Source organism: Flavobacterium circumlabens (genome assembly GCF_004345565.1).
Classification (GTDB): Bacteria; Bacteroidota; Bacteroidia; order Flavobacteriales; family Flavobacteriaceae; genus Flavobacterium; species Flavobacterium circumlabens.
This window is the reverse complement of sequence record NZ_SLWA01000003.1, coordinates 461,371-576,713: the sequence shown is the minus strand read 5'-3', so window position 1 is coordinate 576,713 and position 115,343 is coordinate 461,371. Positions and strand designations below refer to the sequence as shown.

The 115,343-nt window shown below is 36.3% G+C and carries 74 protein-coding genes, 1 other RNA gene and 2 pseudogenes (1 of these 77 running past the window's edge); 13 read left to right on the top strand and 64 right to left on the bottom strand.

What is annotated here, in order from left to right; translation table 11 throughout:
• Both EV142_RS10660 and EV142_RS24755 read left to right on the top strand, forming a co-directional pair.
• On the top strand, positions 1-28 hold the end of the coding sequence (locus EV142_RS10660) for a glycoside hydrolase family 30 protein (RefSeq protein WP_127340744.1). The gene continues 1,376 nt to the left of window position 1, outside the view; the window shows 28 of its 1,404 coding nt (coding positions 1,377-1,404); its start codon lies beyond the left edge, outside the window; the stop codon is at positions 26-28.
• Positions 29-260: 232 nt separating this feature from the next.
• Positions 261-404: pseudogene (locus EV142_RS24755) on the top strand (transposase); the annotation flags it as partial.
• A gap of 107 nt (positions 405-511) precedes the next feature.
• Here the strand turns inward: EV142_RS24755 and EV142_RS10650 are convergent.
• The 40 genes and pseudogenes from EV142_RS10650 to EV142_RS10460 all read right to left on the bottom strand — a co-directional run bounded on the left by EV142_RS10650 (position 512) and on the right by EV142_RS10460 (position 67,173).
• Complete coding sequence (locus tag EV142_RS10650) at positions 512-2,656, bottom strand: alpha-galactosidase (protein ID WP_202866502.1); 2,145 nt, start codon at positions 2,654-2,656, stop codon at positions 512-514.
• A gap of 54 nt (positions 2,657-2,710) precedes the next feature.
• Positions 2,711-4,669: a heparinase II/III domain-containing protein gene (locus EV142_RS10645; RefSeq protein WP_127340743.1), complete on the bottom strand. Its 1,959-nt coding sequence runs from the start codon at positions 4,667-4,669 to the stop codon at positions 2,711-2,713.
• Positions 4,670-4,702: 33 nt separating this feature from the next.
• Positions 4,703-6,622: a glycoside hydrolase gene (locus tag EV142_RS10640; RefSeq protein ID WP_132035308.1), complete on the bottom strand. Its 1,920-nt coding sequence runs from the start codon at positions 6,620-6,622 to the stop codon at positions 4,703-4,705.
• 66 nt (positions 6,623-6,688) lie between these two features.
• Positions 6,689-8,944 carry a beta-glucosidase BglX gene (gene bglX, locus EV142_RS10635; RefSeq protein ID WP_127340741.1) on the bottom strand — a complete coding sequence of 752 codons (2,256 nt, stop codon included), beginning with the start codon at positions 8,942-8,944 and terminating at the stop codon, positions 6,689-6,691.
• A gap of 33 nt (positions 8,945-8,977) precedes the next feature.
• Entirely contained in the window at positions 8,978-11,227 is a 2,250-nt protein-coding gene (locus tag EV142_RS10630) for a GH92 family glycosyl hydrolase (protein WP_158286322.1), read from the bottom strand.
• Between the two features lie 87 nt (positions 11,228-11,314).
• Positions 11,315-13,546, bottom strand: coding sequence for a glycoside hydrolase family 2 TIM barrel-domain containing protein (locus tag EV142_RS10625; RefSeq protein WP_127340739.1), 2,232 nt, complete (start codon positions 13,544-13,546; stop codon positions 11,315-11,317).
• Positions 13,547-13,795: 249 nt separating this feature from the next.
• Positions 13,796-16,000: a GH92 family glycosyl hydrolase gene (locus tag EV142_RS10620; RefSeq protein ID WP_127340738.1), complete on the bottom strand. Its 2,205-nt coding sequence runs from the start codon at positions 15,998-16,000 to the stop codon at positions 13,796-13,798.
• Positions 16,001-16,047: 47 nt separating this feature from the next.
• A complete protein-coding gene (locus tag EV142_RS10615; protein WP_202866501.1) occupies positions 16,048-16,821 on the bottom strand; it encodes a glutamine--fructose-6-phosphate aminotransferase in 774 nt (257 codons plus the stop codon).
• Positions 16,763-16,975 carry a hypothetical protein gene (locus EV142_RS24245; RefSeq protein WP_202866500.1) on the bottom strand — a complete coding sequence of 71 codons (213 nt, stop codon included), beginning with the start codon at positions 16,973-16,975 and terminating at the stop codon, positions 16,763-16,765. The genes EV142_RS10615 and EV142_RS24245 overlap by 59 nt, the downstream gene beginning before the upstream one ends.
• A gap of 12 nt (positions 16,976-16,987) precedes the next feature.
• Positions 16,988-17,284, bottom strand: coding sequence for a sialate O-acetylesterase (locus EV142_RS10610; RefSeq protein WP_262708240.1), 297 nt, complete (start codon positions 17,282-17,284; stop codon positions 16,988-16,990).
• A gap of 629 nt (positions 17,285-17,913) precedes the next feature.
• Positions 17,914-20,646: a T9SS type A sorting domain-containing protein gene (locus tag EV142_RS10605; RefSeq protein WP_127340736.1), complete on the bottom strand. Its 2,733-nt coding sequence runs from the start codon at positions 20,644-20,646 to the stop codon at positions 17,914-17,916.
• 409 nt (positions 20,647-21,055) lie between these two features.
• A complete protein-coding gene (locus EV142_RS10600; protein ID WP_127340749.1) occupies positions 21,056-23,662 on the bottom strand; it encodes a glycosyl hydrolase-related protein in 2,607 nt (868 codons plus the stop codon).
• Positions 23,663-23,723: 61 nt separating this feature from the next.
• Positions 23,724-24,788: a LacI family DNA-binding transcriptional regulator gene (locus EV142_RS10595; RefSeq protein ID WP_127340735.1), complete on the bottom strand. Its 1,065-nt coding sequence runs from the start codon at positions 24,786-24,788 to the stop codon at positions 23,724-23,726.
• The gene (locus EV142_RS10590; RefSeq protein ID WP_127340734.1) at positions 24,785-25,087 is read right to left on the bottom strand and encodes a hypothetical protein; all 303 of its coding nucleotides are present in this window, start codon (positions 25,085-25,087) and stop codon (positions 24,785-24,787) included. Before EV142_RS10590 ends, EV142_RS10595 begins: the two co-directional genes overlap by 4 nt.
• 344 nt (positions 25,088-25,431) lie before the next feature.
• Entirely contained in the window at positions 25,432-26,100 is a 669-nt protein-coding gene (locus tag EV142_RS10585) for a bifunctional 4-hydroxy-2-oxoglutarate aldolase/2-dehydro-3-deoxy-phosphogluconate aldolase (protein WP_127340733.1), read from the bottom strand.
• 10 nt (positions 26,101-26,110) lie between these two features.
• Positions 26,111-27,145, bottom strand: coding sequence for a sugar kinase (locus EV142_RS10580; RefSeq protein ID WP_127340732.1), 1,035 nt, complete (start codon positions 27,143-27,145; stop codon positions 26,111-26,113).
• 60 nt (positions 27,146-27,205) lie between these two features.
• Positions 27,206-28,390 (bottom strand): hypothetical protein, encoded by a 1,185-nt coding sequence (locus EV142_RS10575; protein ID WP_209443528.1) that lies wholly within the window; start codon positions 28,388-28,390, stop codon positions 27,206-27,208.
• Positions 28,391-28,676: 286 nt separating this feature from the next.
• A complete protein-coding gene (locus tag EV142_RS10570; protein WP_127340730.1) occupies positions 28,677-30,338 on the bottom strand; it encodes a sodium:solute symporter family transporter in 1,662 nt (553 codons plus the stop codon).
• A gap of 104 nt (positions 30,339-30,442) precedes the next feature.
• Positions 30,443-33,271, bottom strand: coding sequence for an FAD-binding and (Fe-S)-binding domain-containing protein (locus EV142_RS10565; RefSeq protein WP_127340729.1), 2,829 nt, complete (start codon positions 33,269-33,271; stop codon positions 30,443-30,445).
• Between the two features lie 68 nt (positions 33,272-33,339).
• Entirely contained in the window at positions 33,340-34,308 is a 969-nt protein-coding gene (locus EV142_RS10560) for a mannonate dehydratase (protein ID WP_127340728.1), read from the bottom strand.
• A 16-nt stretch (positions 34,309-34,324) separates the two neighbouring features.
• Positions 34,325-35,068 (bottom strand): RraA family protein, encoded by a 744-nt coding sequence (locus tag EV142_RS10555; RefSeq protein ID WP_127340727.1) that lies wholly within the window; start codon positions 35,066-35,068, stop codon positions 34,325-34,327.
• Positions 35,069-35,098: 30 nt separating this feature from the next.
• Entirely contained in the window at positions 35,099-35,938 is an 840-nt protein-coding gene (locus EV142_RS10550; RefSeq protein WP_127340726.1) for an SDR family oxidoreductase, read from the bottom strand.
• Positions 35,931-37,337, bottom strand: coding sequence for a glucuronate isomerase (gene uxaC, locus EV142_RS10545; protein ID WP_127340725.1), 1,407 nt, complete (start codon positions 37,335-37,337; stop codon positions 35,931-35,933). The genes EV142_RS10550 and uxaC overlap by 8 nt, the downstream gene beginning before the upstream one ends.
• Before the next feature lie 157 nt (positions 37,338-37,494).
• Complete coding sequence (locus EV142_RS10540; protein ID WP_127340724.1) at positions 37,495-39,231, bottom strand: RagB/SusD family nutrient uptake outer membrane protein; 1,737 nt, start codon at positions 39,229-39,231, stop codon at positions 37,495-37,497.
• Between the two features lie 21 nt (positions 39,232-39,252).
• The gene (locus EV142_RS10535) at positions 39,253-42,315 is read right to left on the bottom strand and encodes a SusC/RagA family TonB-linked outer membrane protein (protein WP_127340723.1); all 3,063 of its coding nucleotides are present in this window, start codon (positions 42,313-42,315) and stop codon (positions 39,253-39,255) included.
• Between the two features lie 442 nt (positions 42,316-42,757).
• Entirely contained in the window at positions 42,758-45,382 is a 2,625-nt protein-coding gene (locus EV142_RS10530) for a glycoside hydrolase family 3 C-terminal domain-containing protein (RefSeq protein WP_127340722.1), read from the bottom strand.
• Positions 45,383-45,429: 47 nt separating this feature from the next.
• Entirely contained in the window at positions 45,430-46,530 is a 1,101-nt protein-coding gene (locus tag EV142_RS10525) for an SGNH/GDSL hydrolase family protein (protein WP_127340721.1), read from the bottom strand.
• 22 nt (positions 46,531-46,552) lie between these two features.
• Positions 46,553-48,745, bottom strand: a complete 2,193-nt coding sequence (bglX, locus tag EV142_RS10520) for a beta-glucosidase BglX (protein ID WP_127340720.1) — start codon at positions 48,743-48,745, stop codon at positions 46,553-46,555.
• Between the two features lie 81 nt (positions 48,746-48,826).
• Complete coding sequence (locus EV142_RS10515; RefSeq protein WP_127340719.1) at positions 48,827-49,825, bottom strand: GRP family sugar transporter; 999 nt, start codon at positions 49,823-49,825, stop codon at positions 48,827-48,829.
• A 90-nt stretch (positions 49,826-49,915) separates the two neighbouring features.
• On the bottom strand, positions 49,916-50,821 hold the full coding sequence (rbsK, locus tag EV142_RS10510; protein WP_127340718.1) for a ribokinase: 906 nt from the start codon (positions 50,819-50,821) through the stop codon (positions 49,916-49,918).
• A gap of 2 nt (positions 50,822-50,823) precedes the next feature.
• Complete coding sequence (locus tag EV142_RS10505; RefSeq protein WP_127340717.1) at positions 50,824-53,391, bottom strand: beta-L-arabinofuranosidase domain-containing protein; 2,568 nt, start codon at positions 53,389-53,391, stop codon at positions 50,824-50,826.
• Positions 53,392-53,402: 11 nt separating this feature from the next.
• Positions 53,403-55,433, bottom strand: a complete 2,031-nt coding sequence (locus EV142_RS10500) for a glycoside hydrolase 5 family protein (protein ID WP_127340716.1) — start codon at positions 55,431-55,433, stop codon at positions 53,403-53,405.
• Between the two features lie 126 nt (positions 55,434-55,559).
• The gene (locus EV142_RS10495) at positions 55,560-56,984 is read right to left on the bottom strand and encodes a glycoside hydrolase family 125 protein (protein ID WP_127340715.1); all 1,425 of its coding nucleotides are present in this window, start codon (positions 56,982-56,984) and stop codon (positions 55,560-55,562) included.
• Between the two features lie 4 nt (positions 56,985-56,988).
• Positions 56,989-58,611 carry a glycoside hydrolase family 31 protein gene (locus EV142_RS10490; RefSeq protein ID WP_127340714.1) on the bottom strand — a complete coding sequence of 541 codons (1,623 nt, stop codon included), beginning with the start codon at positions 58,609-58,611 and terminating at the stop codon, positions 56,989-56,991.
• A gap of 97 nt (positions 58,612-58,708) precedes the next feature.
• A pseudogene (locus EV142_RS24670) lies at positions 58,709-58,804 on the bottom strand (glycoside hydrolase family 30 beta sandwich domain-containing protein); the annotation flags it as partial.
• A 298-nt stretch (positions 58,805-59,102) separates the two neighbouring features.
• Positions 59,103-60,044: an RraA family protein gene (locus EV142_RS10480; protein WP_127340713.1), complete on the bottom strand. Its 942-nt coding sequence runs from the start codon at positions 60,042-60,044 to the stop codon at positions 59,103-59,105.
• 51 nt (positions 60,045-60,095) lie between these two features.
• Positions 60,096-62,042, bottom strand: coding sequence for a DUF4861 family protein (locus EV142_RS10475; protein WP_158286320.1), 1,947 nt, complete (start codon positions 62,040-62,042; stop codon positions 60,096-60,098).
• Between the two features lie 7 nt (positions 62,043-62,049).
• A complete protein-coding gene (locus EV142_RS10470) occupies positions 62,050-63,705 on the bottom strand; it encodes a T9SS type A sorting domain-containing protein (protein WP_127340711.1) in 1,656 nt (551 codons plus the stop codon).
• A gap of 93 nt (positions 63,706-63,798) precedes the next feature.
• Positions 63,799-65,604, bottom strand: coding sequence for an endo-1,4-beta-xylanase (locus EV142_RS10465; protein WP_127340710.1), 1,806 nt, complete (start codon positions 65,602-65,604; stop codon positions 63,799-63,801).
• Positions 65,605-65,634: 30 nt separating this feature from the next.
• Positions 65,635-67,173: a beta-galactosidase gene (locus EV142_RS10460; RefSeq protein ID WP_127340709.1), complete on the bottom strand. Its 1,539-nt coding sequence runs from the start codon at positions 67,171-67,173 to the stop codon at positions 65,635-65,637.
• Positions 67,174-67,545: 372 nt separating this feature from the next.
• Here EV142_RS10460 and EV142_RS10455 point away from each other — a divergent pair, with 372 nt between their 5' ends.
• A complete protein-coding gene (locus tag EV142_RS10455; RefSeq protein ID WP_127340708.1) occupies positions 67,546-68,616 on the top strand; it encodes a substrate-binding domain-containing protein in 1,071 nt (356 codons plus the stop codon).
• 127 nt (positions 68,617-68,743) lie between these two features.
• Here the strand turns inward: EV142_RS10455 and EV142_RS10450 are convergent, their stop codons facing one another.
• From EV142_RS10450 to EV142_RS10390, 12 genes are all read right to left on the bottom strand, one after another.
• A complete protein-coding gene (locus EV142_RS10450; protein WP_132035298.1) occupies positions 68,744-69,025 on the bottom strand; it encodes a hypothetical protein in 282 nt (93 codons plus the stop codon).
• 270 nt (positions 69,026-69,295) lie between these two features.
• Complete coding sequence (locus EV142_RS10440; RefSeq protein WP_132035295.1) at positions 69,296-69,526, bottom strand: hypothetical protein; 231 nt, start codon at positions 69,524-69,526, stop codon at positions 69,296-69,298.
• A gap of 16 nt (positions 69,527-69,542) precedes the next feature.
• Positions 69,543-69,851 carry a helix-turn-helix domain-containing protein gene (locus EV142_RS10435; RefSeq protein WP_127337642.1) on the bottom strand — a complete coding sequence of 103 codons (309 nt, stop codon included), beginning with the start codon at positions 69,849-69,851 and terminating at the stop codon, positions 69,543-69,545.
• 23 nt (positions 69,852-69,874) lie between these two features.
• Entirely contained in the window at positions 69,875-70,225 is a 351-nt protein-coding gene (locus EV142_RS10430) for a helix-turn-helix domain-containing protein (RefSeq protein WP_127337643.1), read from the bottom strand.
• An 855-nt stretch (positions 70,226-71,080) separates the two neighbouring features.
• Positions 71,081-75,820 carry a T9SS-translocated chitinase ChiA gene (chiA, locus tag EV142_RS10425; protein ID WP_132035292.1) on the bottom strand — a complete coding sequence of 1,580 codons (4,740 nt, stop codon included), beginning with the start codon at positions 75,818-75,820 and terminating at the stop codon, positions 71,081-71,083.
• A gap of 508 nt (positions 75,821-76,328) precedes the next feature.
• Positions 76,329-78,395 carry a beta-N-acetylhexosaminidase gene (locus EV142_RS10420; protein ID WP_132035290.1) on the bottom strand — a complete coding sequence of 689 codons (2,067 nt, stop codon included), beginning with the start codon at positions 78,393-78,395 and terminating at the stop codon, positions 76,329-76,331.
• 158 nt (positions 78,396-78,553) lie between these two features.
• A complete protein-coding gene (gene nagB / locus EV142_RS10415) occupies positions 78,554-80,491 on the bottom strand; it encodes a glucosamine-6-phosphate deaminase (RefSeq protein ID WP_132035287.1) in 1,938 nt (645 codons plus the stop codon).
• Positions 80,492-80,606: 115 nt separating this feature from the next.
• Positions 80,607-82,196 carry a RagB/SusD family nutrient uptake outer membrane protein gene (locus EV142_RS10410; RefSeq protein ID WP_132035284.1) on the bottom strand — a complete coding sequence of 530 codons (1,590 nt, stop codon included), beginning with the start codon at positions 82,194-82,196 and terminating at the stop codon, positions 80,607-80,609.
• Between the two features lie 10 nt (positions 82,197-82,206).
• On the bottom strand, positions 82,207-85,242 hold the full coding sequence (locus EV142_RS10405; protein WP_132035281.1) for a SusC/RagA family TonB-linked outer membrane protein: 3,036 nt from the start codon (positions 85,240-85,242) through the stop codon (positions 82,207-82,209).
• 336 nt (positions 85,243-85,578) lie between these two features.
• Positions 85,579-86,604, bottom strand: coding sequence for a glycosyl hydrolase family 18 protein (locus EV142_RS10400; protein WP_132035278.1), 1,026 nt, complete (start codon positions 86,602-86,604; stop codon positions 85,579-85,581).
• A 96-nt stretch (positions 86,605-86,700) separates the two neighbouring features.
• Entirely contained in the window at positions 86,701-88,218 is a 1,518-nt protein-coding gene (locus EV142_RS10395; protein WP_132035275.1) for a SusD/RagB family nutrient-binding outer membrane lipoprotein, read from the bottom strand.
• 11 nt (positions 88,219-88,229) lie between these two features.
• Positions 88,230-91,418, bottom strand: coding sequence for a SusC/RagA family TonB-linked outer membrane protein (locus EV142_RS10390; RefSeq protein WP_158286319.1), 3,189 nt, complete (start codon positions 91,416-91,418; stop codon positions 88,230-88,232).
• 271 nt (positions 91,419-91,689) lie between these two features.
• Here EV142_RS10390 and EV142_RS10385 point away from each other — a divergent pair, with 271 nt between their 5' ends.
• From EV142_RS10385 to EV142_RS10375, 3 genes are all read left to right on the top strand, one after another.
• Positions 91,690-92,742, top strand: a complete 1,053-nt coding sequence (locus EV142_RS10385) for a sensor histidine kinase (RefSeq protein ID WP_132035269.1) — start codon at positions 91,690-91,692, stop codon at positions 92,740-92,742.
• Entirely contained in the window at positions 92,732-93,433 is a 702-nt protein-coding gene (locus EV142_RS10380) for a LytR/AlgR family response regulator transcription factor (RefSeq protein ID WP_132035266.1), read from the top strand. Before EV142_RS10385 ends, EV142_RS10380 begins: the two co-directional genes overlap by 11 nt.
• 179 nt (positions 93,434-93,612) lie before the next feature.
• Positions 93,613-95,088 carry an MFS transporter gene (locus EV142_RS10375; RefSeq protein WP_132035263.1) on the top strand — a complete coding sequence of 492 codons (1,476 nt, stop codon included), beginning with the start codon at positions 93,613-93,615 and terminating at the stop codon, positions 95,086-95,088.
• Between the two features lie 223 nt (positions 95,089-95,311).
• On the opposite strand, the gene fsa is transcribed toward EV142_RS10375, so the two are convergent.
• A complete protein-coding gene (gene fsa, locus EV142_RS10370; protein ID WP_132035260.1) occupies positions 95,312-95,971 on the bottom strand; it encodes a fructose-6-phosphate aldolase in 660 nt (219 codons plus the stop codon).
• 442 nt (positions 95,972-96,413) lie between these two features.
• Between fsa and EV142_RS10365 the strand changes: the two genes are divergently transcribed.
• Positions 96,414-96,914 carry a hypothetical protein gene (locus EV142_RS10365; protein WP_132035257.1) on the top strand — a complete coding sequence of 167 codons (501 nt, stop codon included), beginning with the start codon at positions 96,414-96,416 and terminating at the stop codon, positions 96,912-96,914.
• 641 nt (positions 96,915-97,555) lie between these two features.
• On the opposite strand, the gene EV142_RS10360 is transcribed toward EV142_RS10365, so the two are convergent.
• The 3 genes from EV142_RS10360 to ffs all read right to left on the bottom strand — a co-directional run bounded on the left by EV142_RS10360 (position 97,556) and on the right by ffs (position 99,699).
• Complete coding sequence (locus EV142_RS10360) at positions 97,556-98,620, bottom strand: hypothetical protein (protein ID WP_132035254.1); 1,065 nt, start codon at positions 98,618-98,620, stop codon at positions 97,556-97,558.
• Positions 98,621-98,628: 8 nt separating this feature from the next.
• A complete protein-coding gene (locus tag EV142_RS10355; RefSeq protein ID WP_132035251.1) occupies positions 98,629-99,432 on the bottom strand; it encodes an SDR family oxidoreductase in 804 nt (267 codons plus the stop codon).
• 169 nt (positions 99,433-99,601) lie between these two features.
• Positions 99,602-99,699: signal recognition particle sRNA small type (gene ffs, locus EV142_RS10350), an RNA gene on the bottom strand.
• A gap of 88 nt (positions 99,700-99,787) precedes the next feature.
• On the opposite strand from ffs, the gene EV142_RS10345 reads away from it, so the two are divergent.
• On the top strand, positions 99,788-100,837 hold the full coding sequence (locus EV142_RS10345) for a glutaminyl-peptide cyclotransferase (protein ID WP_132035248.1): 1,050 nt from the start codon (positions 99,788-99,790) through the stop codon (positions 100,835-100,837).
• A 158-nt stretch (positions 100,838-100,995) separates the two neighbouring features.
• Entirely contained in the window at positions 100,996-102,234 is a 1,239-nt protein-coding gene (hutI, locus tag EV142_RS10340; protein ID WP_132035245.1) for an imidazolonepropionase, read from the top strand.
• 53 nt (positions 102,235-102,287) lie between these two features.
• Here the strand turns inward: hutI and EV142_RS10335 are convergent, their stop codons facing one another.
• Positions 102,288-103,166, bottom strand: coding sequence for a hypothetical protein (locus tag EV142_RS10335; RefSeq protein ID WP_132035243.1), 879 nt, complete (start codon positions 103,164-103,166; stop codon positions 102,288-102,290).
• A gap of 97 nt (positions 103,167-103,263) precedes the next feature.
• Between EV142_RS10335 and EV142_RS10330 the strand changes: the two genes are divergently transcribed.
• A complete protein-coding gene (locus EV142_RS10330) occupies positions 103,264-104,301 on the top strand; it encodes a formimidoylglutamase (protein WP_132035240.1) in 1,038 nt (345 codons plus the stop codon).
• A gap of 132 nt (positions 104,302-104,433) precedes the next feature.
• Entirely contained in the window at positions 104,434-105,684 is a 1,251-nt protein-coding gene (locus tag EV142_RS10325) for a DEAD/DEAH box helicase (protein WP_132035237.1), read from the top strand.
• Here EV142_RS10325 and EV142_RS10320 read toward each other — a convergent pair.
• The 3 genes from EV142_RS10320 to aroC all read right to left on the bottom strand — a co-directional run bounded on the left by EV142_RS10320 (position 105,681) and on the right by aroC (position 110,391).
• On the bottom strand, positions 105,681-107,789 hold the full coding sequence (locus EV142_RS10320; protein ID WP_238698690.1) for a response regulator: 2,109 nt from the start codon (positions 107,787-107,789) through the stop codon (positions 105,681-105,683). The two genes, EV142_RS10325 and EV142_RS10320, sit on opposite strands and share 4 nt — an antisense overlap.
• A 207-nt stretch (positions 107,790-107,996) precedes the next feature.
• Complete coding sequence (locus EV142_RS10315) at positions 107,997-109,277, bottom strand: dicarboxylate/amino acid:cation symporter (RefSeq protein WP_132035231.1); 1,281 nt, start codon at positions 109,275-109,277, stop codon at positions 107,997-107,999.
• A 55-nt stretch (positions 109,278-109,332) separates the two neighbouring features.
• On the bottom strand, positions 109,333-110,391 hold the full coding sequence (gene aroC / locus EV142_RS10310; RefSeq protein WP_132035228.1) for a chorismate synthase: 1,059 nt from the start codon (positions 110,389-110,391) through the stop codon (positions 109,333-109,335).
• A 188-nt stretch (positions 110,392-110,579) separates the two neighbouring features.
• Between aroC and EV142_RS10305 the strand changes: the two genes are divergently transcribed.
• Both EV142_RS10305 and EV142_RS10300 read left to right on the top strand, forming a co-directional pair.
• Positions 110,580-111,404 carry a UDP-2,3-diacylglucosamine diphosphatase gene (locus EV142_RS10305; protein ID WP_132035225.1) on the top strand — a complete coding sequence of 275 codons (825 nt, stop codon included), beginning with the start codon at positions 110,580-110,582 and terminating at the stop codon, positions 111,402-111,404.
• Positions 111,405-111,525: 121 nt separating this feature from the next.
• Positions 111,526-112,023 carry a hypothetical protein gene (locus EV142_RS10300; RefSeq protein ID WP_132035222.1) on the top strand — a complete coding sequence of 166 codons (498 nt, stop codon included), beginning with the start codon at positions 111,526-111,528 and terminating at the stop codon, positions 112,021-112,023.
• Between the two features lie 80 nt (positions 112,024-112,103).
• On the opposite strand, the gene EV142_RS10295 is transcribed toward EV142_RS10300, so the two are convergent.
• The 4 genes from EV142_RS10295 to EV142_RS10280 form a co-directional block, all read right to left on the bottom strand.
• A complete protein-coding gene (locus EV142_RS10295) occupies positions 112,104-112,526 on the bottom strand; it encodes a protease complex subunit PrcB family protein (RefSeq protein WP_132035219.1) in 423 nt (140 codons plus the stop codon).
• A gap of 22 nt (positions 112,527-112,548) precedes the next feature.
• On the bottom strand, positions 112,549-113,685 hold the full coding sequence (gene bshA, locus EV142_RS10290) for an N-acetyl-alpha-D-glucosaminyl L-malate synthase BshA (protein ID WP_132035216.1): 1,137 nt from the start codon (positions 113,683-113,685) through the stop codon (positions 112,549-112,551).
• Between the two features lie 269 nt (positions 113,686-113,954).
• Positions 113,955-114,437: an ABC transporter ATPase gene (locus EV142_RS10285; protein ID WP_132035213.1), complete on the bottom strand. Its 483-nt coding sequence runs from the start codon at positions 114,435-114,437 to the stop codon at positions 113,955-113,957.
• Between the two features lie 108 nt (positions 114,438-114,545).
• A complete protein-coding gene (locus EV142_RS10280; protein ID WP_132035210.1) occupies positions 114,546-115,337 on the bottom strand; it encodes a (Fe-S)-binding protein in 792 nt (263 codons plus the stop codon).
• Between the last annotated feature and the right edge of the window lie 6 nt (positions 115,338-115,343).

Here is a 115,343-nt window from a genome sequence, read left to right as displayed (position 1 = left end):
ATTTAATACTCTAGTTATAAGGCAGTAATAGCTTAATCGCTGCGCAAATTCTGTGATATTCAAATACTGGTTTACAAAAAAGACCCTTATCAATTTAAGATTACATCCCTTTACAAACTTATAAGTAGATTATAAAAAAAGCTTATAAAACAAAAGCATAACAAATGAAATTTAAAATTATGTTATCACTTTGGAGTGATTTTGTAGTCTTTCAGAGCGTAGATTGGCGTGAAGAACTGCTACTACAGGGTCTACAATGGGGTTGGTTTCATCGATTTAAGCTCCATATAATTATTAATGACAAAGGAGAATTGTTCAGCTTTGCTGTAACTCAAGCTAATGTTGATGATAAAGAACTACTGAAAAATGAAGATTTTTTCGAATGCTTTTTAAATCACTTTTTCTGGCGACTTTTATTTTCCTTCCAATGACAGCTATCTTTTAAAATAGGTATGATTTATTTATAAAACTTAAGGCAAAAAAATATTGATACTACTTTGCGATTCGCAATTTATTTTTTACAAATTTCAAAAAGTTCACCAGTGTAAAGCTGATCTAAGGTTAAAGTAAATCCTTTTTGGTTGAGTTCTAAGCCTGTCAAAGTTGCCACTACTGTACCATCCATTTTTTTAACCTGATAATTATTTTTCAAATCAAGTCTTGAAATAGTAATAACTCGCTTACTCTCAATTGCACCATGCCTAAAAACGCCAATTATTCCTCCACTTTTTGTATCAGAATTTATTCGTTGAAAACCATCCCAACTGCCTTCCATCGGCTCACCAAAGTTTGCCAAATCCTGTCGATAGGACATAATGCCGTATCGTTCCTCCATTAACTGCAACCAATCTGCGTAGGCACGGTATTTTTTAAAATCCTGGTCAGATAATTTCCGGGGATCACCGAGCATAATGGGCAAAGCACCTGCCAAAGATTTTATGTGCATGTCCCAGCCTTTATCTTGCATCTGAGGATTGCCTATTACCAATGCCGTAGCTGGGATTGCTGGTGAACGCCACCACGCCATATTGCGAACCCGTAAATCTGTATTTGCACCCGCAACTCCATCAAAATTTGACAACCAATTGCCCTCTGCATGTTTGAGCATTGCGTAATCAATTAATTGTAAACCTCCCATTGCTTCGAATGTGCAATCAATAAACAAGTTTGGTTTGGCTGCATGTAGTTCATCAAAAAGAGTCCACATCTGCTGATAATTTGTATAAAAAGATTCGTTATGATCTTTGTGTCCAGAATGGTTTGAAGCATAACAACCCGACTTTTCTTTATCAAAAATATAGGCACTTGTCACCACGGCAAAGTCGAGTTTCATATATTCCAATCCGTAATCGAGACTCAACTTCAACAATATTCCTTTCATATAATCTTTCCAACCCGTTGAAAAACAAGCCGATTTCATTTCATGATCCTCTACTTCGATGTGATTGTTGGTCAGATTTCCGTTTTTGTCCTGCAAAAACCATTCGGGATGTTCTTTATATACTTTACTATCTGTCGATGCACTTCCTACGCTTATCCACAAACCTGGCTTCATACCCAAAGACTTAATGTAATCGAACACCGGCTTTAGACCGTTTGGAAATTTCTCTTTGTCAATTTCCCAGTCACCATAATTACTGGACCAACCGTCATCAATTACAAATTCTTTCATCCCTGCATCAGAGGCTGATTTAGCTAATTCAAAAATCAATTTTTCATTAATATTTTTCTCGAAAGGAACCCAGGTATTATAGACAAAAGTTGGTTTTTCATCGAGGGCAGAAAGACGAATATCCATATTTTTACGAATAAAGTCAGGTACGACAGTATTTAAGATCTCATTTGGATCTTTACAATTATTGTACACCATAGTAAAAACTTGTGGAGTTTCAAATGATTGATTGGATTTAATCCATTTTCTAAAGGGAAAACGTGCCTCTTTATGTGTTAGTCCGGCACAAATATCATTCGCATTCCAGTAAGCAGATGTCCTCTTCAAGACTCCTGTTGCTTCATTGCCAATTACTATTCCTGATGCCCAATCCATATTATGAATAATCACAAGTGCATCCTGCATATTTCCCTCGTAAGGCCCAATATGACGACGACGACCATAATCGGAACAAATCCAACTGAAAGTGCTTGCCCAATAGGACACCGTATTTAGTTTTTCAACATCGACTGATTCCAATGCAATTTCATTAGCACCTAAATTTTTAATAGTCAAACTTTTGCGAATCACCGGCAAGTTTGGATATAAAAGAAAATTGATGGTGACTTCTATTTTTTTATCTGCACTTTGTAATGTTACAGCAGCTCCATCTCCTTGATTTTTATCTGAAATTTGTTGAATATTTACCAAACTCCAATTACTTAAACCACAATATGAAACACTATTTGCTTCGAATTGAAAGTCGGTGATTTTAGCTGAGAAATACTTAAACTCACCATTTACTGGCTTGTATGAAGTCGTAATAAAATTTCCTTCGGTAGTTGGAAGCTTTATTTTTCGTTGAACAAGTCCATTATTAAGGGTTAGTTCTGTACTTGTCCAAGTGGCAAATGGTGAAGCAAACAAATAATTTGTAGCAAAAAATAGGAAAGCAAGGATTACTCTCATAATTGGATAATTTGTATTTTGTGAGACATTTTTCATCACATATGTTTTAATCAGCATCTTACTTAGTTATTGAAAATAAGTAATACTCCATTATTTTACAGGCACAGCAGTTATTTTTAATACAAATTTGTTCATTTTAGCGTATTTTAGCTTAATTAACATCCTGCTGACGCCGGGATTATCTGAATCCTGTACTGCTTTTGCTTTTGAAACATCTTCAATAAGGATTTGTGGTTTCACATTGGAATTTGGAATTTCAACGTTCAATTTCATCGATTCACCATTTTGTTCTAATAATACACCATACGGCTTAATACTAACTTTGGCTCCCGTTACCCATTGAAAAGTATATTCTCCCTCCTTCTCTCCCGTTTCCCATTCATCTTGAATTACTATTGATTTATCTGGAAACATTTTTACTGTTCTGAAAACTTTCTCTACCTGCGATTTATAGAGTGAAGTGAGGTCAACAACATTTCCAACTACCCCTTTTTGATCAGTTAATTTACTGATAGTTGCTAAACCCGAAACATCTTGTCTGGAATTATTGAATCGCACTATATTATGAGAATCCGGTCCCGGCCTGAAAGTAGTCCAGCGATTGCTGTCTTGTGAGTAATTCCACAAATCGAGTTTGGCTGCACGCATTTTGTCATAACTTTCTGCGCCTAAATCCAGTGCCCAACGCACTCCATTGGATTCAATGATAAAACTACCTACATCCATATGTCCATGCGAATTATTGGGTGTACCGCCTTTTATGGCTATATATGAAGCCAAAGGATCATTCCAAGCCGAGCGAATTACCGCCATAGGCATATGACCATCGGCAGTCCAGTGCAAGGGTAAAAAACTCTTTTTATCCATAGGTGGTAATTTTGGATCCCACCATAATACTTCTAATGCAAAATGTCTGCTGTGTTTTTTTTGAGCATTAGAAACAGTATCCTTTATTACTATGCTTTTGGCCAATAAAATACTAATTATCTCATCTCGAGCAATTACCCTGTTTCTATTTTCTCGGGCAAACCAAAACATAAGTGGTTCAGAAGTAAATCTTTCGGCAAGAGGTTTTGCGGACAATTTTGACTCTTTAAATCCTGCATCTGAAAAAGTATATTCATAACCTGTAGGGCCAACATTTTGTGTAATAAAATTTGTTGATTTTAGAAAACCCGGAAAGGATTCTATTTTGAAAGAAGACCCAAATACGGATCGTAATGCTTCAATCATAGCTACTTGATATAGCGTACCATACGACCAATAAGCCATCCCTTCTGCATAAGTTCCATCGGGTGCATATACCGCTCCGTGGTATGGTATATACTTGATGGAACGTTCCACAATCTGACGTGCCAATTTGGGTTCCCTTTCATAAATGGCCAATGCTCCCACCAACAGTCCGCCATTGCATACAGGATTCCAATTGAAGTTGGCATTCATCCAGCTATTATTTTCTTTGCTTTCTTTTACATCCAGTGAAGGATTGATTCCATTTTTTATAATTGCCTGAGTAATTTTTTCTCTTTCAGTTGGGGTAAAATCGTTGTAAAACCAATCCAAACCAACTCCTGCAGCCAAAGTGGCTTCGCCAACATCCAGAAAGTGAGACGGGTTCCAGTCTGGTAACTCTGTCAATTGCATCAACTCTGCTTTGGCACGTTCGAAATAACGTACGTCTCCAAATACCTGGAAAGCCAGCCCTAACGTCAATATCCGGTCTTGCACATTCCGAACAGCTTCTAATTTAAAACCTTTAGAAGGATATTCAATCTTGCCTGCCTTTAATGTCTTTTCTGCATTATTTTTCAATAACAACAATAGTGCTTTTGAAACCTCATCGTTTTGTAATTTCAATGTTTCTATACGTGCATCGTTGGCAAATAACCTAGGATGTACTGGTATACTTTCCCATTGTTTTTCACTCGGGTATTCAGACACAAATTGTTGAGAAACTGTATGAGATTTCAGTTTGTTTTGCGCCGAACTCTTTGCTATAACGAGCAACATCAATAGAAAAATAGCGGTCTTTGCGTTTTTTAAAAACATTTCTTATGTGTTTTAGATTGTATTGATTATAATTTAATTCGTAAATGTCAAGAATCCTTTAGCTTTAATAACATTTCCTTCTAACACAAAATTTTCATCACCAAAATTGACCACAATTCTATTTCCGGAAGAAAAGATTGACTCCTGTACTTTGTGATCTGCTGACACAAACTTGTGTGAAACCAATTCATCATAACCAATTTTCTGCAACCAAGGACAAACATTTTTATAACTTTCAATAAAGGTAACTTTATGATCTTCCCATTGTTCACGAGCTAAATTCCAAAGTGGCACTGAACCATAAAGCATGTTAAAAAGGTCTTTTTTCCACCAAATTTCTGGATTATGGTGATTGCTGTCTTCCCAGCGCCAGGATGTTACCACTGCATCGTGATAAACCAGTTCGTAAAGAGGCACGCGAGAATATTCGTTAATGGAATATTTTAAATATTTACCCGGAGCCACTCTTGTTCCTAACATTTGAGTTGGACGCGAGTTGTTTTTCCAATTTCCAGTATAATAAATGGTGTTTTTATTATCTATTTCGCTTCCCCACCAAGTGCGTTGCAACGTCATCATTCCGTGAACATAAACACTATTGGAACCTAAATAGTCTGCGCCCCATTCACCACCCACAAATTGATGGTACTGATCCGTCAATAATTGATGATTTTTCTTTACCTCGTTTGCAAATTGTTCTCTGGTCAATGGGTGCTTATCAGAATAGCATTCGAATAATCCATTGGCTTGATAAACATCTAAAAAATAGGATTCGTGTGGATAATCTTTTAACTCTCTCTCTACTCTTTTGATGATTTCAGGACGAATGGCCAAAGGACAGGAAGTGTGTCCAAAATTATTGGAATAGGTTTTGCCTTCTTTGGTTCGGGCTGCCAATTCATTAAACTGTCCAGGATAAGATGTTCTTCCCAAATGAAGTCCTTCTCTAGATGGTGTAAAAGTTTTTTTTACAGTATCTCTTAATTTCAAATCTGTAAATAATTCATATCCTCCCGTGGCATAGCCCAAAGCGGCAATCTTTTTATCATAACCCACTTCAGGATAAGGGGTGTGATTGGGATTCCAAATGACAAAAACTTTTTCTATACCCGAATCCTTTAATTCTTTTGCAAAACTAACTTCGCGAGCATTGTCCCACACATAAAGATGCACTGCACCAATCATTTTCGCCAAAGCCGGCGTTTTTTTCTCGTTTTCTCTCAAGGTAATTACCTCATTCTTCTTCCAAATATGATCGCGATAGGTTTTTGCTTGTGCAACATATCCCCCTTTATCGAAAAAATGATACGTAACTTTACGGTCGTAACCAAATTTACCCAATGATGGCTGCCATACCGTTGAGAACGTGATCAAACCATCCACTTTTTGTGTGTGAAAATTTGCATCATATGGCGTTTCCAAAATGGCCATATATCCAGCTTCAAACTGCTTATCTACCATTCCCATCCAAGACATTGCGGTGTTTCCTCCACAAAAAAAAGGTCGTTCTTCCTTAGAACCAATTGGATATTCGGTGTCATCAACAGGGAGCAATAATCCTTCACTATCTGTTAACAGCAAATAATGATTCGTATCTGGCGTTTCAAAGGCTGATGGAAAATCAAAATTTTCTACTTGCAATTTTTTATCTGCAATTAGTTTTATTTCTAAAGCTGATTTTGAATTTAAAGTATAAATCACTTTAAACGGAAACTTTCCTGACAAACTAACTGTTATCTCATTTCCCTTAATCAAAGTTTTTTTAACCAAATACTTTTCCTTCAAGGGAGATTGATTCCAGACCTTATTGCAGCGTTTGTCCGTTACACTCAAAAGAGCAGTTTGATCATCGAACTTTACCACAAGATTGTTATCCGAAATTGTCCAAACTTTTGAATAAGCTTGAACTGAAATCAGGGTAAATAGAAATAGGAATATTAGCTGTTTTTTCATTACTTTTTATTTCAAAATTGAATTGTAAAATCACTTGTATAATTAATTTTCCTTAAATAATACTTCTTATTGAATGCTCAATTTTTCAGTAAACTTTATGTCTGCTGAAGAAGCTCCAATCATTATTGAAAAACTACCTGGTTCCAAAACCCATTTCATCTCCTTGTTGTAAAACGAGAAATCTGTTGGGGTCAAAATGAAATTCACAGTCTTTTTTTCTCCCTTTTTTAATGAAATTTTGGCATATTCTTTCAGCTCTTTCGCTGGTCTGGCAACAGAAGACACATCGTCTCCGACATACAATTGAATTACCTCTTCTCCATCAGCCTTACCTGTATTTGAAACTTCCACACTAACATTTACGGATTGATTTGGGTTGATAGCAGAACTTGATAATTTAAGATTGGAATAACTAAATTCAGTATAACTTAAACCATATCCAAATGGGAATAAAGGTGTGGTAGGAATATCCAAATATTTGTTTGTCCAACGTACTGTTTTGTTGGTTTCATTTACATCGTGCGAAGTTCTTTTGTAATTATAATAAATTGGAATTTGCCCGGTGTTTCTAGGAAAACTAACCGTCAGCTTTCCTGATGGATTGTATTTTCCAAGAAGTATATCGGCAACAGCCAAACCACCCATTGTTCCAGGCTGCCAAGCTTCCAGCACTGCATTCGATTTTGTGTTTACATTTTGAATATCAAACGGGCGTCCGTTTAACAATACCGTTACTAATGGTTTTCCTATTTTGGCAATTGCATTCACCAATTCTTCTTGTGCTCCAGGCAGGTTAATATTTGAAATACTTCCAGCTTCGCCACTCATCGAAAACTCCTCGCCAACAACCAAAATAACTACATCCGATTCCAATGCCAATTTTACTGCTTCTGGAATCAACTCAAGCCCTTTTGCTTCGAAACCATCTAATTTTACTCCTTCGGCGTACTTGATTTCAACAGAAGAATCCACACTTTTTTTCAATCCATCTAATATAGAAACTACTTCTTCTGGTTTCCATTGAGAATAGTTACCTCCCCACCAAGACAGTAAATCTTTTTTGCGGTTGGCAAGCGGTCCAATGACAGCTATTTTTTTTATGTTTTTATTTAATGGTAATAACTGGTTCTCATTTTTTAAAAGTACCATACATTCACGAGCTGCTTTTCGGGCAAATTCTAGATGCTCCGCATTCATCAATGTCTCTTTCTCTCTTTTAAGGTCAAAAAATCTATAAGGATCATCGAATAATCCTAATTTGTATTTGGCAATCAAAACTCGCTTTACAGCTTGATCAATCACATCAACATTAATTTTGCCTTCTTGAACTAATTCCTTTATATGTTTTAGGAATAAACCACTAGTCATGTCGACATCTACCCCTGCATTAATGGACTGTAAAACAGCTTCTTTTTCATTGGCAGCGGTACCAATTTTTACTAAATTACGAACTGTTTCCCAATCCGTTATCAACATACCATTGAAGCCTAACTCTTTTCTTAAAATATCTTTTAACAACTTTTGATTGGCAGTGGCTGGAATACCATCATAAGCAGAATAAGCAGCCATTACACTTCCAACACCTGAATTGATAGCCGCTCTAAATGGTGGCAAATAAATTTCTCTTAAAGTTCGTTCCGAGAAATCTGCAATATTGTAATCGCGTCCTGCCAATGCAGCACCATAACCCGCAAAGTGTTTCACACAAGCCATTACATTTTGTCCGCTAGCCAAGTCATTGCCTTGAAAACCCTTAACTCTAGCTGATGCAACCAAACTTGCATAAAATGGATCTTCTCCTGCTCCCTCAACTATTCTTCCCCAACGAGGATCATTGGATATATCAACCATGGGGGCATAGGTAAGATGAATACCGCTTGCAGAGGCTTCTTTGGCAGCAATACTTGCCGATTTTTCAATTGTCTCCAGATTCCAGCCGGCAGCTTCACCCAACGGGGAAGGAAAAATGGTTTTGTAACCATGAATTACATCTTCTTGAAACATAATTGGAATTCCAAGCCTTGATTGCTCGACGGCAATCTTCTGCAATTGAAGGTTTTTTTCGGCACCATTACTTTTTAAGATAGATCCAATTTCACCACGTTTAATCATTTCAGAAAGTGAATTCGTAGTGTTATTTTCATTTACAAAAGTGGCTAAATTAAGCTGACCCACTTTTTCTTCTAAAGTCATTTTTTGGATTAGGGCATTGACTTTTTTATCCATAGTAGAGGTATTTTGAGCTGTAATAACTCCAACTGAAAAAGTGAACAGTAATACAATTTTTGAAATTTTTACTTTAGCTTGATTATTTTTTTTCATTTTAAATCTGTTATAAATTCTTAGTTATTCTATTTAATATTTATCACTCATTGATGGTGGCACAGCATTAGCCCCCCAATTTGAAGGTTTTGCACCCATCACAAATTCAAATTTTGCACCATTTACAATGTCATCGTGAGTAAAAAATGCTTTGTCGTAATTTTTACCATTGAGTTTAGCCGATTGAATATAAATATTCTCCTCCGAAGCATTTTTTGCTGAAATAACAACGTCTTTTCCGCTTTCTATATGGATGGTAGTTTCGGTACAACTTGGGCTACCTATTATGTATAAATTCTGTCCTGCTACTGGAAAAATACCCATTCTGCTCCACAGATACCAAGCCGAAGTAGTGCCACTATCATCATTCCCTGGTAAACCATCATATTTATCTGTAAAATTATCGGAAGTTGCTTTTCGAATAAATTTCTGTGTCAAATCTGGTCTGCCTGCCCAAACAAAAAGATAAGCCTGCAACATACAAGGTTCGTTATACGCTTCGTAATGGTTGGAAACTGCATTGGTTAGATTATTGATGAATTTTTCTTTTCCTCCATTCAATTCAATTAATCCTTTTATATCATGTGGTGTAGAAAAACTCCAGGTGTAGGCATGCCCTTCGTAATAATTAGGTCCGGTTTCATTATTTAATGGATCGAATGGGGTAACCCAAGTACCATTTGAATTTTTGCCACGCATCAATTTCAAATCATTATCCCATAAATTTTTATACCAAAAACTTCTTTCTTTAAACATTTTAACCTCCCCTTTGTTTCCAAAACTTTTTGCCAATTGATAAGCGCTGAAGTCATTGTACACATATTCGAGTGTTCTGGAAACTGTTATTTTTTGATTGACATCAATGGGTATGTAATGATATTTGGAATAATAAGGTAAGGCAATTCTACCGGCATGATCCACTTTTTTATTCGTAAAGCTAGTATCTGTTGCATTCTTTCTTACTGCTTCGTATGCTAATTTATAATCTATTCCTTTGAGTTTTTTTGCAAAAGCATCGGCAAATAATACATCGGTATTGGTACCTACTTGAGTGAATTCTCTTTGTAAACTACTGTGTGCATCTGCTAACCATCCATCATGTTTGTATACATCCAGCAAAGTGTTCAACATATCGGTATGTTCCTTTGTGCTAATAAGAGTTAACAATGGACTTACGGTTCTAAACAAATCCCACACACAAAGGAAATTTTCATAGTAGGGTCTTTTATAATCAAATACAGGATTTTCACCTGTCCAATCATCTTGAGAGAGTAGTGCGTGATACAATGAAGTATAAAAAATTCGGCTATTTACCTCAGACATTCCTTTAATTTCAATTTTTCGCAACTCCTTTTCCCATAGCATATTGGCAAGATTTTTAATTTGATCAAAATCCCAATGGGGTATTTCCTTTCCAACATTTTCTTCAGCTTGTTGGGTGCTTATCATCGAAATACCTACTTTGAGATTTATCTTTTGCCCTTCTTTGGTTTTGAAATTCAAGTAGGCTCCAATCTCATTTCCATTCATTTTATTTATTCCATCGTGTTTAATGCTATCAAACCACGTCCCAAAAGAATCGAATGCTGTGTCGAATACTGCATAAAAATAAACCCTCCAAGGTTTTCTGGTTGATCGACCACCACTATAGGTACCATAGCCGTACACAGCTTTTTTTAAAGGGTCGATGTGTACTTCGCCTCCAATGGGTTGACTTGAATTCCAATTTTTTGCAACACCATAAAGCGTAGCTCCGGCATCAATCAAAATGTGTGAGGATTCGCTTTTTGGGAAAGTATATTTATGAAAACCCGCGTGAGCTGTAGAGGTTAGTTCAGCAGTTGTTCCATATTTTTTCAATTGCACCTTGTAATAACCCGGTGCTGCAATTTCTTCACCTTTATCCGAACTATGATTTAAGGATTCTATAGTGCCTGTCGTTGGTATAACCTGAATATTGCCATACATAGGCCCCCCCATTCCAGAAATATGCAAGTGCGAAAAACCTTTGATTTCTTTATCCTTTTTATAACCAGAAGCTCCACTGTTGTATTTGGTATCTGGTCCTAACTTTACAAAACTGTGAGGTAAACAAGCTCCTGCAAACACATTCCCATCTCCTAATGTTCCAATGAAAGGGTCGACAAATCGAGTTAGATTATCATTGGGAACTTTATTCAGAAGAAATGTTTCTGTCTTAACTTGATTTTTTTCTTGTGATGTCGTTTTGTTTGAAACGATAGTTTCGCCATTTGTTTTGCTTTCTGAACCAAGTACTACCATACTATTTAGGAAAGTAAAAAATAGTATGAAATGGATAGTGAGCGATGATTTTTTGTCCTGTAAGTTCATGTTTCTATCTGAGTTTTTTTATTCAATATAAAATTCCCTAATACTTTTTACCGATTCTCCTTTTACAATTATTTCAGCCACAAGTAGGTATTTGCCTTTTGCAGTAGGCAATTTCATTGTAGTGTTAAAGTTTTCGTTGCCCAATGCTTGAACTACTTCTTTAATTTTGTGTTTTTGAATTATTTTACCTTCTTTTTCAATGGAAAATTTAATATTTCCCGACCAAGATTTGTAAGTATCATTTACCATGATTATTGGGAATGCTTGTTCTGTTCCAGCTTGTAATTTGCTTTTCCAAAAATTAATCATTAATCCTACAGGGCTAAAAGCAGGTTTCATGTATTTCACAAAATGAGGCTCCATTTCTAAATTTTTCAAGTCATGCCAATTATCACTAGTTTGTCCCACTGGGTAGGTTGAACGCGAATAAGACAGACCACAAAAGTGTAACACTCCAGCAGCTAAGCGGTGCGCCCGCCAAAACTCGGTTTTCATGCCCATTATTTTTGCATAGACTTCAAATCGTTTTTCTGGTGTATCGGCTTCGGGGAACACATTGGCATAAATTCCTTTGTCCAACGTGGTAGGCGATCCATCGCGATTCAACCATAACCATCCGTATTCATTAATAATTATTGGAAATTTAACTGTTTTTCTATCCTCGTCTTTGGATTTATTTACCCACGAATTATCGGGAATTCGTGGATTTGCCATTAAACTCAGATAATCGTCTGGAGATTTTACTCCGTCCTTTTTTACATCATTGGCTTCAAAATAGGCATCGGCTATGGTTGTGATCTTCTTTAAATCATACTGATTGAAGTATTTGCCAAACAGATAAGGATGAGATTCCATAATATCGTTTTCACCCGCTGGTCGGTTATACCCATTGTCCCAGGGACGATTGGACAAATCGAGCGATCTCACTTTGTTTGTGGCCACATTTGTAGTATCGAATTTCGACTCGTTTTGAGCATCCCAAATTACTACACTGGGATGATTCCAACGTTCACGCATCCAAGCGTTGTATTCGTTTGCCAAATGTGTAGATGTAAGAGTTTTAGGGTCAGCTTGTTTCCACAATGGATATTCATCTTGAATCAAAAACCCCAAACTATCGGCAATTTCGTACCATCTTTCAGGAGGAAAGCCCAGCGTATTGCGGAAACTATTCCAATGCATTTTTTTGAAATTTTTATGAAGTTTAGTTACCCATTTATTATCCCAAGGCAAATTTCCCCGTTGACTGTCTTCAAAAAAACGAAGGATGGCTATGTTTGTCCCACGCATGTAGTAGGTTTTCTCGTTGAGCAACACCACACCATTCTGTTTGTCGGAACGAAAAGTACGCATTCCAAAACGGGTAATAGTTTTATCGGCACCCGTGTTAAGTTCAAGTATGTAAAGAAATGGATTTTCGGGAGACCAAAACTTGCAGTTTTGTAAAGCTATTTTGAAATCAATTTTTTGGTTTTCTTCACCCACCAATATATTTTGAGGCGCAATGCCTTTGGCCACAACCTTATTGGATTTTAGCTCACGAACCACGTATGAAAGTTGAGTGTTTTTTGCTCTTTGGTCGTTTTGTATTTCGGCTACAACACGGAGTTGCTTGTTCAAAATATCGGGTGCAGTCTGAACATTGGTAACATATGGAAATCCAGACATAATAATATTCACATCATCATATATTCCGGGACAAAAAAGTACTTTTTCGCCATCATCAGCCCTACATATGGTATCCGGCAAATTATTGCGACAACCAACAGAAATGATTAGCTCATTGGCTTTGCCAGCTTCATTCAAATAAGGTTTGATATTAACATAGGTGGGAGTAAAAGAGTAACTATTTTGTCCAATCAACTTATCATTTAAGTAAATGTGGGTGCTAAACATGGCTTTGTTTATCTTCAACAGAATTACTTCCGATTTGATGTTTTCCAAACTAAACGTTCGTTTGTACCAATACAATGAATTATTATACATATAACTTTTATTGCCATAATTATTGGCAAAAGGATTATTTTTATCCTTGTCCAATGTACCTGTAAAAGGGGGTTCCACAGCAGGAATAGCCATGTCAACAAGTCCCGGGACAGATACTTTGGAGCTAAAATTAACTGGAATCATTGACCCAACATCTGTTTTGGCAATTTCCCAAGTTCCGTTGAGACTAATTACATTTCGTTGTGCAATAGACATGGAACATCCGAAAAATAGTGTAACAATGAAGGCAATGAGATTTTTCATTTTTTTTATGTGTTGAATTTTTATAATTTGAAATATTGCTTTCACAAGTGGTTTTAAAGAAATATTTAGTCAGTATAATTTGTAAAGGATTCATTTTTTGTAAGTCCTGAATAACTTTCAGATCAGGCAAAAGTCTTCACTACTTATTCCCTCAATTTAAAATAACAGAAATACGGCCAAATATGGAGGTGTGAGCAATAGCAAGGAAATGCTTGTCTGAAAACCGGCAATAAAACCCAAAACTGATTTTTATTTCTTGAAAACAGGGTTTTCACCCATCACAAATTCAATAGTTCCACCATTTTCAATTTCTTTATGAGTAAACCAAGGGTTATTCCATACTTTACCGTTTATTTTGCATGATTGAATGTAGATGTTTTTCTCTGATGCATTTTTGGATGTAACAGTCAAAACTTTTCCATTACCCAGGGTCACCGCTACTTTTGGAAATGAACCACCGGTTAAGTAATATATATCTTGTCCTGCATTCGGGAAAAATCCCAAAGATGAAAAAATATACCAACTGCTCATGGCGCCGCTATCATCGTTTTCAATAGAGCCTTCTTCTGTAAAGCGTTTTTTCTTGAGATTGCGAATATAAAAACTTGCTAAATCGGATCGGTCAGCATAGTGAAAAGAATGTACCGCCAAAAATGCTGGTTCGTTGCCATAATCAATCAAATTATTCTCGAATGCATATTGTAACTTCTTGGCAAATAATTCTTTCCCTCCCGAAATAGTAACCAGTTTTTCAAATTGATGGGGAACAAAATAGGAATAAGTCCACGAACTTCCTTCATAAAAATAATCTTGCCACGAACCCCAGTTCTTTTTTAAATCTATAGGAATAAAATCTCCTTTTATGTTTTTTGGCTCAATAAATCCTTTGTAACCATCGCTAACAGCTTCTGGATTCCAAAGATTTACCCATTGCTGACTGCGGTTTAAGTACTTTTCATAATCTTCTTTTGTACCAAGCGTCCTGGCCATTTGAGCTGCACAAAAATCATTATAGGCATATTCCAAGGTTAATGAACAACTCATTTTTCCCCCCGGAATCCAACCCAATGTTTTGTATATCTTATCATTTTCATTCTTTCCTATTCCATTTCGCTCGTTATCAGCCTGAGATTTTATTAATTTATAGGCTTCTTTCCAATCAACTCCTTTGACTCCTTTTACATAAGCATCAGCAATTATATTGTCTATATTGTTTCCACCTTGTTCTGCTGTCATGTCTTTCCCTGCCACATAAGCATCTTTTACTCTGCCATTTTTTTTCAACCTAGCGATAAATGAATTTATTGTTCCACTAACCATATCAGGATTTGTCAATACCTTTAATGGATACAGTGTACGCCAAGTATCCCATACAGCCAAATGATCGTCCCAAACAGATTCACCTTTCTCAAAACCCATCATATCATTCGTTTTATTGCGAGGCATTATCGAAGTATGATACGATGCAGTATAAAAAATTCGTTTTTCGGATTCAGTTCCGCCTTCCATTTTAATTTTTCCCAATTCCTTATTCCAAATCTTTTTGGCATTATCCCTTACTTTATTGTAATCCCAAGCTGGAATTTCTGCATCTAACCAAGCGGTCGCCTGTTCGACACTTATCATCGAAACGGCTACTTTCAAATAAACAGATTCATTCTCTGAAGTTTTGTATTGAACATAAGCTCCAATACGATCATCCGCTTTTATAGGAGCTTCCGTTAATTGCCCCTGATTAATTTTTCCATTTATAAAAGTTCCTTTGTTTTGTGGAATTTTACTTAATTTCATACTAAAGAAAACTTTGTAAGTTCCGTCAGAAAAACCGCCTTGATATTCCCCATAGCCGTTAATTTCGGTTCCATCTGAATTAGTAAATGTTACCGTTCCTTTCAAAAAATTCCCGTTTTTGAGTTTCAATGCCGTAGCAATATCGGCTGTGTTATGACTCACATCCAACAAGATATTTGAATTGTCCGACTTTGGAAATGTAAACTTATAAATGGCTGAATGCGCTGCTGGTGTAACTGCCGTCTTTATTCCATAACGACTCAAGGATACTTTATACTCGTATGGTTTTGCTTCTTCATTCTCCTGTTGTGAATCGTGTTCCGTTTCTCCAACTGCCAAACCCACTTGTGGCGAGATAAACACTTGTCCGTATTTACCCCAACCGGTGCCACTTACATGCAATTGACCAAAACCGCGGATGGGTTGCCCCATAATATATCCATCCATATCATAATTTACAGATCCTGGTGCCGTTTGCGGGCTTGGACTTATGGCTCCATTTGGCAATTGTGGACCAAGAACACAACTGCTGTTTTTATCTCTTACGCCAATGAAATTATCGACATAATCTACGGGCTGTTTTTTAGATTGTGCTAAGCTAGATTGCAAGCTTATCAGCAATACTATTATAATGAATTGAAATTTAATCTTATAATTAATCATGCTCTTTTAGATTTTATTAATTGTGAATAACAGTTTTTTTTTGGCTTTTAAAAAACCTCAGTGACTTTTCCGCCAACAACAAAGGTTTCCGTTATATTTAGCTTTTCAGCAAGATAATAGGCCATATAATTAAAAGGTACCATATTATGGATTACTGAGAAATTTTCTGCTACTTCTGGTTCTTCAACCGTGATAACATGTGCCCCAGAATTCTTAATTATTTCGGTTAATTTTTGTGAACGTTCATACGATTTTCCTTTGGCAATAATTTGAATTACAATACTATTGGCAGCGGTTTCTTTTGGGCCGTGATCGTATTGAGCCATAGCCATACCGTTGAAACAAAGTTTGGTAATTTCGCACATAATCAATGCCGATTGAAAAGCCGTTGCAATATTGGGGCCGCTTCCAATGATATAAATACCGTGAATCTTTTTGGTAGAAATTAATTGGAATACTTCACTCGCCATACGCTCGCCGAGCTGTTCATACTTTGGTATGTTTTTAAACAAAATATCTACAGCGTTTTGACAATCCATATCAAAACCTTTAAACAAAGCAAGCAAAGTATTGATATAAGTTTTTGAAGATGAATATTGTTCGTCACCAGCCAACAAATTAATCTTTTGGGCAACATTTGGGTTTGTGCTTAATGTGTTTTCGGGATAATTGGTTATGGCTGTATATTTTTGAAATAAATCAGTGCACCATAATGCCTCACTGCTGCTGCCTGATTGGGAAAGGATTACTCCATTTTCCAATTTAGTCTTTGGTTGCAGATAATTGAAATATTCCGAAGCCATCTCTGGCTGAATATCCACTCCCATATATTTGAATGCCAATGGGGCAAAAAAACGAAGAACCCATTCCAAGATAAGGCACACCATGGGGCAAAGTATAGGTTGGAGATTGATTTAGAAACTCCATGGCTTTTACAGGAATTTCATTGATTTCGGCAAGCATTTTAGCATTCATAGTACAACTTTTTTATTTCTTATTTATTTCTAGATATTTTTGAGCAAACCGCTCACCCATTATCCGCTGTGACCTTGAATCGAAATGCAACTTATCACCTTTATCAGTAAAGTCGTCAGTTTGAATCAAGAAAGTATATTTATCCTTTTTAGCATTATTTACAATAACCTTGTTAATAGCATTTTCGAAAGTAGTATCAGTAGAAAAAGTTTCTATTTCACCTGTAAAAATTGATAATTTCTTATCATCTATGATTTTTCTGAAACTTACAAACAAACCCTTCAGTTTTTTCGAATATGTATTAACCAATATTTTTGAATATATTTAGATAAAGGGTAATCATCCATAAATTCCAAAAATCCATAAGTAGAATCCACCTTTCCGTCCTCGAAAACAAAACCAGTAACCCCAAATCCCACTCCTAATATAGTGGACTGTTGTTTTTGGGCAAAAACTTTTAGCTGGTCTATTGCGAAATTTATTGTTTTTAGAAATTTATTCGAATTTTTGTTTCAGTCGGTAAAATCAACATTTCTAAAACTTCGCCTTTATATACGTCAACTAACCTTACCTTAGTGCGTGTTCCTCCAATGTCAATGCCTATGGCCAGTCTTTTTCATTTCTTTTTTTATCGGTTTAGAAAGCCTGTTTTGTTGTAAATTCTATTTTTAAAGTTATTCTGTGCTTTTTGGTTTTTAATATTTAAGATATACAGCCCTTCACCACCATATCTCCATCTATTTCTAAAATGAAATGAGTTTTTGGGTTCTTATACGCCGTATAGCTAAATTTAAAATTGACCCTCTGGTGTAATTCTTTATTAACAAAATGAAGCAAATTTAGAGGTCTATCAAACTTTTTTTATAAACTATAAATTCTATGTTTCCATGTATTAAAAATAATTACACCCAAAGGTTTTAAAATATTTTTTTTGTTTTTTAATGTTTTACCACCACTTTTACTGTATTGTAGTTTATGTTATTCTCCGTGGTTTTTATAAGGTAAAGGCCATTGGCTAAAGAGCTTACATTCAATTCAATCGTATTTTCACCATATACAGCTAATTGTTCAGTAGTAATTAAAACTTGTCCATGTAAATCAATTATGCTAACTGTTACCTGCTGACCCGTTTCAGAATCAAAATCAATACTCAATAAATCCCCTACAGGATTTGGATAAACATATACTACTGGTGCTTGAGATGTGGCAACCTCGATTTCGTCTACATCAAGATTTCCATCCTCTACTACTGATACATTGTTAAGGTATATAGGCGCATTTAGAGAACCTGAACCTCCTATATGAAAACGCAAATCTACATAGCCTGTAAAAGTACTTATGAAATTATAAGGACCCAAGTTGGTAGGTGATGTTGTTAATGGGATACCACTTTTTAGAGCCCATTGTGAATATGGTGAACCATTCATGATAAATACCGTATTAATATTACGAGCAACATCAGCACTAGCTGTAAACGAAACGATATACGTTTTGCCTTTTTCTATAAAAAATTTGTTGTAACTAAATTGAACATTATCTGTTCCTGTAGATGTTCCAACATTTGTCACAGTAATTTTGGCAACCTTGGTTGTGTATCCAGTACCAATAACATTTTCCAGAGTAGTTGTTGCACCATTTTTATATGAAAAACTCCAACCTGTTGTATTGGCATCAAAAGTTGGATTTGTTACTAAATTTGTACCAGCTGGAGGTATAACAGGAGTTACAGTTAATAATTGTGTAACATCTTTTGCTGGATTATTGGCTGCATCACCTGCTTGAGAAGCTTTGATGTTGGATGTCCCTGCACCTATAATACGAATTTGACCCGATACAATTGTTGCTACTGATGTATTGGAACTCGTATAAGTAACAATCAAACCTGAATCAGAAGTAGCTCCTGCATTAAAATCGGCAACACCAATTATTTTTGTTGGAATAGCAGGAAAAGTAATGGTTTGCAATGCTTTAGTACCATCATAACCATAACCTGTAATTGTAAAATTATAAGGATTTTCGTCAGCATCATTACTAGCAATGCTTATTGTACCAACATAGTTAGCTGCTGCACCTACAGGAGTTAATTTTATAGTAAAAGTAACCGAACCATTGGCCGCAACCACAGCTGGAGCATCGGTAACAAGTGAAAAGCCTGTACCTGTAACAACCACTTTTGGTGTTCCTGTCAAGTTCAAGGCAGCATCACCAATATTTTGTATGGTAAACGTTATGTCTTTTGGCACTGTTGAAGAGACTGAACCAAAATCAAAAGTTCCTGAATTGTCAGTGATGTCAGTTGCACCTTCTTGTATATTCATTTCTGCTCTTGGAATGACAGTTCCATATTCATATGCACCCATGTCGCTAGAAAAACCAACTGGACGTGAAATTCCCAAAATATCTTTGGATGCGAATAATCCCGATATATTATTTCCGTTATTAATTGCTGGGCTCGTGTTTAATAACTGAAAATTGGCACTAGCATCCAATGCCTTATTTACAAATTTTGGATCGATGGTTTTGTCATTTGGTCCGTTCTTGTAGCTAGTCCCATTAAAATAAATATTATAATCGTAAATCGCTCCTGCATCATTTCCATTTAAGTTTGCGCCAGCACCTCTTCCGTACATGATATTATTGTATATTTTAATATCGGTAGATTGTTGAGCATCGATTTCAGGATAACCCATATTTGTTCCGTTATTATAGGCAGTATTATTGATTATGTCAACATGCGCACATTTATAAGCATGTACACCTCCACCACCATTATTGTAACTTACGTTGTTTTCAACTAGGTAGCGACCAACGTATGGGAATGTGGTAGTTCCATTTCCTATATTTACATCTAGAATAATTCCGTTACCATCACTAAGGGCATTAATTCGTTCCCACGGAACTAAACATTTGTTGTTGTAGACCACATTATTGCGGATATAAATTTTGTAACCAGTTACTGCGTCAATACTTTTAGGGTCAAGAATGCTAATCCCACTTCCAGCATACATGGAATACCAGCAAGTATTGTATACGACATTATTTTCAATGGTAACATAATCACATCTAAAACCTCCAATACCACCTCCTGTATCGTGTATTTTACAATTACGCACTTCAATGTGATGCACATCTGCTGTGTTGCCCAAAGAAATGGAACCACAGTTATACATCGAAATTTTATTCCAGTCCTTTATGTTGTTTTCGTAATCCTGCCAGGTTTGGTAGGCATCAGTATAATTTAGGCTTTGGTTGGTACCTTCAATTTCAACACCATCAATGATGATATATGAGGCATCTATTGCTATAGTACGCCAAACTTGGTAGCTCAACCCCGTTAAAAGTTGAAGTTTGGGAGTATGTCCTGGATAATTCTTATAAGTTATGTAATTTGCAGCTGTACCACTGCGCGAGATTGTTAAAATACTCTGAAAACCACTGTTGCTATCTCCAGTAGGATTATAAATCCCATTCATAATAAAAACAGTATCTCCTGGATTGGTCAAGTTAGCCGCTGCCTGAATGGTTCTCTTTGCTAAAGCTTCGGATGTTCCTGAATTGATATTATTTCCGTTAATGGCATCGACATAATAATTTGTAGCAAATGATGATGCGATAGAAAAGAGCAGGAACAGCATCGTAAACGCGGATTTTAAGTAATTTTTTGTTTTCATAAAGATTTAAATTTATTTTTTAATTTTTAAGCCGACAGGATTTTTTAAAATATTTTTGTTAGTTAATAGAGCCCTATTTGTTTTTATTGTAATTCCTCAATTCTCTAAAGTTGCAATTTGAAAGAGGTTAAATTTGAATTGAATTTTCATTTACATAAATAATTTAAATATAATTTTTTCTTTTTTTTTATATTTATCAGGCTAAATATCTAGTACTTATAAATTTTATAAAATCATTTCTCAGGTTTCAAATATATCATCATTAGTCTCGGAGAGACTAGGACGCATCGCTCAATAAATGAAAAAAATCGCTCAATGAATAAAACCATCGTTAATTATGCTTTGTACGGCATAAATAGACCCGTGAGTTTGTAGCATCTTTTTTTTAATATATAGAACTCTAACGATTTTAATTTTTAGTAATCAATTCTCTAAAAGTTGCCATTTGAAAAGGTTTTAATTTAAACTGAATTGAATTTTTTCCTAACTTGATTTCCTTTTCATTAGTTTCAATATGCGAAGTTTGAAAAGCGGATCTCAAAGATGTACTGAAGTGCACTTCAGGAGTTACCTCTTTGCCTGAAAAATTCCAAAACCTTGTAATTATTCCATTTTCTATTCCTTCTTCTGAAGGCTTGATGCTCCAGAGTAAAACATTTGGATTATTTACATTTAATAAAGAGAAAGATTTAGAATGAAAATCATCATTAACACCGGTTATAGTTCCTGTTACCAATGGATTTTGATGTTCTAAAGCAAATTTCATTGACTTTGCTGCATCAAAATTTCCTTGCTGTGAAGAAATGGCAAAGTGATATAAAAAATCTTTTTGACCATTTTGATTCAATATGCCAACAACCCCGCCGTCTTCCACTTTTTTATCTGTATTTCCACCAGCCAATGCGTTAATTTGCGCCGATGCCTCCGATAAAAAATTTATAGTACTCTGCCCTAATTTAAAAAAACTGCAATCCAAATTTGATAATGTGATACCGTAATTATTTTCACTAAGGTTAGCAAAATGATTGAAAGTCTGCCAATCATAACGAGCGATACTATTGGCATAATGCCCACCATTTTTTTCTAATTTATCAATAAGTACAGCTCCCAGTTCTTCGTGTCTGGTGGTGGGATTATTTAAATTAAAAGAAAAAGCCCAAGTTTTTACATCTCCAAAATTTTCTTGGATATTGTTCTCAATATCAATTCGTGGACTCTCAGCATATAAAGTAATTCGGGTTGTATGCAAAACTGGTTTGGATGAAACAGCACTTAGAGTGACTGAGATTGGCCCAGGATTTTCAACAGTTATTTTATCACCGTCATTTACATCGTTTGTGCCTAAATCATTGGCATATTTTCCATCTGTATGCTTAATCAATTGTCGGTTCCCTAATTTATCTGTAATCTCTGTAATCACACCTGATTTGCTGAAACGTAATTTGTAAAATTTATTGCTTATATATTCATTTTCAACAGCTGCAGCCATTGATTTTACTTTTGAAAAACCCTTTTTTATTACAAAGACTTTATATCCTAAAGAAGGAATATTTTGAGCAAAAATTCTCAAAAATCGTTTTCCGTTTTTGGTAATTAATTGACTATTTACTTCTTTATCTGATACTTTATCTATTACTTTTACTGGGTATGCTCCCTTATATTCTAAATCTGCAATATCATTCCTGATCCAGCTTAAGGGGTTAAAAACAAAAAAACTAGGATCAACATCCACTTTTATATGGCTGCCCATCTTTTTTATAGAAAGATTAAGCAGAGTATCAATATAAGCCGTTAAGCTTTCCTGGGTTTTAATTTGCCAATCTGCCCTTGCTTTTCTGGATACTGGTCCGTCTGCTGTCCAATTGTGTTCCCAATACATCCCATAAGATTCCCAGGCTTTGTCCCTTGCATTTTGGGTTGCTTCCATAAAGTTTTTATCTTTTAGGGAAACTAATGTTGCCAATGCTTCGGCTGAGCGCATTTTCTCAGTTGCACGGCGCATTCTGGCTGTAATTTCGTTCATTGATGCTGGCAATAAATCCCATTCGTTGCCAAAACTGACAGCTTGTGCCGGTACATTTGGATAATGCTTTTCAAAATCTATAAAAAAGTCTTCTTCATTACTTACTCTTACCGATCTTTCCTTGTTACTTCCATTTTTTGCTGCATTTATATAGGCTGGCAAAACATAAGTATCTAAATCATCGTGACCAAAACCAAAAGCTCCTCCAATAGTATAAGGATATGCAGATTGAGGTGAGATAGTATCACAATGTTTCTCTAATACATTGATAACATGTTTAAAATCATCTCCCAGATTTTTATATTTAACATTTAATCTACACTCAGCATAACCGCCCAATGGTGCGGTAGTTTTTTCATTATAATTGTACCATTTCATCAAAACACCGGTTCCGTCTAAACCATTGTAACGATACATTTGATGGGCACGCTTTTCTCTACTTTCTAAACTCATTTGACTTCCGTAGCCTCCAATACCTTTCCAGCTATATTTTGCACCTGAACCTGCCCAAAGCGAGGCTAATCCTAAAGGCAGCGTATTATTTTCCATCGCACCTGCCATAGTAAAACGCAAATTGTACTGTCGCTCTAACTGCCCCGCATAATACATGCCGCGAATAACTGCTTCTGTTGGCTGCGCTCCATAACAGTTTACCAACATATTAAGCGGACTACTGATATGTCCAGATTTAATGGCTTGAATAAGTTTATTAAATTGTTTATCTGAACGATACTTTTGGTATTTTTTTAACCATAAGCTCCCATCACAATTAAATCTTGCCTGAAAGTTCGATGGAAAGTTTTTGGTAGAATCAATCTGTGTTAATGAATAATCCAACATCTTTACAAAAGCAGAATCATATTTTGCTTCATTTGCTGTCCACATATAATCAGTATGATCATCATTAGCAATGTAGAGTCGCTTTTGCTGTGAAAATAATGCATTAGGTAGTATTATAACCAAAAGAAAATATAATATTAATTTGCTCGACATAGTCAATGTTGTTTTATTAATAGTCATAAAATTGCACTCTTTAAATAATACATTTAAACCTTTACAATACTTTGTTAAATAGAAAGCTGTCCTTAGTATTTTTTACAAATCTCTTGACAGTAGATTCCCTAATAATAAGTTCTGATTTCAATATGCATTTATTTGTCGATTCCAATACGTCTTTGCTGTTTAAAAGTACAAGCATGATTTCCATTAATTTAGAGCAAATCTTCTCCATAGGCTGCGAAATACAGGTAATCGTAATCGGATATATATTAAACATTTCATGATCATCAAAGGAAATAATTCCTATGCGGTCAATTAAGCTGTAATTGTCTTCTTTTAAAACTTCCAACCCGCGTTGCGCGAGATAGTTTGTGGCAAAAAAAACAGCATCTAATGCGGTATTTTCACTTAAGAATTGTTTTACCTGCCCTTTGTCTTGCTGCATTTCATTATAAGGTATGGATAGTATGGTTGAATTTAAACCAAAGTATGAAATTGCTTTTCGATAACCCGAGAGACGATCCTGCATCTGGCTTTGGTTGGAGTCTGTAGTGATAAAACCAATATTTTTAAACCCATTGCCTATTAAATGAGCTGTCGCATCAAAAGAGGCCTGCTTATTATTGATAGTCACAACATTGCATTCTAATTCTTCAAAATAACGATCCAATAAAATAACAGGAATGTTCTGTTTTATTAAATTTTCAATAGTACTCCTAATACCCGGGGATGGAACAATAATAAATCCATCAACCTGACGGTAAGTAAACAAATCAATAAGTTCGCGGGACTTCTCATCGTCATTATCATTGCTGCAGAAAATAACCCTATAGCCTTCTTTGTAGATAAAGTCTTCAAAAATCCTGGCCAGTTTACAGAAGAAACTGTTTGATATATCTTCCACCATAAAAACCAGAATATTAGATTTGCCGGTCCTCAGGCTCTGGGCAAGCTGATTAGGCTTATAATTGATCTTTTTGGCGTAATCCAGAACCTTGGCAGTCAGCTGCTCTGAAATATTTTTCTCCTTTGATTTACCATTCAGTACAAAGGAAACCGTCGTAATGGAGATTTTAAGATCATCTGCAATGTTTTTAAGTGTTACAGGTTTATTTTTCATTTTTGTTCTGTTTTAAAAGACTTTAAACAAAATGAAAATTCAGCCATGAATGTAATAGGAGCAGCAACTGTTCCTAAGTTGGCAACAGCTATAGAAGGAATTGATAAACAGGTTCCTGATTTAACATTTACTCCCATATCTCCGACAATTTTGACAGGAACTGAAAGTCCTGTAATTTCAGAAAAGGCTAATGTTTTATTGTCATCAATATCGTTGGTATTGTATCCATTACTGCATACTATTGTCAAAATAAAAATAACAACATTGCGAAGCCAAAATCGGTTTTTTAAATTTTTCATGTTTGAATAAAGTTTATTATTTAAAACATTTTAAGAATTCAAATATAATATCGTAATTGCACCAGCGATAGGATACATCGCTCAATAAATAGAAAAAAATGCTCATTATGCTTCGCAAAACAATAATAACCTGTTCTAAAATAAAGTAACATGCGAATGATCTATTATTTATATAAATAGCTAGTGTGTACCATCTTGCAATTGTCACCTTATAATCAAAAAAAGATCCTTTACTTGTAATTTGCTTTCCGGAAAGGTTATTTTTTTCAGCTAAGTTTAATCTCCTTCATTCAAAAAAACAAAAACTGCAATCTAAATAAGAAATCGGTATGTTTACTCCTTATTTATTTTCTAATATTTTTGATGATATCCAAAACCTGACTTACTTTGTTTTTTAAGCCGTTAAAGTCGTTTTTATCTAATATATCTTTCGAAATTAATTGTGATCCAAGACCCACACAAGTGGCTCCTGCACCCAACCATGCAGACAAACTCTCCGCTGTTGGATAAACCCCTCCTGTTGGCATGATACTCGTCCATGGACACGGTCCTTTTATGGCTTTTATAAACTCTGGCCCATAAATATCGGCAGGGAACAATTTCACGATTTCGCAGCCTAATTCTTCGGCTTTTGCAATCTCAGAAAGTGTACTACAACCTGGTGACCACAATACTTTACGACGATTACAGGCAATTGCGATATCTTCTCTAAAAACTGGCGTGACAATAAAGTTAGCACCTAAACTCATATATAAAGAGGCTGAAGCGGCATCCGTTATTGAACCTACTCCCAACATCATTCCCGGCAATTCAGCCAAAGCATATTTGTTTAAAGCTCCAAAAACTTCATGAGCAAAATCACCTCTGCTGGTAAACTCCATTAATCGTGAACCACCGTCATAACAGGCTTTTAAAACCTTCTTGCTTACTTCGATATCGGAATGGAAAAACAACGGTATCATCCCGTTTTCTTTCATTTGCTGTGCTACTTCAATTCTTGAATATCTCGCCATTTTTTACTTTTTATCTTGATACTAATCCGGCAGAATCACCATCAAGCATATTTTCAACTTCTTTCAAGCTAACCAGATTATAATCTCCAGCAATAGTGTGTTTTAAACAACAAGCTGCCACTGCAAAATCTAAAGCTTTCTGGTTATTATTCTGATATTTCAATAATCCATAAATCAAACCTCCCATAAAGGCATCTCCGCTTCCTACCCTGTCTACAACCGGTGTAACTTCTTTCATAGTAGCATTGTAAATCGATTGACCATCAAATAAAACGCCACCAATTCTTTGGTGAGATGCACTAACAGAATAGCGTAGAGTTGTAGCTGTAATTTTTAAATTAGGAATTAAATCAAATAACCTATTATATAAAACAGGAAGTGACTTCTCATCCTGGTAATTCGGGTTCACTTTTGGAATGTTCAGCATAAAATAAGCAGTATCGATATCACCTAAAATAACATTGCTGTAGTGCAGCATCTCGGGCATAACATCACTTGGTTTTTTGCCATACTGCCATAATTTTGATCTGTAATTCAGGTCACATGAAATCGTGATTCCCAGTTTATGAGCCACTTTAATAGCCTCCAAACAAGCCTCGGCAGCACTTTTTGAAATAGCGGGTGTAATACCGCTCCAATGAAACCAATTGGCTCCCTGCAGCACTTTTTCCCAATCAATTATCCCTTTTTGAATCGTGGCCATTGAACTATGAGCGCGATCATAAACAACAATGCTTCCGCGGCTTGCTGCCCCTGTTTCCAGAAAGTAAATTCCTAAACGTTCACCTCCAAAAATGATGTTTTTTGATTCAACGTTCATTTTTCGCATTTCTTTCAATGCTGATGCTCCAATTTCATTTTCAGGGAGTCTTGTTACAAATTCTGCATCTACTCCATAATTAGCTAAAGACACACAAACATTAAATTCACCACCACCGTAAGAAGCGCCAAATGCTGCAGCTTGCGTGAAACGCAAATGTCGCTCTGGTGAAAGACGCAGCATGATTTCGCCAAATGCGACCACTCTTCCTTTGATATTATCCATCTGTGTTTATATTTTATAATTATTTTCTCCGGCTTTCAGGAGCTCTAAAAGTCATTTTAATTATTTCAAAGAAAAACCTTGCTTTAAAAGCCATTCGCTGATATCGGCCATAAATACATTTCTTGTGTTGTTAATATACCCGTTAAAGATGACGTATCGTCCGGTTTTATCCCAGGCTGGATGAGGATCAATGCGGAATTCTCCATCGATCTTAGAGACGAAAATCTCTACAATATTTTCTTCTTTTCCGCTGGCCATATTTAAAAGCCTTATTGGCACAATGCCGTTTCTTGCAGTAATGGATTCATTTGGATAGGCATCGGTAATAATTAAAGGCAAGCCTTTAGGATGATAAGAAGGATGGCCTGATCCGGGGGTAAAAACAGTTTTCAGATTGCTTCCGTCATACTTGACCTCAATAAGTTCGAGTCCTTCTTTTCCGTCAACATTCAAATTCATGGAGAGATGCTCGCCATCTGCGGTCCAGTTTACATGATGACCTCCCTTCTCCCATTGTTCAGGTGTTATGGCGGTTCTAATCTCTGAACCATCACTGCGCATAGTTATGACCGAACGTTTCCTGGGTCCCCCTTTAACAGGAGCCCATTGCAGTGTGGTAAGAAGTCTTGTTCCCTGCGGGTTCCATTTTATCTGAAAACAGTAAAATTCATAATCATTTGAATTTTTAAACTGTATTGAAGGTATGGTCGTTTGGTATAAATCTTTTAAGGTTACAATCTGTTTTGATTTTCCCGAATTAATATCGATAACTGTAATTCCGTCTTTCTGATCCGCGCCAAAATTGCGTTTCACGAGCTTTTTAGGCACAATTACTCCGTAACCAACCTGAGCATAAGTAGATTTCATCAGGTCATAGCTTGCTATTTTTCTTCCGTCACTTGAAGCCATAAAAACAGTACCTCCCAAGTGTCTTTTTTTTCCGGAAAATGGATCAAGAACGGTACAAAAAGCTTTCCAGCTCAAGGTATCAACATCATTAAATAACAATTCATGATCGGACTTCCCCCACTGGACATTGGCACCGAGCTGTACTTCCCATCCCCTTGATTGGGCCACCACTTTTTCTTTGCCTGTTTTTAAGTCCACAAGTATAACCTGTCCAGCATCGCCTGCCTTGGGCGATACATTTTCATACGGCAGTTTAAATAATGCAACATAACGTCCTGATGGGCTCATCGGTGACGTGTCGAAAAATCGGTGCAATGTCATGCCATCATGACTCAATTGAGTGAGCTTAACACCAGAAGCCACTTTAATACCATTATAATCAGTATTAAAAGGTGCCTGAGCATTTATTGTCTCAATACAAAAAAAAAGAGCTGCTGAAAGTAGACTTATACAATATTTTATTTTATGAATAGCCATATCTAATTTGTTTATTATTTTACTGTAAAATTTTCACTAATTTTAATATCAGAAGGTGAGGATCCTATCATTACCGTAAAATTGGTGTAGTTAAGATCATATCCAAATACGTGGGATCAAACCAGTAAAATTATTCCTTAACTGCTTATCTTGATTTAAGCTTTTTTGCTTTCCTGCCCTTAATATAAAAAATCACAGCGCCTACAAGACAGATTGTTCCGGACGCCATTGCAAGCTTTCCGCTCATATTAGCAGATGATGGAAAGCCCATTACAATAAACATGGAACCTGTGACAGTAAATGCAACAGCGTAGAGCATCATAAGTCCGCCGACAACAGCGTCATCATTCTGCTCGGTTTTGGCGCTCGGTGTGGATAATTTGATAAAAAAAGCTTTTACTTTCTCATTATAACGGCTGTCCTGAGATAAAAATAGTCCCGACAATAAAAATACCCCAACGCAAACCACTACTTCAATTAGTGTTGCAATTTCCCATGAGAATGCTTCGGTATAATTCAATATTATTCCAAGTATAATACCAATAATCATAGATGCAAGTGCTCCCCATGGCTGTGGTCTCCAAAAAATTACACCCATGATAACGGGAATAATCATCGGAATAGAGAAGATACCCGATAAATACTGGTTGACCTCAAAGGCACCTCCGAGCTTTTGAACATACAGGGCTCCGACTGAAACTATGGTACCAACAAGCAGTGTCATAATTCTGGCGGCCCAGAGCAGCTCTGTCGGCAGGGCATTTTTTCTAAAAAGTCGCTGATAGATATCACGTGTAAGAACACTTGCAGTCACGTTAAATTCAGCACTTAAAACAGACATGGTGGCGGCAAACATCGCCGCAATCATAAGTCCCATGATACCGGGCGGCAGCAGTTTTAAACATAAGGCTACATACGACATCTCAGGATTTTCCAGGTCAGGGAGGATAACCCTTGCAGCAACAGCTGGAAAAAGGAATATTACAGGAAAAATAAGAAATAGAACTGCTGATAAAATTCCTATTTTTTTTCCGTCAGATTCACTCTTAGCGCTGTAAAACCTCTGAATGAAAGTCCAGTTTCCCAGATATTTAATGATAATGGTCAGATAATAAACTGTCAGATAAATTGGCATCCCTTTATCTCCGTTAAACCAGTTCATATTATTAGGAATTACTTCCTGCATGTGCGAAAACCCTCCGGCTGCATCATAAGCCAAGGGTACCAAAATAAAAGTTGAAAATAATAAAATTACAAACTGAACAACATCGGTCACAATAACGGCCAGAAATCCTCCGACTACAGTGTAAACTGAAACTACAATGCCGCAGTATATAATGGCCGTTTCAAAAGGTATGCCTGAGGCAGCCATAACAAATATACCAATAGAATATAATTTGATCATATCATCAAGTAGCTTCAACAACACACCGCACCATGAAAATATTTGACGGATTGAGGCATTAAATCTGGTTTCTAAAAATTCGACCGGGCTTATAATTCCAGCCCGTTTCCAAAGTTTGGCGTAAACAAAAACCGCTATTAAAGATGGAAATATTGTCGACCACATTATAGTTATCGCCACCAGTCCATCTGAATAGGCAATTCCGGCATAAGCAACAAAGACAAATGTGCTGAACTTGGTCATAAAGTTGCTGATACCGCCTGCTACCCAGGAAACAGCACTTCCACCTTTAAAATAATCACCTATATTCTTTATGTATTTTCCAAGAAAAATACCAATACCGGCCATAAGAAGCATATAAATGATTATTGTCACATAATCCAGCGTTTGTAATTGATTCATCTGTCAGATTTATTAATTTTATTATTATGTAATTTTCTTTTAATTTTATGTACAGCCATCTTTCAAAATAGCATTCTTCAGTATTTTATAATCAATTTAAAAAATTATATTGCCTCGCTGACCTGGTCGACTAAATATACAATCGACTGGTAGGATATGCCCGAATGAAGGCTCAGACCAATCTCGCAGGTTCTGCTGTTGGAGTATCCGCGTTTGACGTCTGGACCAAGCTGCTGACTTAGCCCTAAAAGCCCTGAAGCATTAAGCTCCGGAATCTCGAACCCTTTGTCACCAGAAAACCCGCAGCAGTTCGTTTGGGGAACAATTACCTTTTCGGCACATTTTTGGGCCAGTTCAGTTAATTTGTTTTCTATTCCCATTTTTTTCATACTGCAGACCTCAAAAACTGCCACAGGTTCAGATGTGGGCGTAATTTTGAGAAAAGATAATAAGATATCGTTTATAAATTCAACCGGTTCATATATTTTGAGACTGCTTTTTAATTTACCGGCATTCTCATGCATAGTATATAGGCACGGACTCATATCACATACAATGGGCCATTTACCATTTTCACTAGCCTTGGCAAGAGCTAGTTCCAGCAAATTTCCCTTTTGCTTCGCAATATCGAAATATCCCTTACTTGAAAAAGGCATACCGCAGCAAAGTGTCTGTAAATGCTCAGGATAAATAACCTCAAAACCGCCTTTGTGCAGCAGTTGAACAATTTTATCAGAAAGCTGCTCCTGTGAATAATCTTCAGAGGAAACCCCCATGGTTCTGTTGATACAAGAGGGATAATAAACCACTTTTCTCTGGCTTGCGACCTGACTTTCTAAAGATTTAAGTCTTTTGGCTCCTCCTGGCATAAACCGGTTCCATTGTGGAATCCTGCCTTGGGAAATAAATCTTAAAAAAGAGGAAATTCCGGACATTAGCTTATTTCCAAGCAACAACTGAAAAAAACGCACTACCAGTAAAATTTTTCGAAGCAAAAAGGTGGTAAAAGATAAATGTAAACTAATCCAGGAGGCTATACGGAACTCCTTCCCAATTCTTTGGTTACGAAGCTCTTTGACAAATGCTCCCGTGTCGATATGCACCGGACAGCTCAGGGCGCAGAGGCCATCTGTGGCGCAGGTATCATCAGCCTTATATTGAAAGTTATCAAGCAGCAATTGGAGCTCTGCAGGATTCTGGCCAGAAGCAACGAGCCTGCTGATCTCACGGTTAACAGTAATTCGATGTCTTGGTGAAAGCGTATAATCAGCTGAAACACAATTCGGCTCACAAAATCCGCATTCTATACAGGGATCAATGATCGGGTTACAAGATGGTATCGGTTTTAAATTTTTTAAATGAATCTGGGGATCGTCGTTTAAAATAACCCCCGGATTTAAAAGATTTTTCGGATCAAAAATAGCTTTGATCTCCTTCATAAGACCATAAGCTTCTTTACCCCATTCCATCTCAACGTAAGGCGCCATATTTCTTCCCGTACCATGCTCGGCCTTAAGGGAACCATCAAACTTCTTTACCACAAGGTCAGCCACATCATCCATAAAATTGGCATAGCGGTCAATCTCATTTTGAGAATCAAAATTCTGTGTAAAAACAAAATGAAGATTGCCCTCAAGGGCATGCCCAAAAATTACAGCCTCGGTATAGCGCCATTTTGCGAAGAGTTTCTGCAGTTCCAGAGTTGCCTCTGCAAGCTGTTCTGTCTTAAAGGCTACGTCTTCTATAATAACAGTGGTTCCTTTTTGCCTCATGGCCCCCACTGATGGAAAAAGTCCTTTTCGGATTTTCCATAGCAGCGCATATTCTGCCGGATCATCAGTAAACAATGCAGGGAGTTCCATAGATTGCTCTTTCACAATATTTAAAACTGCTTGTATCTGCAGCTGAAGGTCCTCCGAACTTGACGCTCTGGTATCTACAAGCAGCGCACATGCTTCGGGGTCAAGGTCTTTGAGGTACGAGGGAACACCTTTATCGTTTTCAACTGATCGAAGCCCTGAGCGGTCGATGAGCTCTACTGCAGCCACAGGTGCCCTCTTTAAAAGACTTACAACACGACAGGCACTCTCAACGTTTTGAAAAATCATCAAAGATGCTGCTTTATACTTATGGTTTTCCACTGTCTGCAGCGAAATTTCAGAAATAAAACCCAGAGTACCTTCGGATCCAATCATGAGATGCTCAATAATTTCAAAGGGGTCAATATAATCTATCAGGGCATTTAAGCTGTACCCTGTTGTGTTTTTCATTTTATACTTACCGGAAATTCGTTCCGCAAGAATGGTGTCAGCTTTCGCACGCTCGGCCAGATCCTGTATTTTTTTAATAAGATCAGGCTGCAGTTTTTGAAAATGTGTTCTGCTCTCTGCATTTGCAGTGTCGAGAATTGCTCCATCAGCAAATACTAATCTCATCGACTTAACGGTCTTATAGGTGTTCTGAGCTGTTCCACAGCACATACCGCTGGCATTATTGGCTGCGATGCCTCCAATCATGGCTGCATTTATTGACGCAGGGTCGGGGCCTATTTTTTTATTATATGGCTCCAGCAAAATATTAGCCCTGGACCCAAGAACTCCTGGCTGCAACCGAATAGCGTTTCCGTTGTCAAGTATTTCGTACTCTTTCCAGTGCTGTCCTGCAACTACAAGTACCGAGTCTGTTACAGCCTGTCCTGACAAGCTCGTTCCTGCGGCCCTGAAAGTCACGGCAAGACCTAGCGCAGACGAATGCTTTAGGATAAAGACAACTTCTTGCTCGTCTTTTGCCTTGATGACAATTTTAGGTATCAGTCTATAAAAACTGGCATCAGTTCCATAAGCCAAAAGCGATAAAGAATCATGAAAAATTCTATCCTTATCGATGGTGGAAACTAATTTATTATGCAATATTTTATAATTACCTGAAAGCATTATATTATAGATTTACTACTAAAACGAGCAGTTGTGTTTAATTTATTAACAGATTCTAATAAAATTCTCTATTGAATGCCACAAGCATCCATAAGTCCTTTGATATAACCAATTCCAAAGAGATTCCCCTTCATCTCATAACCGAAATGTTCATTGCTTTCTCCCGCCATTGTCGGTACATGGTCCGAGCGCAGTGGGCCGTCAAATCCCACAGCTTTATAAGCCTGCATCATCCTGAACATATCAGTTGGTCCGTTATCATGGAAAGTCTCCCGGAAATCCTCGGGTGTTCCTACAACATCCCTTATATGCACAAAAAATATCTTATTGTTTCTGCCGTGTTTTTCAATCATACCTAATACATCTTCATTCATAGTGGTATAGGTTCCCTGACAAAAGGTAAGTCCATGCGACGGACTTTGTGAAAAAGATAATGCCCTGTCGATAGCTTCCGCTGAAATTAAAATACGGCTTATTCCATGTATAGGCGTAATAGGCGGATCATCGGGATGAAGCGCCATTTTAACACCGTTGGATTCCGCTACCAGCATAACCTGCTCTATAAACCACTGGTAATTATCCCAGATTTGATTTTCACTAAATAGACCATGTTGCGATGCGGGCTCAAGGGCTGCCTCTTTCATGGAAAATCCACTGACAATGGCACCTCCTCTTTCTTTAATGTCTTTACGGGTTCTGTACCAGCCTGTTGCCATAAAATTATAACAGAGCAGTCTCACATCTAGCCTGTTCATATTCTCCAACATCCGGCAGTATTTTTCAATATCCTGCTCTTTGCCCGGAAGTCCTAATTTTATCCGGGTCATATCAAACTGGTCACCTTCAAGTCCGTATAAATTAAAGCCTTGCTTTACATAAATTTCTTTTGATTTTTCAAAAGATTCAAAATTGTCAATGGAAGGCATTCCTGTTAGTTCAGGGGCTAATTTTGCAATAGCGTAGTCAATACCCATCTGTCTGCACAGTTCCCACTTTTCATCCGGGGTATTGCCAAAAAATAAAAATGATAATTTCATTGTATTTTTTTAGAAATTAAAAATAGCCGCCCTTGTCAGTGATATCCCTTACACTCTGTCCTTCTGCAACCCATCCAAAAATCTTCTTTTCATTTTCCTTAATTTCCTCAGCTCTTACCAGTACTTCAAAAGCAATATCCCTTGGAACTACCAAAACGCCGTCTACATCTCCCAGAACGATATCTCCAGGCTTTATAATTACATTTCCAATCTGAAGCGGCACCTGATAATCTGTAATCAGACAACGGCCCAAACTACCATTGGATGAGCGGTATTTATAAAAAACAGGAAAATCAGCTTCTAATATCTGATGCGTGTCACGAATACCTCCGTCCAGACAAGCTGCCCTTATCTTTTTTCCTTTTGCGGTAGCGGTCATTACACCACCCCATGAAGTTGACTCTTCATCCTTACTGCTGTCCCACACTACAAAGGCATTTTCATGCATTTCATCGAGCATCTGGGTACGGAATTCCATTTCTCCAGATACCTTCGTGCTGGTAGAACTTTTTACCGTAAAGGCAAATCCTGCCACAGTACGATATTCCCTTAGTGGAATAATATGATTTGGGAGAGCCTGATTCATTAGGCAGAATTCTCTAAGTACATCATTAATTGCCCCGGTATATAACTCCTGAAACCTGTTTAATAATTCATTATCTGAAATAGGAAACATTGCCTTGGAAACATTCTCCCGCATTTCAATAAGCTTATCAAGCTTCATCATGCTGACTTCTTTTTTGTATTGATCTACACTCATATCTTTATTATTTATAATTTTAAATTTAGATTAAACCCCTGATGATGACAAAAATCCTCCATCTACCGGAATAACAATTCCGGTAACAAATGATGCTGCCTTATCATCGATAAGCCAGTTCATGCATCCGATTAATTCCGAAGCTTCTCCAAAACGCTTCATTGGAGTATGCCCCAATACATTTTCGGCGCGTGCTGTCTGGGAGCCGTCCTCATTATACATGATTTTTTTGCTCCTTTCATTTAAGAAAAATCCCGGAGCAATTGCATTTACCCTCACATTGGCCGGTGCAAGATAAGTGGCAAGCCATTGGGTAAAATTGGCTATTCCAGCTTTTGCCATTCCGTATGCCCCTACTTTTGTCAAAGGACGGTAGCTGTTCATAGAGGCAATATTGATAATTACCCCATTTTTCTGTGCAGCCATATCTTTTCCAAATACAAAAGACGGGATGACCGTACCCATAGTATTTACATTAATTACACTTTGGAAAACATTCATATCAAGATTAAAAAAGCCTTTAATCCCATCGGTTCCATCAAGTTCACCTTCGTTGAATTCTGTTGTATTTGTAAGCGCTTCCATTTGATTTCCTCCTGCACCGTTTATAAGCACAGTACAGATACCAAGTTCTTTCTTTACAATATTTTTTGCCTCAGTTACAGATTCGTTATTGGAAACATCAACCGCTATAGAAATGGCAGTTCCTCCCTGAGCTGTAATCTGCTCTTCTACTAATTTTAATTTTTCAAGGGTTCTTCCAAGTAATGCTACCTTAAAACCCTGAGCGGCTAAACTGCGTGCCATCTCCGAGCAGAGTGTTCCCCCTGCACCTGTTACAACAGCTACTTTTGTTTGTGTATTATTCATTTGAAATCATTTTTTTACTATTGGTATAGCATATATCGGTTATTAATTCTTTTAGGTAAATATTATCTTTTGGAAGCAGTCCCTTTTCCACCCAGTCTCCGATTATATTGCATAAAATTCTCCTGAAATAATCATGCCTTGAGAAAGACAATATGCTTCGTGAATCTGTAGTCATGCCAACAAAACGACTTAAGAGCGAATAATTTGCTGATGCCAGAAGCTGCGATTTAATGCCTTCAATATGGTCATTGAACCACCATGCAGGTCCGAACTGTATTTTTCCCGGCATGCCATCTTGGGCAAAAGACCCTGTTAGGGTGGCAAAAGCCTCATTATCTGACGGATTCAATGTAAAGAGTAGCGTATTAGGCAGACTATTATTTTGTTCAAGTCTATCCAATAAACTGCAGATACTGGTAATGCAGGCAGCACTTCCAATTGATGCGTAACCTCCTGCGGCTCCCGCCATACTTCTCAAACGTGAGCTCGTATAACGCTGGGCTCCAACGTGAAGTTGCATCGTCCAGCCTAAAGAAGCAAACTCACCGCCCAGAAATAATAAAATAAAACACTGCAATTGTGTCTTTTCCTCAAAACTTAATTCTTTATGGTCTAAAACTTTAGCAAATAATTCAGCAGCCTTTTGCTCCGAAACAATCTTAAAAGTAAAGCCTGCATCCAAAGCCTGATCCGCGAGTCGGCACCCATTTTCATGAAAATAATCCAACTGAAATCGCAAAGCTGCCTTAAAGTCCGAAAATCCATCAATTGAAATTGAGGAATGCTGTGATAACTGCTGCAGAAACTGAGATGATTCCCATGAATCAGTATGCAGTGCAAGGTCGCAACGCAAAGATGGCAGAACGGTAAACTTCGATCCTAATGATGCTTCTTTATGTACCTTTAAATCATCAAACCAATTATCTGAAGTACAAAAAGTCTCTACATTATACTTCTCCATCAGTGCTCTTGCTGAGAAATCATCCTGTTCCAGAAGTCTATTACAAGTGTCCCATATTCTTGGAGCACTCTCTTCTGTTAAAAGCTCCTGGATGCCGAAGATATTTTTCAACTCTAAGTAGGACCAGTGAAACAGAGGATTTCCCATCGTTTTGGGGAATGTTTTTGCCCAGTGAAAAAATTTTTCTTCATCAGAGGCCGCTCCTGAGATATAATGTTCTGCTACACCGTTAATCCTCATTGATCTGTGCTTGTAGGGGTCACTGCAGACCCAAAGTTCAGCGATGTTACTGAATTTTTTATTGCTCGCCAAATGCGATACATTGATATGATTGTGGTAGTCCACAATAGGAAGAGCTTGGGCTATCTCATGAAAAAGAAAAACTGCCGTTGGGCTCTCCAGAAAATAATTTGGTCCAAGAAATTCAGGTTTTGACATTATAAAAGGTGTAAGTAGCTTATTTTTAACTGCTGTTCAGAGCATTTGCATAAAGCAGTTAACATTTTGCTTATATAAAAAATCAATTATTATATATAACCCCGCATGTAGATACAGGCGGGGCTACAGTTAAAAAACAAAAACTAATCAAACTAAATTAATACCCTGGATTTTGAACCAGAACGGCACCAGTATTGGCTTCAATTTCTTTTTGAGGAATAGGCCATAAATCATATTTAGGTGCATATGTAGGTCCTGTAAGCCAATTATATTTAACAACACGCTCTCCATATTTACCTACACGTCTTAAAGTAATTGAACGCATTTCCTCAAAAACCATTTCTCTGGTTCTTTCATCAAGAATGTAATCGATATTAACATTTCCTGGCAAAACATCAGCAGCACCTGCTCTGGAGCGAACAACATTAATATCAGCAGCAGCTAAGCCTTGATTTCCTAAGGCTAAATATGCCTCAGCTCTTAATAAGTAAGCTTCAGGTAAACGCAGAATATAATCATCGTGATAAGTAGCACCTGCACCACTGCCTAGAAGTAGTGGATTGTTAGGATCATTCAAGCCTGCAGGATGATCGCCCGGTGTTGTTGACTTTACAAACCATTTATAGAATCTCCAGCCCCCTGCATTTGCAACCTGCAGAGGCGTGCCTACTCCTGTTCCCATATTTTTACCTCTAAATTGCGATACCTTTTTTCCAAAATAAGCCGATGCAGGATTATCATAAAGTGCGTCCTTAATTAAATTGGCATCGTTGCATCTGATATCTCCAATGTAATTAGCAGGCCATAGTCCGCCGCCTATGTCGTTAACTGTATTTGTGGTATAAGCGGTTGGCTGCAGAAAGGATACACCATTGCCGCCGATATTGTCATTTGAACGTCTTCCCAAAAACCCTGGTTTTCCATCGGGATCAGTAATGCTCCAAACAGCAGGATTACAGCTGCGCTCGAATTGATTTGCTCCCCCTGCATCTGTTGATTTAATGATTCCACCTGGAACATCGGTCTCAAACTGTACAACCCAAAGCGCTTCTTTGTTGCCCGATGTCCTGTTTTGATTCCCTCTCTGCCACAAATCCCAAAATACATCTTTGCCAAAAACCGAAGAACGCGTACCGAAACGGCCTTTCATCAAACCAACATTTGGATCGTTGACTACCTTTGAAATTTCGGTAACAGCTTCTGCCGAACGGCCTAGTGATATTAATGTTTCACCTAAATAAAAGCTGGCTACTATGTTAGAAACCCTCCCGTCTTTCACTTTATTTATGGGCAGCATACCGTCGGCTGCGTCCTTAAAATCAAGCGCCATTTGATTAAGAATTTCTATCTTTGTAGCACGGACCCTATCCAGTACTGGTGTTGTAGCGAATTCTGTTACCAATGGCACACCTCCGTAAAGATAAACCAGGTCTCGATACGCTTTTCCTCTGAAAAATTTTGCCTCGGCAATAACTGGTATTTTTTGTTCGGCAGTCAGGGTGGATTTATTAATGTTTTCAATTAATAGGTTGGCCAAGGCTATTATTTTAAAATTCTCCTGATAATAGAAGGTTGGCGCATAATTGGAAGGTACTAAAGCAGTAACCAATGATCCGATTTTCTCATTGGTTCCAGTTCCCCTTCCAGAAAAGAAAGAATCAGTACCATATAGCAATGATTGGGAAACATCTGAGGCTCCGATATAATAAATGTAGCGCTCCTTGACGTAGAAGTTAGTAATAACTCCCTCAATTCCGGCACTGTTCGAAAATACATTTTCAGGAGTATAAAGAGCTATTGGATCTTCCCTTAGAAACTCTTCCTCATTGCAAGATCCTAATGTTCCGAATAACACCAAGGCAGCAAAAAATTTAGTATAATTAGATTTTTTCATAATGAATATATTTTTAAATTATTAAAAAGTTAGGTCAAGTCCCAAATTAACACTCTTCATAACCGGTAAAGCAGGATAAACATCATTTTGAGTGCCCGGAACTTTTGGAGAAATACCTAATCCTGAAACTGTTTCTGGATCCCACCCTTTCCACTTGGTCCAAGTGGCAAGATTTTTCCCGCTTACATAAATTTTCACATTAGAAAGCCCTGCTTTTTTTACAAGTTCTTTGTCCATTGTATAAGCAAATGATATATCCTGCAGCCTGACAAAACTTCTGTCTTTATAAGGAGAAAAGTCCGTTATTGGAGAAATTGAGTTGGCTCTGCTGTATTCTGCATTTGGATTATTGGGAGCCCATGCATCAATATCACTAAAATGATTATTGGCAACATAAGTGGTTAAACCATAATAACCACCACCATTTGACCATGGATCATTAGCTGCAATACCACCTTGAATGGAACTGATAAAGAATTTTAAAGAGAAGTTTTTGTATGTAAGATTATTGCTTATACCAAATTGATAGTCAGCTTCTGCTTTTCCTATAAAAGTCCTGTCCTTAACATCTATGACACCGTTACCATCAAGGTCTTTAAATTTGTATGAGCCCGGTTCTGAACCTGCCGGTATTGCATCTCCAAGCTGATAAATCCCGTCCTGTACATACGTATACACCACCCCTATTGATTTTCCAATAAAATAATTATTCTGAACCAAGTCATCTTCTTTTCCATTATTGTCTAAATCTTCTCCTGTCAAACCTGTAATTTTATTATCATTATGAGAGAAGTTTAATCCCAGATCCCAATTCCAGTCCTTGCTTCTAACTGGGTTAAAACTTAAATTAAATTCAAATCCGGTATTTTGCAGCTCCCCAATATTAACCCTAACTGAATTAACACCCGCAGTTGCACTTAAAGCTCTGTCGAATAGCATATCCCTTGTAGTTGACAGGTAATAATCTGCACTACCGGAAATACGATTATTTAAAAAAGCAAAATCCAATCCAACATTATAACCTTCTGTTTTTTCCCAAGTTAAATCCGGACTAATTAGTCCATTTAAGGTAAAACTATTCACTGTCTGTGCATTATCTCCAAAAACATATTGACTATCGGTGCTTGAGGAATAAGTACTCTGTGACGAATAACGCGGTGAAGTGTTACCGTTTAAGCCGTAACTGGCTCTCAATTTAAGCAGGTTAATTTGTGAATATTTAGATAGAAAACCTTCTTTTGACAAGACCCAACCCGCAGAAACAGCAGGAAAATAGCCTATTTTATTACCTTCAGCAAAAGCGGAATGCCCGTCCCTGCGAATACTTGCATTAAATAAATATTTCCCGTCATAATCATAAATTATTCTGGCTGTTGTTGAAAGGAAAGATTCTTCATAGCCTCCTGATCCAACTTTTGGAATAAGTCCAACCCCTAAGTTATTATATCCTAAAGTCTGATTTGAAAATTGACTTGCCGAAGCATTGGTAAATTCATTCTCAATTCTGTTCCATCCATACACTAACGTAGCATTTAATCCATGCAGATGCCTTTCATCTAAGTGAGTATTATAACTTAAGATATTATCCAACGCGGTATCATAGGTGCTTGCATTATTCTTATAAGCTGTCCCTTGTTTGTTGGCACCATTTGGATTTGAATTAAACCTTTGATTCCATCGGTAGTTGTTATTATAATTAATTCTGTAGTTTAATCCTTTAATTCCAGGAACATCAATAGAAGCATATGCCTGAGCGCCTATATTACTTTGCTTGTCCAAATCATCGGACAGAACTGATAAAAAGGGGTTTTCCAGGTTATTCCCTGCAGGGTTTTGTCTTAAGGTTCCGTCCGTATTGAACGGGGTATTTAACGGGCTCATTAAAACAAATTGCTGAAGGTTGGGTGAAACTCCCGAACGGTCAGAAAAAGCTCCAAAAGTATTAACACCCACTTTTAGCCAGTCATTTACCTGAGTATCAATATTTACACGTACTGAATTACGTTTATAATTATCATTTACAATCCATCCAAGCTGATCGGTATACCCTGCAGATAAAAAGAATGTTGTTTTTTCACTTCCTCCTCGGACACTTAACTGATGATCTACTATATATGGACTGTTATTTTGTCCTGCCTCAAACCAATTGAAATCAGTTCCATTATTAATGGAATTTTGAATATCAAGGTTGGCCGCTATCCCACTATCAGTTAAATAATTGTAATTTGGATTTGGAGTAACATAATCAGGTGCAAGAAATCCTTTAGTATATTGATTTACTCTGGAAGACTCTATAAACTCTTCTCTATTTAAGGTCCTTCTGTTTATGATAGGCGATTGGATAGAGTAAAAAGTTGAATAATTCACTTCTGTTTTCTGGCTCTTTTTACCCTTTTTTGAAGTCACCATAATGATACCATTTGCAGCCTGAGCGCCATATATTGCCTTGCTGCTAGGATCCTTCAAGACATCTACAGATTGAATATCTGCCGGATTTAAATCAGTAAAGGCCCCGCGGTATACTGCACCATCCAATATGATTAAAACACCCGTATTTCCTCCAAGAGTATTTCTTCCACGCACTACAATGGTTTGGTCAGTACCCGCCGTGGCTGTCTGACCTATAGTAACTCCCGGAAGTGAACCTTGAAGAGACTGAAGAATACTGGTATTAGGCGAATCTTCAAATTGCTTTAAATTTGCAGATCCAACGGCTCCTGTTAAATCCTTTTTCTTTTGAGTACCATACCCTACCACTACTACCTCATCCAAAGCTGTCCCGGCTTCAACAAGAACTATCTTTAAAGAGGCTCCCTGACCTGCAGGAACTTCTTTAGTTTTAAAACCCACAAAACTAAATATCAATATTGATTTTGAATCCTGTACCTTCATTGTAAACTTGCCGTCAAAATCTGTTGAGCCACTATTTGTTGTGCCTTTCTCTAGAATATTAACACCCGGAACGGGCTGGCCTTGCGCGTCAGCAATAACTCCGTTTACAGTTTTTTCCTGGGCATTCATAGAATGGACCACCAAGAACAAAACAAACGAAATAAATACATTAAATTGGTTTCTCATTTTCATAATAAGTTGGTTAAATTATAAGTTAGTTAGTTGTTTTTTCCTATCTGTGCACGAGCACAGTTTCCGATTTAAAAAAAGACTAAATACAAGCCCTGAATTGTCTGTGCCCCAGCACATATTTAAAATACAAATATATGTTTAAATTCTATGTTTCCTAATTAATTTTGCATTAATCTAAAATAAAAAGAATAAAAAAACATTTAATTTAATTTTTAAACGATAGTAAAGATAATTTATCAAAATATCAAACAAAAAAAATTGTTTCTTTATAGTATTTTCAACAGTGTTAATAGAATAATCTTAAATTATTATTGATTAAACTGTTATTTAGTAAGAAAAACTCAATATAATTGTTGATTGCAAAATAACATTTCTAAAGATTTTGAGCGCTTATGGTGTTTTATAAGCCTACACTAACACATTTTTATTTATTCTTTCTTTACTATTGTGTTACAGCTACTAATTTTGACATAGCGGCGCCGCTTTTAATGGCGGCCACAGAAGGCTGGGATCCGCCTATTGAAATTTCAACGCTGCCCAGCGGCTGCAAGGTGTTGCCCTCATCATTAATTATGGAAAGATCACCTGGATTTAAATTAAAATTTATGATCTTACTCTCCCCTCTTTTTAAATGAATTCTCTCAAAACCTTTCAACGAACGTATCGGAACTTTTAAACCTGCATCTTTATGCGATACATAGAGCTCAACAACTTCATCGCCATCCATTTCTCCATCATTTTTGACCTGTACACTTATCGCAAGGTTTTCACCTTTTCTGACACTTACAGGAGTTTTCAAATCTGAATACACAAAATGAGTATAACTCAGGCCGTACCCAAATGAATATAAAGGTTCCCCTTTGTAATAGCGGTACGTACGGTTCTCCATACTATAATTTTCAAAATCAGGAAGATCATTGACATTTTTATAAAAAGTCACAGGAAGACGCCCGGCAGGATTATAATCTCCAAACAAAACATCGGCAATGGCCTGTCCTCCGGCCTGACCTGCATACCATCCCTGGAGAATAACAGGAAGATTAGCAGCTTCCCATTGAAATCCCATCGCACTTCCTGACATATTTATAAAAACTATTGGTTTTCCCGTAGCTTTCAAAGCCTGCATGGTTTTCGTTTGTAACACTGGAAGATTGATATGGGTTCTATCTCCACCTTTAAAACCGTCAACAGAAACTGGCATGGATTCTCCTTCGAGTTGGGCAGATATTCCTCCGGCAAAAACAATAACATCAGCATCCTTTACCCTTGATGCAAGTTCCTCAGGTGAAAGAGTTTCAATTATGCCAATGTCAAATTTTACCTCGGCATTGTCATTGAACTGTACATACTCTATAACAATCTTATATTTTTTTCCTTTTTCAGCCTTAAGTGTATAATAAGAATTCTTTAAATCTGTATCTATTACCTTATTATCATCAATGTATAACATCGCATGGTCATCACCCATAAGACTAAATGTTACTTGCTGCGACTTTAAAGGAGTATAATCTGTACTCCAGCGCACAGACATTTCTCTAATAATAATTTTATTATCAATCGTGTGTCCGTCTCCCCATTTAAAATCTACTTTCTTATCAAGTCTTTTGACCTGTGGATCACCCTGGAATTTTGTGTTTTGAAAGTAAGAAGCATCAAACCCGTCCTGTTTCCCTGAGCAAAATTCTTTTGGGTTATAACTGGACTTAAATACTTTATTATCTACTAAGGTAAGTCCCTGTTCAAAAATCAATCTGTCACCTACTTTGCTTTGGATTCCTTCCAAAATGGTGCTTACATGAGAAGGATACCCGTAATAGTTAGCCAGCATAACTGACTTCTCATCTGCATTTGGCCCAACCAGTGCAATCTTTTTTATCTTTTTGCTAAGTGGTAGAAGATTATTTTCATTCTTAAGCAATACTAAAGATTCCTGAGCCATTTTTAAAGCGTGGGCTTTATGCGCAGGACTTTCAAGAGCAGAAATATCTATCTTTCCCAGTGGCACGATTTCATCAGGATCAAACATTCCAAGACGAAAACGGATTGTCAGGAGTCTTCGAACTGAATTATCAATGCTTTCCTGAGTCAACAGTCCTTTATCAATTGCGCTTTTTAATGCTTTATAGGTAGGATCGGAGGAGCACTCGCAGTCAGTTCCATTTAATACCGCATCTGAAGCAGCTGTTTCTTTATCTGTATGTGTTTTGTGCGTTTTCCAAAACATCCCGATTCCGCCGCAGTCAGAAGTAACATATCCTGTGAAATTCCATTGCTTTCGAAGAATATCCTGCATAAGAATATCATTTCCACAGCATGGCTTACCTTCAAACTGGTTGTATGCGCACATTACACCGCTAACCTTCGCATCCACAATCAAATCACGGAAGGCAGGAAGATAGGTATCCCACAAATCATGTTTGGAAACCTCCGCATTGTAGGTGCTTCTACTCCACTCCGGTCCGCTGTGCACGGCAAAATGTTTGGCGCAGGCTGATGCATTGAGGTAAACAGGATCATTTCCCTGAAGTCCCTTAACAAATGCACTTCCCAGATTACCAGTCAGATAAGGATCTTCTCCGTATGTTTCCTGACCCCGTCCCCAGCGTGGATCTCTGAATATATTTATATTGGGTGACCAATATGTAAGTCCGAGATAAATTCCGGTTTTTCCTTTCTTTTTGGAATCATTGTAAATCGCGCGTCCTTCCACTGCGCAGTACTCAGCCATGGTCTTAAGAGACGCTGGATTCCAGGAAGCAGCCATAGCAATTGCCTGCGGGTATGAAGTCACATTATAGGGACTTCGGGCGACGCCGTGAAGAGTTTCATTCCACCAGTTATATGCCGGGATATTTAATCGTTCAACAGCGGGTGAATTGTTTACCATCTGACTCAGTTTTTCTTCCAGAGTCATTTTGGAGAGCAGATCGTTTACACGCTCTTCAATTGTGTTTTTTGGATTTTGATAAATTGACTGACCCGCAGTTTGAAATATACAAAAAAGCGCTAGTAAGATGAATCTATACTTACAATTAGAATTTGTATTTGTATTAAATATTGTATACATAGTAGTTAAATTTAAATAGTAATAGTTGATCTAATTTGCAAGCTGCATTACCATAATTTCTGATTTTCAATGAACTTTATTAAAGTCTCAGCCATGACAAGTTGTTCCTTTTCTTTCGGATGGCCTGGCGTGTTTTTATATTCAAAAAAACAGGACTTCACTTTAAGGTCACCTAAAGACGCTATTGTCTTGTCAACATAATCAGGCCACTTAGAAGTTTTTCTAGTAGCATCCATATTTCCTAAACAACAAATAATATGGGCATTGGGATATACGTTTCGTAGTGATTTAATAAAATTCATATACGAATTAATAACTTGTTCTTCCGATGGTTTCACAGTCCCAAACCGTGCTTGAAACTGGGCTTCGTTTGGCATATTTACAATCCAGCTATCATTTTGAAATAGGTTTACTACAACGATATCAGGCTGATATTTACCAAATTCCCAGACACTTTTAGCATCATTTGGATTTAACCTATTGTAAATTTCTGGCATAATCTCAGGGAACCAACTAGCCATTACCCCTATACCACTTTTAGCTGTGCAATGATATTCAGCATTAAAGTATCTGGCGGTAATAGCTGCATATGTTTTATAATTATTAAAATATTTAGCTGCCCCTGAATCAGTACTATCGACGGGGACATCCACACCGTGTCCCGCTGTTATAGAATCTCCAAAAAATTCTATTTTTCTTTTCTTTTTCTTATTTTTTAAAACTTTCGAATTTTTATCTGTTATAAAACCATAGAATCGAGTTGTTAATCCATTAGTGTCTGTAATTTTAAACAGTTCTAAATGATGTTTTTTATTATCTGAAAAGACCGCAAGAGTGTATTTTTTCTTTCCTTTATTTATTTTAATCTTTTTTGCATATTCTTTTTTCCCATCCACAATAACATAATAGTAGTTATCTGCTTTTTCGCTTTCAATTGTCGCTTGAACAACTTTGGTATTTTTAATTGTAATGCTAACACTGGAGCCTGTCCAGTAAAAATCTGCATAATCATTTTGCAAAGAAACTCGCCCCATGTAATCGATTAGGGGATTATTGGCAGCAATAATTTTTTCCTGTTTACTTTGAGATTGTATAATTCCAGCTGTAAAAAAGAGAAAAATGAAAAAATATCTATTATTAAATCTCATAATATCTAAATTAAATAAATTTTTAATCAGTGAGTTCAAATTCAACTTTTTCATTCCCAACATAAATGTAAAAATTGCCTGGCTCGAGTATTTTATTTCCTGTGGAATCAAAATAATTCAAATCGCTTTTCGGATCAATTTCAAATTTAAAAGTAACTTTTTGTCCAGCTTTTATTTCTTTCTTCTCAAAAAACTTCAGCTCTTTAACGGGACGAGAAATAGATGCAACGGGATCTGATATATACCAAAAAACTGTTTCTTTTCCATCTACTTTTCCAGTATTGGTAATATCAACATTGACTGTTATTTTTTGATTTTTATTTATTTTTGTTGCAGATAATTTTACTGGGCTATATTTGTAATTAGTATAACTTAAACCATGTCCAAACCAATACAAAGGTTCGGTTGAAATATCTTGATAATCTCCTTGTTTGTCAAAAGGTCTGGCACTTTGACGCATACTATAATAGGTTGGTATTTGACCAGTTGTTAAAGGAAAAGTAATAGCCAATTTTGCAGAAGGATTTATTCTGCCTGACAATATTCCAGCCAAAGGAGTCCCGCCTGCAACTCCCGGCTGCCAAATTTCGACAATAGCATCCACTAAAGGTTCTACACGCACTAACTCCAAAGGACGGCCATTTGACAAAACTAAAACAATTGGTTTGCCTGTTTTTTTAAGTGCTGACACCAATTTTTCCTGAATTTCCGGTAAAGCAATAGTAGAGCGCGAAGCATTTTCACCACTCCACGTTTTCTTTTCGCCTAAACAAAGTACTATAACATCAGATTCGTTTGCTTTGGCAACAGCTTCGACAAAACCTGATTCATCAACTCCATCAAAATCACAGCCTAATGCATAATTGATTGCTGCATTTTTAATTTCCTTTTGAATTCCTTCAAAAAGAGTTTCCGCATCTTCTGATTTTCCATTAAATGACCACGAACCCAAAATATTTTCTTTGTCTTTGGCCATCGGTCCAATCAATGCAATTTTATTTATTTTTGAACTTAAAGGCAAAGTATTGGATTTATTTTTCAGCAAAACCATTGATTCTTCAGCCAAATTAGTTGCCAATTGTTTGCTTTTTGGCTGCAGGTAACGAGATGGCTCGTCAACAATTTCCGTATACGGATTATCAAATAATCCCAAATTAAATTTCACTCTCAGGACACGAGAAACAGCATCATCGATTGCCGAGATCGGTATTTTTTTTTCGGCAATTAATGCCGTAAAATTTTCTAAATAGATATTGTCTTTCATATCCATTTCTACACCAGCCATAAATGCCTTTTGTCCTGCTTCTTTTTTATCTTTTGCAACACCCTGGTATATTAACTGCTCTACCGCATTCCAGTCCGATACTACAAATCCGTCAAATTTCCATTGTTTTTTTAGGATCTCGGTTAATGTGTAATAATTAGATGTTGCCGGTACACCACTAATATCATTAAAACCGCTCATCACAGTTGCGGCTCCAGCATCAATACACGCTTTATAAGGTGGCAAATAAGTTTCCCATAATGACTGTGCCGAAACATCGCTAAAACGATAATCACGCCCGCCCTCACTCATGCCGTAACCAACATAGTGTTTCAAACAAGCGGCAATAGAGAATGGATCTGACAAATTCTTGCCTTGATATCCTTGTACAGAAGCAACTCCAAAAACGGCGTTTACATAAGGGTCTTCACCATATCCTTCCGATACGCGTCCCCATCGCGGATCTCGAGAAACATCAATCATAGGTGAAAAAGTCCAATCAACACCTGACAAAACAGACTCTCTTGCTGCTTCACTGCAATTTAGTTTTACTAATTCCGGATTCCAAGAACAGGCTTGTGCAATAGAGATAGGGTAAACTGTACGAAACCCATGAATTACGTCGAAACCGAAAAGAATAGGAATGCCCAAATGGGTTTCTTCCATTGCCTTTTTTTGGATGGTGTTTCTTAAAACCGGATCGGCACTGAAATAAATTAGTGAACCAATTCCAGCCGGTAATCCCTTTACCTCCGGACCTATATTATTGGGATTGCTATTAACACCAAAAGTATACTGGTTTAACTGCAGGATTTTTTCTTCAATTGTCATTTTGTTTAATAAATCACTTATACGCTTTTCAACAGCAGCTGTTTTATTTTTATATACTGGTACTTGCGCCACTATTAAATGGGACAAAAGAACACAACATACAATTGCTATTTTTTTCATTCTTATTTTGATTATATTTATTTTTAAATTAATTGATAGTAACCACTATAGGTTTTTCTCTTTTAATGATATTTAATCCAATTAGTTTTTTGCCAGAATGATTAAGACAATACCGATGACGTACAACAATAACATTAAATATAAATTTCTGTACGTTGCTTTTGTGGCGTTGGCAAATTCCTTCCAAATAAAAATCCCCCAAATAGCAGCTACTATGGTTGCTCCTTGCCCCAATCCATAAGAGATAGCAGAGCCTGCTTTTCCTGAAGCGATAATATTAAAAGACATTCCCAAATGCCAAATCACTCCTCCTAAAATACCAACCAAGTGATCTCTTTTTGAACCGCTCCAATAATCTTGAAAACGTAGTGGAGTTCCAGCAAAAGGATAACGCATTAGCAATCTATTAAAAACAAAATTACTCACCACAATACCTGTAGCAAACAATACCAAAGCTGTGTAAGGCGTGAGTTTACCTACTTCTCCAATTTCAAAATCAGTAGCCATACTTACAGCAACATATTTATAGAAAAAGCCCATTAGTACCCCCGCTACAATTGCGAGAACTAATCCTTTTACAGAAAAAGAACCAGTATCTTTCGATACCTGTTTGTATGCCCTCGCATTCAACAAAATGGCAATTGCAATTAGCGCTACACCTCCAAACAATAAGGTTACATTTCCTTGCGGATTGGCAGAATAATTAACCAAAACTCCTAATATTAGCGCAATTCCAATTCCTACTGGAAAAGCAACACTCATACCTGCTAATGAAATGGCTGAAACCAACAGAATATTTGCCAGATTAAAAACAATTCCTCCAATGAATGCAGAGATCAAATTGCTATTGTCTGCTTGTTCGATATTTTCTAAAAAAGACATTCCTGTCACACCATTGCTTCCTAGTGTAAATGCCATTATTAATGACAAAATTAAAATCCCAAAAGCATAGTCCCAATAGAACAATTCAAAACGCCATTTGGCAGAGCTGAGTTTGGTAGTGTTAGCCCATGAGCCCCAGCACAACATTGTGATGAAACAAAATAATATGGCCGTAGTATACGAATGAATTACAAACATAATTTATTGTTTAAAGATTATAAAATATTGAGATAAACAGACAACATATAAAAAGCGAGAATATATTTTTCATAAAACACAATTATTTGGTTATTGATCAATCTCATTCCTTGTTGGAGCCGATGTTTGGGCACCCATTCTTGTTACTGAAATAGCTGCAGCTTTGCAGGCAAATTCAACCGCCTCTTTCCAGTTTTTGCCTTCCGATAATGCCACAATTAACGCTCCGTTAAATACATCTCCGGCAGCTGTTGTATCAATAGCTTTTACTTTCTTTGATTCAATAATTCCTGTATAAGATTCAGTCGATAAATAAGCACCTTTACTGCCTAAAGTAATGATGCTGTTTTGAACACCTTTTGCCTTAAAAATCTCGCATGCTTGGCTGGCAGTAAGCTCATCGACAACTTTAATACCGGTCAGCAATTCGGTTTCGGTTTCATTAGGCGTGATCAAAAACAGTCCATCATACACTTCATCCGATAAAACCGCCGCTGGAGCTGGATTCAAAACCAAATTCTTGTTGTTGTCTTTGGCATACTTTGCCAAATAAACGATAACTTCTATAGGGGTTTCTAATTGTGTAATAAACCAATTGGTTTCTCCTGTATTTTTAATGGCTTTTTCCACATCTTCTACATTCAATAAAGCATTGGCTCCAGAGGCTACAATAATAGAATTTTCTCCCTCTCCATTCACCGTAATCACTGCCACACCTGTTGGCGCTGTGGGATCTTGAAAAATGCTTGTTACATCAATATTCTCCTTGCCATAATGATTAATAGCGTCATTGCCGAAAGTATCATTCCCCAACCTACAAACAAAAGTAACATCACCGCCTGCCCTTGCCGCAGTAACTGCCTGATTGGCTCCTTTTCCCCCTTGAAAAGTATAAAAATCACCACCCAAAATAGTCTCGCCTGGCTTTGGGAATCTTTCCGTTTTCAATACCAAATCAGTATTGGAACTCCCAACTACAATTATTTTATTGCTCATAATTAATTATTTTGTTTTTTAAGCCATGTAGAAATTATTCCGCCAGTTTGACTTGCATCGGCATAAGGTACCAGTATGATACTTTTGCTGGTTTTCTCACTGTTGGCTTTAAGCTGGAATTTTTCTGTGCCTACCCAATTTTTTGGTAAAGAATAATTAGCTGGTTTTAGTTCTATATTGGCTGTGTTTATAGTAATAGCATTAAAATCAAAATCATTATTGAGCCTTTGATCGTAGGCCAATACTTGAGGGCCTCGTTGTAAGGCAATTTGATTTGGATAACTTTTCCCTCCATCTAGTACTATAATTGGCATAATAAAACTGATTTCTATCTTATCGCCTTTCTTCCAAACTCTTTCAATTGAGGTGGTTTGCTTTTGGGCAATTATTTGTTTCTGACCGTTTATTTGAATGCTAAAATCACTTGCCCAATATGGTTTTCTAAATTCAACAGGAAATTGAACTTTACTTTTGCTATCGACAGTTATGGTTACTTTTCCATCCTTCAAAAAGTCGCCAGTTGTTGTAAAGGCAATTTTATTTTTATTAACCACTGTACTATATGTTCCTGGCTGATACAATAAAAAGGCAGGGTTATTGTTTATTTTTCCGTTTCCAAATAGCGGTATCATGGCAATTCCTCTAGGCACACTGCTCATACAACAAGTGATTACTGTTCGGAAAGGCTTTTTGCCCACCAATGGAGTATAATAACTAACACCGCCCGTTTGCGGGTTTTCTGCTCCCGTTAAATGATTGTATATGGAGCGCTCCAATTCATCTAAATATTTCATTTCACCTGTAATACAAAAAAGCTGATAATTAAGCTGAACCCAGGTAGTGGTCACGCAACCTTCTCCCATATTATCCTTATGGCTGCCCGGCAGAACATGATCGTCTTGAAAATGCTCGAAAGAACTAGTGGTTCCTGTGATATATAGTCGACTTTTCACAATATCATTCCAAGCTGTTTCAATTGGTTTTAAAAATTGATTATCATTAGTTAAACGATACAATTTTACAATTCCTAAAAAATTAGACATCATTTCATAGGCTTTGGCATTGGCAACCTTATCCACTCTTCCCTCTGCGTCCAAAGTTGTAATTATTCTCGGACCACCTGGATTGTCGAAACTTTTTACCAGTCCATAACAATACTCTAGATATTTTTTATTGCCTGAAAAACGATAAAGTTCTGTCATTGATTCTAAAATGCAGGTTGCTGCCATACCCACGTGTCCACCCGCTTTTACAATATCTTTTTGTCCTTTCTCTGTACCAAAAGTCTGCATTAACAAATCGCCAATTTTTTCACTTGATGCCAGAGCGGGTTTGAATCCGGAAAGTTCATAATAGCGTAATAATCCCATTAAATCATAACGATGACTCCACACATCCCAGCTGGTCCAATGGCTGTCCATGTCATAAGTACCCAGATAACCATCTTCCAATTGAGCGCCAATAAGCTGTTGGGCTGTTCTGTCAATTTGATTTTTTAATTCTGGGGTTGCTTTATTATCATAGGCATTACAAGCTGCTTCCAAAAATTTACCTACATGCTCTCCAATCCAGGAATGGTTACCGGGGCGATTAATAAAACCTGCCAATAATGCTTCTTCATCCACTTTTTGAAGCCGCTGTTCTGTGTTGGCTTTAAGTCTATCTCCCAACCAGCCATCAATTGCAATTTTATTTAAGTCTGCAGGGATATATTTTTGTGATGCTTTGTATTGAACAACTGGCAAAGCTGACTTGTAGATGATACTTTCATAACCGTATTCTGCATTCCATTGACTGGTATAATCGAATGAAGGAACGCTAAGTGTATATACTACTTTCAAAAAAGGGGATGCCGATTTGTATGGAAAAACAATTGGATTTTCTCCCACTCCAAGCACAATGTTTTTTTGTGAACTATGGATTTTTGTACCCTGAAAATTATAAAAATCTGCCAGCAAAAATCCATCTATCTTTTTTGGAGATTTATTGGTAATTTCTAATTGATATTCTAACTCTTTATTTTGAATTGTACCTTTAACATCTCCATTTTTAATAGTGCTTTTATAGACAAAAAAATTGGAAGGAGCTGCAGCGGTGAATGTTGGGATTTTAGAAATTTTAAATGCCCCCCAATGACTCACCCTAAGGGCAATGATATTTTCTGTATCCCATAATATATCTTCTTTTGCTACCAAATAATTTCGATAGGTATCACCTGAACCTGTTGAACCAATCAACTTTCCATTTAGGTAAGTATCATCGCTTTGAAGCACTTTTCCCATACTCAAAGTCAATAAACCGGTTTTCTCAAATTCGGATTTCAAAGAAGAAGGTATGATTACTTTTTTTCGGATCCACAAGGTTCTGTTGGCTGTTGTCTTATGATCGTCGCTCCATTTCAAATCCGTCAAACTTTCCCAAGAGCTATCATTGAATTCCGATTGACTAAATTCTTTTTTATCTTCAAAAGTGATCTTCCAAGACCCTTCAAGGACAAAAGCCTGAGCATTTGCTGTTCCACTTACCAAGCAGAGAAGTATGGCAAGAATGATAATTTTAAATTGATTCATGATTAGTACTATTATAATTTATTGATTTTCAAAACTATTGCATCATTTGCTGGAATTGTAACTGAATCCGAAATGGGTAAATTCCCATACAATGCAGATTTAACTTTCCAGCCTTCTTTTACCACAACATCCGACACAATATCGTCTATGCTGTAATTGATAAGAATGATGACTTTCTCTTTAGCGTTAGTATCGTGTTCCGTTACGCCTATAAAAGGATTAGATTGTTGTAAAACTCTTTTTTCTAGTAAAGGTTTTGCAATTTCTTTATAAATAGCGGCATATTTAGGTTGTCCTTTATCAAAAGCACCAGTTGTGGTGCTTAAATTATTTTCTAGCGGGAAAGTCAACAAATAAATAAATCCTTTACCGTAACTGGTTTTTAACAAAAGCGGATTGCCATCTTCTTCTGCCGCTAAAACAGTTGTTTTTTTAGGGTCAATTTTCAATTTTCGTTCGGATTTTGAAGTAAAAATTAATGGCTCTGAATTGATTGTTGCATTGAAAGCAATTGAACCCCTGCGTTTTTCATTCACTGAAACTTCAACACCTAGTGGTTCGTTAAAAGTAGGTAAATAAGCATCGTCTAAAGAAATATATAATGTTGATCCGCCTTTTACTTTTTCTAATAGTTTAAACCAATACTCTTTATAAAAAGGATCTATTCCTTTTAAGGAAGGCAGTAAATACAGTGGTGAATCAATCAATTCCTGATCTGCTTTTTGAAATTTAAAATCAATACCGGCTTGCTTTGCCAATACAAAACTAGAATACGCAACCGACCAGGAATCTTGTCCTTCAGTTAAAATGCAAACGGCTTCCGTTTTGCGAGCAGGTAATGTTTTAAAAGGCAATTTATCAATAAAATTACTGAAAGATTTCAATTCGGACATAACTGGTTTTGGTGTTCTATCTTCCTTAATAAGACCCAACTCTGCTTCAACAGAAGCATAATTATAAGGAGGATATTTAAAACTCAATTGATCGTAAGCACACCACCAAAAAGTTCCCATACAGTCGTGAGCCCAATTAGAGAATAAAGCTGTTCTTGCAAAAGCGGCTTTCTCTTTCTCGCCTCCCGTCATGGGGCCCATAACCCCAGTTTCTTCAGTTAAGGCAGGTTTCCCTCCAATATCTCCGTATAATCTGGTTTCGGCAGCAGCGTGCAAAATGGTACGCATTGTGTTTATTCCATCCTGACTGGTATATTTTGTCCACAAAGAATAAGGGTGGGTAGTTAGAATATCGGTTGTTGCCGCTTGGTCAATAATTCGCCAAGTGGCATTATTCTCCGCTTGCAAACTGTGCATTCCAGAAATAATTGGTCTGGTATTGTCTGCACTTTTAATAGCGCCCGAAATTATGGAAGACCAAACATAGGCCTGATTGTGATTCTCTAATTTTTGCATTTCGTTGCACTCATTTCCAAAATCCCAGGCTATAATGGCAGGTTTATTCTTTAATCTTTTTACAAAAGAAGTTACAAATTTTTGTTGCCAAACCAATGAAACTGGATCGGTCATGATATCTTTTCCTTCTAAAGCGGGTGGTAAATAAAGCTGACCGCTCATCCATCCCGTTACAAGGCCCACTACCAATTTTAAATTGTGTTTTTGTGCTAAATCTGCAAAAACTTCAAAGTGCTTCAATTGCTCTTCGCTCATACCGTCACTTCCTACTCCTGTTAAAGGTAAAGGCTGTTCGTCTTTAAAAGCAAAATATTTCGCTTCCCCTCTACCTGAATAAACGATATGAATGGGTTGAAAATCAGGCCACAGCGGAAAAACCCGCAATACCTTTATCCCATTCTCGGATAACTGCTTAAAATCCTGCTCAATAATTTCAGGTTTCCAATCCCTCCACATATGGGTTCCGGCGTGAGATGACCAATAATTGACACCTACAGCAAATGTACCCGGAGTAGTGAGTAATTTTTCTTGTGCATAAATAGTATTGAATGTACAGCAAATAAATAAAACGATAAATTGTTTTATTATATGCTGTGCAAAATTCCCACTTCTTAAAAATCCTTTCTTTCTCATTGGTTATAGTATGTATTTATGCATCATAAATTTTATTTTATGTGCAGAAACCGAAATTTATTTATATTTTATAATCCTACTCAAGCAATACCAACAGTGTTTTTTGCCATTTCGGCCATAGCATTATTAACTTAGTAAATGAGGCCTTTCATCAGCTAATTTTATAATGAATTCCCCGAATAAGGTATTTGCCCATGCAAACCATTTACGGGTAAATTTGGTAGCGTCATCCTTATAAAATGCCTCGTGCATAAAACCGGTACCGCCATGACTTTTCTTAAGCATTTCAATACATTCCTTTATTTCCATTTCATCATTTGATGTAATACCACGCATAATAATGCTCATGGGCCAAATCATATCCCTTCCTACATGAGGACCCGTTATTCCCTTTGCCACTTTGCCTTCAGCATAATACGGATGATTACCAGGTGTAAGTAAAAATTTCCTTGTATTTTTATACAAGGGAGTATTCACATTTATTGCTCCTAAATAGGGCAGTGATAACAGGCTGGGAATATTTGAATCATCAATTAGATAGCAACCTCCAAATCCGTCTATTTCGTAAGCTAATATTTCACCGGCCTTTTTATGATTTATGACAGCGTACTCTTTCAAAGCATTTTCAACTTCATTGGCAAGCTGCAAACATTCTGATGAAAAAGTTTCATCTTGAAATTGTTTCTCTACTATTTCAGCTAATTGGCGCAACGATACAACAGCAAAATAATTGGATGGAATTAAAAAAGGAAAAACAGTACCATCATCCGAGGGTCTGAAAACAGAAGCTATTAACCCAATTGGATTTACAGGTGCGCCTGCACCCCCGCCAGCAGCGGTATCGGTTGGCCGATTGGTCACGCGTTTGAAATTGTAAGAACCGTTATTACTTTTACGCTGTTGATTTTTAAAAGTGGCAACAATCTCTTTCATTGCCTTTAACCAGGTGCTGTCAAAACATGATTTATCGGCATTTTGTTTCCAGTATCCATAAGCCAGCCTAATGACATAACATAAAGAATCCACCTCCCATTTTCTTTCATGAACACCAGGTTTCATCAACGTTTCATCATTATGTCCCTTTCTTTCATTGTCATTAAAAAATGCATTGGCATAGGGATCAATCAATACATAGTAAGCATGCCTGTTAATTACTCCTGCAATCATTTTCTCCAGTTCTGTGTCATTTTTCATTAATGGGAGGTAAGGCCAAACCTGTGCAGATGAGTCGCGCAGCCACATGGCATCTATATCACCTGTAATAATGTAAGTGTCCGGTTTATTATCTTTTACAGTAGTAAATACTGTAGTGTCAAGTGTATTGGGAAAACAATTACTAAACAGCCATGCCAGCTCTTTATCTTTTATCTTTTTAGATACTTCAACTATTTCTTTTTCAACTGCCTTACTAATAAAACGCCTGTCCGCTAATGCCGGTCGTAATGACTTATAATCAAAAACCGGCATTTTAGCAAACACCATTTCTGGCAAGAGCGTAATGCCTAAACCGGCAATTACAGTCCCTTTAATAAAGTCTCTTCGTTTGTACATCTTTTTATTTGTTATTAATAAAATAAGGCAAACGATTCAAAGGCACGTCAATAGTGATAGTTTGGCCACCTTTATATTTTTTTCCCAGCTCATCTGTCCAATTTCCTTTAGGAAGTTTTACAGACCTGCTATTTCCTTTTACTGTCATAGGAGCAACGAGGTATTTTTCTCCCAGCATAAACTGCGTGTCGCAAGATTCAAAGCCTTGATTTGGAAACGAATACTCGAGATGACGCACAATTGGTTCCCCATCAATAGCTGATTTTCGTGCCAGTCCAACAATATGGTCACCCATCTTTGCGTGCAGCTGAGCAGCTTCCCTTACAATTACCAAGTGCTTTTCATCCAACACTCTCCACGGTGCAACAGAAAACTGCATCATTGGCATCAATGCCTGAATTTGGGCCGAACGCACCATTAATTCTTGATCAAATTTTGAGTAATCAATATTTTCAAAATTAGATAACAAACCGCCTCCTATCATATCAGGACAGGTGTAAGGATGTCCTATCAAACCGGCAGAAACCATGTCAGGAATTAATAATTTTAATTCATCCCAAGAGTAACCTTTGTCTTGCAAGCGCTGTGCAAGTGGCTGATTGCCATTCTTCCAGCCGGCACGAAATTCATTAAAATCAAACTCTGCACCCAATTTTCCAAATAATTCAGCCTGAATTGGACCGTTGGTATTTGTATCATCATTAGGAAAAACTCTTGAACCTTTGGAATAAAAATCAGAATCAACAGCATCAAATTTAAAACCGTCAATACTATAAGTACTTTGCAAACCTTTTAATTTAGATCGTAACCAATCAACGGCAAATGGTTTTGTAAAATCCAAACAGCCACTATAGCCATTCCACCATTTAATGATGGCAGGTTTAGTACTATCTTTCTTTAATACTACTGCTTTGTTTTTAGCCAAATGACCAAACTCTTTCCCATCTGGGCTAACAAACGGAGTCAGCCACAGCATTACTTTAAATCCCTTACTATGCAGTTCATCTACCATAGCTTTAGGGTTGGAAAATTTACTTGGGTCAAAATCAAAATTCCCGTAATCTTTAGACCAGATATCATCAATCATAAAAACACCTGAAGGGAAATTGTTTGCCAGAATATCATTGGCATATTTCAATATCTTTGGCTGATCCTGATTATAATTAAGCTCAATCCACATATTATACTGTGGCATTTTAAACATTAACTCATTAGGCATTTTTCCTGAGGCAGGAAAATAAAGCTTCATGGCACCTAAGTAGGCATCACGCAAAGTTTTGCCTGATGTTGCCGCATTGATTTTTTCATGATTTGAATGCAGCGTCATATCGCCATCCTTAAATTCAAAAGCAAATGGCTGATCGCTCCAGACATAACGTCCTTTGTTGGAAATCAAAAGCGGTGCTGCCTGATTGCCCCGATTATCAACACTAAGGTCATTTAGCTTTTCATTGGGACCATAAGGCTGAAAAGTGATATCCTTGAGAGGGGTGTTGCAGAAAGCTTTGGCGGTATAGGCTCCATACCATTTTTCATCTGATATCGATTTTATTTCTGAAATATTCTCTTGAGCCAATAGATTTAAAGAAAAAATAAAGGCTAGACAAATAAGGGCATTTTTTTTCATTTTTATTTTGTTTTTATTCCAATTTAAATTATTCAATTATTATTTTACTAATACAATCTGGCAAGCATATCCCTTTTAGCAATTTGATTTTCGATAGTTAAATTAATGGGACGACAACCTCTTTCTCATTCATTACAATTATGATTAACCTATCATCCGGATTTAAGAAACCAGTTGCAATAAAATCTTCTTCTGAATTGCTAAAGGTGACTTTTCCATCTAAAAAAGTTTCTTTTACTCTTCATAACCGTAGCTATATCCAAAATATAATGCATTTGCAATATTGCTTGCCAGAGCAATTAATTTAAAGTTTATCTCCACCAATTAAGATTTCAAATATATTATGATAATTGCTGGAGGGATAGGAAGCATCGTTCAATAAATAGAAAAAATTGCTCATTATGCTTTGCCAAATGGTTGCTGATCAAAAGAAACCATATATAATTAGTTAGTTGTTGTTAAAAATTTAGTATTGTACTTTTATTTTATATTTAAAAATTACGTTTTTCCAAAAACGAGTCTAATTCTTTTCTTGACATCGGGAGTTTTCCCTTATAGGTATTAAGCCAGCTTCTAAAATCTTTTTTAATATCCTCACTCCACTTACTATCAATGGTACCAGCTGTATATTTGCCTTCCTTTATACGCTGCTGTCCAAAAATATCGAACAGCTCTGTTACTTCGCCAGTCAGTACAATATGTTCAACCAAATGGGCGGGAATAAATATCACGCCGTCTTTTTTTGCTAAGACTGCATCTCCGGGAAGTACGGTTGCCTCACCGATGCGGATGGGAGCGTTAATACTTGTCAGGAGTGTTTTGCGCATGTAGGATGGATCAGTACCTTTTACCCAAGCATTAAAGCCTTCTACCTTTCGCAAATCTTCGGTGTCCCTGATATGACCGTATACGATTGCACCCCGATGTGAGCGCGCCCATACTCCGTTTCCTAAATTGGAGCCCACTACAGTACCATAAGACTGTTTATCATATCCATCAGCTACATAAAAGTCACCCTCGACCAATGTGGTCATGGCCCAGGAAACAGTACGTTTTTGCTGCCACATGCGCCCTTCAGTCTTTCCTTGCTCTATGACCTGATTCTCAAGATCGGTACGTGAAGGCATGAACTGAGCTGTTACTGCACGCCCAGTCATTACAGTATTATCATTCTCTTTGAGCAGTTTCCAATTACCTTCAAACTGATTGAAGTACCCTTTCTCAATAAGTTCAGCCCATGCCTCTTCAAGGGTAATCTCTTTTAACCTTTCCAGTAAATTATCTGAAACCTTAGGCCGTCCGTCTGCAAAACGCTCTCCCGTCCATTCTGTCGTTAAAGCTTTAATATAATCTGGCGACTGCATGACATTCTGTGCATTGACATAAATTGCTATGAAAAGAATTGTAAACATTAAAAAATTCCTAATTTTCATATTTAATAGTATTAAAATGAATTTAAAATTTAGTCTCTGAATATAACAGGATTATTTGTAAATAGCTGTACCATCTTTAAAATCAAGTGTTTTGACTTCCGAATTAATATAATTAAACCAATCGTCCTTGCTTTTAAAATAAATGCTCTTATCCCATCCTGCTCCTGCATAATAAACAAATGGGACGTTGGTTTTTACCTTGATCAAAAGATATTGATCGCCCTGATATGATTCATAGCCAATAAAATTTTTAGGATCAGCAAAAACGGCAGATCCAATACTTCCGTGCTCCGGACTTGTATTTTCCCAAGTACTTACCGATGCCGATTTTTCGTTTTTATAGATTTCGGGATGCCCGTATGTGGTGATGCCTATGGCAACAACAAGTTCACGGTCACTATCACTTTTTATGGTACTTGTAACTTTAAAAAGATTGGATCCTAGACCCATTTCAATGATTTTTTTTTCTTCCAGACCTGTTATGCCCGGAGCATTCCATGTTTGATAATTAAGCTGTACCCCAACGCCATCTGTCTGATTTTTAAGAAATTTATAACTGTCAAAAGTTTCTGAAGCATAAGGCTTTCCATCAACCCAAACTCCTATAGCGCCACAGCCTCTGAGTTTGCCCATGTGATAAAAATCACAGCCTTCTCCCCTGTCAATATGATAATCTTTTCCCTCAGCATTTAATTTGTACCAGTTATCTATAATTGGATAATCTACTTTTTTAGTCCATACATCTATACCATTGCCCACTTTAGACCTTACCGAAGGACCATAAACTCTATAGGCGATTCTATCATTTTCCCAAGCCACATCGCTTCCCCTGTCAAATTTCATATAGGTCCTTACGGTTTTTGGTGAGTCTGCAATAGAATAATGACCCATTTTTTTTAATGGCGTAACATCCTCTATACCCATTTTGCACGCCTGGGCAAATGCCAGTACGGCAGGACCAAAAGCATGATGGTCATTAAATACCCATGGACGGGATTTGTAGTCTTCCTTTGTTCCCTGATTGGGCGCCAGACAACTGAAGCAGGTATGACTAACAGACCCATCTGTTCCTATATAGGACATATATCCCGCAAGGCCAAGTTTGAAATTTCGGATATATTTTTGATCCAGTATCTTTTCTTCAAGCATAATCCCCAAGCCATATAAGAGTAATCCGCTTCCTGAAGTTTCAACGTAGGAAGATTTGTCTGTTATTTCCTGATGCCATAGTCCTTCTTTATTTTGATATTTTAATACTGCTGTAAAAAATTGCCTGCCTAATTTCTGAACTTCTTTGTATCTCGGGTGTGTCTTTGGCAGGTCACGTAGTAATATCGCTAATGCAAAAGCCCCCCATCCGTTGCCACGGCTCCAGTTGTCCTCAGAGATACTTCCCGCTCCTGCAAATCCTCTTGCCTGATGTAAAAGACCTGTCTCTTTATCTTTAAGAATCCGGAAAAGCCCTATAGTCTCATCAACTGCCATATTTATATATTTTTGGTTGCCAGATTTAAGTCCTGCATATAAAAGGTATGGACTTACTGCAAATGCAACGTCGATAAAAATTTTATCTCCAGTGGCGAAATTAGCAGTCATCAAGCCTTCGGGAGAACGGTTCTGTTTATGCATCATCTTGGCTGCAGCTACATTAACTTGTTTGTCCAACTCAGTCGCAGCATTTTTCCAAGCCAGAAATGCCGCTCCAGACCCACCTGCCTCATATGATATAAGACTCCCTTTTGCATTGATGGAACCATCTGAGAATTTTTTATAGGTTGAAATCGTATTTTTAAGCAATTCTTCATTTCCAGGCAAAACTGAAAACTCGCTTATTCCGTGCAGAAGCAGTGTGCCGGCATAAAAATCAAGTTCGGTGTGTTGTAAGCCTTGGTCGTAAACCGATTTGATAATGTGTTTAACATTGTAGGTCGTTTTATTTTGCTGTGCATTGGCCAAGATGATCCAGAGGAAAGTCAAATAATGGAATAAAATACGCATTTTCATATTATTTTTCAATAACTATTTTGGCAGAAAAAATTTCACCATTTTTATCAACAATTTTTAGCACATATAACCCGCTGCTAAGTTTATTGCTATTAATACTAAATGAATCAGTACCTGATAGCAAAATAGCCGAAGCATCTTCGCTGTAAATTAACTTTCCCTGCAGATCATACAACGCTACTTTATATTCACGGGCGTCAACAAACGGCATATCTATGTTTATGGTTTCCTTTACCGGGTTGGGATATACCCTAAAATCTTTTGCCTCTTTTTGAATTAAATCTGCTGTACCCAGATTAGGGCTGTATTCAAAGGCTCCAAGATCGCCCTGATTTCCTGAAGACCTCGCCAAATCATTAAAATCCTTAATAGACAAAGGCGCTCCTGCAACTTTATTGATGGCGGGAGATCCTTCCTTTAATTTATAATCATTGGATGCAGCGTCTACAAACTTAGGATCAAGTAAAATTGCATTGGTTCCTGAAAGCAAGGTGCTTCCAAATAATATATTGTTATCAATAACAATCGGATAGGTCTGGTTGTTGCCTCTTATTTGGACAGGTGATCCGGCGATTATGTTGTTTCTTATATTGAATCCGTAATTTGCTGCATTTGTGGCTTCAATCAACAGTCCGCAGTTCTCCCAATTTCCTGCACTTGTACCGCAGTTTACAATAGTATTCTGATATACATCAATCTCCTGCAATGGACCGTTGTTAAGATAACCGGCAATCCGAATTCCTACTTTTTTTATATTATATATGACATTATCGTGAACTTTCACTCCTTTTGCAGTGCCGCCTTCCTCGCTGGCGATAGTAATTCCTCCGCCGCCTATATCATAAACTTTGTTGGCATAAACCTCTACATTATTAATATTTTTTTGATAGGCATCTACATAAATACCGACACGATACAAATTAAAAACCGTATTATGGTGGATAGTTCCATTACTGCTGGCATTTTTTGCATCAATTCCCTCTCCTCCGTTAGATGGATCTGTCGGGCGATCAGAAACAGTATTATATCCTACCTCAAATGTCTCCACGCTTGCCATAGTGATACATTCATTTGTACCTGCTGCTTTATCTGGATACACACAAGCCTGCTGAACTTTATTGTTTAATACTTTGATATTTGATGACGTAGCACCAATTATCCCTGAGGCTCCAGTATTAAATGTACTGCAATTTTTTATGGTAATATTAGAGCTGTTAATGGCTATGATGCCTGCCCATTTCGAATTTATAATTCGCAGCCCGTCAATAATAATCCAGCTTTTCAGATTTGTGGCATTTGCCCCTGCAATAGTAATTAGTCCTCGTCTGTTTGAGACGTTAGGGGTTACAGAGACTGAACCATCTATGATTACCTCCCCTGAAATCTCTGCTTTGTAGGTAATTGGGAGGAGAGATGTACCGGAATTTATAAGATCAATCTGAAGTGTTGGAGAATAAGTGCCCGATTTTATAATCACGACATCTCCTGCCACAGCAACATGTGCAGCTTTGTTTATAGTAAGGTAAGGCTTGTCAATTGTACCGTCATTAGGGGAATCATTGCCGGTTGTAGCCACATAAATATTCCTGGCACCTGAAACTGATGTTGTCAGAACAGCCAGCAGTAAAATCAAATTTATAAAGATAGCCCTTTTCATATTTTTTAATTTTTTAGTATTTCTAAATGTATAAAACGATTCCTATTATCTAAAAAATCATTACAATTCTTTGGGATCCAGTACTGTCAGCTACTATAATTTTATCTCTAATTTCTGGCTGTCCTTATTAAATTGATGCATTACTTTTGTTACTATTGTTCCTTTTGTTACTGTTATTTCATAAAGTCCAAAATGTCCTCTTGAACGAACAGCACCTTCACTGTCAGACTCCTGTGTGAAGTTTGTTTTCCACTGCTTGGTAACCAGCTCACGCCATATGTGAGCATTAGGCTTTGGTGTCCAGTCTTTTTTAAACATAGCAGCATCCGGTTTCCAGTGTCTAGGCTCCCAAAAACCCCATATAGTAAATCCCGTCACAACAGACGAGCCGTAACATGCAATTAAAAAATCTCTTGTGTAGTCTGCCTGAAGTTCTTCATCTTTCATATTAATATCAAATTCTGTGATTTGAACAGGAAGTCCAGTGGATCTGAATAACTCAAGATCGGAGATTACCTGCTCTGGATTTCGCGGCTGCCTTCCCACATGTCCCTGAATGCCTATTGCATCGATAGTTGCTCCCTTAGCTCGCAAATCTCTGATTAGTTGTAAATATTCCTGGATATTTTTCGGGCTTGCGATGCTGTTAAGCATCCCATATTCATTAATAAACATTTGCGCCTGAGGATCTATCGATTTGGCAATCTGAAACCATTTAGCCTCAATGTCTTTTGGCAGGTAAGCAAAAAACTCTTTTTCATGTATTAGTTCATTTATAACATCCCACCCAATTACTCTTCCTTTTAAGAAAGAAGTTTTCTCGCGTATTTCATCTTCAATGTATTTTTCGAATGCCTTCGGATCTTTCTGCGCCAGCGTTTTTACATTTGCGGGATTAAATTTCCATGCTGGCCATACTAAATTATGACCACGCTGTCTGAATTTATTTTTCTCCAGCCATTCAAATGCTTCTATTGTTTGCTGTTGCTTCTTTTTATTTTGTTTCCATGACCCTCCTTTAAAGCCATTCTCTATTACGGCTGTATTAAAAAGTTCTAAAATATTTTTCTTGTAATTTTTAGAATCTGGCAGTTCTTCGGCTAAAATCTCCTCATTAGCGGCTGTTCCCCATATAAAATCTGAAGTTTTCATTTTAACCTCAACTTTTGCCCCTTTGACCGCTATTCCTTTCGAATCTGTTACACGAATGTCAATTGGCCCTGTTCTAATTTCTTCAATTCTTTTTAAGGCTTGGGTTCGCCAAGGAGCCTTCTCTTCACGTCCCAAATAGGTAAAACGTGTTACAGGCAGTTTTTCCAAAGAAACCTTATTCTCGAAATTCAAAACAACTAAGTCTTTTATTTCTACCTTTTGTGAAAGTGCTCCCAGAGAAATAAAAATTTCACCTTCTCCGGCAGGCATATCTGTTAACGCTACAAATGGCATATTATATTCTTTCCATTCAGGTCCTGCACCAAGCTGGATAATAATACTTTTGTCCCCGCTATAGTTTTTACGGTTCATATAAAAATTTACTACAGCCTCTCCAGATTCCTGTCTGGCGTATAGGGCTCTCATAGATAATCTGGCCAGTATCACATCGCCTTTTTTTACAGCTTTGCTACTAATCCATTTCACATTGACATCATAATGTGATTTTGCTGTTGCAAAAACTTCTGCTGTAAAAATTGTATTGTCGTTTTTATCTGTCGTGCCCACAAAAGTCGCTTTTTTATCAGGTGTTGAGCCATCTCTAAAGACAAAATCGCTTTGCGCATTTTCAGGAAAAATATTAATCGGTTTTAAAGCTTCAATGTCTGATGTGAGGCTGTAGCTTCTCTGTGCACTAGCTCCTGCATAAACAAGCAGAAGCAGCACAAATAGTTTTTTGAATTTCATGATTTAATTAAATAAAATTAGAGGAATGAATTATGGTGTCTTTATTTTTAAAAGACTTTTGTCAATTATCAAAATAGGTGAATCATAAATTAAAATATCTTTGAAGGTAAAAGTGTTCCCGCTTTTACTCCATTTATCATTTGGAATTGTATAAACTTTTCCAGATAAAATATCAACATATACCGGATTTTCAAAATTTGCATTTGAAAATGAAAAATCCTGGAGCCTGCCTGTATTGGAATTGAGCGGAATACTTTCATCCATCCAGATGGTAAATACCTGCTTTTTAGAATTTTTATGCTCATAACCATACACTGATAGGCTCCGGTCTGTGCCATAACTGTACCGGTGTTCTCCATTTTCAGCACCTTTTATGTTATAGGTATGGTGAAGGTCTGTTAAACGCTGCAGGGAATCATCAAATATAGATGCTATATGCTGCATAGCATAATATGCCATTTTCGGTCGCACTGCTTTTCTTGTTGCATCAGATTCAATAATACCTTTTACATTTAGTTTTGTTATAGGACTTCCGGCCAAGCCATAGTTCATATCAATAATTCCCAAAATACTGCACTGGATATCATGCCCAAGGTTACCCAACATTCTTCGCGTGTTCCATTTGGCCTGAGAAAGTTCTGTCCAGTCATAATCACCCAATGCTCCTCTTCCGCCACCTCCAAAGGATGGAGCTCCATTTTCTCCCTGCCGTAATTTAATTTTAGGATCGTATTTGTCCAGAACGGAGCGTAAAGCAGCTACATTCCCGTAATTAGAATCAGGATTGTATACATAATCATGATAAGTCATATTATCAAAAAGATCTAATTTTTTTTTATCATGAAGTACTTTAAAAAAGCGGTCGGCATATTGCAGATCAATATGCCCCAGAGATAGTCCTGAGATTATTGCCTTTGGTTGAATGCTTTTTATTATTTCTGCAGTGCGGATATTTAATTCGGCTACTTTTTCAGGAGAATTTATTTTATTGTCTCCAAAATTAGGTTCATTCCAAACTTCCCATTCCTTGATCTTATCCTTATATCTTACAACAAGAGCTTTGACCCATTTGTCCCATGCGAGAAGTGCCTCTTCAGAATTGGGAAGCCCGGCACTTAAATTGATACCTCCTCCGCCTTCGTATATTGGATTGCCATAAGAGGTTTCCATCCAGATTTCTAAACCGCGTTTTGTGGCATCATCCACAATTTTATCCAGCCATTGCCAGTCATACTTTCCTTTTTGCTTTTCTGTTTTTGCCCAGCCAGCCTGCATTCTTAATCTTTTGATCCCCAGCGGCCCTAAATATTCCTTGTACTGATGATAGTCAGTCATATCCCTGTCAAGGGTCTCACAGCCGATAATCCAATTAGAAACTTTTATTTCTCTGGCATTTCGAGATTCAACTGTTCCAATTAGCGGGATAGCAGGTTCAAACTTAGCGTTATTTATTTTGTTTTCACTCTGGCTCCGCATAAATTGTCCGGTAAGTAAAAGACTAATTAACAGTAATTTAAATTTGCTATAAGGATAAAAAACTTTTTCTAGTGTGGTTATTTTAAAAATCATGGGTCAATAATTTTATTCAACAAATAAAAGGCTTTCGAAATTTACTTAATCTGTGCCCGTGCACAGATTAAGTAAAAATATATATATTTGTAGCAAATATCCAAATTTTTTTGAATATAGCAATAAAAAATTATATAAAATTTGCTTTTAATAATTTTGAAGATAAAAAACACTTAAATATACAATACAAAGCTTACTATTGAATCAAGTAAATAAAATATACAAAAAATTGATAAACCGGATGAATCACTATTGATCTGGTTGATAACTTTAAATATTTCTATTTTTATTTATTTTTGGAAGAATATTATAAATGGTATGTGAAACTATTTACTTTTGTCAGGTACGTCAATAAAACTTAGCGGGATTATTATGAAAAAAAATTTAACAATTAATGAAATTGCAAAAATTGCAAATGTGTCCAGAGGGACTGTTGACCGCGTAGTGAATAAAAGGGGCTATGTGGCAGAGGACAAGCAAAAACAAATTGAGAAAATTATTAAAGAATATAATTTTACTCCCAATACGCACGCTAGAAACTTAGCGTTGAGCAAAAGCCTGAAAGTAGCGGTCATACTTCCTGAACATAAGGCAGGAGATTATTGGGAGCCAATTGCTAAATCAACCGAAATGGCGGGAAAAAATTATCTCCCCTTCGGACTGCAGATAAGTTATTACTTCTATGATCAAAATAATATTGACACTTTCAAAGATGTTGAAAAAAAGATTTTTCTTGAAAAAAATAGTGCCATTATCACCACACAGCCGCAAAATCCTTCGATTAAAGCGTTTTTGAGAAAATGTGTAACCAAAAAAATTCCATTTGTACTGTTGGGAACTAACAACACCAAATATGGCGCATTGTCAAATCTTGGGCAGGACGCTAATCAAGGTGGGAGACTCGCCGGTAGATTAATTAATTATGGACAGGAACATCCCGCTAAATATCTTATTTTCAATATCTTCAATGAACAAAATATCAATCCAAATGTAGTTAGCAGAATAGATGGATTTAAAGCTTATTTCAAAGACAATAAAAAAATAAAGACAGAATTAATAAATATAAATATTAACGATGCTCAACTAACTGCCAAAATAACAGAGAAATTAATGGCTCTTACTAAAAGTGATGGAATATTTATTCCAAACTCCAGAGCTCATATGGTAGCTAAACTTTTAAACAAAGATCAAAAAGTTCGATTTTTAGCCTTTGACCTTGTTACGGGCAATGTACCATATTTAAAAGCTGGAGTTATTGACTTTCTAATTAATCAAAAACCTTACGAGCAGGGATATAGAGGAGTTGAACTCCTTTACAGGTATCTGGCAACTTTTCAGCAGCCAGATGAAGTTATCAATATTGCAGCCGAAGTGATTACAATTGAAAATCTTACCAGCAATGAAGAAACAAGTTTTGAGGAAGAAAATAAATCGCTGAAATAATTCTTACTATCATTAAAAGAAACTATCAAATGAATCTTAATAAATAAATAAGGCATCAATCTTAAAATATCAGTTAGCTACACTATAGCTAATTCACAAAAAGTCTCCAATATCAAAATAACCCAAATTATTTTCCGCAAAATAGAAGAGCCTTTATCCGTTTCACAAGATAGGATGCCGTCCAATAGTTCCCCTTTTGTTCGGAAGGCACCGAAACTCTTACTAAATTGATGTTCAAAATGATTTTTGAACTTTGATCATAATCAAAACTGTATCCATCGCCAACGTAATACATTTTATTTATGCCTACGACATTTTGAATATTTGCTTTCTCCTTAAGTTCTTCTTTAATAACATCGACAAGAAAATCCGTTCTTTCGATATTTATAATAGGTAATTCCCTTTCCATACTATTCCATTTTTAAAAACAATGGAAAACTACCTTTTCAGACAAACTCTCCAATGTCAAAATCATTCAAATCATTATTCCGCAAAGTGGAAGAACTGGTATCGTTCACAGATGAAAAGGTGCTATTCAAAAGCTCAGCTATTTTACGGGAAGCACCCTCAATGGAATTTTATAGCAGGCTGAATAATTCGGGTTCTTCTATTTTCTAAACAGAAATTGGGTATAAAAAAATGTCAAACTTTAGCCGTTTTAATGTCTAGCATTTTCGATTTACATTTTGCGACCTTTTTGATTATTTTGTTTTGGCTGGATTGGCTGTTGTTTTTCGGTAGTTTTTTTTATCATCTTTTCTGCTTGAAGGTTGCTTTTAATTAAATTCAAAAGAAATGTTTCTTTCCACGGAACATTTTTTGCTATAAACTGCAATTTTAATCCTTGTTTTACCAATCCGTGCTTAATGCTCACTTTTGCCAGAATTTGCAGCTTTGGATTAGTTGGCATTCTGTGGCACTGTTTGTCACTTGTTGGCTTTCATTTTGGGCATAGGAGGTGTAAAACTCTCTCTGATAAACTGATGCACGTCAGATAATTTGTAGTAGAGTTTTCCACTTATGGTATAATAAGGGAGCTTCCCGATGGAGCGGTAACGTTGTAGAGAACGGTTGCTTATTTTGAGCATTTGGAGCAAATCCTGATTGTCCAGTAATTCTTCACCATCAATACTGCAACACTGTTTTTTTATATCATTAATATGATCGTTGAGTAAATCAAAACGGCTCATAATTCTTTCCATCCATGCTATAAATTCCATTTTGTCAATATTCATAATAATATGGTTTTACAGATTCATTATTTGCTTGATTTTAACTTTCTGCCTTTTTCGATATAGCTTTTACCTTTAGCCATCAACTCTACTACATATTCATCGCTGGTTTGTACGGCATTGGCATTGAGCATATTTTTTATGGCACCAATAGTGTAGAAATACTGTCCATAGATTTTGGAATAAGCAAGCTCACCGTTGGTACGCATACGCCAAAGGGTTTTCTCACTGATATGGAGATACTGGCAGACTTCATGGTTGTTGAGCCAAAGGTCATCGTAGCTGGAATCTTCCAATTTTAATATATATTCGCTGATGAATTTTATACGGTCGTTTAGTTGTTTCCAAACTTCTTCTTCAATTGTTATAATGTTCATTGCACAAGTATTTAATGTTTCCTGTACAAAATTGAATAACTAAAAAGAAATTGTTTGCCAAGTCTTGCCAATTGGTTTGGCTGATTTTTGAAAGTTTTATAAAATTGTGCAAAGTATTGGGAAATAACGTTTTTGGAAGAATTGTATAGAAATTTATATTTCAATAAGAGGTTTTACCAATTGGCAGGTATGGGCAAAGAAAAAGCAGTACATTTTTATGCACTGCTTCAAATTAGATACTTTATACTAAAGTTCTTTATCTATATATTCTTCAAGCTGATCTTCCTGAGCGGTAACTATAAAAATAAACGTTCCATTACTTTTATTGGACAACAATGATTTAGATTAAAATAGTGATTTTATTTTATAAACTTATTTATAACTACAAATGCAAATCAATGATTAACAAAAACAGGATATTAAGATAAAACTTTTCGCCTAATTATTGTATTTTTGTGTTTTAGTTACAAGAAATAGTGGAGTAAAATAATGTAAAGAGAATCGTTACTAAATCGTTACCTTCTATGAGAGTCTAACTCCTAAACTACTATTTATAAACTACTTTAGACTTAATTTATTTTTTTTCTTTAAAAAAATAAAAGATTGGAGCGAATAGCAGGAAATAGCTTCTAAAAATCATCATTATTATATAGCCACTCAAAACATAAAAAAACCCGACAATACAATTGTCGGGTTCATAATGCACTCCTCTAAGTGAAAACCAAATAACAAATCACTTAAATTCGCTGCATTTATTCGAAATATAAAAACCAGATTAAAAAATAAATAACCAAACTCAATTTTAACCGTCCCAATTTTTTTATTTCTAATTTTTCCATTCTTCTTTCGTAAACCTTAGTTTAAAAAATTCATTACTTTGAATGATTTTCTATTTCCTGCTTTGTCAGTCACTATCACTATAAATAATTGTTTAGTAGAGAAACTTTGGTTTTGAAGCAGTACTTCTTTATTATGCTGAACGTTTTTATGACTCACAATAGATTGTCCGATTGAATTAAATACATCCACCTGAGCAATATCTTCGGTTTCATTTGTAACCGATAAGGCATCATTTTTAAAATAAGCTATCGTATTACTCTTCACTTCAATTTTGTCAAGAGACAATGTTTTTGCTGCTGACTGTGAAGCAAAATAAGTGGCATACGCTTTAGATAATTCAGATGAATTACCACAAGAAGATGCATCCCAGTTTACAGACCAGGTCATTAAACCTCTTAAAGAAGGATATGGACCGCCTGGCTGCATAGTGTATGTTCTTCCTGAAAAAGTGGTTCCGGTTCTTAAATAATGCATAGCACTAATTCCTTCTGCCGGCGTTAAATAACCGCTGCCTGCTGCACTTGGACAAGCTGGTAAGGCAATCAGAACTTTTGAGGCCGGTAAACCATCAAAATGCATTCCTGTTGTAGCAATATTATACCCTTTTATTACCATGTCAGTCAGGGCTGTTACCATGTTTGCTTTCTTAGCTGAACCATAATACTGACCATCTAATCCGTTTTCTCCTCCTGTATTATACAATTGTACCGCTAGCAAATCCAATTCATTACGCAAGTTTTGAATGATTGGCAGGAAGGAACCAAAAGTATCCGTATAGGTAGAATATCCTCCTTGTACGTATTGTGTTTCCGGAGCTGCGGTTAATAAAAATCCAGGGCCGTAGTACGCTTTTAATTCTTTGAAAGCATCTACTACGTTTTTTAATCTTGGATAAGCAGAAATTCCCGCATAAGAAATATCTCTTAAACCTCCTGCATTAAAATTCATCGATCCGCCTTCAAAATCAATATCAACTCCATCAAACTGATACTCATCAATAATGGCTTTCAGACCATTAACAAAAATATTTTTTTGAGCTACATTGTCCAAAACAACATGACCATTTTGACCTCCAATAGAAACAATAACAGGAACGCCGCTATCTCTTAAGGATTTTATATCATTTTTCAACAATTGCTTATTGAAAACTCCATTGGTCAAATATCTGGTATCATTTGTAGTTAACACTGGTGTATAACCATCACGATTCACTGTTTCTACGAAAGAATAATCGACTACGTTAAACTTACTTCCCACCATTTGAGAAAAATATAAAAATGGAGCACCAGCATTTTCCCAGGAATGTGCGTATCCTAAAATAATTTTAGATGGAAGCGGGATAAATCTATTAGTGCTCACCGGAGCAATTTTAATTGTATTGTTTAATGTCGTTACGCCCGATTGATTATCGGTTGCTTTGATTACAACCGGATAATCCTTATAAGCAGCTGGTGTAAAATTATACGTATAAGTATTATTTGTACCTGCTGTCATGTTAAATGTACCTCCATTTATGGTAATAGTAACACCTGAAACTGATCCCTTACTATCAACAGCTGTAACTGAAATTGGCACCACCTGGAAAGAACTTTGGTTTACAGTAGTATTTGATGGTGAATTCCAGGTAATTACCGGTGCTGCATTTGGGCAGTTTGCACCTGAACAACTTAATGTAAAACTATATGTTTTTGACTCTGTTGTTCCGTTTGATGCAGTTGCCGTAACGGTTAACGTATGAGCAAGCGAAAACTGATTTGCTGCTGGTGTCCAAACGGCTGTATAAGTTCCCGAAGAATTGGCAGCACTCAGGCTTTGTCCATCTAAACTAAATACAACAGAGGAGATTGTAGTGGCATCAGCAGCACTTAATCCAACACTTGCCACAAAATTAATTGCTGATCCTAAATTGATAGCAATCGCCGAAGCTGTTGGCGCTGTGATGGTAACTACTGGCTTAGTTGCAACCACCGCCTGTCTGTTAAAATTATAAACCGTTGGAGTTGTTGGAACTGCAAAGTTGGCTAAGTTATTTGGATAATAAGTCGCTTCACCATTTTCCCATGAGTTCAATTTCAAACTTAAAATTTGTGTATATCCTGCTACAACTGAATTATCAAAAGTATAATTTCCCGATGCATCTGTTGTTGCCAATACACTTTTCCAGTTGTGCGTGTTATCTGTCCATGGTAAAACAATTTCTACTTTTGCACCAGCAACCGGAGTTGTTCCGTTTTTAACCGATCCGCTGATTAAATTTACAACGGCAGCCAATGCTGATTTTGCTGTAGAGCTTGTATTAAAATTGTAAACCGTTGGGTTTGCAGGAACAGCAAAGTTTGCCAGGTTATTAGGGAAATAGCTTACTTCACCATTTTCCCAGCTGTTTAATTTAAGACTTGTAACGGTGGTATAACCTGCTACAACCGAATTATCAAAACTGTATTTTCCTTGTGCATCTGTTACCGCAATAACGCTTTTCCAGTTGTGTGTGCTATCTGTCCACGGTAAAACGATTTCTACTTTTGCACCGGCAACCGGAGTTGATCCGTTTTTAACTGTTCCGCTAATTTTATTGGTCGGAACTACAATAACATTCTGTGTAAAGTTTAATGTTTTGTTGGCTGTTAAATTCGTATAAACGGTTGAAGCCGGAGTATACGTTTGTCCTGCCAAAGCTGCTGTTACCGTATAATTTCCGCCTGACGGTAAATTAGCAATCGAATACGCTCCGCTAGCGTTTGTAGTGGCTGTAAAAGTTCCGGCTGTGGAAGTTGCCGTAACCGTTACGCCCGAAACCGGAGTGGTGTTGTTTAAAACAGTTCCACTTATCGTGTAATAAACAACTGGTGCACCCTGAGCAAAATTCAACGTTTTATTGGCATCGATTGCATTATAAACGGTTGAAGTTGGCGTGTAGGAGAATCCTGTTTTTGCAGCTGTAACCGTAAAGTTAAGTCCGGCTGTTAAGCCTGCAACGCTATAAACTCCGCTTGCATTAGAAACCGCTGTTAGTACGGTTGCTCCTGACGTAGCTGTTACTGTAACACCTGATACCGGAGTTGCTCCGTTCAGTACCGTTCCGCTAACGGTATACAAAGGCTGACTTCCGTTGATGACAACGGCCGTTTGATTAACTGTCACGTTTGTCAAAGTCACAGGCGTAAAGGTATAAGTTGCTTTTAAGGCTGTAAGGATATAATTTTGTCCTGAAGTTAAGTTGCTGAATGTAAAATTACCTCCTGTAGAAACTACGGTTTGCAATACTACATTACTGGCGTTGCGCAATTCAACTGTAACATTCGGAACTAAAGCTGCTCCGTTTTTTACAGAGCCTGAAATGCTAACTGTTCCCGGAACAACGCTTCCAAATGAAGTATCTACCTGAGTTAATAAGGAGTTCGGGATAGCGCCTCTGGTGTCCTGAGATAATTCCCAAACCATACCTCCGGCAAGATTTCTTGATTTGATATACTGCACTTTTAAGTCCATCGATTGCTTATCTTCATAACTGATAAACTGTTTTAAAGTAGCATTGTATAAATAAGGAACTTTCGTGGTATTGTCAAAATAACGTACCCATCCTGCAGCCGCAGCCGTTGGCGTAACCAACATGGTAGTAGGATCTAAATAGGCGTGTGAGTTGGTAACCGGATTTCCGACTAAGTCGCAAATTTCGATACTTCCGGAACGTTCGCAGGCAGCAGGGCCATCCCAGGTTCCGATCGGATTTTGAGGATTGGTACACCCTGAAACTATATCTCTTGGTGCTGAAACGAATAATCCGTTGGTTGAGTTAGTGGCAACATGATCAAATTTTTTACCGTAAAAAGGCAATCCCATGATCAGTTTATTCGCTGGAAAACCAACAACATTTAAGTATTGACTGGTCAGTTCATCCAATGATTCTGACTGTGCTGCGCCATATAGCGGATCGTTTGTGTTTCCACTACCGTACAATGGTGCATTGTAGCAGGTTTTATCATACCAGTTTCCACCAAAATCATATCCAAAATAGGTAATGTAATCACAGTAAGTCGAAATGTCTTCTGTCATTCCGTATTGTGCTCTGTTAGATGGCCCTAAATATTGTTGTGCCACTTTTCTAACATTATTTCCGGCTGCAATCGTAATCAATTTATTCGGCATTGCCTGACGCATTGCTTTCAATAAATAAACCAGATTTTTGTTGTCGTCCGGACTGTACTTTTGTGGAGGAATTGGTGCTCCGTTAATCACTTCAGTACCGTCTGTTCCTCCGGAAAGAGGATATTCCCAGTCAATGTCGAATCCGTCAATAAAGGGATAAGTGACAATAAAGTTTGCCATATCTGCAGCCAAAGCGGCTCTTGCTACCGGACTTGCGGCAATTGGAGAAAGATCCTGACCTTTAGTCCAACCTCCGACAGAAATTAAAATTTTTAAATGCGGATACTTTTCTTTTAATTTTTTCAAGTCATAAAAGTTCCCTTTTACAGGAGCATCCCACGGAATTCCACCTTCCATATGCTCAAAATCAGCATAGGAATCTAAACATAGCAACTTTGTATTCTCCGGATGGGCCGGATCAAAAGTTGTTCCATAAAAGGAATAATTCAAATGCGTCAATTTACTTCCATCAATTTTCGGAACGTTAAAATCCCGGGCATAAATAGACCATTGCGCATAATATCCCACTACTTTCTTACCGTGAGCTGGTTGGGCTGACGCGAGTAAGGGAAACAATAACAATAAAAGCAATCTGTAATAATGTTTCATAATTAATTAATATTGGTTAATAGAAAAAAAATATTCCAATTACAATCACTTACACACTGAAATTCAGCATGTAAAAAACAATAACGGGGATTCAATCAATTGCAAATAGAAAACATTGCAATCATTGGAAATTAATTCGATTTACTTCTATAAATAAATATTACTATTACTGATTTCCATAATCATTAGCAAATAGTATTGATTGATATTTATATATACTTCTTTTTTAAAAAATTAGTAATAAATAAAAAAAGATAAATTTGGGGGGCAATTCTACTTTCTAAAATTCTACTTTCTTGTCATGTTTTTGTTTATTCTCTTATTTGGTTTTTAAAGGTTAATAAATATATTGATGGTTATTTTAATACTTATTTTTAATTTATTTTAAGCGTTTAAAAGAGCCGTTCTTCGTTCGTTACTATAATTATCTCTACCAGAAAACTTCTGATAGAGATAACTAAACAATCTGGTAACTTAAAATTACTAACTACTAATTCAAACCTAACTTTTATATTAATTTCTTTAAACTTTTGTATACGGCCAGCTCCACATCAGCATAATCTTTGGAGTCACATTCTTCTACCAGTTTTTGCAGGTCCTCTGCTTTTAAAGTTGATTTGTTATCCAAAACAAGTAATAGCTGCTCTGATATATCATTTAACTTTTTAGCTAAAGGTAAAATGGGCTGAACTAACGGTGCATTGGAACTTAGTTCATTTAAACCTTTATTGACAGCAATCCATTTGTTTAAATATGCCGCTACTTTTGCTTTATTTTCAGGTGATTTATTGGCCAGATATTGACTAACTGCATCATCAAACGCCAAAGCATCTTTCGCATCAGGCGTACAGGCATCTGCAAAAAGGGTAAGCGGGGAATACATTTGATATTCTGTTCCGCCTTTATTACGTTTATATCCTTTTAAAGGCTCACAAACATTCGAAAATTCGCTCAGCGATTTTATACTCTGATTGTTAGCGATATTTCTTAAAATAACCGCTTTATTGCGAATGTGTGTCAGTCCGAGTTCTTCGAGTCTGAAAGAAACTACATCCAGACGTTTTCGCATGTTTGGTACATCAATAACCGTTTCGGCAGACCAGAGTCTTTCGGCAATTGCAGCTGTTCTCGGCCATACTCTTGAATCTATGGTGGCTGGCGTTGCAAGCTCTGTCCACATCGTGGCTTCTCCTCCTAAAATTCTTTCTTTTTCCTCAGCAGATAAATCGGCTCCTTTTGGCATTGGATCATTCAGATAATGACTTTCTACCGGATACATCAAATCGATATAATATCCGTTTGACAAAACGGTCTTGTATCCTTTTTTTACGGCGTCTACTAATGATTGTCCGGCCATAACTCCTTCATTTGGACCTCTCCAGGAATGTATGATTGCTTCTTTGGACATATTTTTTGTTAAAATTTCTTCCCATCCCATGAGTTGTTTGCCATGTTTTTTAAGCATGGGTACCAGCTGCATGGTGAAATACGTTTGTAATTCGTGATTGTTGGCTAACTTATTTTTCTTTTTAAACTCCTGAATTTTTGGATTCGCGTCCCAATCTTTCCCTTCGTTTTCATCTCCCCCGATATGAAAATAAGACCCGGGAAATAGAGGGCACACTTCGTCAAAAAACTCACTGAGTAATTGATAGGTTTTAGGATTTGAAGGATCTAATGTTGGTGAAAAAATACCCGCATTTCTTTCAATTCCATAGGTCGCAATAGCGGTTCCCTGAATATTTTTTTCTGAAGTTCCGCCAGTCAGTGTAGTCACTTTACTGCCAATTTCAGGATAAGCCGTTAAAATGGCTGATCCGTGGCCGGGAACATCTATTTCCGGAACAATTAAAATACCGCGCTCATCAGCATATTTTACGATACTTTTAATTTCTTCCTGTGTATAATACAATCCATCCGAAGCTAATTCTATTAATTTTGTATGTTTTTTCATTTCAATTCTCCATCCCTGATCGTCTACTAAATGCCAGTGGAAAACATTCATTTTCATCGCTGCCAGTGCGTCAATATTTCTCTTGATTACATCAACCGGCTGAAAATGCCTTGCCGCATCGATCATCAGGCCTCTCCAGGTAAATCTTGGAAAATCTGAAATTTGGGAATTCGGAAAATAAAATGAGGTACCATTATTCTGTAAGAGCTGCAATAACGTTTCAAGGCCATGCAGTGCCCCTAAATCGCTGGTTGCGTTTATTGTAATTTTGTTCTGACTGATATCTAAGTGATAACTTTCATCTTCATATAAGGCAATTTTCCCGCTTTTGGTACAGTTGATCTGTAATTCAGCTGTTGGAACTTCATTTAATTTTGCAATAAAACCCTGTTCGAAAAAAATACCGGTTCTACCATCTAAGCGACGTAAAAAACGTGTTACACCACCAAAGATTCTTGGATTTGGATTTCCGGTAATATTTACTTTAAAATTTTTGGTTAAAGTAAAACTGCCGTCATTTAATACAATACTCTGAGGCCAGGGCATAAGGTTGAGCTGCTCTTTCTGAATCTGAGCGCCAGAGGTGAAACCCGCTAATAGTAGGACTAATAAATATTTCATTTTAATGTTTTTGAAAGATGTTATCCGGAGACAACATTAATAAATAGATAAAGAAACAAAACTCAGAAGGATCTCTGCCGAACCTCACTTTCCTATGAGATCAATCTGAATTTTGTAATTTGATTCGCTCTCACCCGAATCGGTTTTAAAAACAACTTCTAATAATCAAAACGTTTAAAGGCTTCAATTGCCTCATATTCAGCCAAACCTAATTCATCGTATAAGATGGCTGTATTCTTGTTTCGGTCTTCTGCCCTTACCCAAAATTCCCTGGAATCATTTCCCTGAAACATTACCCTGTCTTTTTGGGACTGGTGGTATAAAATCGCGTGACGTTTTAATAATACTTCTGACGGACTTAACGGGACTGCCATATCAATTTCGTGAATGTCCCATTCGTGCCAGGCTCCTCTGTACAGCCATAACCAGCAATCGTCCATGTATCTTTCGGGCTTCAATGCTGCCATTGCGGCAAATATAGCGTTCAGACAAACTTCATGTGTTCCGTGCGGATCGGCAAGATCGCCTGCGGCAAATACCTGATGTGGTTTTATTTTAGCAATGATATCCTTTACGATAGCAATATCTTCAGGGCCTAATGGGTTCTTTTTAACTTGTCCGGTTTCGTAAAAAGGCAGATCTAAAAAGTGCGTATTCTCATCTTTAAGACCAATATATCTTGTTGCGGCATAAGACTCTCTTCTTCTGATCAGTCCTTTTAATTTTCGAACTTCCAAAGAATCAATTTGATTCTCTGATTTGTTATTCAAAAATTCAATAACCGATTTAAAATTTATTTTCGTGGCATCAGGGCCAACAAAATCGCTGCAAACCTCAGCAAATTTTAATGCTTCATCGTCTGTAACGGCTATATTTCCCGAGGTTTGATATACTACGTGTACATCATGTCCTTGTTTTATCAATTTTGAAAAAGTTCCTCCCATAGAAATTACGTCATCATCCGGGTGTGGACTAAAAAGAATCACTCTTTTTTTGGCCGGATTGGCTCTTTCCGGACGGTGCGAATCATCCGTATTGGGTTTTCCGCCTGGCCATCCAGTAATGGTGTGCTGCAAAACGTTAAACATATTTATGTTCAGATCATAAGCAGAACCTTCTTGTGCCAAAAGATCAGACATACCGTTATTGTTGTAATCACGGTCTGTTAATTTTAAAATAGATTGTTTTGTTTTTTGGCATAACCAAACAATTGCTTTGCTTTTTAATTCATGTGTCCAAATACATTCTCCAACTAACCACGGTGTTTTAAAACGGGTTAATTCTACCGCTGCAGACTGATCCAAAACGAAAGTTGCATTGGGATGGTTTTGTAAAAAAGTAGCAGGAACTTCAGAACTGATATCACCCTGAACGGTTCTTTTGACGATATCGGCTTTGTTTTGTCCCCAAGCCATTAATACAATTCTTTTCGATCTCATGATCGTGGAAACTCCCATGGTAATGGCTCTTTTAGGAACATTGTCTATACCATTAAAATCGGAAGAGGCATCTACTCTTGTAATGTGATCCAGTGTTATGATACGTGTTCCGGAGTTGATGTGTGATCCCGGCTCGTTGAAACCTACGTGACCCGTACGTCCAATCCCTAATAACTGAAAATCAAGACCTCCTGCACTTTTAATATTCATTTCGTAATCGATACAATACTGATTCAATTCTTCAATCGAAACCGTACCATCGGGAATATTAACATTTTCAGGTTTAATATCAATGTGATTAAAAAGATGCTGGTGCATGAAATAATGGTAGCTCTGATTGTTCTCTTTTGTCATCGGATAATATTCATCCAGGTTAAAAGTGATCACGTTGCTAAAACTCAAGCCTTCTTCTCTGTGCATTCTAACCAGTTCCTCATATACTTTTATAGGAGAAGAACCTGTTGCTAAACCCAATACGCAAGATTTACCTTTCTCTTGTTTAGATCTGATCAACTGAGCGATTTCATGTGCTACAATTAGGGAAGCTTCCGCAGAATTTTTGAAGATTTCATTATGGATTTTTTCAAATCTGGTTTCTTCAAATTTCCCCGCACTTTTATAGCTGATATCAGGTTTTATTTCTAAAGCACTTTTCATTTCTTTTCTTTTTATAGTATTTACCCATTTTGGTTTATGAAATGGTATAAGTAACTCTCATCACTTATACCATTTTCCAACCAAACTTATATTCTTTAACTTTTGATATTATTTTTTAGAAATTTGGAGCTGTAGTATCCCACCAAAGTCTTGTTCCTCCTGTATCGGGACCGTTAAGTTTAGCAATACCTGAATCTACTCCTCCTTTATTAAGAGATATCTCAGATTGCACAAAATTGATTCTTCTTACACCAAATTCAGTAGTAATTTTACCCCCACTTGTGTTTTTAAGTACTGGGAATAATTTAGGATATCCAGTTCTTCTGTAATCAGACCAGGCTTCTTGTCCTTCTGGAAAACCGGCTATCCATTTTTGAGTAATGATTTTTTGCAATTTAATTTCATTAGTTGCAGCTGCATCCCAGGCAATGGTAATATTATTTACTGCAGCAGAATTATTTACAGGGAAATTTGGATCAACATATGCTTTTGGCAATTTTACATTGTCTGTAATGTATGCAGCTGCTCCCGAAGCTCCTCTTTGATCAAATGAAGTTGTAATTCCTAATTCATACAATGATTTAGCATCTCCATCCATATTCCATCCTCGTAATGCTCCTTCCGCTCTTAAAAAATAAGCTTCTGCGGTTGTCATCAAAACAATATTTTTAGATTTGACAACTGCTCCGATACCTGAAAAATCCTGATGATCTCCTTTAGCTGTAATTTCAATTCCTGTACGAACACCTTTATATTGACCTGGAAATTGAGTTGATGTATCAAAATAAGTTCCAATTCTTGGATCGTTATAACCTCCTAAAATAGATTCCATATCGGCTCCCATACGAATATCTAACCAAGAACCACTAATGGTGGCAATAGGATTTGTATTTACAGGAGATTTAATTTGAAATAAATCAGCATTTGTTTTCATTACTCCAAATTTTTGAGCAACCGCTTTTTCAGCCTGAATTTTAGCCAATGCCGGATCTACTTTTACAACGCGCATTGCTAATCTTAAACGTAATGTATTAGCAAACTTAATCCATTGTTCAAATTTACCACCATAACCTGATAAATCTGTTTTACCAAAAGATGCTGTACCATCATCACCAGAATCAACTCTTTTTGTCAATTCAGCAACTGCAATATCTAATTCAGTAAACATCTTGTTATAAACCTCTTGTTGAGAATCATATTCAATTGTGGCATCTGTAGTTCCATACTTTGAATATATAATAGGTCCGAAAGTATCCGTTATTCTGTGCATCCCTTCAACTTTCAATATCAAAGCCAGCGCATAAAACTGATCATATTTGCCTTTTGATAACTGTTCAATATTGTATGCATTATACATAACATTTGAATAGGCTATACTCCAAATAAAACCATTCCAGTTATCATTTAAATTATAAGTTGTATTGTTTGACCCTCCAAAAGCAGTAGGTGTAGCCATGTATCCAGACCAAATATCACTATTTAAACCTTGCTGTAACTGATATTGCCACTCTAATTGACTTGTTATTGTTTGAATATTATTAAATATTGGAGCGAAACCTCCTTTGATGTGATTAAAATCCTGTTGAAATAATTCAGGTGTAATACCGTTATTATTAGTATTAATGTCTTCAAAATTATCTGTACAACCTACTGTTGCAAGTAATGACATGCAGACAGCTACTTTTGTTATATTATTTAGTTTCATGTTTTTAATTTTAGAAAGTTACATTTAAATTAAGACCAATACTTCTAGTAGATGGTAAACCATAAATATCTACCCCTTGTAGACCCTGACCTGTACTTAATGCAATATTCGGATCAAATGGAGCATCTTTATAAATAAAGAATAAATTTCTAGCGATTAACGAAATTGAAGCTGTTTGTATAAAAGGTAAATTTTTCGGACTAAAATTATAACCTACAGAAATCTCTCTTACACTTACATTTGTTGCGTCATACATGTATTCTCCCGTTGCACCTTCTCTACCCGCTACACCTTGAGTAAAATAATATGATTTAGCGTCTATTGTTGTTACAGCAGTACCGTCAGGCATAACAGCATTTACTTTAACGCCACCTGCATTTCTTGCATCTCCTGTTGCTTTAGAAACTCCGAAAAAATCATTTTGAGATTCTGTCATACTCATTACATCTCCGCCAAAACGCCCGTCAATTAATACATTTGCAAAGAAAGATCCTATTTTGAATGAGTTTGAGAAACCTAACATAAAATCAGGATTAGCATTTCCAATTTCCTGAAAACCTGTTTTTTGAATTTTACCAGCGGCATCTAATAAAATTCTACCCTGGTCATCTCTCAATATATTTTTACCTTCAATTACTCCAAATGGTCTTCCTTCAATAACAGCATATTGATAACTGTTTACACCAGGATCAGTAAGGTTGATTCTTCCTCCCAATTCTTCTGGAATTTCTTTCACTTTGTTTTTATTTTGTGAGAAGTTAATTGCCGAATCCCAGGAAAATTTATCTCCTCTAATAATACCTGCATTTAAAACAAGTTCAAAACCTTTATTCTCAATACTTCCTGCATTAATACCATAGAAGGCATATCCATTTACATTTCCATCAAGCGCTTTTACCTGTATGTATTGGTTTTTAGTTTCAGAGCTATAATAAGACACTTCAAAACCTAATCTGTTATTAAACATTCTCCACTCTGTACCGAATTCAATTTCACTTTTTAATTCTGGTTTTAGTGTTTCTCCCGGTTTTGGTCCAACAAATGGTTTTGGATCTTCAAATCCCGGTCTGTAGTAATATGTAGGAGAAGTTATAAAAGGATAAATATCATTACCAACCTGAGCATAAGTTGCTCTTACTTTACCGAAGTTAATCCACTCTGGCAATGTTGTCATTTCACTGATAAGAGCTGTTAAACCCACAGATGGATAAAAATATCCTGATTTATCAGTATTAACCAATGTAGAAGACCAATCATTTCTGGCAGCAAGATCTAAAAACAGCATATCTTTATATCCAAATGTAGTAGCGGCAAATACAGATTGTACTTCTTTTTGAGAATCTACAGTTTGATAATTACCTGAATTAGAATTGAAGTTATGCAATGTAAACCAGTTTGCATATTGTAGACCAGTACCAATTCCTGAATCCAGAATTGTCTTTTGATTACTTAATGTATTAGTTATACTGGTACCAATGTTAGCATTAAAAGTAAAATCATTACTGATATTGGTAGTGATTGTAGCTATTAAATCTCCATAACGCTGTGTACTTAAGGTATTTTCATTTATGTATCTACCATTTTCGTGAGATAGGGTACCTTGTGTTGTAGCATATATTTTTTTATCAAAATTGCTTTCAACTCTGTTGTAGCTATATCTTGAAGCAATACTTAACCAATTATTAGCTTTATAAGTTACTGCTAAAGCACCAGTAAAATAATCATTTTTATCTTCAGATTTATTTCTGTTAATTGCCCAATATGGATTTTGCATAATATCTCTGTTCGTCATCCAGTTTTGAGCCATTAAGTTCCTTGAAGAATCAAAAACCTCATAGTTATCTTTGTAATAATTAAAGTCATTTCCTCTTGGCATCAAATAAACACCTGTTAAAGGATTAAAATAAAGACCATTTACCGGTTTATTAACAATATTTTGACTTGTATAATTTGCAGTTGCAGCTACACTTAATTTATTGTCAAAAAACTTAGCCGTCTGACGCATACCAAAGTTATTTTTCTTAATACTATTACCCGGCATAATTCCAGTGCCTGAAGTATTAGCATATGTAAGCGAAGTAGATGAATTTTCAGATCCGGCTGAATAGCCAAGAGATGTAATTTGCGTTGTGCCTGTATTAAAGAAATCTTTAACATGATCTTTGGTTTTTTGTTTCGCTCCCCAACTTTCATCAGCTCCTGCATCAGCAATATAATCTGTTTGAAATTTTGGCAGGTACGCTGCTGTTTCAAAAGTAGTTACTGATGATGCTGAAATATTAGATTTACCTGCTTTAGCTTTTTTAGAAGAAAGCAAAATAACACCGTTAGCACCCTGGCTACCATATAATACAGAAGCTGCAGCACCTTTAAGAACTGTCATTCCTTCATAATCATCTGGGTTAATTAAGGAAACAACATCCCCACCATCACGGTTACCTCCGGATAAACTACCAAAAGTATCATTTGGCTGTCCTGAACCTGAGTTCAACATTGGAATACCATCTATAACATATAATGGCTGGCTATTAGCCAAAGATGAATTACCACGAATAACTACTTTTGTAGATCCACCCGTACCACCAGAACTTTTTGTTACGGCAACACCAGCAATTTTACCTGCTATTGTATTAATTAAATTCGCATCTTTTACACGAGTTAATTCTTCACCTTTTAGCTCCTGAGCAGCATATGTTAAAGATTTTCTGGTTTTCTTGATACCTAAAGAAGTTACAACAACCTCATTAAGTGCATTTGATGCTGCCGGAACTAATTTAACATTAACTGTAGCGGCATCACCTACAATTATTGATTGTGTTTCAAGACCTACATAAGTAAAAACCAATGTTTGTCCTTTTTGTGCTTCAATTGAGTACAAACCGTCAAAATCGGTTGTGGCACCTTTTTGACCTCCCTGCACAGCAACAGATGCCCCTGGTAACGGCATCCCATCAGAATCTGTGATCATACCTTTGACATTTTTCACCTGAGCAAGCGAAACCTGCGCTGTAAAAACAATCATAAAGATTAAGAAAATTTTTTTCATGTTTATTTATTTTGTTAGTTATGGCGTAAATTTATTCTTAACGTATTGTTAAAAAAAATAAATTATACAAACGGTTATATTTTTTAAACCAACGACATAAAACAATCAATAATACGTTTTGCGAAAACGTTTTCTCCTTATTAAATTCTGTCATTTAATTGTATTTACAACTATTATGTACATCAAATTAACTATTTCTTTATAATGTATCAATTCAGAAATAAGTCTTTTAAACTGTGGTGTTTAGAAAAAAAATTAACCTTTTTTTAATAAAATAAATGCTTGATACAATAAGAGCAGAACAACTGTTTTTCAGGGTATATTCTCCTTAAAATTTTAATTCCCACACAATCCGGTAGTTTTAAATTTTAAGCTTGTATATTTTTTATGTATGACATCTAATAAAGAATATTCGCCAAAAGAATCCTGTGCCAGTTCCCAAATCATAATCCCTCCTGTATTTTGAGAAGCATATTCCACCTTTTGAGAAATAGTAGGTCTTCCGTTATAATAAATTTTCCCTAATTCATCCTGATCGGCAAATTGGGGCCCGACCTCTACAATTTGACCGTAAGTGGAGCTGGTAACAGCTGCATAGGTAAAATTATAACCATAAAAAGGTACTCCGAGGGTTATTTTATCACTGGATACATTTTGAAGTTTATGCCAATAATCAATTCCATCCCTGGCATTACTCATCGAGCTGTGCTGACCGGGATTATTGGGTGTCCAGGGTCCTGTACTGTCATAAGACATTATATTGATAAAATCGAATGCATTTAAGGCTGCTGAATTTATATTTTCGAAACGGGAATTATTGGGTAATGCGGCTGTTAAGAGTTTTTTACGCTCCGTAAGGCTTTTTCTTAATTCTATAACGAATCCGCTGTAGCCGCTGGTTACGGCATCCCATTCGAGATCTACATCGACTCCGTCCAGCTGATGTAGTTCAACAAAATTTAATATACTTTGAATTAAAACAGGTCTGTTTTCAGATTTATCAATCAGGAAAGACCAGTTTGCTGCCTGTTCTTCCGATAGTACTCCGCCTGCGAGCGAAATACTGATTACAATGTTAGGATTAACCGATTTGGCATATTTTATAAGAGCATCGATATCTCCGCTAAAATTCAGACTCCCGTCTTTATTGGGATTGGCAAAAGCAACATTAAGATGTGTCAGTTTACAAAACTGTATTGAAGTCATTTTATTGATATTATCCGAAGATAAATAGCCCACCACCCTGGCCGTTTTTGTTTTGGTTTCCTCCCGATCTGATTCTTTCTGAGTGGTACAACTGTAAACTGAAATAAGTGAACTTATAAAAAAAAGGATGCCTAATAAGGCTTTATTTTTTATCATAATTTTGAAATTTTAAACTTGTTGTTTTTAATTTTAATTAGATTGAAATAATACCTTATCAGGCATAACTTTATTCTTGGTCTTTTTTAGGAGTTTTTAGTTAACATCCCACCAGACTTTATTTAACCAATCATTTGTACCCCCCATTCTTGAAAGGGCTTCTAAATAATTTTTTGAATTTTTCTGCATCTCATCATTCGGATAATACAAACGTGTAGGTGTTACGCCCTGCGTTTCTGAATCCGGATTTGTTATCGCTAATAAATGCGGGTATCCTGTTCTTCTCCAGTTGGAGTAGGCTTCAATACTATTAAACAAATAAGTAACCCAAAGCTGTGTAGCAATTTGCTCTTTCTCAGTTCCTGCTGCCAAAGGTTTAGCCGATAAATATGTATTTATAGCAGCCTGACTTGCTGCCGGAGCACCATAAACTTCTAACTGTTTGATCCCTCCTTCAACACCTTTTTTATAATAATCTGCTGCTGCACCCGTGATCCATCCTCTAAAAGCAGCTTCTGCCAATAGTAGTTGTGACTCTGAATAACTCACATGTAAGAAAGGAGTCGTTTTAAGTTTTAGGTAAGGCTGAATACCTGAAATAGCATTAGAACCACCCGGCATCTCCCATTGAAAAACTCCCGGAATATTACCCACATATAACTCTTCCCCTGGTGCAGGAGGTCCCCAATTTGCACTTCCTGTTTTTGGAGTAGCAAGCATAGGTAATCTCGGGTCTCCATTAGTTCTTAAGAAATCAATCATCAAAGAACTAAAGTGATCCCCATTTTCGTTTCCGATAAAAGCATAAGACAACCCGTTACCTCTAAAATCAAGTGCGCCGGGTGTATCATTGAAAGGAAAATCTAAATGATGCATCACGCAGTTATCAGCATTGCTTTCGAAAACACCATTCTGAAAAGCAGCTTTTGCCTGTTTTTCAGCTTCAACAGGGCTTACTTCCGATATTCTCATTGCCAGACGCAAACGCATGGTGTTGGCTAATTTTTTCCATTTTGTAATATCTCCATTATAAAACAAATCGCCTTTTACATCGCCACCGTTAGCATTCAGCTGCGTAAAAGCTTCTCCAAGTTCTTTAAAAAAGGCATTGTAAATATCTTGTTGCTTGTCGTATTTAGGAGTCACTATTCCTTTAGAAAATCCTAGACCCGCTTCTGAATAGGGAACATCACCATAAATATCGGTCAGGCGTTGTGCAACCATTACTTTCATAATTTTGGCAACAGCATTCATATTTACAGCTGCGGGATCTCCATTGGTTTTTTCCAGAACATCGACAATACTCTTCATTTCATTCGAATAACCATTTCTCCATAATGCTGTTGCATAGTCATCGTTTTTCTTGAATTTACTTCCGAATTCTGTTACATTCCATGCACCGGCGTAGTGTTGTACAAAACCTCCGGAATAGATTAGGTTTGCTCTCCATTGGTAATATCCATCGCCAGACATACACAATTGAGTAAATCTAAGCTGACCAGCAGGATTTGCTGATAACGCAACCGGATCTTTCTCCAGTTCGTCAAAGTTTTCAGTACAGCCAACCATCGTAAATACGGAGAGTACAGCTATTATTATTTGTTTAAATTTCATAATTTCTTTTTTTAGAATGTAACTTTAAGATTAAACCCATATGATCTTCTAAATGGTAACGAACCATACTCAAAACCTTGTCCGTTTCCTGAAGTATACATAGACTCCGGATCAACGTTTGGCAAATCTTTATTAAAAGTCAATAAATTTCTTGCGAATACGGAAAAGTAGATACTGTTGATTTTTGCTCCGTTGAAAACGCTTTTTGGTATCGTATACCCTAAACTCACCTCTCTTAATTTCACATAAGAAGCATCATAAATAAAAGGTGCCGGTGTATTATTAAAAACCGTAGTCCAATAATCCTGAGGATTTACAGGAGTGGTGTTTTTTACATAATTCGGATTATCGGCAGTTCCTGTATTTACAACACCATCAACTACATATCCTGCAGTAGGAATCCATGTTGACTGACTAAAGTTAGGATCGTTTGCAACTGCTTCTGCTCTTGCTGCATTATAAGCATCCCTTCCTTCTGTCGTAACATCTAAAAGTCCTTTTTGAGCGGCAAGTGAATTAGTCATAGAATATACATCCATACCAAATTTCATGTCAATTAAAAACTGAAGCGTAATTCCTTTATAAGAAAAACGATTCGTTAAACCTGCTGCCCAATCCGGAAGCCCTTTTCCTAAAGCAACTTTACTATCTGTGAACATCGGCATCCCGTTTGCTCCGACAATCTTTTCTCCCGACGGACTTTTTAGAAAATCTTTTCCGATAATGGTTCCGTATTGTCCACCCACCTGCGCTACGATTGCAGCACCGGCCCAACGGGCTTCAGAAATAGTATAGGTATCGATATCCGGGTGTAAAGAAAGAATTGAGTTTTTATTCTTAGAAAAGTTTAAGTCAATTCCCCATTCAAAATTCTTTGTTTTGATTGGCGTACCGGACAAAAATACCTCAATACCTTCGTTACGTAATTCACCTGCATTTACAGAAATATATTCGTATCCGGAAGTCGCAGATGATGGTAAATCAATAGTCTGATCTGAAGTATCTTCGCGATATACGGTAATATCAGCTTTTAATCTGTTTTTAAAGAAGGAAGTTTCCACTCCAAATTCAACTCCGGTTTTAGACTGATACGTTAAATCAGGATTTGGCGCCGAAGTATTTTTAATATTCACGACACTACCACCACTGTAAGAAGAATAGGTCGTATAGTTTAAAGCATTTTTATATGCTCCCGGTGCATTCGAAACTTCTGCCCATGAGGCTCTGAATTTACCATAAGAGAAAGTATCACTCTGAATACCGAATGCATCAGAGAATATAAAACCTAACGAAGCTGCCGGATAAAAGGCATCTTTATTGATTACGCTGAACCAGTCATTTCTTCCGGTGAACTCCGCATATAAATATCCTTTATAATCAAATTTTGCAGAACCGTAAACTGAATTTGTTCTTGTCCTAGTTTCCAATGGTGCATTTTCGGTCTGATTCGAAAAATTACTGATGTATTCTGTTCCCGGCTCGATGATGTTTGTACCGAATCTGGAATTCTGCTGTCTTCTGAAATCTCTTCTGCTGGTTCCTAAAATTCCGGAGAAAGTCAGGTCAGATGCTAATTTAATTTCACTAAAAGTCGCGATGATATCCGTATTCATTTCAGAAACCGTAATATTATCCAATCCCATATAACCGTTATCTCTTCCCGGCCATGTGCTTCCGGCTGCCATAAAATCTTTAGCACCGAAAACATAAGTATCTAAACCGGTTCTGAAAGTTAATCCCATCCATTTTTTAAGCTGGTAAGTTCCTGTAACATTACCCATAAAACGGTTTTTAGTAGAGGAGTTATGGTTTTCATTTACAACGAAATAAGGGTTTAGTAAATACACATTATTATTCCATTGGTACATGGATCCGTCTGCCGGATTCTGATAATTTTTAAGCCACGCCTGATCAATATTCGGCGCTAAACCACTTAAAGAATAGCCGACGTTATTAGGTGAATCTCCTAAACCTGGTCTGTTGTTGGTGTTTTCAACCATATAATTTACGTTGGCATCCAAAGTAAATTTTTCTGATTTTATCGTTGCATTTAAACTGGCATCGTTTCTTTCTAATCCGGAGCCCGGAATTACATCTTCATTTTTAAGATTATTATAGCCAAAACGAACAAATGCATTTTCACTTCCGCCGGATAAAGCTATTCCGTTTGTTGTTGTGAATCCGGTTCTGAAGAAATCCTGAATATTATTATCCACTTTAGCATAAGGTCTCATAGAACCGTCAAATATCTTAACTTGTTGTCCTACTGATTGTGAGAACTTAGGCCCCCAGGCATTTGTTGTATATCCGTATATTTCAGAAGGTGCTTTTGTAGGGTCCGGCAAAATTCCGTTAGAACCTGTACCATATTCACTTTGGTAATCATTGTATTTCGCATTTACCCTGTCAAAGCTTACACCGCTTGTTAATTCTACCTGTAATTTACCTTTACTTCCTTTTTTGGTTGTAATTAAAATAACACCGTTTAACGCTCTTGAACCGTATAATGCTGCCGCAGCCGCTCCTTTTAATACGGTTAAACTTTCGATATTATTTGGATTGATACTCGAAATTCCGTCTCCGCTGTCTCTTCCGTCAAACCATTTACTGGTAGCTGCACTATCATTAGACAAACCGGTATTATCAATAGGAACTCCGTCTACAATATAAAGCGGCTGATTATTTTCGCCTATACTTGAAATACCCCTGATAATAACCCTTGTACTTCCGCCTACACCCGTTGCAGGGATAGAAACATCAACACCGGCAACTCTTCCGGAAAGTGCAGTGGCTACGTTGGTCGTAATAACTTTACTTAACTGGTCTCCTTTTACATCCTGAACCGCATATCCCAGTTCTTTCTTTTGTCTTTTAATCCCTAATGCCGTTACAACAACTTCATTAAGATTCTGAGCATCGTCTACAAGAGAAACGTTCAACTGAGTTGCATCAGTTACCGTTACTGCCTGAGTTTTGAACCCAATGTATGAAAATAACAAAACATCGTTTTTTGATGCCTGAATTACATACACTCCATCATAATCAGATTGGCTCGCTTTCGCTGTTCCCTGGATAAGAACAGTTACTCCCGGCAATGGCAATCCGTTTTGATCGCTTACTAAACCTTTGATTGTTTTTACTTGGGCAAGCATGACTTGCGCAGTAAAGAAAATCATAAAGATTAACACAATTTGTTTCATTTTTGTCATGGTTTTGTTGGTTAAGCGATAAAAATATTGTTAAAATTAACATAAATAAAATATTTTAAACAAACAACTCAAAACCTTAAACAAACGACACAAAACAATCAACATTATGTTTTACGAAAACGTTCTACTATAAAAATAAAGCATCATTTCTATTTTTTTTCAAAATTTTATTCAAAAGAATTGCGTTTTAGCCTGTAATTGTTTAAAGTTGCAAAATCTTTATTCAATAAAGACACACCACTCTAATTCCTTAAAAATAAAGTTGAACGAACTTCAAAAATTAAAATTCGACATAAAGCTTCAAAACCATTTTTGGTTTTGGGGAAGTTATTTTACTCTTAACTTTTTAAGATGGGGTGCCTACTTCAACGATTATCCATATTCATTCAAATCGAATCTGATCGAGTTTTCGCTGCACATTCCTCTGGTCTATTTTAATCTTTTTGTTTTAGTTCCGAAATTTGTTTTAAAGCAGAAATACATCCAATACACATTCGCCTTAATTGTAAGTCTGTTTGGTATTTATTTATTGAAAACCGCCCTTACCTATTATATTATATCCGAAAATATATGGCCGGAAGCAAACCGCGAATACCATCCTTTTGAGATCAACCATATTGTTGCCGTTTGTATTGGAGAATTGTACGTTCTGGCAATGGCATCATCGGTTTATCTTACCTTAACCTGGCTGCGCGAAAGAGAAAGAAACCGGTCACTGAGAGAAAATCAATTCAAGATCAAGTTAAAATATCTTGAAAATCAGATCCAGCCGCATTTTTTCTTTAATACCCTAAACAATCTGTATGCACTCTCCTTAGAATCTTCAGATAAGGTTCCGGATGTAATTATCAAATTGTCCAACCTGATGGAATATGTCTTATATGATGTGAAAGGAACCAAATTTGTTCCGCTGATCAAAGAAATAGATTATATTCAGAATTACATCGAAATCGAAAAGTTACGCTTTGAGAATGTGGAAGTTACCATTAACCTGGAATCGGATATAGAAGATGTGGTCGTCCCTCCGCTGATCTTTATTTCACTGGTCGAAAACGCCTTTAAACACGGTGGTCTCAACAATAAAAACCTGAAAATTAAAATCAATTGTAAAGTTACCGCTACTAAAATGTTAGATTTTGAAATCCTAAATAATTTTGTAATTTCACCAAATCTAAACTCAAAAGGAGGTATCGGATTAGCCAATACCAAAAAGAGATTAAAATTAATTTATAAAAACGATTTCAGTTTAAAACATACAACTAAGCTCAATTACTATATAATCCGTTTGCAAATACCTATTCGTAATGAAAATTAAATGCGTGTTGATTGATGATGAGCCACTGGCAATCAAAGTCCTGCAAAATTATTTCAGCAATTTTACCGACTTTGAAGTTATAGGTACCTTTAATAACTCTTTGGAAGCGCTCGATTTTATAAACAGCACTGCTGTTGATGCTGTCTTTTTAGACATCAACATGCCTATGATGACCGGTTTTGAATTAATCAGCTTAATTGAAAGTAAAACTAAAGTTATTATAACAACAGCATTTCGTGAATTTGCTGCCGAAAGCTATGATCTTGATGTTTTGGATTATTTGGTAAAACCAATTCCATTGCCCCGATTTATAAAGTGTATCAATAAAATCACCACCGAATATAATCTAAAGAATAATATTAAAGTCGAAACCTCAAAAGGCGACTCTCATATTTTCATCAAAGTAGATAAAAAGATGATGAAAATTAATATTGAAGAAATTCTGTTTGTGGAAGGAATGAAAGAATACATTAAAGTCGTAACCCCAGATAAAACCTATATTACCCATAAATCACTGACTTCTTTATCTGAAGAATTACCCGCTGATCGCTTCCTGCGTATCCATAAATCGTACGTTATTGCCTTAAATAAGGTAAAATCTATTGAAGGAAACCGCATTCAGATCCAATCGTATACCATTCCTATTGGCCGAAACTACAGCAAAGAAGTAAAAAATAAAATTCTGGAATAAAAACGCTGTTCCAAATTCTGTTTTTCAAGAGGCTAAAAATTAACACTTTGTTGAAAAAATACTGTTGTTGGTTTAAATTTAACATTATTTGTGTCTTTTTATTTTTTTTTGATATACTTAACAAATATATTTACGGTCTTCAAAAAACATAAATAATAAAATTAACCTTTACTACTATTATGAGTTCAGAAAATGTACAGACCAAGTGGGGGCAGTTTATCTCTTTGATAATCGTCTTCTTCTTTTGGGGTTTTGTCGGCTCGGCCAATGACATCCTTATCCCAGTATTCAAAAAAGTATTTACTTTATCTCAGGTTCAGTCACAATTGGTGGCCTGGGCTTTTTACGCTGCATATTTTGTAGGATCAATTATCTTCTTTTTAGTATCCCTAAAATCAGATGTTTTACAGAAATTCGGATATAAAAAGACCCTTTCTGCGGGATTAATTCTTTCTGCAGTTGGTTCATTTTTATTCGTTCCTGCCGCTACAATGGAAAGTTTTCCTTTCTTTTTAACTGCTTTGTTTACGGTTGGTTTAGGATTTTCTATTCAGCAAATTGTAGCAAATCCGCTTGCTATTAAAATGGGAAGCCCGAATACCGGAGCACACCGTTTGACATTGGCAGGAGGTGTAAACTCTTTCGGAACTACTATTGGTGCAATCCTTTTAGGAATTGCTCTTTTTGGAATGGGAGACAACAAAAAAACAAACCTTTCTCTGGAAGATATCAAATTGCCTTTTATCATTTTAGGACTTGCTTTTATCCTGGTTGCGATTTTCATGTATTTTTCTAAAATCGAAGATCCGGCTAAAATAGATGAGGAAGAAGCTAAACTGGAACAAAAACATGCTAAATTCAGCATTTTAGACTACCCGCAATTGTATTTGGGAATGTTGGGAATCTTTATTTATGTGGGAACCGAGGTAACTATCATTAGTAACTTACCTGCCTTATTAAAAACAAATGAATTCGGTAATATTCTAGAAGATGCTATTTCTCCGTTTATTGCCCTTTACTGGGGAAGTTTAATGATAGGTCGCTGGAATGGCGGGGTGAATGTTTTCAACACATCCAACTTAGTAAACACGGCTCTTAAATTTATCGTACCCGCTTTAGCGTTCGGAGTTATTATCGGAGCAAACGTTTTTGCTGCGCATGATGTATCTTCTTTCTACATTTACCCAATCTGGATTTTACTATTTATAGCAGTAAGTTTCGTAGGCGGAAAAAATGCGGGAAAAACATTAATGCTTTTCGGAATCTCCGGTTTATTAATGATGGTTGCCGGATTAGTTTGCCCGTATACAGAAATTGCTAAATTCTTCTTTATCTCAGGTGGATTATTTTTGTCTATAATGTGGCCTTCTATCTTCGATTTAGCAATCGCAGGATTAGGAAAAAACACAGGAAAAGCTTCGTCTTTCTTAATCATGATGATTCTTGGCGGTGGCGTTATTCCATTAGTTCAGGGAAGTATCTGTGATTTAGATTTAACACATCCAAACGGAATATTAGGTATTACCTACACCCACTTCTCTTATATCGTACCCTTACTTGGTTTTGCCTATTTAGCGTTTTATGGCTTCTACTGCCCTAAAATATTAAAAAGCCAGGGCGTAAGCCACGTTCAGAGCGAAGGAGGAGGACACTAAAATCTTCTGAAAAAACAACATAAAAAGACCCGTTTTACAATTTGTAAAACGGGTCTTTTTATTTCAATTCAAATGAATTCAAAATTCTACAACATAGTCTGGTTGTTTACCTACACCCCCCGCTAAGAAAATACCAAAACTGCTGCTAGATTCTCCTGCATACTAAAAAAAATCGCTGTCTCTCATAAGAAAGACAGCGATTTACAATTCTTTTTGGGTAAAACTATTTGTTGTTCCCTTTTTCAAAATCAGCCACAAACTGAGCCAATCCGATATCTGTTAACGGGTGTTTCAATAAACCATAAATAGCAGAAAGAGGTCCTGTCATTACATCAGCACCAATTTTAGCACAGTTTACAATATGCATGGTATGACGTACGGAAGCAGCCAGAATCTGAGTCTCATAACCGTAGTTATCATAGATCTCTCTGATTTCCTGAATCAGGTTCAGACCATCTGTAGAAACATCATCTAAACGGCCAATAAACGGAGAAACATAAGTTGCACCTGCTTTTGCAGCCAATAAAGCCTGACCTGCTGAAAACACTAACGTTACATTTGTTTTAATTCCTTTATCAGAGAAATATTTAGCAGCCATAACACCTTCTTTCGTAATTGGTAATTTTACTACGATTTGCTCGTGTAATTCAGCCAACTCCTCACCTTCTTTGATCATTCCGTCAAAATCCAGTGCATTCACTTCAGCACTCACATCACCTTCAACAAGATTACAAATATCAACGTAATGCTTCAGAATATTATCTTTTCCGGTGATCCCTTCTTTTGCCATCAATGACGGATTTGTAGTTACACCATCCAAAACACCTAAAGCCTGTGCTTCTTTAATCTGAGCTAAATTAGCTGTGTCAATAAAAAATTTCATATGTATTTAAATTTAATTGTGTTCATAATTCGGGCGTGACCCCATTCTCAAAAGGCGCACTTTATACACCGCTTATTCGCGCCTTTCGTAAATGCGGTCGGGCTATCCGTACTACTTTGGTAGTTCACTCCTATCCCTCACGCAAATCGTCGTAAAATTACAACTAATAATTTCAAAAATTAAACTCTCCAAAAATAAATCTGAAATTAAAGTCCTTTATCCCAAAACTTAAATCAGTCCAAAACCGAAATATTTTGTATTTTTAGACAAAATTAAAGTCCCAAAGTGTTGAAGAAAATTTCAAACAAGACAACAGGATGAGTTTTGCAGCAATAGCAAGGGTTACCGAATAAAGATGGCTTACCTGCGCTGCCGAAGATCATTTGTAGCTTTTTTTACTATTTATACTCCTGTTTCCCTGCACCTACAATTCCCTTAAACTATGCCACAATTTCTTCTTGAAAACGACCAGCTAAAACTCACTGTTCGAAAATCCCCTTTTATCATTCGAATAGTATTATATTTTTTTGCTTTTGCTTTTTTTATTTTTCCAGCCGCCGGAACAATTGCTTCCATCGCATTAGGAGAAGGTTTGCATTTTGGCTTTATAATAGGAATTGGAATTTTCTCCCTTTTTGGATTCTACTTATTACGAGTTGCCTTATGGAATACTTACGGAGAAGAAATAATACAATACTCGAAAAATGAAATCGTTTACGAAGCCAATTACGGATGGTTTCGCGATGCTAAAAAAACAATTAAAAACGAAAACCTTACGTATTTCGTTTCACCGGTTGGCTATGAAGAAGACCACGAGGGTATTTTGATTGTAGACAATGGAAGAGAGATCATTGAATGTGCCGTTAAAATGCCACAACAGCAAATTGAAGAACTTATACTGCTTTGTAAAAAGAATATTATTCAAAAGACTTCCTGTTCCTAAACCTGAATTGATTGCACAAAAAATAAGGCATTTTTATATTTCCGGATAGTAGCAATTGATGTACTAATTATATAGTACAGCATTCCTGTCTCTACCGTTTTACCTCAATCCTGTCACTTTGACATTAAATTTTCGTTATGTCATTCCTCCGTCACGTTGCCGTCACTCCTCCGTCACCGCTCCGTCACTCCTATATCTGAACTTTATTGGAGATTTTTGTTTTTTTTGCTCTTTTTCGGTCACCTTGTCAGGGAAATTAAAGATTTGAATCCTGATTGTAAACCTTGCTGAAGGTCTGTTTTTCTATACTTCTGGTACATCTTTTATCTTGTCCGTTAGTCGATTCTAAAGATTCTAACATACAAGAATTTAAATTAATAACTCGATGAAATAAATTTACCGCAATGTAAGCGATGAAAAAAAACGCAAAGTTCACAAAGCTGTTTATAAACTTTGCGAACCTTGTTTAAATCTTTGCGCACTTTGCGGTAATTTTTTTATTATTCCTAAGTTTTTTAGGATTGCTTCATCAACATGTTTATTCATAGCAGAAAATGCTTTCCCCCTATATCTTTTCGTAAGAAGGTTCTGAAATTACCTGTATGATCACATCAGGAAACCATATTAAAAAAAAATACAGCTTAGAATCTAAATTTAGCCCCGACAGCCAAATCAATTCTCCACAAATTTTCAACTTCTTCATCCTCAAGTTTAATCGTTTCTGTAATGCCATTTGGATATTCATATTTTAGTTTTCGTAAAACACCTCCAACGAAATTAGCTTGTGCGCCTAATAAAAAATGCGGCGTTATCCTAAAATGATATCCCATTCCGGCAATCATACCCAAATTAGACCCCGTTATTTTTAACGGACTGCCAATGATGGTAGAATTATTCCGATAGGACATGTATCCAATCGCAAGCTCTAAATTAGCCTCTCCAACTCTTGCATTTTTACCTTCTGTAAGTATAAAGGAAGGTCCGATAAATGAAATTGTTATATCATCACTAAAATCCCCTCGATAATTTATGCCGTCGTCCAGGGTAATTTGCTGATTTCTGATTGTTCCCGATGATTTATAAACATTATACTTCAAACCGAAACCAGTTCTGTCATCTTTAAGATAATAAGCACTTATATCATAACTAAGTCCTGATTTTAAATTTTTCATATATTTTTTTTGCTCCGAATTTAACCCATCCGGCGATGAAGCAACTCTGAAACTTTGAGCCACATTTGCCAACAACAAAAAACCTGAAGATTTTGAACTTTTATAATTTGTCGCTTCATTGGCAACTAATTTTAAACGATCTTTTGAGTGAATCGAATCTTTATTGATGACAGGTTTACTATAATCGGTAGTGTTTTCAATCCTCAATAAATCGGCACTAATTCTATGGCAGGAGCTTCCAAACATACTTGGATACAAATGTTCGGTAATTAAGAACGCATTAGCACCATTTTTCCTTGCTTCTGTTTTTGCTGCTTCAAGAACGGTAGCAAAATCACAATTGGTAGTAAAGCCGGTATCTCCAATTTTGACGGTTCCAATTGTACTAAAATTAGCAGGCAATTCAGCTTTAGTATTAAAAACAATAACATTGGACTTACTATCCAGTTTTTCATGTTTCTCTGAAACAGAAGTTCTTATTTTTGGAGAACAGGAACAAAAAGCAATAGTAATAAGGAATAAAAAGTACTTCATTTTGAGTTTTATAGTTTATAATGATTCATCAACATCTTCTCATAAACCGTATCAGGAAGAATTCGCTTTAATACGATTGAAAATTTCTGCATAAAAACACCCACTTTGTAGTGTACATTTGGTTTTTTAGACTGCATAATTTTATAGATGGCTTCCGCCATTTGGTTCGGATCGCTTCCGGCATCTACATGTTCGTTCATGGTAGACAGCACTTCTCCATACACTTTTTCATAAGCAGAACCTGAAATTACAGGGGCATGATAACGCCCTGCGGCAATATTGGTGGCAAAATCACCCGGTGCCACGTTGGTAATATCGATTCCGAAAGATTTAACTTCCATACGCAAGGCTTCGGTAATCAGTTCCAGCGCCCCTTTCGAAGCCGAATAAACGCTCCTGTACGGCAATCCCATATAACCTGCGATAGAAGTAATATTGATAATCAGACCTGATTTTTGTTCGCGCATCTGGGGCAAAACGGCTTTCATAACTTCAATTGGACCAAAGAAGTTCGTTTCAAAATTATTTTTGATTTCTTCCATCGGAATTTCTTCCAAAGGCCCGGTAATTCCAACCCCGGCATTATTGATCACCACATCTAAACGTCCGGTTGTTGCAATAATTTTTGCTACAGCCGTTTGTATGGATGCTGCATTTCGGACATCTAAAGCTACAAGGGGAAAAACAGAATTAAATACTTTTTCAGGATTTCGGCTGGTTCCGTACACGGTGAATCCTTTTTGATTTAAAAATTCTCCAATAGATTTTCCAATCCCTGATGATCCTCCGGTAATTAAAATGACTTTATTCATTTTGAAAAGTTATGAGTTTTGAGTTATAAGTTATGAGTTGGTTCATTGAGGTAAAACTTATAGCTTCAACAAATAACTTTAAATTTTACGAAGTTCCAAAAATAAAAAAATCCTCCATAAGGAAGACCGCTTTTGTATTAATTCTAAAAAAGAATTTGAATAAAATAAAAAATGGCAAGCGACCTACATCGCACCGCTCAACCACGTACCCTTGCTATGTTCCCATCCTGGGGGAGTCTGCAGGAGCTGGTCGTGTAGGACTTGCCGGTGCAAATATACAATCTTTTTATATTTTTGCAAGAGCTTTGTTGCTATAAAAATATCGTCGTATATTGGCTTATTCAAATTTTTAACTATGAAAAAATATAACTTCCTAGCTGTCATTTTATTAGGAATCACATTAATTGGATGTAACGGTGCAAAAAAAGGTGAAAATTCTTTATTTACAATAGATGATTCGGCTTTTCCGGCACATTTTACATCAAAAGAAGCAGTCTCTATCGCCATTTTAAATCCAAATTCGAAAGAAATTGACAGTATTGTTTATGCTGTAAACGATAAAAGGGTGGGAAGCACAAAAGGTGCCGAGAAATTCAAATTTGAATTAAAAGATCAAAAATTAGGATATCAATACTTAAAAGCAACCGCTTATTACGGCTCTGATTGGTCTGATGCGACCAAAAGAATCGAATTGGTTTCTGATATTGAACCTAAATTACTGAAATATAAAATCCTGAATACCTATCCTCACGATACAAAAGCTTTTACGGAAGGTTTGGAATTTCACGATGGTGTTTTATTTGAAAGCACGGGACAAAAAGGAGATTCCTATTTTAGAGAAGTAGATTATAAAACCGGTAAGGTGATTACGCAGGTTGATTTGCCAAAAGATTATTTCGGAGAAGGAATTACGTTTATTAACGGAAAATTATTTCAATTGTCGTGGGAAGAAAAAACAGGTTTTATCTACGATGCCAAAACATTTAAACTTGAAAAAACGTTCAAATACGACAAAGACCTTGAAGGCTGGGGAATGACAAATGACGGAAAATACATTTATCATTCTGACGGAACAGAGAAAATCTGGAAAATGGACCCGGCGAATCAAAAATTAATTGATTACATCAATGTGTATTCAGGAACTTCAAAAATAAAAGCGATCAACGAATTGGAATATATCAACGGGAAATTCTATGTCAATGTATGGCAAAAAGATGCTATTGCTGTAGTAAATCCAACTTCCGGAGCAGTGGAAGGAATTTTGAATATGTCTGATTTACGTAAATTCATCAAACATCCGCAAGCGGAAGTCTTAAACGGAATTGCTTACAATCCGCAAACCAAAACTATTTTCATTACCGGTAAATACTGGGAGAAAATGTTTGAAATAACGGTTTCAGAATAACAATTAAAAAACAAATTTTCAATTTTTAAATTCCAATAGTAAAACACAAATTTCACAGATTTTCACAAATTGATTAGTGATAATTTGTGAAATTTGTGTTTTTATTTTTCTTCTACATCACATTAAAACAGCATTATATAATACACTAAATCAACATCATGATAACTTTACTTACCAATATAAAAGAACTGCTGCAGGTTCGGGAAACGTCTGTTGCTAAAGTTTCAGGAGCTGAAATGGCAGTACTTCCAACAATCAAAGATGCTTATTTAATTTTAGAAAATCATCTAATCGCAGATTTCGGTGAAATGAAAAATCTTCCTGAAATAAAAGCGGATCAGATTATTGATGCCACAGGACGGATCGTTTTGCCTTCCTGGTGCGACAGTCACACGCATATCGTATACGCAGGCAACCGCGAGCAGGAATTTGTGGATCGTATCAACGGACTTTCGTACGAAGAAATCGCCAATCGCGGCGGCGGAATCCTAAATTCAGCTCTTAAATTAAACGCAGCTTCGGAAGAGGAAATTTACGAGCAATCTAAACGCCGCTTAGAAGAAGTCATGCATTTAGGAACCGGAGCGGTTGAAATAAAATCGGGTTATGGTTTAACAACTGAAGGAGAAATAAAAATGCTTCGTGTGATTAAAAAACTGGCAGAAAATTATCCCATTTCCATAAAAGCCACTTTTTTGGGCGCTCATGCTTTTCCGTTACATTATAAAGAAAACAAAGCCGGTTATATCGATGAGATCATCACCAAAATGCTTCCTGAAATTGCAAAAAACAAACTCGCTGATTATATTGATGTTTTTTGTGAAACCGGTTATTTTTCTGTGGAAGAAACTGAAAAAATCATGGCTGCGGGAATACAATATGGTCTGATTCCGAAAATACATGTGAATCAGTTTAATTCTATTGGAGGAATTCAGGCGGGAATACATTTTAAAGCTCTTTCTGTGGATCATCTCGAAGTCATGAACCCGGAAGACATTGAAGCCTTAAAAGGCACCCAAACAATGCCTGTTGCTTTACCGTCCTGTTCTTATTTTTTAAGCATTCCGTACACACCTGCCCGCGAGATGATAAAAGCGGGATTGCCTTTGGCTCTGGCAACCGACTTTAACCCCGGCTCTACTCCATCCGGAAACATGAATTTTGTGGTAGCTACTGCTTGTATCAAAATGAAAATGACTCCAGAAGAAGCTATAAATGCAGCTACAATAAACGGAGCTTATGCAATGGGTCTTTCGGAAACCCATGGAAGTATTACAAAAGGCAAGAAAGCTAATTTTATCCTTACAAAACCAATTTCATCCTATTATCAGATTCCCTATGCTTTTGGAAGCAACCTGATTGAAAGTGTTTTTCTGGAAGGAAAGATTTTGGCATAAAAAAAAAGAGGAGTTTAAAAACTCCTCTTTTTTTATTTTAATGAATGTCTTTCTTATCTTAAAGAGAAACTAGTTTTAGAAACTAACTCATCATTATCAAAAACATTGATGAAATAAGTTCCTTTAGCGAAATCTTTACCAGGTAAATCTTCAACAACATTTACACTTTTGTTTTCGTACTGAACTGTAGTTTTAAAACTGTAAGTTAAAGTGTTGTCACCAAAACTTTCTGTTTTCTTATCTCCCAAAACATTGTTTTTTGCATCGATAACCTGTACGTAATACGTTTTATCTCCGGATTTAGCAATTTGGTTTTCAGCAATAGTAAAACTTATTTTAAGAACGTCTGCACGACTTGCTTTATCTGTTTCGATTTGTTTTCCTGAGCTTCTTAATTTGTAAGCAGCCGTTTTTGTATTCAAAACAGATAGTTTAGAACCTTTTTCAACTGTTTTAGCTAATTCTTCGTTTTGACCTACTAAAACTTCGTTGAATTTTTTAGATTCTCCTAAAACCACAATAGTACTGTCTCTCTGAACTGTCAAAACACCATTTTGTTTTTTCAATTCATCGTTTTCAGCAACTAAAGTTTTCATTTTAGTCTGCATTCCCTGCACTTGGTTTCTGTATTTAGATACATCACCTTTAGATTTATTTAAATCATCCATTAATGCAACTACTTTATCTCTTTCCTGAATTAATTCATCAGACATAGAAGTGTTTTCTGCAATGGCAGCATCATAAGTTGCTTTTAATTCCTGTAAATCTTTCATAACAGATTCTTTCTCTGTCAGAGTTGTGGTAAGTTCTGTTTTAACTCCATCTGTATCAGATGATAATTTAAAAATATACACTAAGCTACCAATAAGTAGGACTGCTAAAACTGCGATTACCGCTTTTAGACTTGAGTTGTTGTTCTTTGGGTTTTCCATATTTAATAATTTTCTTTAATAACAAATTTAAGAATTAATATAAGCTAATAACGTAAGTTAGTACAATTATATTATTTTTGGACAATAATTTTTTTTTATGGATAAATTAATTCCTTTTACTATTAATGATTTAGCAAAAGTCACAAATCATCGAAGTGGTGAAATAAAGTTCGGAGAAAAGATGATTATCATTCCAAAAGGAGTGGATCAAATCGATTTTCTGAAAGAAAGTGAGGCTAAATACGTTCTTTTGGGAATTCCCGAAGATATTGGGGTACGCGCTAATTATGGCAGACCCGGGGCAGCATCGGCCTGGGAAAGCGCCATAAAAAGTATTGCTAACATTCAGCACAACCGCTTTGCAAAAGGAAGTCAGATCATTGTTTTAGGACAAATGAATGTTTCGGAAGAAATGCGCGAGGTAGAAAATCTTGATTTCAATGATATTGATGACCGTTCGAAATTAAGTCAGTTAGTAGAAAAAATCGATAAAGAAGTTTCTCATATCATCTTTAATATTGTAAAGGCCGGCAAAACGCCAATTATAATCGGAGGAGGCCATAATAATGCTTACGGAAACATAAAAGGTTCCGCGCTTGCAAAAGGAAAACCCGTGAACGCGATTAATTTTGACGCTCATTCTGATTTCAGAATCCTTGAAGGCCGTCACAGCGGTAATGGATTCTCTTATGCTTACGAAGAAGGTTTCTTAAAAAAATATTTCATTTTTGGTTTACACGAAAATTATACTTCCAAAAGTGTACTGGATATTATCAAGAAACTGGAAGACCGCGTCCGCTACAACACGTATGACAGCGTAAACATTCGAAAAGAAAAAGAATTTTATAAGGAAATGATTTATGCATTGGATTTTGTAAAATCAGATCCGTTTGGAATTGAAATTGATCTTGATGCAATACCCAACATTGCCAGCAGCGCGATGACTATCAGCGGATTTTCGATCGAAGAACTGCGTCAGTTTGTTTCATTTTTCGGAGAACATAAAAATGCCACTTACTTACATATTTGCGAAGGAGCGCCCGATCTGGACCAATCACCAAACAATCATTTGATTGGGAAATTAATTGGCTATTTAATAACTGATTTTATAAAAGCCAACAACGAAATAATTTAAGATAGTAAATTACAGCAGCTGAAAATTAGCCCATTTGCCAAATAAAACCGGATTCAAATAGACGATTGACTGAATAAAGCTATCTTTGCACAGAATTTTAGTACTTAAAACTAAATTCTTAATACCTAAGATATGTTATTCGAAGATTTATCACTTTCAAAAAGTATACAAAAAGCCGTATTTGAAGAAGGCTACCTAAACCCTACACCTATTCAGGAACAATCTATTCCGATTGTTTTGGCAGGAAGGGATTTAATTGGCTGTGCGCAGACCGGTACCGGAAAAACAGCAGCATTTGCTATTCCAATTATACATCAGCTGCACCGAATTGTTGGTTCTTCTAAAAAAGCAAAAGTAATTCGTGCTCTTATAGTTACTCCGACACGTGAATTAGCGGTTCAGATTGGACAAAGTTTTGAGACGTATGCAAAATACACCAACTTAACGCAATTAACGATCTTTGGAGGAGTTTCACAAAATCCACAAGTGGATACGTTAAAAAACGGAATTGATATTCTGGTTGCCACTCCGGGAAGATTGCTTGATCTGCAAAAGCAGGGTTTTATTGATTTAGATCATCTTCACACTTTAGTTTTGGATGAAGCAGATCAAATGCTGGATATGGGTTTTATAAACGACGTAAAGAAGATTGTAAAACTAACGCCAAAAAACCGTCAGACTTTATTGTTCTCCGCGACAATGCCTATTGCCATTCGCGAACTGGCAGAAATGTTTTTACAGGATCCTGCAAAAGTAGAGGTTTCACCAGTTTCATCGACTGCTGAAAATGTAGAACAGCGCGTTTACTTTGTAGAGAAAACGGAAAAAAGAAATTTACTTTATCATTTAATAAAAAATGAGGATTTATCAAACGTGCTGGTTTTTTCAAGAACCAAACACGGCGCTGATAATGTGGTAAAAGCATTGCGTAAAAAAGATATTCCGGCAGAAGCAATTCACGGAGATAAATCTCAAAATGCAAGACAACGTGTTTTGGATGCTTTCAAAAATAAAGAAGTTGGCGTTCTTGTTGCTACTGATATTGCGGCGAGAGGAATTGACATCGATCAATTGCCCTTTGTAATTAATTTTGATTTGCCTAATATCCCTGAAACCTATGTACACCGAATTGGAAGAACGGGACGTGCAGGAAATGGCGGAATTGCGATTTCATTTTGCAGTAAAGATGAGGAACCATATTGGAAAGACATTCAGAAACTTATAAAAGTTGATGTGAAAATCATTACCGATCATCCGTATCAATGGCATTCCGGCGCTCCTGAAGCAACGACAGAAAAACCAAACAATTCAAACCGAAGCGGTGGTGCTCATAAGTCGAGAAAATCAAATGCTTCTAAGCAAAACAAAAAACGTTGGTATTAACAACCAACGTTTTTTGTTTCACATATTAAGTAATTAATTATTTTAAACAGTTTAACCGGTTCAAACGGCTTAATAATAATATCGTTCATTCCTGAAGAAATAGCTTCATCCGTAATTTCATCCTTATCAAAAGCCGTAAGGGCAACGATAGGTGTTTTTATACCTAACTGACGAATTCTTTTAGAGGTTTCAAATCCGTTCATCTGCGGCATATTTATATCCATCAGAACAAGATCAAAATGCTCATTCTGAAGCATCTCTATAGCACTAAAACCATCATCAACCACTTTACAGATATAATTGTTTTTTTCAATTATTTTTTTGGTAACCAGCTGATTGATAACATTATCCTCTACAACCAAAATCTTAAAGACTTCATTTGATGTCAGGTCTACCTGGATTTCATCTATAATGCGTTTTGTTTTTTCCGGATCATATTCGAACGGAATGGTAAAGGTAAATAATGTTCCCTCTCCAAGATTACTTTTCAGGTTTATAGTAGTATTAAAAAGCCCTAATAATCTTTTTACGATACTTAAACCTAGTCCTGTACCCTGATAATCTTCATCTTTTCTGCCAACCTGAACAAATTTTTCGAAAATCTTAGTCTGATCTACAGCTGCAATGCCTACCCCGTTATCCTGTATTTGAAATTCTAAAAAGTATAATTTCCCTTCTACTTTAACCAGATTGATAATAATCTCAACTTCGCCATCTTTCGTAAATTTAAGCGCATTGCTGACTAAGTTCATCAGAATTTGCGCCAGTCTTAATTTATCACCAATTAAATATTCGGGGATTTCAGGGTCAATATCGATTGAGATTTTATTGTTATTTTTTTGAGAGAGAAAAGAAAGTGAATTTTTGATCATCGAAATTTCATCTGAAATATTGAAGGTCAGACTTTCCAGTACCACCTTATTTTCCTCAATTTTATTAATCTGAAGAATATCATTTACCAAAGACAATAAATATCTCGCCGAAAATTTTAATGAACTCAAATGCTGGCTGCTGGATAATTCCTTATGTTCTTCCAGCAACATATTGGTTATTCCGACTACACCATAAAGGGGAGTCCGCAATTCATGACTGATAGTTGAAATAAATTGTGTTTTGAGTAATGAGGCTTCTTCTGCTATTTCTTTTGCTTTTAGAAGTTCTAAATTGTGTTTCTTTTTAAATCTGATATTCTTAATCAAAGTGATGATCAATAACAGCAGAATAAATGAAATCACGACAAATAGAATAACAATGATTCTGGATTTTTTCAGACTTTGATATTGTGAATCTTTTTCATCTTCAATTTTATCAATTTGTCTTTTATATTCGTCTAACTCCAGATTAAAACCTGCAACAGAGGCTTTCTTAAGTTTTTCGTCATTGTAAATTTGTTCGGTTATTTTATTATAAGCGACCAGGTTTATATAAGCTTCCTTGTCTCTTTTAATTTTATTTAAAAATTTTGAATACTCGAGGTGCGTAAAAGACAAATCAGATTTTTCAACATAGGTTTTTCCTAACTCTATTGCTTTTTTAAAATAAGCATCTGCTTTAAGGTTATCGCCTTTATGACTGCAATACATACCGTTGAGCATATTTGCAATCACGACCGTATTATCATCCTGAAACTTTTTCTCATGTGCATTAATAAATTTCAGGTAAGGATATCCTTTATTAAACTGGCCAATATCAAAATAGGACCATGCAATATTGACATTCGTAAAATAAATCTGGCTGGAGTCTTTGATCTTAGAACTTAGTTCGATCGATTTTTTATAAAAATCGATTCCTAATCGGTACTGCTTCTTATCAAAACAATAAATATTCCCTAAGTTATTGTATAACATATTCTTAATACTATCATTATTGGCTTTATTGGCATAAAACAAACTTCTTTTATAAAAGAAAATGGCTTTGTCTAATTCAACCAATTCGCTGTAATTGGCAGCAATAATGTTATAAGAACGGGCAATAAGATAATTATTTTTATTTTTCGTTGCGTGATTTAGGGCAACTCTGGAGATAATTAATGATTTTTCGAAATTTGACTCTCTGTAGTTAGAAAGTGCTTCGAGAACCAGTTTATTGATTTTATTCTCTGACAAATGTTCAGATTGCGCGATTACTGAATTATCTAAACAATTCAGAAACAGTAAAAGAAGTAAAAAAATCCGCATTGGGGGCATGAATCGGCTAATTTGATCAAATATACACTTAAAAATAAAAAAAAAGCTGTATTTCGTATAAAAATACAGCTTTCTTTTATTTCTGACCTTCAAAATTGTAAAGATTTTTCTTTCGAAAAAATAAATTTAAATTTCTGAAACTATCTCTGATTCTTTATCGTCTTCCCATTGCCCGACAACAGACGTTGCCAAAGCATTTCCTAATACATTGGTAGCGCTTCTGAACATATCACAGAAATGATCAATTGGTAAAATAAGGGCAATACCTTCAACAGGAATATCAAACATACCGCAAGTTGCCGCAACAACGACCAAACTGGCTCTTGGTACTCCTGCAATTCCTTTACTGGTAAGCATTAAAACCAAAAGCATAACCATTTGTGTTCCTAAATCTAAATGTACACCGTAGGCCTGTGCAATAAAAATACTCGCAAAAGTCATGTACATCATACTTCCGTCAAGATTAAAAGAATAACCCAGCGGCAACATGAAGGATACAATTCTGTTTTTTACACCAAAATCTTCTAATTCTTCTGTCAGTTTAGGAAAAACGGCTTCACTGCTTGTGGTTCCGAAAGCAATGACTAATGGTCCAATAATACGTCTTAACAGTTCTGTCATTCTCCCTTTAAGGAAAACATAACCCACAACGATCAAAACCACCCACAAGGTGCTTATTCCAATTAGAAATGATCCAAAAAATTTAAAATAGGTAATCGCTAATTCCTGGAAATCCCTAACGGCAAAAACTCCTGCAATAGCACCAAAAACTCCAATTGGAGCAAAGTTCATTACATAATTTACCATTTTTAAAACAATATGGGAAGTCTTATCCAAAGCATTGATAACCGGTTTTACAGTGCTTCCTAATGATGCAGCAGCCAATCCGAAAAAGATGGAGAATATTACAATCTGTAAAATTTCGTTGGTTGCCATTGCCTCAATAATACTTTTAGGCACGATATGTTCAACGAAATTTTCGAAAGAAATTGATTTCGTTTTAGCCGTTACTTCTGATGCGGTAGCAATATCAACATGTGCTAATTTTAAACCCACTCCCGGTTCTAAAATATTAACATAGAATAATCCAATTAACAAAGAGATAAAAGAAGCTGTAAAAAACCAGCCAAGTGCTTTTCCTCCAATTCTTCCAACGGCTTTTATATCTCCCAGTTTCGCAATTCCTACTACAAGCGTCGTAAAAACTAAAGGAGAAATAATCATTTGTACCAATCTGATAAAAATGGTCGCCAGCATTTTTATTTTATTGCTAAACGATTGTGCAGCCTCAGGCGAAATCGAATTGTGCAATATAATCCCTAAAATTGCCCCAAGAACCATTGCAATTAAAATTTGCCCGGTTAATCCTGAAAGAAATGATTTTTTTTTGGTTTCTGTAATTTGCATTAATTTGTTTTTTGTTTATAATTAAAATATAAGACCCTCACTGCCTTACAATTTATTAATAGGTCTTGTTGATTAAATAAAAATCAGCCAGAACAATTGCTGCCATTGCTTCAACAATTGGCACTGCACGAGGTACTACACACGGATCATGACGCCCTTTTCCGGTCATGGGTGTAATATTTCCTTTATTATCTAAGGAGTCCTGAGTCTGCATGATGGTTGCAACAGGTTTAAAAGCGACTCTGAAATAAATATCCATTCCATTACTGATTCCTCCCTGAATTCCTCCGGAAAGGTTGGTTTGGGTAGTTCCGTCAGGATTGTATAAATCATTGTGCTGGCTTCCCTTCATTTCAGATCCTGAAAAACCACTACCGTATTCAAAACCTTTTACGGCATTGATAGAAAGCATTGCTTTTCCTAATTCGGCATGTAATTTATCAAAAACAGGTTCTCCTAAACCAACGGGAACGTTTTGAATCACACAAGAAACAATTCCTCCAACCGTATCGCCTTGTTTGCGAATATCACGAATATATTCTTCCATTATCGCTGCCGATTTTTCATCGGGACAGCGTACCGGATTGCTTTCTGTTTTAGAAAAATCCAATTCCTGATACGGTATATCTAAATGAATTGGCCCTACAGCCGAAACGTAGGCATTAATTTTAATTTCCGGCAGCATTTGTTTGGCAATGGCACCTGCCACTACCCTGCTTGCCGTTTCGCGGGCAGAACTTCTTCCACCTCCGCGGTAATCACGAAAACCATACTTCTGATCATATACATAATCGGCGTGGCTTGGTCTGTAGTTGTCTTTTATATGAGAGTAGTCATCAGATTTCTGATTCGTATTCGGAATAATAAAACCAATTGGGGTTCCGGTAGTTTTACCTTCAAATATTCCTGATAAAAACTGAACGCTGTCCGGTTCTTTTCTTTGGGTTACAATTGCGGATTGTCCTGGTTTTCTGCGGGACATTTCCACCTCAATCGCTTCCAGATCAAGTTCTATTCCCGATGGGCAACCGTCGATTATTCCGCCCAGAGCTTCACCGTGAGACTCTCCAAATGTTGTAACTTTATATAAAGTGCCGTAGCTATTTCCTGCCATTGTAAATTGTTTTGAGCAAATGTAAGTTTTATGAATTAAATTAAAAAATTTAAAATTGGTAATATTAACTAAAGGTTAATTTGCTTAAAAATCACAATTTATTAAAATTGTGGTCGATTTGATAACCTTTTGATAAAATATAATACGTTTAAGATTCTTTTATTTGCTAAACTTCAAATCAGGAAAAATTGAAAAAAAGAAATGTTGAACTGGTCATTATTTCAGATGTCCATTTAGGGACATATGGCAGTCACGCCAAAGAACTAAACAACTATTTATCAAGTATAAAACCGAAAACATTAGTCTTAAACGGCGACATTATCGATGCCTGGCAATTTAGAAAATCCTATTTCCCGAAAAACCACTTAAGAGTTATTCAGAAAGTAATCGGAATGGCTTCCAAAGGAACAAAGGTGTACTACATTACCGGAAACCACGATGAAATCCTAAGAAAGTTCAGTGACATGAACATGGGAAATTTTGCTTTGGTTGATAAATTAATTTTAGAACTCGACGGTAAAAAAGCCTGGATTTTTCACGGAGATGTTTTTGATGCTTCCGTACAACATTCAAAATGGATAGCCAAACTTGGAGGTTTAGGATATGATTATTTAATTCTCCTGAATCGCTTTATCAATTGGCTTTTATCTAAATTAGGAAGAGAACCTTATTCTTTCTCCAAAAAAATAAAAGCAAGCGTAAAAAAAGCAGTAAAGTTTATTTCCGATTTCGAAACCACGGCAACAGACCTGGCTATAGAAAAAAAATATGACTACGTAATCTGCGGTCATATTCACGAGCCTAAAATAATTCAAAAAGAAAACAAACACGGATCTACCTTATATCTCAATTCAGGGGACTGGATTGAAAACTTAACTGCTTTAGAGTACCATAAAAAGCGCTGGAAATTATTTTCTTACTCTCAGTCTAATTTTACGGAAGAAGAAAATCTTTTCGAAATGGAAGATATCCTAAGCAATCACTTGATTACTTCTATCTTAAAAAGTAAATAAAATTCCATCTGAATTTTGGCAGAAATTCAGCTAATGTGAATTATGTAACAATTTAAAATAATTTTATACGTTTTGGTTTTTACAGTAATTGTAAGTTTGAAAAAAATTAATAACCAATTTTATGAAAAAAATTATTTTATCTGCCCTTATGCTATTAGGTTTAGCTTTTACGGCACAATCACAAGAAATTTCTAAAAATGCTTTAGGGATACGTTTTGGAGACAACAACGGATTTGGAGGTGAAGTATCATATCAATTAGGATTAAATCAAAAAAACAGGTTAGAGTTTGATTTAGGATGGAGAAACAGCCATGATGTAGATGCCATTAAAGGAGTTGCACTTTACCAATGGGTATGGAATATTGATGGTGGTTTTAACTGGTACGCAGGTGTCGGTGGAGGTATAGCTGCCTGGGATTACGATTACCGTTTCAATAATGCCAGATATAATGATAGCGGAACTTATGTTTTTGCTGCAGGAGATATCGGTATCGAATATAGATTTAAAGAGGTACCTATTACCTTGTCGTTAGATGCAAGACCTGAAATTGGTTCCGGATATTATGATGATGACAATTTTGGATTTGACGTTGGTTTAGGAGTTAAATTCAGATTCTAAATAAAAATAAAAAATAATTGTAAAAAGAAACCTGTCGTTTTAAGCGACAGGTTTTTTTATGTTCACTCTTTAAGTGAAATTTATTTGATAATAATTTCCTTTTTCGAGCGGATTTTAACTACTGTATAAGGATAGGTAATCACCTGCATGGTCATGGAATCCGGAGCCGGATTAGTTTCTTTTACTGTAATAATGATATTTTTATCCGTTTCTTCTACCTTATCAATTCCGATGGAATAACCTCCGGTATTTTTTTCTCCCATGTTCAGGATCACATAATTGGAATTAGTGATATCGTCCTGTTTCATTTTATCTTTTAAAAGCGGATCATTTTCCAGCATTTTGATTTCGTTTGGTTCGGTCAGGATTTCAAAAAACCGGATATTTCCGCCACCGTCAGACTGTACCGTTAAAATCTCATAAAGGGCTTTTGAATCAGATGTTTTCTGTACGCCACACGAAACCAGAGCAAAAACTGCTAAAACTGAAATAACTTTTTTCATTTATACTTATTTAAGATGAATGTTAATTTTTATAATCGTCTATCGCTCTTTGATACAACGCTTCGTATTTGGGTAATATATTTTTGATATCGAATCTTCTGGCAACTTCCAGCGCATTGGCTTTAAACTGTTTTAAAACAGCTTCATCTTTTAGGATTTTCAGTGCATTTGCTGCCATTTCTTCCACATCACCAACATTACTCAGATAACCTGAAAAACCATCAAAATTCACTTCCGGCAAACCTCCGGAATTACTTGAAATTACGGGAACCCCGCAAGACATTGCTTCTAAGGCTGCCAAACCAAAACTTTCTGTTTCAGACGGAAGCAGAAACAAATCGGTCATGCATAAAATTTTGTCAATCTCATTACTGTTTCCGAAGAAAATCACTTTATCCAGAATGCCTAATTCCTGGCATAAAACCTCTGCTTTTTCTTTTTCGGGACCATCACCAACCATCATTAATTTAGCCGGGATTTCTTTCTGGATATTATAGAAAATCTTGATGATATCCGGAATACGTTTCACTTTTCTGAAGTTACTGATATGGGTGATAATGCGCTCATTTTCCTTCGCCATCACGTAACGATGACAAGGTGCCTGCGGATCTTTTACCATTTTATCCAATTCAATAAAATTCGGAATCACCCTGATTTTATTCTTGATTTTAAATAATTTCAACGTATCATCTTTCAGGCTCTGGGAAACTGAAGTCACATAATCCGATTTATTGATACTGAAAGTTACAGCCGGTTTATAAAAAGGATGATTTCCAACCAAAGTAATATCTGTTCCGTGAAGCGTGGTAATCATGGGCAGATTAATTCCTTCGTTTTTCAGCATTTGCTTCGCCATATAACCCGCATAAGCGTGTGGAATTGCATAATGCACGTGAAGGACTTCTATCTTGTATAGTTTCACCATATCAACCAGTTTGCTAGACAAAGCCAGCTCATAAGGCTGATAATGAAAAAGTGGATATTCAGGAACGTTTACTTCGTGATAATGTACGTTTGGATTCAGAAGTGCCAACCTAACTGGCTGACTGTATGTAATAAAATGTATTTCGTGTCCGCGTCTGGCTAATTCAAGACCTAACTCAGTGGCTACTACCCCACTACCGCCAAAAGTCGGATAACAAACAATTGCTATTTTCATGTATTAAATTTAATACTACGAAAGTACTCAAAAATAGCGTTTAATTGAAGTTTTCAATTGTTAGATTTTTGTGAATAATAGATTTGTCAGATTAGTAGATCTTTAGATTACCAGACTTTTATTTCTTCATACAGCAAACCTGACGGGTCTTAAAAACGTGTCAGGTTTCGAAAACCGAACCCGAAACTTGAAACCTGAAACAAACTTAAAAAACAAAAAAAAGGCACGAAATTTAGATTTCATGCCTTTTACTATTTTATAGATTACTCTTAGAAAAATCTGCTATGCCAGCTATCGGCAGCAGGGACTTCCCATGATTCGTTGTATTCTTCGATATTATTAACAAGATTATTAAAAACAATCGTATTTTCCGATACTGACTTATCTTTCACCATTTTCTTAAAATCAATCAGAGGTTTATGAGCGATATGTTCGCCCAGTTTAAAGGTAACGTTCATTTTATCTAACAAATCAACGTTGTATTTTTTCTCTAATGCCTGAATAAATTCAACAGAACTATCGATAGAACATCCTGTAGCAGCCTGCACGTCCTGATTTACCGCCAGAATTATAAAACGGTTGTATTTCAGTTCATAAGAAGCCTCAAGACTTGTTCCGTGTGCGGCCCAGCCTTCAACAAAAGTTTTCAGGTCAGACTCTATTTCAGAAAATTCCTCATCAGAAAATTTTCTGTTTGATTGATAAATCCAAATTCTGGATTCACCAGGTAAATTTTCAAAAGGGATATACATTTTAATTTTAGATTTTAGATTAATGATTTTAGATTTTTTGAAAGTTTTAGGTTTCGGGTTTCAGGCTAAAAAACCTTTACACCTATGAACCTTTGAACCTCAAAAAAACTAAAGATCCTGTGCATTCGCGATTAGCTCGGCGATATCCATTACTTTTACGGAACCTTCTTTTTCCTGATGTTTAATTCCATCCGTCAACATGGTATTACAGAACGGACAACCCGCTGCAATAATATCCGGCTGAACTTCTAAAGCGTCTTCTGTACGTAATACATTGACTTCTTTGTTTCCCGGTTCAGCATCTTTAAACATTTGCGCACCACCTGCTCCACAACATAAACCGTTTGATTTGGAACGCTTCATTTCGACTAATTCAACATCTAATTTCTGAATTAATTCTCTCGGAGCTTCGTATACTTTATTGGCTCTTCCTAAATAACAAGGATCGTGAAAAGTAATTTTTTTTCCTTTAAACTGGCCGCCTTCAACAGTTAATCTTCCTTCATCAATTAATGATTTCAGGAATTCTGTATGATGGATTACTTCATATTGACCACCTAATTCAGGATATTCATTTTTTAAAGTATTAAAACAATGCGGACAAGCTGTTACTATTTTCTTAGCTTCATACGCATTCAGAACCTCGATATTCATCATGGCCTGCATTTGAAACAAGAACTCGTTTCCGGCACGTTTTGCAGGATCTCCGGTACAACTCTCTTCTGTACCAAGTACTGCAAAAGAAACATTGGTACGATTTAAAATACGTACAAAAGCTTTTGTAATTTTCTTTGCTCTATCATCAAAACTTCCTGCACAACCTACCCAAAACAATACTTCCGGCTGTTTTCCTTCGGCTAGCATTTCTGCCATTGTTGGCACTATTAAACTTTCTGACATCTTCTT

Bases quoted from the DNA above. Each gene is read 5' to 3' on its own strand.
- EV142_RS10650 (WP_202866502.1), bottom strand. From the start codon at position 2,656: ATGAAAAATGTCTCACAAAATACAAATTATCCAATTATGAGAGTAATC.
- EV142_RS10645 (WP_127340743.1), bottom strand. From the start codon at position 4,669: ATGTTTTTAAAAAACGCAAAGACCGCTATTTTTCTATTGATGTTGCTC.
- EV142_RS10640 (WP_132035308.1), bottom strand. From the start codon at position 6,622: ATGAAAAAACAGCTAATATTCCTATTTCTATTTACCCTGATTTCAGTT.
- bglX (WP_127340741.1), bottom strand. From the start codon at position 8,944: ATGAAAAAAAATAATCAAGCTAAAGTAAAAATTTCAAAAATTGTATTA.
- EV142_RS10630 (WP_158286322.1), bottom strand. From the start codon at position 11,227: ATGGTAGTACTTGGTTCAGAAAGCAAAACAAATGGCGAAACTATCGTT.
- EV142_RS10625 (WP_127340739.1), bottom strand. From the start codon at position 13,546: ATGAAAAATCTCATTGCCTTCATTGTTACACTATTTTTCGGATGTTCC.
- EV142_RS10620 (WP_127340738.1), bottom strand. From the start codon at position 16,000: ATGATTAATTATAAGATTAAATTTCAATTCATTATAATAGTATTGCTG.
- EV142_RS24245 (WP_202866500.1), bottom strand. From the start codon at position 16,975: ATGAATGCTAAAATGCTTGCCGAAATCAATGAAATTCCTGTAAAAGCC.
- EV142_RS10605 (WP_127340736.1), bottom strand. From the start codon at position 20,646: ATGAAAACAAAAAATTACTTAAAATCCGCGTTTACGATGCTGTTCCTG.
- EV142_RS10600 (WP_127340749.1), bottom strand. From the start codon at position 23,662: ATGTCGAGCAAATTAATATTATATTTTCTTTTGGTTATAATACTACCT.
- EV142_RS10595 (WP_127340735.1), bottom strand. From the start codon at position 24,788: ATGAAAAATAAACCTGTAACACTTAAAAACATTGCAGATGATCTTAAA.
- EV142_RS10590 (WP_127340734.1), bottom strand. From the start codon at position 25,087: ATGAAAAATTTAAAAAACCGATTTTGGCTTCGCAATGTTGTTATTTTT.
- EV142_RS10585 (WP_127340733.1), bottom strand. From the start codon at position 26,100: ATGGCGAGATATTCAAGAATTGAAGTAGCACAGCAAATGAAAGAAAAC.
- EV142_RS10580 (WP_127340732.1), bottom strand. From the start codon at position 27,145: ATGGATAATATCAAAGGAAGAGTGGTCGCATTTGGCGAAATCATGCTG.
- EV142_RS10570 (WP_127340730.1), bottom strand. From the start codon at position 30,338: ATGAATCAATTACAAACGCTGGATTATGTGACAATAATCATTTATATG.
- EV142_RS10565 (WP_127340729.1), bottom strand. From the start codon at position 33,271: ATGCTTTCAGGTAATTATAAAATATTGCATAATAAATTAGTTTCCACC.
- EV142_RS10560 (WP_127340728.1), bottom strand. From the start codon at position 34,308: ATGAAATTATCATTTTTATTTTTTGGCAATACCCCGGATGAAAAGTGG.
- EV142_RS10555 (WP_127340727.1), bottom strand. From the start codon at position 35,068: ATGAGTGTAGATCAATACAAAAAAGAAGTCAGCATGATGAAGCTTGAT.
- EV142_RS10550 (WP_127340726.1), bottom strand. From the start codon at position 35,938: ATGAATAATACACAAACAAAAGTAGCTGTTGTAACAGGTGCAGGGGGA.
- uxaC (WP_127340725.1), bottom strand. From the start codon at position 37,337: ATGTCAAAACCTGAATTTCTTGGACCAAATTATTTTCTGGAGAGCCCA.
- EV142_RS10540 (WP_127340724.1), bottom strand. From the start codon at position 39,231: ATGAAAAAATCTAATTATACTAAATTTTTTGCTGCCTTGGTGTTATTC.
- EV142_RS10535 (WP_127340723.1), bottom strand. From the start codon at position 42,315: ATGAAAATGAGAAACCAATTTAATGTATTTATTTCGTTTGTTTTGTTC.
- EV142_RS10530 (WP_127340722.1), bottom strand. From the start codon at position 45,382: ATGTATACAATATTTAATACAAATACAAATTCTAATTGTAAGTATAGA.
- EV142_RS10525 (WP_127340721.1), bottom strand. From the start codon at position 46,530: ATGAGATTTAATAATAGATATTTTTTCATTTTTCTCTTTTTTACAGCT.
- bglX (WP_127340720.1), bottom strand. From the start codon at position 48,745: ATGAAAAAAATAGCAATTGTATGTTGTGTTCTTTTGTCCCATTTAATA.
- EV142_RS10515 (WP_127340719.1), bottom strand. From the start codon at position 49,825: ATGTTTGTAATTCATTCGTATACTACGGCCATATTATTTTGTTTCATC.
- rbsK (WP_127340718.1), bottom strand. From the start codon at position 50,821: ATGAGCAATAAAATAATTGTAGTTGGGAGTTCCAATACTGATTTGGTA.
- EV142_RS10505 (WP_127340717.1), bottom strand. From the start codon at position 53,391: ATGAATCAATTTAAAATTATCATTCTTGCCATACTTCTCTGCTTGGTA.
- EV142_RS10500 (WP_127340716.1), bottom strand. From the start codon at position 55,433: ATGAGAAAGAAAGGATTTTTAAGAAGTGGGAATTTTGCACAGCATATA.
- EV142_RS10495 (WP_127340715.1), bottom strand. From the start codon at position 56,984: ATGTACAAACGAAGAGACTTTATTAAAGGGACTGTAATTGCCGGTTTA.
- EV142_RS10490 (WP_127340714.1), bottom strand. From the start codon at position 58,611: ATGAAAAAAAATGCCCTTATTTGTCTAGCCTTTATTTTTTCTTTAAAT.
- EV142_RS10480 (WP_127340713.1), bottom strand. From the start codon at position 60,044: ATGAAAATTAGGAATTTTTTAATGTTTACAATTCTTTTCATAGCAATT.
- EV142_RS10475 (WP_158286320.1), bottom strand. From the start codon at position 62,042: ATGCGTATTTTATTCCATTATTTGACTTTCCTCTGGATCATCTTGGCC.
- EV142_RS10470 (WP_127340711.1), bottom strand. From the start codon at position 63,705: ATGAAAAGGGCTATCTTTATAAATTTGATTTTACTGCTGGCTGTTCTG.
- EV142_RS10465 (WP_127340710.1), bottom strand. From the start codon at position 65,604: ATGAAATTCAAAAAACTATTTGTGCTGCTTCTGCTTGTTTATGCAGGA.
- EV142_RS10460 (WP_127340709.1), bottom strand. From the start codon at position 67,173: ATGATTTTTAAAATAACCACACTAGAAAAAGTTTTTTATCCTTATAGC.
- EV142_RS10455 (WP_127340708.1), top strand. From the start codon at position 67,546: ATGAAAAAAAATTTAACAATTAATGAAATTGCAAAAATTGCAAATGTG.
- EV142_RS10450 (WP_132035298.1), bottom strand. From the start codon at position 69,025: ATGGAAAGGGAATTACCTATTATAAATATCGAAAGAACGGATTTTCTT.
- EV142_RS10440 (WP_132035295.1), bottom strand. From the start codon at position 69,526: ATGCCAACTAATCCAAAGCTGCAAATTCTGGCAAAAGTGAGCATTAAG.
- EV142_RS10435 (WP_127337642.1), bottom strand. From the start codon at position 69,851: ATGAATATTGACAAAATGGAATTTATAGCATGGATGGAAAGAATTATG.
- EV142_RS10430 (WP_127337643.1), bottom strand. From the start codon at position 70,225: ATGAACATTATAACAATTGAAGAAGAAGTTTGGAAACAACTAAACGAC.
- chiA (WP_132035292.1), bottom strand. From the start codon at position 75,820: ATGAAACATTATTACAGATTGCTTTTATTGTTATTGTTTCCCTTACTC.
- EV142_RS10420 (WP_132035290.1), bottom strand. From the start codon at position 78,395: ATGAAATATTTATTAGTCCTACTATTAGCGGGTTTCACCTCTGGCGCT.
- nagB (WP_132035287.1), bottom strand. From the start codon at position 80,491: ATGAAAAGTGCTTTAGAAATAAAACCTGATATCAGCTATAAAAGTGCG.
- EV142_RS10410 (WP_132035284.1), bottom strand. From the start codon at position 82,196: ATGAAACTAAATAATATAACAAAAGTAGCTGTCTGCATGTCATTACTT.
- EV142_RS10405 (WP_132035281.1), bottom strand. From the start codon at position 85,242: ATGAAAAAAATTTTCTTAATCTTTATGATTGTTTTTACAGCGCAGGTT.
- EV142_RS10400 (WP_132035278.1), bottom strand. From the start codon at position 86,604: ATGATAAAAAATAAAGCCTTATTAGGCATCCTTTTTTTTATAAGTTCA.
- EV142_RS10395 (WP_132035275.1), bottom strand. From the start codon at position 88,218: ATGAAATTTAAACAAATAATAATAGCTGTACTCTCCGTATTTACGATG.
- EV142_RS10390 (WP_158286319.1), bottom strand. From the start codon at position 91,418: ATGAAACAAATTGTGTTAATCTTTATGATTTTCTTTACTGCGCAAGTC.
- EV142_RS10380 (WP_132035266.1), top strand. From the start codon at position 92,732: ATGAAAATTAAATGCGTGTTGATTGATGATGAGCCACTGGCAATCAAA.
- EV142_RS10375 (WP_132035263.1), top strand. From the start codon at position 93,613: ATGAGTTCAGAAAATGTACAGACCAAGTGGGGGCAGTTTATCTCTTTG.
- fsa (WP_132035260.1), bottom strand. From the start codon at position 95,971: ATGAAATTTTTTATTGACACAGCTAATTTAGCTCAGATTAAAGAAGCA.
- EV142_RS10365 (WP_132035257.1), top strand. From the start codon at position 96,414: ATGCCACAATTTCTTCTTGAAAACGACCAGCTAAAACTCACTGTTCGA.
- EV142_RS10360 (WP_132035254.1), bottom strand. From the start codon at position 98,620: ATGAAGTACTTTTTATTCCTTATTACTATTGCTTTTTGTTCCTGTTCT.
- EV142_RS10355 (WP_132035251.1), bottom strand. From the start codon at position 99,432: ATGAATAAAGTCATTTTAATTACCGGAGGATCATCAGGGATTGGAAAA.
- EV142_RS10345 (WP_132035248.1), top strand. From the start codon at position 99,788: ATGAAAAAATATAACTTCCTAGCTGTCATTTTATTAGGAATCACATTA.
- hutI (WP_132035245.1), top strand. From the start codon at position 100,996: ATGATAACTTTACTTACCAATATAAAAGAACTGCTGCAGGTTCGGGAA.
- EV142_RS10335 (WP_132035243.1), bottom strand. From the start codon at position 103,166: ATGGAAAACCCAAAGAACAACAACTCAAGTCTAAAAGCGGTAATCGCA.
- EV142_RS10330 (WP_132035240.1), top strand. From the start codon at position 103,264: ATGGATAAATTAATTCCTTTTACTATTAATGATTTAGCAAAAGTCACA.
- EV142_RS10325 (WP_132035237.1), top strand. From the start codon at position 104,434: ATGTTATTCGAAGATTTATCACTTTCAAAAAGTATACAAAAAGCCGTA.
- EV142_RS10315 (WP_132035231.1), bottom strand. From the start codon at position 109,277: ATGCAAATTACAGAAACCAAAAAAAAATCATTTCTTTCAGGATTAACC.
- aroC (WP_132035228.1), bottom strand. From the start codon at position 110,391: ATGGCAGGAAATAGCTACGGCACTTTATATAAAGTTACAACATTTGGA.
- EV142_RS10300 (WP_132035222.1), top strand. From the start codon at position 111,526: ATGAAAAAAATTATTTTATCTGCCCTTATGCTATTAGGTTTAGCTTTT.
- EV142_RS10295 (WP_132035219.1), bottom strand. From the start codon at position 112,526: ATGAAAAAAGTTATTTCAGTTTTAGCAGTTTTTGCTCTGGTTTCGTGT.
- bshA (WP_132035216.1), bottom strand. From the start codon at position 113,685: ATGAAAATAGCAATTGTTTGTTATCCGACTTTTGGCGGTAGTGGGGTA.
- EV142_RS10285 (WP_132035213.1), bottom strand. From the start codon at position 114,437: ATGTATATCCCTTTTGAAAATTTACCTGGTGAATCCAGAATTTGGATT.
- EV142_RS10280 (WP_132035210.1), bottom strand. From the start codon at position 115,337: ATGTCAGAAAGTTTAATAGTGCCAACAATGGCAGAAATGCTAGCCGAA.